This window comes from Streptomyces sp. RK62 (assembly GCF_018070255.1).
Taxonomy (GTDB): domain Bacteria; phylum Actinomycetota; class Actinomycetes; order Streptomycetales; family Streptomycetaceae; genus Streptomyces; species Streptomyces nigra.
Map to the genome: position 1 here is coordinate 1 of NZ_JAGPYD010000005.1, position 111729 is coordinate 111729.

103 protein-coding genes and 2 pseudogenes (1 of these 105 only partly in view) are annotated in these 111729 nt (G+C 71.3%); 52 read left to right on the forward strand and 53 right to left on the reverse strand.

Translation table 11 applies throughout. From position 1 onward, the window contains the following. Positions 1–43: 43 nt before the first annotated feature. Entirely contained in the window at positions 44–1345 is a 1302-nt protein-coding gene (locus tag KBY32_RS10895; protein ID WP_115505236.1) for an ABC transporter substrate-binding protein, read from the reverse strand. A 138-nt stretch (positions 1346–1483) separates the two neighbouring features. On the opposite strand from KBY32_RS10895, the gene KBY32_RS10900 reads away from it, so the two are divergent. Beyond that, positions 1484–2506 (forward strand): LacI family DNA-binding transcriptional regulator, encoded by a 1023-nt coding sequence (locus KBY32_RS10900; protein WP_079033494.1) that lies wholly within the window; start codon positions 1484–1486, stop codon positions 2504–2506. A 160-nt stretch (positions 2507–2666) separates the two neighbouring features. Here KBY32_RS10900 and KBY32_RS10905 read toward each other — a convergent pair whose 3' ends face one another. The 4 genes from KBY32_RS10905 to KBY32_RS10920 all read right to left on the reverse strand — a co-directional run bounded on the left by KBY32_RS10905 (position 2667) and on the right by KBY32_RS10920 (position 7534). Further along, positions 2667–4106, reverse strand: a complete 1440-nt coding sequence (locus KBY32_RS10905) for a GH1 family beta-glucosidase (protein WP_055620297.1) — start codon at positions 4104–4106, stop codon at positions 2667–2669. Positions 4107–4201: 95 nt separating this feature from the next. After that, positions 4202–5125: a carbohydrate ABC transporter permease gene (locus KBY32_RS10910; RefSeq protein ID WP_115505233.1), complete on the reverse strand. Its 924-nt coding sequence runs from the start codon at positions 5123–5125 to the stop codon at positions 4202–4204. 12 nt (positions 5126–5137) lie between these two features. Further along, positions 5138–6130, reverse strand: coding sequence for a carbohydrate ABC transporter permease (locus tag KBY32_RS10915; protein WP_055620299.1), 993 nt, complete (start codon positions 6128–6130; stop codon positions 5138–5140). A gap of 93 nt (positions 6131–6223) precedes the next feature. Then, a complete protein-coding gene (locus KBY32_RS10920) occupies positions 6224–7534 on the reverse strand; it encodes an ABC transporter substrate-binding protein (RefSeq protein WP_055620300.1) in 1311 nt (436 codons plus the stop codon). 301 nt (positions 7535–7835) lie between these two features. Between KBY32_RS10920 and KBY32_RS10925 the strand changes: the two genes are divergently transcribed. Then, positions 7836–8876 (forward strand): LacI family DNA-binding transcriptional regulator, encoded by a 1041-nt coding sequence (locus tag KBY32_RS10925; RefSeq protein WP_210979758.1) that lies wholly within the window; start codon positions 7836–7838, stop codon positions 8874–8876. A 50-nt stretch (positions 8877–8926) separates the two neighbouring features. Here the strand turns inward: KBY32_RS10925 and KBY32_RS10930 are convergent, their stop codons facing one another. Continuing rightward, positions 8927–9487: a DUF6328 family protein gene (locus tag KBY32_RS10930; RefSeq protein WP_210979759.1), complete on the reverse strand. Its 561-nt coding sequence runs from the start codon at positions 9485–9487 to the stop codon at positions 8927–8929. Positions 9488–9640: 153 nt separating this feature from the next. Between KBY32_RS10930 and KBY32_RS10935 the strand changes: the two genes are divergently transcribed. Beyond that, positions 9641–9898 (forward strand): hypothetical protein, encoded by a 258-nt coding sequence (locus KBY32_RS10935; protein WP_210979760.1) that lies wholly within the window; start codon positions 9641–9643, stop codon positions 9896–9898. Positions 9899–9905: 7 nt separating this feature from the next. Here KBY32_RS10935 and KBY32_RS10940 read toward each other — a convergent pair whose 3' ends face one another. The 3 genes from KBY32_RS10940 to KBY32_RS10950 form a co-directional block, all read right to left on the reverse strand. Continuing rightward, positions 9906–10790, reverse strand: a complete 885-nt coding sequence (locus KBY32_RS10940) for an NAD-dependent protein deacetylase (RefSeq protein ID WP_055620304.1) — start codon at positions 10788–10790, stop codon at positions 9906–9908. Between the two features lie 26 nt (positions 10791–10816). Beyond that, complete coding sequence (locus KBY32_RS10945) at positions 10817–11287, reverse strand: hypothetical protein (protein WP_210979761.1); 471 nt, start codon at positions 11285–11287, stop codon at positions 10817–10819. 63 nt (positions 11288–11350) lie between these two features. Then, complete coding sequence (locus KBY32_RS10950; RefSeq protein WP_210979762.1) at positions 11351–12229, reverse strand: helix-turn-helix transcriptional regulator; 879 nt, start codon at positions 12227–12229, stop codon at positions 11351–11353. Positions 12230–12408: 179 nt separating this feature from the next. On the opposite strand from KBY32_RS10950, the gene KBY32_RS10955 reads away from it, so the two are divergent. Beyond that, positions 12409–13272 carry an SDR family oxidoreductase gene (locus KBY32_RS10955; protein WP_210979763.1) on the forward strand — a complete coding sequence of 288 codons (864 nt, stop codon included), beginning with the start codon at positions 12409–12411 and terminating at the stop codon, positions 13270–13272. Between the two features lie 123 nt (positions 13273–13395). Here the strand turns inward: KBY32_RS10955 and KBY32_RS10960 are convergent, their stop codons facing one another. The 3 genes from KBY32_RS10960 to KBY32_RS10970 are packed head-to-tail and all read right to left on the reverse strand — an operon-like array spanning position 13396 to position 15038. Next, positions 13396–13686: a DUF6510 family protein gene (locus tag KBY32_RS10960; protein WP_115505226.1), complete on the reverse strand. Its 291-nt coding sequence runs from the start codon at positions 13684–13686 to the stop codon at positions 13396–13398. Between the two features lie 33 nt (positions 13687–13719). Then, on the reverse strand, positions 13720–14430 hold the full coding sequence (locus tag KBY32_RS10965) for a ferredoxin reductase (RefSeq protein WP_210979764.1): 711 nt from the start codon (positions 14428–14430) through the stop codon (positions 13720–13722). A gap of 2 nt (positions 14431–14432) precedes the next feature. Beyond that, complete coding sequence (locus tag KBY32_RS10970) at positions 14433–15038, reverse strand: molybdopterin-dependent oxidoreductase (RefSeq protein WP_210979765.1); 606 nt, start codon at positions 15036–15038, stop codon at positions 14433–14435. A 209-nt stretch (positions 15039–15247) separates the two neighbouring features. Between KBY32_RS10970 and KBY32_RS10975 the strand changes: the two genes are divergently transcribed. Together KBY32_RS10975 and KBY32_RS10980 are read left to right on the forward strand one after the other, a co-directional pair. Further along, positions 15248–16567, forward strand: a complete 1320-nt coding sequence (locus KBY32_RS10975) for a molybdopterin-dependent oxidoreductase (protein ID WP_210979766.1) — start codon at positions 15248–15250, stop codon at positions 16565–16567. Then, positions 16564–17055: a hypothetical protein gene (locus tag KBY32_RS10980; protein WP_247689315.1), complete on the forward strand. Its 492-nt coding sequence runs from the start codon at positions 16564–16566 to the stop codon at positions 17053–17055. Before KBY32_RS10975 ends, KBY32_RS10980 begins: the two co-directional genes overlap by 4 nt. On the opposite strand, the gene KBY32_RS10985 is transcribed toward KBY32_RS10980, so the two are convergent. Both KBY32_RS10985 and KBY32_RS10990 read right to left on the reverse strand, forming a co-directional pair. Beyond that, positions 17052–18515: a glycoside hydrolase family 76 protein gene (locus tag KBY32_RS10985; protein WP_210979767.1), complete on the reverse strand. Its 1464-nt coding sequence runs from the start codon at positions 18513–18515 to the stop codon at positions 17052–17054. The two genes, KBY32_RS10980 and KBY32_RS10985, sit on opposite strands and share 4 nt — an antisense overlap. A 165-nt stretch (positions 18516–18680) precedes the next feature. Continuing rightward, positions 18681–18875, reverse strand: coding sequence for a hypothetical protein (locus tag KBY32_RS10990; RefSeq protein WP_055620313.1), 195 nt, complete (start codon positions 18873–18875; stop codon positions 18681–18683). A 178-nt stretch (positions 18876–19053) separates the two neighbouring features. Here KBY32_RS10990 and KBY32_RS10995 point away from each other — a divergent pair, with 178 nt between their 5' ends. The 5 genes from KBY32_RS10995 to KBY32_RS11015 all read left to right on the forward strand — a co-directional run bounded on the left by KBY32_RS10995 (position 19054) and on the right by KBY32_RS11015 (position 25366). After that, positions 19054–20343, forward strand: coding sequence for a sensor histidine kinase (locus KBY32_RS10995; protein WP_210979768.1), 1290 nt, complete (start codon positions 19054–19056; stop codon positions 20341–20343). After that, positions 20331–20987 (forward strand): response regulator transcription factor, encoded by a 657-nt coding sequence (locus tag KBY32_RS11000; RefSeq protein WP_210979769.1) that lies wholly within the window; start codon positions 20331–20333, stop codon positions 20985–20987. The genes KBY32_RS10995 and KBY32_RS11000 overlap by 13 nt, the downstream gene beginning before the upstream one ends. A gap of 120 nt (positions 20988–21107) precedes the next feature. Continuing rightward, positions 21108–22019 carry a type II CAAX endopeptidase family protein gene (locus tag KBY32_RS11005; protein WP_308293692.1) on the forward strand — a complete coding sequence of 304 codons (912 nt, stop codon included), beginning with the start codon at positions 21108–21110 and terminating at the stop codon, positions 22017–22019. Between the two features lie 38 nt (positions 22020–22057). Further along, positions 22058–22825 carry an ABC transporter ATP-binding protein gene (locus tag KBY32_RS11010; protein ID WP_210979771.1) on the forward strand — a complete coding sequence of 256 codons (768 nt, stop codon included), beginning with the start codon at positions 22058–22060 and terminating at the stop codon, positions 22823–22825. Positions 22826–22828: 3 nt separating this feature from the next. Further along, positions 22829–25366 (forward strand): FtsX-like permease family protein, encoded by a 2538-nt coding sequence (locus tag KBY32_RS11015; RefSeq protein WP_210979772.1) that lies wholly within the window; start codon positions 22829–22831, stop codon positions 25364–25366. Positions 25367–25437: 71 nt separating this feature from the next. Here KBY32_RS11015 and KBY32_RS11020 read toward each other — a convergent pair whose 3' ends face one another. From KBY32_RS11020 to KBY32_RS11030, 3 genes are all read right to left on the reverse strand, one after another. After that, positions 25438–27180, reverse strand: a complete 1743-nt coding sequence (locus tag KBY32_RS11020) for a ThuA domain-containing protein (protein ID WP_210979773.1) — start codon at positions 27178–27180, stop codon at positions 25438–25440. A gap of 17 nt (positions 27181–27197) precedes the next feature. Next, complete coding sequence (locus KBY32_RS11025) at positions 27198–30068, reverse strand: PQQ-dependent sugar dehydrogenase (RefSeq protein WP_210979774.1); 2871 nt, start codon at positions 30066–30068, stop codon at positions 27198–27200. 280 nt (positions 30069–30348) lie between these two features. Beyond that, positions 30349–31137: an SAM-dependent methyltransferase gene (locus KBY32_RS11030; protein ID WP_210979775.1), complete on the reverse strand. Its 789-nt coding sequence runs from the start codon at positions 31135–31137 to the stop codon at positions 30349–30351. Positions 31138–31306: 169 nt separating this feature from the next. Between KBY32_RS11030 and KBY32_RS11035 the strand changes: the two genes are divergently transcribed. Beyond that, positions 31307–31858 carry a GNAT family N-acetyltransferase gene (locus KBY32_RS11035; RefSeq protein ID WP_210979776.1) on the forward strand — a complete coding sequence of 184 codons (552 nt, stop codon included), beginning with the start codon at positions 31307–31309 and terminating at the stop codon, positions 31856–31858. A gap of 6 nt (positions 31859–31864) precedes the next feature. On the opposite strand, the gene KBY32_RS11040 is transcribed toward KBY32_RS11035, so the two are convergent. The 3 genes from KBY32_RS11040 to KBY32_RS11050 all read right to left on the reverse strand — a co-directional run bounded on the left by KBY32_RS11040 (position 31865) and on the right by KBY32_RS11050 (position 38037). After that, positions 31865–32869: a LuxR family transcriptional regulator gene (locus KBY32_RS11040; protein ID WP_210979777.1), complete on the reverse strand. Its 1005-nt coding sequence runs from the start codon at positions 32867–32869 to the stop codon at positions 31865–31867. A 116-nt stretch (positions 32870–32985) separates the two neighbouring features. Continuing rightward, complete coding sequence (locus tag KBY32_RS11045; RefSeq protein WP_210979778.1) at positions 32986–36777, reverse strand: S8 family serine peptidase; 3792 nt, start codon at positions 36775–36777, stop codon at positions 32986–32988. 147 nt (positions 36778–36924) lie between these two features. Then, entirely contained in the window at positions 36925–38037 is a 1113-nt protein-coding gene (locus tag KBY32_RS11050; protein ID WP_247689316.1) for a GDSL-type esterase/lipase family protein, read from the reverse strand. Between the two features lie 341 nt (positions 38038–38378). Between KBY32_RS11050 and KBY32_RS11055 the strand changes: the two genes are divergently transcribed. Next, entirely contained in the window at positions 38379–38912 is a 534-nt protein-coding gene (locus KBY32_RS11055) for a DinB family protein (RefSeq protein ID WP_210979780.1), read from the forward strand. 15 nt (positions 38913–38927) lie between these two features. On the opposite strand, the gene KBY32_RS11060 is transcribed toward KBY32_RS11055, so the two are convergent. Continuing rightward, entirely contained in the window at positions 38928–39485 is a 558-nt protein-coding gene (locus KBY32_RS11060) for a hypothetical protein (RefSeq protein ID WP_247689317.1), read from the reverse strand. Between the two features lie 332 nt (positions 39486–39817). Between KBY32_RS11060 and KBY32_RS11065 the strand changes: the two genes are divergently transcribed. Both KBY32_RS11065 and KBY32_RS11070 read left to right on the forward strand, forming a co-directional pair. Then, a complete protein-coding gene (locus KBY32_RS11065; protein ID WP_210979782.1) occupies positions 39818–42085 on the forward strand; it encodes a M4 family metallopeptidase in 2268 nt (755 codons plus the stop codon). A 321-nt stretch (positions 42086–42406) separates the two neighbouring features. Then, positions 42407–43708: a phosphatase PAP2 family protein gene (locus KBY32_RS11070; protein WP_210980035.1), complete on the forward strand. Its 1302-nt coding sequence runs from the start codon at positions 42407–42409 to the stop codon at positions 43706–43708. 59 nt (positions 43709–43767) lie between these two features. Here KBY32_RS11070 and infA read toward each other — a convergent pair whose 3' ends face one another. Beyond that, positions 43768–43992 carry a translation initiation factor IF-1 gene (infA, locus tag KBY32_RS11075; protein ID WP_210979783.1) on the reverse strand — a complete coding sequence of 75 codons (225 nt, stop codon included), beginning with the start codon at positions 43990–43992 and terminating at the stop codon, positions 43768–43770. After that, positions 43989–44780: an N-acetyltransferase gene (locus KBY32_RS11080; RefSeq protein WP_210979784.1), complete on the reverse strand. Its 792-nt coding sequence runs from the start codon at positions 44778–44780 to the stop codon at positions 43989–43991. The genes infA and KBY32_RS11080 overlap by 4 nt, the downstream gene beginning before the upstream one ends. A 332-nt stretch (positions 44781–45112) precedes the next feature. On the opposite strand from KBY32_RS11080, the gene KBY32_RS11085 reads away from it, so the two are divergent. After that, positions 45113–45847 (forward strand): hypothetical protein, encoded by a 735-nt coding sequence (locus KBY32_RS11085; protein ID WP_210979785.1) that lies wholly within the window; start codon positions 45113–45115, stop codon positions 45845–45847. An 18-nt stretch (positions 45848–45865) separates the two neighbouring features. On the opposite strand, the gene KBY32_RS11090 is transcribed toward KBY32_RS11085, so the two are convergent. Both KBY32_RS11090 and KBY32_RS11095 read right to left on the reverse strand, forming a co-directional pair. After that, positions 45866–47251 (reverse strand): M1 family metallopeptidase, encoded by a 1386-nt coding sequence (locus KBY32_RS11090; protein WP_374224928.1) that lies wholly within the window; start codon positions 47249–47251, stop codon positions 45866–45868. Positions 47252–47499: 248 nt separating this feature from the next. After that, positions 47500–50283 carry a glycosyl hydrolase gene (locus tag KBY32_RS11095; protein WP_210979786.1) on the reverse strand — a complete coding sequence of 928 codons (2784 nt, stop codon included), beginning with the start codon at positions 50281–50283 and terminating at the stop codon, positions 47500–47502. Between the two features lie 335 nt (positions 50284–50618). Here KBY32_RS11095 and KBY32_RS11100 point away from each other — a divergent pair, with 335 nt between their 5' ends. Together KBY32_RS11100 and KBY32_RS11105 are read left to right on the forward strand one after the other, a co-directional pair. Further along, positions 50619–50864 carry a hypothetical protein gene (locus KBY32_RS11100; protein WP_108710274.1) on the forward strand — a complete coding sequence of 82 codons (246 nt, stop codon included), beginning with the start codon at positions 50619–50621 and terminating at the stop codon, positions 50862–50864. Beyond that, positions 50864–51241 (forward strand): hypothetical protein, encoded by a 378-nt coding sequence (locus KBY32_RS11105; RefSeq protein ID WP_055620330.1) that lies wholly within the window; start codon positions 50864–50866, stop codon positions 51239–51241. Before KBY32_RS11100 ends, KBY32_RS11105 begins: the two co-directional genes overlap by 1 nt. Before the next feature lie 119 nt (positions 51242–51360). Here the strand turns inward: KBY32_RS11105 and KBY32_RS11110 are convergent, their stop codons facing one another. The 3 genes from KBY32_RS11110 to KBY32_RS11120 all read right to left on the reverse strand — a co-directional run bounded on the left by KBY32_RS11110 (position 51361) and on the right by KBY32_RS11120 (position 53329). Beyond that, positions 51361–51867 carry a DUF664 domain-containing protein gene (locus KBY32_RS11110; protein ID WP_308293693.1) on the reverse strand — a complete coding sequence of 169 codons (507 nt, stop codon included), beginning with the start codon at positions 51865–51867 and terminating at the stop codon, positions 51361–51363. Then, positions 51864–52271 carry a VOC family protein gene (locus KBY32_RS11115; protein ID WP_308293694.1) on the reverse strand — a complete coding sequence of 136 codons (408 nt, stop codon included), beginning with the start codon at positions 52269–52271 and terminating at the stop codon, positions 51864–51866. The genes KBY32_RS11110 and KBY32_RS11115 overlap by 4 nt, the downstream gene beginning before the upstream one ends. A 164-nt stretch (positions 52272–52435) precedes the next feature. Further along, positions 52436–53329, reverse strand: coding sequence for a LysR family transcriptional regulator (locus KBY32_RS11120; RefSeq protein WP_210979787.1), 894 nt, complete (start codon positions 53327–53329; stop codon positions 52436–52438). 102 nt (positions 53330–53431) lie between these two features. Here KBY32_RS11120 and KBY32_RS11125 point away from each other — a divergent pair. From KBY32_RS11125 to poxB, 3 genes and pseudogenes are all read left to right on the forward strand, one after another. Then, positions 53432–54519, forward strand: a pseudogene (locus KBY32_RS11125) (alcohol dehydrogenase catalytic domain-containing protein). 208 nt (positions 54520–54727) lie between these two features. Continuing rightward, on the forward strand, positions 54728–55516 hold the full coding sequence (locus tag KBY32_RS11130; protein ID WP_210979788.1) for an acetoacetate decarboxylase family protein: 789 nt from the start codon (positions 54728–54730) through the stop codon (positions 55514–55516). 75 nt (positions 55517–55591) lie between these two features. Beyond that, the gene (gene poxB / locus KBY32_RS11135; protein WP_210979789.1) at positions 55592–57334 is read left to right on the forward strand and encodes a ubiquinone-dependent pyruvate dehydrogenase; all 1743 of its coding nucleotides are present in this window, start codon (positions 55592–55594) and stop codon (positions 57332–57334) included. Between the two features lie 7 nt (positions 57335–57341). Here the strand turns inward: poxB and KBY32_RS11140 are convergent, their stop codons facing one another. Next, positions 57342–58718, reverse strand: a complete 1377-nt coding sequence (locus KBY32_RS11140) for a pyridoxal-dependent decarboxylase (protein ID WP_210979790.1) — start codon at positions 58716–58718, stop codon at positions 57342–57344. A gap of 200 nt (positions 58719–58918) precedes the next feature. Here KBY32_RS11140 and KBY32_RS11145 point away from each other — a divergent pair, with 200 nt between their 5' ends. Both KBY32_RS11145 and KBY32_RS11150 read left to right on the forward strand, forming a co-directional pair. Then, positions 58919–59485: a PadR family transcriptional regulator gene (locus KBY32_RS11145; RefSeq protein WP_210979791.1), complete on the forward strand. Its 567-nt coding sequence runs from the start codon at positions 58919–58921 to the stop codon at positions 59483–59485. Positions 59486–59563: 78 nt separating this feature from the next. Further along, positions 59564–61288, forward strand: coding sequence for an acyl-CoA dehydrogenase family protein (locus KBY32_RS11150; protein WP_210979792.1), 1725 nt, complete (start codon positions 59564–59566; stop codon positions 61286–61288). 95 nt (positions 61289–61383) lie between these two features. Here the strand turns inward: KBY32_RS11150 and KBY32_RS11155 are convergent, their stop codons facing one another. Then, the gene (locus KBY32_RS11155; RefSeq protein ID WP_147304327.1) at positions 61384–61845 is read right to left on the reverse strand and encodes a hypothetical protein; all 462 of its coding nucleotides are present in this window, start codon (positions 61843–61845) and stop codon (positions 61384–61386) included. A gap of 204 nt (positions 61846–62049) precedes the next feature. Between KBY32_RS11155 and KBY32_RS11160 the strand changes: the two genes are divergently transcribed. After that, the gene (locus tag KBY32_RS11160; protein WP_210979793.1) at positions 62050–63321 is read left to right on the forward strand and encodes an acyl-CoA thioesterase/bile acid-CoA:amino acid N-acyltransferase family protein; all 1272 of its coding nucleotides are present in this window, start codon (positions 62050–62052) and stop codon (positions 63319–63321) included. Positions 63322–63354: 33 nt separating this feature from the next. Here KBY32_RS11160 and KBY32_RS11165 read toward each other — a convergent pair whose 3' ends face one another. After that, entirely contained in the window at positions 63355–63732 is a 378-nt protein-coding gene (locus KBY32_RS11165; protein ID WP_210979794.1) for a nuclear transport factor 2 family protein, read from the reverse strand. Between the two features lie 47 nt (positions 63733–63779). Then, positions 63780–64739 (reverse strand): YafY family protein, encoded by a 960-nt coding sequence (locus KBY32_RS11170; RefSeq protein WP_210979795.1) that lies wholly within the window; start codon positions 64737–64739, stop codon positions 63780–63782. A 109-nt stretch (positions 64740–64848) separates the two neighbouring features. Here KBY32_RS11170 and KBY32_RS11175 point away from each other — a divergent pair, with 109 nt between their 5' ends. Then, positions 64849–65535 carry an alpha/beta fold hydrolase gene (locus KBY32_RS11175; protein WP_210979796.1) on the forward strand — a complete coding sequence of 229 codons (687 nt, stop codon included), beginning with the start codon at positions 64849–64851 and terminating at the stop codon, positions 65533–65535. A gap of 97 nt (positions 65536–65632) precedes the next feature. Here KBY32_RS11175 and KBY32_RS11180 read toward each other — a convergent pair whose 3' ends face one another. After that, positions 65633–66502 carry a helix-turn-helix transcriptional regulator gene (locus KBY32_RS11180; protein WP_115505189.1) on the reverse strand — a complete coding sequence of 290 codons (870 nt, stop codon included), beginning with the start codon at positions 66500–66502 and terminating at the stop codon, positions 65633–65635. 151 nt (positions 66503–66653) lie between these two features. On the opposite strand from KBY32_RS11180, the gene KBY32_RS11185 reads away from it, so the two are divergent. After that, positions 66654–67433 carry an NAD(P)H-dependent oxidoreductase gene (locus tag KBY32_RS11185; protein WP_210979797.1) on the forward strand — a complete coding sequence of 260 codons (780 nt, stop codon included), beginning with the start codon at positions 66654–66656 and terminating at the stop codon, positions 67431–67433. A gap of 22 nt (positions 67434–67455) precedes the next feature. On the opposite strand, the gene KBY32_RS11190 is transcribed toward KBY32_RS11185, so the two are convergent. Continuing rightward, entirely contained in the window at positions 67456–67962 is a 507-nt protein-coding gene (locus tag KBY32_RS11190) for a cupin domain-containing protein (protein WP_210979798.1), read from the reverse strand. A 139-nt stretch (positions 67963–68101) separates the two neighbouring features. Here KBY32_RS11190 and KBY32_RS11195 point away from each other — a divergent pair, with 139 nt between their 5' ends. The 13 genes from KBY32_RS11195 to KBY32_RS11255 all read left to right on the forward strand — a co-directional run bounded on the left by KBY32_RS11195 (position 68102) and on the right by KBY32_RS11255 (position 80693). Continuing rightward, positions 68102–68539 carry an Rrf2 family transcriptional regulator gene (locus KBY32_RS11195; RefSeq protein WP_210979799.1) on the forward strand — a complete coding sequence of 146 codons (438 nt, stop codon included), beginning with the start codon at positions 68102–68104 and terminating at the stop codon, positions 68537–68539. Continuing rightward, positions 68536–69411 (forward strand): DsbA family protein, encoded by an 876-nt coding sequence (locus tag KBY32_RS11200; RefSeq protein WP_210979800.1) that lies wholly within the window; start codon positions 68536–68538, stop codon positions 69409–69411. The genes KBY32_RS11195 and KBY32_RS11200 overlap by 4 nt, the downstream gene beginning before the upstream one ends. A 504-nt stretch (positions 69412–69915) precedes the next feature. Next, positions 69916–71475, forward strand: a complete 1560-nt coding sequence (locus tag KBY32_RS11205; protein ID WP_210979801.1) for an ABC transporter substrate-binding protein — start codon at positions 69916–69918, stop codon at positions 71473–71475. Positions 71476–71511: 36 nt separating this feature from the next. Then, positions 71512–72543: an ABC transporter permease gene (locus KBY32_RS11210; RefSeq protein ID WP_210979802.1), complete on the forward strand. Its 1032-nt coding sequence runs from the start codon at positions 71512–71514 to the stop codon at positions 72541–72543. 3 nt (positions 72544–72546) lie between these two features. Further along, positions 72547–73437 carry an ABC transporter permease gene (locus tag KBY32_RS11215; protein ID WP_210979803.1) on the forward strand — a complete coding sequence of 297 codons (891 nt, stop codon included), beginning with the start codon at positions 72547–72549 and terminating at the stop codon, positions 73435–73437. Continuing rightward, positions 73434–74315, forward strand: a complete 882-nt coding sequence (locus tag KBY32_RS11220; RefSeq protein WP_210979804.1) for an ABC transporter ATP-binding protein — start codon at positions 73434–73436, stop codon at positions 74313–74315. Before KBY32_RS11215 ends, KBY32_RS11220 begins: the two co-directional genes overlap by 4 nt. Beyond that, positions 74312–75154 (forward strand): ABC transporter ATP-binding protein, encoded by an 843-nt coding sequence (locus tag KBY32_RS11225; RefSeq protein WP_210979805.1) that lies wholly within the window; start codon positions 74312–74314, stop codon positions 75152–75154. The genes KBY32_RS11220 and KBY32_RS11225 overlap by 4 nt, the downstream gene beginning before the upstream one ends. 23 nt (positions 75155–75177) lie before the next feature. Then, complete coding sequence (locus KBY32_RS11230; protein WP_210979806.1) at positions 75178–76512, forward strand: NtaA/DmoA family FMN-dependent monooxygenase; 1335 nt, start codon at positions 75178–75180, stop codon at positions 76510–76512. A 28-nt stretch (positions 76513–76540) separates the two neighbouring features. After that, positions 76541–77572, forward strand: coding sequence for an LLM class flavin-dependent oxidoreductase (locus tag KBY32_RS11235; protein ID WP_210979807.1), 1032 nt, complete (start codon positions 76541–76543; stop codon positions 77570–77572). Between the two features lies 1 nt (position 77573). Next, positions 77574–78350: an alpha/beta hydrolase gene (locus KBY32_RS11240; RefSeq protein ID WP_210979808.1), complete on the forward strand. Its 777-nt coding sequence runs from the start codon at positions 77574–77576 to the stop codon at positions 78348–78350. 67 nt (positions 78351–78417) lie between these two features. Continuing rightward, entirely contained in the window at positions 78418–78975 is a 558-nt protein-coding gene (ssuE, locus tag KBY32_RS11245) for an NADPH-dependent FMN reductase (RefSeq protein ID WP_210979809.1), read from the forward strand. 191 nt (positions 78976–79166) lie between these two features. Beyond that, positions 79167–79754 carry an XRE family transcriptional regulator gene (locus KBY32_RS11250; protein ID WP_210979810.1) on the forward strand — a complete coding sequence of 196 codons (588 nt, stop codon included), beginning with the start codon at positions 79167–79169 and terminating at the stop codon, positions 79752–79754. Positions 79755–79868: 114 nt separating this feature from the next. Beyond that, positions 79869–80693, forward strand: a complete 825-nt coding sequence (locus KBY32_RS11255; protein WP_210979811.1) for a trans-aconitate 2-methyltransferase — start codon at positions 79869–79871, stop codon at positions 80691–80693. Positions 80694–80772: 79 nt separating this feature from the next. Here the strand turns inward: KBY32_RS11255 and KBY32_RS11260 are convergent, their stop codons facing one another. The 3 genes from KBY32_RS11260 to KBY32_RS11270 all read right to left on the reverse strand — a co-directional run bounded on the left by KBY32_RS11260 (position 80773) and on the right by KBY32_RS11270 (position 84020). Further along, positions 80773–82203, reverse strand: coding sequence for a S28 family serine protease (locus KBY32_RS11260; protein ID WP_210979812.1), 1431 nt, complete (start codon positions 82201–82203; stop codon positions 80773–80775). Between the two features lie 155 nt (positions 82204–82358). Further along, complete coding sequence (locus KBY32_RS11265; protein ID WP_210979813.1) at positions 82359–83420, reverse strand: acyl-CoA desaturase; 1062 nt, start codon at positions 83418–83420, stop codon at positions 82359–82361. 153 nt (positions 83421–83573) lie between these two features. Beyond that, positions 83574–84020 carry a DUF1772 domain-containing protein gene (locus KBY32_RS11270; protein WP_055620349.1) on the reverse strand — a complete coding sequence of 149 codons (447 nt, stop codon included), beginning with the start codon at positions 84018–84020 and terminating at the stop codon, positions 83574–83576. A gap of 92 nt (positions 84021–84112) precedes the next feature. Here KBY32_RS11270 and KBY32_RS11275 point away from each other — a divergent pair, with 92 nt between their 5' ends. Further along, a complete protein-coding gene (locus KBY32_RS11275) occupies positions 84113–84691 on the forward strand; it encodes a TetR/AcrR family transcriptional regulator (RefSeq protein ID WP_210979814.1) in 579 nt (192 codons plus the stop codon). Positions 84692–84752: 61 nt separating this feature from the next. Here the strand turns inward: KBY32_RS11275 and KBY32_RS11280 are convergent, their stop codons facing one another. From KBY32_RS11280 to KBY32_RS11300, 5 genes and pseudogenes are all read right to left on the reverse strand, one after another. Continuing rightward, a complete protein-coding gene (locus KBY32_RS11280) occupies positions 84753–86270 on the reverse strand; it encodes an MFS transporter (RefSeq protein WP_210979815.1) in 1518 nt (505 codons plus the stop codon). A 103-nt stretch (positions 86271–86373) separates the two neighbouring features. Further along, a pseudogene (locus tag KBY32_RS11285) lies at positions 86374–86903 on the reverse strand (DUF488 domain-containing protein). 142 nt (positions 86904–87045) lie between these two features. Then, positions 87046–87564, reverse strand: coding sequence for a hypothetical protein (locus KBY32_RS11290; RefSeq protein WP_210979816.1), 519 nt, complete (start codon positions 87562–87564; stop codon positions 87046–87048). Positions 87565–87683: 119 nt separating this feature from the next. Next, positions 87684–88088 (reverse strand): peptidase inhibitor family I36 protein, encoded by a 405-nt coding sequence (locus KBY32_RS11295; protein WP_247689318.1) that lies wholly within the window; start codon positions 88086–88088, stop codon positions 87684–87686. Continuing rightward, the gene (locus tag KBY32_RS11300; RefSeq protein ID WP_055620355.1) at positions 88085–88462 is read right to left on the reverse strand and encodes a peptidase inhibitor family I36 protein; all 378 of its coding nucleotides are present in this window, start codon (positions 88460–88462) and stop codon (positions 88085–88087) included. The genes KBY32_RS11295 and KBY32_RS11300 overlap by 4 nt, the downstream gene beginning before the upstream one ends. A 427-nt stretch (positions 88463–88889) precedes the next feature. On the opposite strand from KBY32_RS11300, the gene KBY32_RS11305 reads away from it, so the two are divergent. Further along, positions 88890–89780 carry a winged helix-turn-helix domain-containing protein gene (locus KBY32_RS11305; RefSeq protein ID WP_247689319.1) on the forward strand — a complete coding sequence of 297 codons (891 nt, stop codon included), beginning with the start codon at positions 88890–88892 and terminating at the stop codon, positions 89778–89780. Between the two features lie 12 nt (positions 89781–89792). On the opposite strand, the gene KBY32_RS11310 is transcribed toward KBY32_RS11305, so the two are convergent. Next, positions 89793–90620 carry an alpha/beta fold hydrolase gene (locus KBY32_RS11310; protein WP_210979818.1) on the reverse strand — a complete coding sequence of 276 codons (828 nt, stop codon included), beginning with the start codon at positions 90618–90620 and terminating at the stop codon, positions 89793–89795. Between the two features lie 43 nt (positions 90621–90663). Between KBY32_RS11310 and KBY32_RS11315 the strand changes: the two genes are divergently transcribed. Further along, entirely contained in the window at positions 90664–90846 is a 183-nt protein-coding gene (locus KBY32_RS11315) for a hypothetical protein (protein ID WP_210979819.1), read from the forward strand. Positions 90847–90910: 64 nt separating this feature from the next. Then, a complete protein-coding gene (locus KBY32_RS11320) occupies positions 90911–91576 on the forward strand; it encodes an HAD family hydrolase (protein ID WP_210979820.1) in 666 nt (221 codons plus the stop codon). Positions 91577–91746: 170 nt separating this feature from the next. Here the strand turns inward: KBY32_RS11320 and KBY32_RS11325 are convergent, their stop codons facing one another. Then, entirely contained in the window at positions 91747–94113 is a 2367-nt protein-coding gene (locus KBY32_RS11325; RefSeq protein WP_308293696.1) for a M4 family metallopeptidase, read from the reverse strand. A gap of 440 nt (positions 94114–94553) precedes the next feature. Between KBY32_RS11325 and KBY32_RS11330 the strand changes: the two genes are divergently transcribed. Then, entirely contained in the window at positions 94554–95300 is a 747-nt protein-coding gene (locus KBY32_RS11330; protein WP_210979822.1) for a phosphotransferase family protein, read from the forward strand. 41 nt (positions 95301–95341) lie between these two features. Here the strand turns inward: KBY32_RS11330 and KBY32_RS11335 are convergent, their stop codons facing one another. After that, positions 95342–95911 (reverse strand): SMI1/KNR4 family protein, encoded by a 570-nt coding sequence (locus KBY32_RS11335; RefSeq protein WP_210979823.1) that lies wholly within the window; start codon positions 95909–95911, stop codon positions 95342–95344. A 148-nt stretch (positions 95912–96059) separates the two neighbouring features. Next, positions 96060–96677, reverse strand: a complete 618-nt coding sequence (locus tag KBY32_RS11340; RefSeq protein ID WP_210979824.1) for an ABATE domain-containing protein — start codon at positions 96675–96677, stop codon at positions 96060–96062. 167 nt (positions 96678–96844) lie between these two features. Here KBY32_RS11340 and KBY32_RS11345 point away from each other — a divergent pair, with 167 nt between their 5' ends. Then, positions 96845–97588 (forward strand): metallophosphoesterase, encoded by a 744-nt coding sequence (locus KBY32_RS11345; RefSeq protein WP_210979825.1) that lies wholly within the window; start codon positions 96845–96847, stop codon positions 97586–97588. Positions 97589–97616: 28 nt separating this feature from the next. Next, entirely contained in the window at positions 97617–97928 is a 312-nt protein-coding gene (locus KBY32_RS11350; protein WP_210979826.1) for a hypothetical protein, read from the forward strand. 42 nt (positions 97929–97970) lie between these two features. On the opposite strand, the gene KBY32_RS11355 is transcribed toward KBY32_RS11350, so the two are convergent. Further along, positions 97971–98921, reverse strand: coding sequence for a DUF389 domain-containing protein (locus KBY32_RS11355; RefSeq protein WP_247689320.1), 951 nt, complete (start codon positions 98919–98921; stop codon positions 97971–97973). 199 nt (positions 98922–99120) lie between these two features. Between KBY32_RS11355 and KBY32_RS11360 the strand changes: the two genes are divergently transcribed. Together KBY32_RS11360 and KBY32_RS11365 are read left to right on the forward strand one after the other, a co-directional pair. After that, positions 99121–99693 (forward strand): YciI family protein, encoded by a 573-nt coding sequence (locus tag KBY32_RS11360; protein WP_210979828.1) that lies wholly within the window; start codon positions 99121–99123, stop codon positions 99691–99693. A 132-nt stretch (positions 99694–99825) separates the two neighbouring features. After that, entirely contained in the window at positions 99826–100977 is a 1152-nt protein-coding gene (locus tag KBY32_RS11365) for an aminotransferase class I/II-fold pyridoxal phosphate-dependent enzyme (RefSeq protein ID WP_210979829.1), read from the forward strand. On the opposite strand, the gene fxsT (KBY32_RS11370) is transcribed toward KBY32_RS11365, so the two are convergent. The 3 genes from fxsT (KBY32_RS11370) to fxsT (KBY32_RS11380) all read right to left on the reverse strand — a co-directional run bounded on the left by fxsT (KBY32_RS11370) (position 100966) and on the right by fxsT (KBY32_RS11380) (position 106223). Next, entirely contained in the window at positions 100966–103101 is a 2136-nt protein-coding gene (gene fxsT / locus KBY32_RS11370; RefSeq protein WP_210979830.1) for an FxSxx-COOH system tetratricopeptide repeat protein, read from the reverse strand. The two genes, KBY32_RS11365 and fxsT (KBY32_RS11370), sit on opposite strands and share 12 nt — an antisense overlap. 89 nt (positions 103102–103190) lie before the next feature. After that, positions 103191–103649: a chromosome partitioning protein gene (locus tag KBY32_RS11375; protein ID WP_147304325.1), complete on the reverse strand. Its 459-nt coding sequence runs from the start codon at positions 103647–103649 to the stop codon at positions 103191–103193. Positions 103650–103745: 96 nt separating this feature from the next. Further along, entirely contained in the window at positions 103746–106223 is a 2478-nt protein-coding gene (gene fxsT, locus KBY32_RS11380; protein ID WP_210979831.1) for an FxSxx-COOH system tetratricopeptide repeat protein, read from the reverse strand. A gap of 513 nt (positions 106224–106736) precedes the next feature. Between fxsT (KBY32_RS11380) and KBY32_RS11390 the strand changes: the two genes are divergently transcribed. After that, complete coding sequence (locus KBY32_RS11390) at positions 106737–107834, forward strand: MerR family transcriptional regulator (RefSeq protein ID WP_210980039.1); 1098 nt, start codon at positions 106737–106739, stop codon at positions 107832–107834. Positions 107835–108005: 171 nt separating this feature from the next. Here the strand turns inward: KBY32_RS11390 and KBY32_RS35270 are convergent, their stop codons facing one another. Beyond that, the gene (locus tag KBY32_RS35270; RefSeq protein ID WP_308293697.1) at positions 108006–108248 is read right to left on the reverse strand and encodes a DUF6411 family protein; all 243 of its coding nucleotides are present in this window, start codon (positions 108246–108248) and stop codon (positions 108006–108008) included. A 192-nt stretch (positions 108249–108440) separates the two neighbouring features. On the opposite strand from KBY32_RS35270, the gene KBY32_RS11395 reads away from it, so the two are divergent. Continuing rightward, positions 108441–109031 (forward strand): SMI1/KNR4 family protein, encoded by a 591-nt coding sequence (locus KBY32_RS11395; RefSeq protein WP_308293698.1) that lies wholly within the window; start codon positions 108441–108443, stop codon positions 109029–109031. Between the two features lie 96 nt (positions 109032–109127). Here the strand turns inward: KBY32_RS11395 and KBY32_RS11400 are convergent, their stop codons facing one another. Further along, positions 109128–109565, reverse strand: a complete 438-nt coding sequence (locus KBY32_RS11400; protein WP_210979833.1) for a MarR family winged helix-turn-helix transcriptional regulator — start codon at positions 109563–109565, stop codon at positions 109128–109130. Positions 109566–109663: 98 nt separating this feature from the next. Here KBY32_RS11400 and KBY32_RS11405 point away from each other — a divergent pair, with 98 nt between their 5' ends. Both KBY32_RS11405 and KBY32_RS11410 read left to right on the forward strand, forming a co-directional pair. Then, positions 109664–110521 carry an alpha/beta fold hydrolase gene (locus KBY32_RS11405; protein ID WP_210979834.1) on the forward strand — a complete coding sequence of 286 codons (858 nt, stop codon included), beginning with the start codon at positions 109664–109666 and terminating at the stop codon, positions 110519–110521. Positions 110522–110625: 104 nt separating this feature from the next. After that, complete coding sequence (locus KBY32_RS11410) at positions 110626–111183, forward strand: YcxB family protein (RefSeq protein ID WP_210979835.1); 558 nt, start codon at positions 110626–110628, stop codon at positions 111181–111183. A gap of 47 nt (positions 111184–111230) precedes the next feature. Here KBY32_RS11410 and KBY32_RS11415 read toward each other — a convergent pair whose 3' ends face one another. After that, a protein-coding gene (locus KBY32_RS11415; RefSeq protein ID WP_210979836.1) for a hypothetical protein crosses the window boundary here: on the reverse strand, positions 111231–111729 show its 3' portion. The gene runs 347 nt beyond the window's last position; 499 of the gene's 846 nt are visible here — the last part of the coding sequence; its start codon lies off the right edge, out of view; it ends in the stop codon at positions 111231–111233.

A 111729-nucleotide genomic window follows, 5' to 3' on the forward strand; every position in this document is an offset into this window, starting at 1 on the left:
GGCGGGCCGGGCGCTCGTGATCTGTGTGGTCATGAGCCGTTCGTCAGTCGGTCGGGAGAGCCTGCATGGCCTTGATGAAGCCGTCCGTGTCGAGCTGTCCGTTGAAGAACTGCTGGATGGCCTTGTGCATGTCCGAGCTGGCCTTCTGCGGGTACGCCTGGTCCCACGACAGCTGGAACGACGGGGCGTCGGCGACCAGGTCGTACTGGAAGCGGGAGTACTTCGGGTCGGCGGCCTGGTCGAGGAAGTCCTTGGTGTTGGTGGTCGTCGGCAGGTTGCCGATGTCCAGCTGCGCCTTGACGAAGTCGTCGGAGTACATGAGCTTCAGGAACTCGGCGACGGCCTCGGGGTGCTTGGTCTTCTTCATGACCGAGTAGTAGTTGTTGGTGTTGCCGGCCACGTTCTTCGGGTCGCCCTTGCCGCCGGAGACGGTCGGGAAGGCGGTGTAGCCGAGGCTCTTCCCGGCGAAGTCCGGGTGGTCGGTGAGCTGCTGGGAGTAGTACCAGGAGCCCATCAGCTCGAAGCCGGCCTTGCCGGAGGCGACCAGCTGGACGGAGCCGGCGTTGGTGTACTTGACCGAGTCGTAGTTCTTGCCGAAGGCCCCGGCGTCGACCAGTTCCCTGATCATGTTCAGCGCCTTCTTGCTGTCCGGGCTCTCCCAGGCGCTCTTGTCGCCGCCGATGGCCTTCGCGAACAGCTCCGGGCCGGCCACGCGGTCGTAGAGGTACTGGAACCACATCTGGGTCGGCCAGATGTCGCCGCCGCCGAGCGCGATCGGGGTGACGCCCTTGGCCTTCAGCGCGCTGACGGCGTCGAGGAGCTCGTCCCAGGTCTTCGGCGGCTTCACGCCCGCCTCGTCGAGCACCTTCTTGTTGTGGAAGAGCAGGACGGGCTGGGTTCCGCGCATCGGGACGCCGTACGGCTTGCCGTCCACCACCGCGTTGTTGAACACGGACGGCAGGAACTTGTTCTCCAGGTCCGGGTTCTTCTCGATGAAGTCGTCGAGCGGCATCAGGAGGCCGGCCTTGACGAACGGCTTGATGCTGCCGCCGCCCCAGTTGAAGAAGACGTCCGGGGCCTGCGGGGTGTTGATGATCGTCTGCAGCTTCTTCTGGTAGTCCGCACCGGGGATGGTGTCGAGGACGACCTTGACGTCGGAGGTCTTGTTGAACTTCTCGACGAGCTGCTTCTCCACCTTGTTGGTGGCGTCCCCGTAGACCAGGACATGGATCTTGCCGTCGGACCCCGAGCCCCCGTCGCCGTCCCCACAGGCCGAGAGCGTCAGCGCGAGGGTGAGCGTCGCACCGCAGGCGACCAGTCTGGGCAAGCGCGCACGTGTCTTCATCGTTCGCCTTTCGAAAGTTTCGGCCTCATCGCCGAAAGTCCATGCGGTGGGACAGTAGGTCAGAGCCCACATCCGGTCAACGGTCGTGTCGCTACTCGACCGAACCGTTACCGATCGGCGGTGGCCTATCCTGCGTTCATGCACGAAGACGAAGAGGTGAGCGGCAGAGTCACATTGGCGGCGGTAGCGAAAGAAGCCGGTGTCTCCATGCCGACAGTTTCGAAGGTCCTGAACGGACGGACGGACGTCTCCCGCGCGACCCGCGCCAAGGTGGAGCACCTGCTCGAGGTCCACGGCTACCGGCGGCGCGCCCAGGCAGGGTCGCGCTCCCCGCTCATCGAGCTTGTCTTCCACGAACTGGAGAGCGTCTGGGCGATGGAGCTGATCAGGGGGGTGGAGAACGTCGCCCGGGAGAACCGGGCGACCGTCGCGCTCACCGAGAGCGGCACCCGGCACACCCCCGGCCCCGACTGGCTGCCCGGTGTGCTGCAACGCCGTCCGATGGGCGTGGTGCTGGTCTTCTCGACCCTGCGCGAGGACGTCAAACGGCGGCTCAGGGCGGCGGCGATCCCCTTCGTCATCGTCGACCCGGCGGGCGACCCGGACCCGGACGTGCCCTCGGTCGGCTCCGCGAACTGGGCGGGCGGTCTCGCCGCCACCCGCCACCTCACGGACCTCGGGCACCGGCGTATCGCCATCGTCACCGGACCCGAGGACATGCTGTGCTCACTGGCCCGGCTCGACGGCTACCGCTCGGCGATGTCGATGGCCGGCCTGGAGTGCGACCCCCGGCTGACGCGCTTCGGCGACTTCCACGTCCAGGGCGGCTACGAACACGCCATGTCCCTGCTGGACGGCCCCGACCGCCCCACGGCCATCTTCGCGGGCAGCGACCTCCAGGCGCTCGGCGTCCTGGAGGCGGCCCGCGTCAAAGGCCTGCGCGTACCCGAGGACCTGTCCGTGGTCGGCTACGACGACGTGCCGCTCGCCCAGTGGTCGAGCCCGCCGCTCACCACCGTCCACCAGCCGCTGCGCACCATGGCCGAGGAGGCCGCCCGTATGCTCGTGCGCCCCGACGACCCCGGCACCGGCGCCCAGCGCATCGAACTCGCCACCCACCTGGTGATACGCCAGAGCACGGCACCACCGCGGCAGAGCTGACGGCACACCGGACCGGGTCCTCGCGCGGGCTCCGCGGACGCGAAAGCCGGGCGGGCCGCGCGTGTGCGCGGCCCGCCCGGAGGGGGCTCGCCCCCGTCCCCTCCTCGGCGCGGGGGCGGCCCGTGGGGCGGCCGGGGGAGCAGCCGCCCCGGGATTCCGGTCAGGCGCCGGGCAGCACGCCCGTGCGGGCCACCTCGGCGTACCAGCGGGCGCTGGCCTTCGGGATGCGCGTGCCGGTCGGGTAGTCCACGTACACCGCGCCGAAGCGCTTGCTGTAGCCGTGGGCCCACTCGAAGTTGTCCAGCAGGGACCACAGGAAGTAGCCCCGCACATCGGAGCCGTCCGCGATGGCCCGGTGCACGGCGGCCAGGTGGTCGCGGACGTACGCGATCCGCGCCGGGTCGTTGACGCGCCCCTCAGGGTCGGCGTAGTCGTCGAACGCCGCGCCGTTCTCGGTGATGACCAGCGGCAGGCGCGGGAAGTCCTGCGACAGCCGACGCAGCAGGTCGTACAGACCGGTCGCGTCGACGGCCCAGCCCATGGCGGTCGTGGTGCCCGGCGGCTGGTGGAAGGAGACCTTGTCGGCGGCCGGCCACGGGCTGTGCGGGCTGTTGCCGTGCCCGTCGGAGTTGTGCGTACCGCTGCCGTCGGTCTCGGAGACCAGCGTGGGCGTGTAGTAGTTGACGCCGAGGAAGTCCAGCGGCTGGTGGATCCGCTCCAGGTCCCCGTCGGCCACGAACGACCAGTCCGTCAGCGACGCCGTGTCCTTGAACAGGTCCTCCGGGTAGGCGCCCTGCAGCATCGGGCCGGTGAAGACCCGGTTGGCGAGGGCGTCGATCCGGCGGGCCGCGTCGACGTCGGCCTCCCGCGTCGTCAGCGGGCGGACGTGGTGGATGTTGAGCGTGACCGAGCACTGCGTGCCGGCCGGCGTCCGGTCGCGCACCGCCTGCACGGCCAGACCGTGCGCCAGGTTGAGGTGGTGCGCGGCGCGCAGCGCGGCCACCGGGTCGGTCCGGCCCGGCGCGTGCACACCGGAGCCGTAGCCCAGGAAGGCGCTGCACCAGGGCTCGTTGAGCGTGGTCCAGGTCTTCACCCGGTCACCGAGGGCGTCGGCGGCGATCGCCGCGTACTCGGCGAACCGCTCGGCGGTGGCGCGCTCCGGCCAGCCGCCGGCGTCCTCCAGCTCCTGCGGCAGATCCCAGTGGTAGAGGGTGGCGACGGGCTGGATGCCCTTCTCAAGGAGCTCGTCCGTCAGGCGCCGGTAGAAGTCCAGGCCCTTCTGCACGGCCGGGCCGCGCCCGGTGGGCTGAATACGGGGCCAGGCGAGCGAGAACCGGTAGGCGCCCAGGCCGAGTTCGGCCATGAGCGCGACGTCCTCGCGCCAGCGGTGGTAGTGGTCGGTGGCGATGTCACCGGTGTCGCCGTTGCGGACCCGTCCCGGCGTCCTGGCGTAGGTGTCCCAGATCGACGGCGTGCGCCCGTCCTCGGCGGCCGCCCCCTCGATCTGGTACGAGGCGGTCGCGGAGCCCCAGAGGAAGTTCTTGGGGAAGGTGCGGGTGCCGTCGATGGCGGACCCGCTCTGCTGTGCGGCGGTGACCACGGAAGTCCTTTCAGAAGTGGGGCCGTTCGCGTGGGGCGAAGGGCCGACACGGATTGAGCGGACCCGGCGAGGTGCGGCCGGGCCGGTGTGCGGGGTCAGCCCTTGACGGCGCCGGCCATGATGCCGCTGACGATCTGCCGTCCGAAGACGATGAACATCGCCAGCAGCGGAAGCGTGCCGAGCAGCGCGCCCGCCATGATCAGCGACTGGTCGCGGACATAGCCGGCACTGAGCTGGGTGAGGGCGACCGGAACCGTCGGGTTGGTCATGTCGAGCACCACGAACGGCCAGAAGAAGTCGTTCCAGGCGTGCACGAACGTGATCATGAACAGGACGGCCATGGCGGGCCGCGCCACCGGGAGCACGATGCTCCAGAAGATGCGCAACGAGTGCGCCCCGTCCACGCGTCCGGCCTCGACCAGCTCGTCCGGCAGCGCCTCCGACAGGTACTGGCGCATGAAGAACACGCCGACCGCGCTGACCAGCGTCGGGAAGATGACGGCGGGCAGCTGCTGCGACCAGCCGAGCTCGGACATCATCATGAACAGCGGGACGACACCGAGCTGGGGCGGCACCATCATCGTGCCGATCACCAGCATCAGCAGGATGTTGCGCCCCTTGAACCGCAGCTTGGCGAAGGCGAATCCGGCGAGCGTCGCGAACAGCACCGTGGACAGGGCGATCACCCCGGCCACGATCAGGCTGTTGACCATCGCCTTGCCCATCGCCGCCTCATCCCAGGCACGGGCGAGGTTGCTGAACAGGTTGGGGCCGGGCAGGAACGGCGGCGGGGTCTGGCTGACCCGGGTGTTGTCCGTCGACGCCGCCACCATCGTCCAGTACAGCGGGAAGATCGACAGGATCGCCATGACGGCGAGCAGGACATAGGCGAGCGGTCCCGCGTGGTGCTGGCGTCCGGCGCGCATCCGCAGCAGGCGCCGGCGGCCACCGCGGCCGGTCGTCGGTTCGGGGGTCCGGGCCGGGGCGTCCGTCCGGACCGGGAGGCTTTGAGTGGTCATGTCGGCTCCAGGTCAGGACGAACGGGCCCGCAGGCGCTTGATCAGGCGCTGTACGGCGAAGGCGAGGACGAGCAGCAGGAACATCGCCCAGGCGACGGTCGCCGAGCGGCCCATCTGGTAGTTCTTCCAGCCCTCCTCGTACAGCAGCAGACCCAGCGTCTGGTACTGGTTGTCCGCGCCGCCGGTGACACCGTTCGGTCCCTGACCGAAGATCAGCGGCTCACCGAAGAGCTGCGTGGCGCCGATCGTCGACAGCACGATGGTGAAGACGATCGTGGAACGGATCCCGGGCACGGTGACGTTGGTGAACTGCTTCCAGCGGGAGGCACCGTCGATCGACGCCGCCTCGTAGCGCTCGGCCGGGATGGCCTGCATCGCGGCCAGGTAGAGCAGCGCGTTGTACCCGGTCCAGCGCCAGATGACGATGGTGGAGATCGCGACCTGGGACGGCCACTTCTCGGCCTCCCAGTCCAGCGGGTCGATACCGATCGAGCCGAGCGCCCAGTTGATCATGCCGAAGTCACGCTCGTAGATCATCGTGAAGACGAGCGCGGCGGCGGCGACCGACGTGGCGTACGGCACGAGCGACGCGACCCGGAAGAACAGCGAGGCGCGCATCCGGTAGTTGAGCAGATGCGCCAGACCGAGCGCCATCAGCAGCTGCGGCACGGTCGAGATGACACCGATCGTGATGGTGTTCGTCAGCGCGTTCCAGAAGCGCTCGTCCTGCCACAGCTCGGTGTAGTTGTCGAGGCCCACCCACTCCCGTACATCGAGCGTGGCCAGCTCCACATGGTGCAGCGAGATCCACGACGTGTAGATGAGCGGGTAGAAGCTGAACGCGGCGAAGACCACGAAGAACGGTGCGACGAACGCGTACGGCGCGCCCTTGACGTCGAGCCGGTGCAGCAGGGAGCCGCGCCGCCGGGCGGACGCGTCGCCCTCGGTGCCGGGCGGGGCCGGCGGCTCCTCGCCGGCCAGGGCCTTGGTGGTGGAGGTGGCCACCGGACTTCCTTCCTGAGTGGGGGTGGGGACGGCCGGCCCCGGGCCCGCCCGCGATCACGCGCGCGGGCCCGGGCGGCCGCGGTGGGCATCGGGTCAGCCGACGGCCTTCTCGATGCGCTCCGTGGTGGTCTCCCACGCCTCGTCACGCTTGGTGCCCTGCTCGATCAGGGCCAGGCCCTGGGAGAAGGTGTCCTTGATCGTGCCGTCCTTGCGGCCGAGGACCTGCTTGTCCGGGATCTCCTGGGCGGCGGCGCCGAAGATCTCGCCGATCGGCGCGTTGTCGAAGTACTCCGACTTGGCGTTCTTCACGTCGGGGTTGTCCAGGGCCGTCTTCGAGGAGGGGATGTTGCCTATCTCCTTGAAGATGTGGGCCTGCTGCTCGGGCGCGGTCAGCCACGCGACGAGCTTCTTGGCCTCCTCCTTCACCGGGCTCTGCTCGATCACACCGAGGAAGGAACCGCCCCAGTTGGCGCCCTTCGGGGCCCGTGCGACGTCCCACTTGCCCTTGTTGGCGTCGCCGGCCTTCTCACTGATGTGGCTGAGCATCCACGCGGGGCACACGGCCGTCGCGAACGTGCCGTTGGCCAGACCGGGGTCCCAACCCGGCTGGAACTGACGGAGCTTGGCCGTCAGCCCGCCCTCACCGGCGTCGGCGGCGAGCTTCCAGGCGTCCTTCACGACCGGGTTCGAGTCGTAGATCAGGTCGCCCTTCTCGTTGTAGTACTGCTCCGGGTAGCCGTAGACCATCGCGTTGAACAGACCGCTGGAGGAGTCCATGTAGGCGACCTTGTCGCCCTTGAAGTCCTTCTTGAAGGTGCGGCCGACCTCGACGTACTTGCTCCAGTCGCCCTCCCAGAGCTTGCCGACCTCCTCGCGGTCGGTGGGCAGGCCGGCCTGCTCGAAGTAGTCCTTGCGGTAACAGACGGCCATGGGGCCGATGTCGGTGCCCAGGCCCAGCACCTTGCCGTCCTTGGTGCTGATCTGGGACTCCTTCCACGGCAGGAAGTGGTCGGTGCCGGAGACGTCGGAGAAGTCCGCGAACTTGTCGGCCTGGGTCTCGGTGATCTCCTTGGCCCGGCCGATCTCGATGCCCTGGATGTCCTTCAGGCCCTTGCCGCCGGCGAGCCTGGTCTGCAGCGCGGTGTAGTAGGTCTGCTCGTCACCGGCGATCTCCGCCTTGATCGTGACGTTCGGGTTCTCCTTCTCGTACTGCTCCAGCAGGCCGGTCTCCTTCAGGCCCATGACCCCGAACAGGCCCATGGTGATGGTGACCTTGCCGTCCTTCTTGCCGCCGCCCGTGACCGAGTCGTCGCCGCTGCTGCAACCAGCGACGAGGGCCAGCGCGCTGACGGCCGCAGCTGCTGCCGCCAGCCTCTTTCCGCGCAACGATCCGAGACTGCTCATGGTTCTCCTCCCAACGGCCTGCGCAGACGTGTCCCCGACACGAAAACGATGACCGCAGCGGCTCCGGCGAGTGGGGTGGGAACGTGCCCAATCTCGGGTGGGCACGTTCCCAACGATGGATGGCAGACTCTCCGGAGCGAGCGCATCTGTCAATGACTTGAACGCGAAGAACCGTCGTTCCGCACGATTCGCGTTCATTTTTCGTCCCGGGACGGGCCACCTCTCCGACGGTGCCGTCTGCCAGAATTGGCGCTGGTCACCTACGCGGAGGGAGCTGCCGCGGATGCAGGGAGGGGAGCGCATGGCTGGGAACCGCCGTCCGACGATCAAGACGGTCGCGGCCCGCGCCGGTGTGGGCCGTACGACGGTGTCCCGCGTCGTGAACGGCTCGGAACTGGTCAGCGCCGAGGCGCGCTCCAGAGTCCTCGCGGCGATCAAGGAGCTCAACTACGTGCCGAACTCGGTCGCCCGCGGTCTGGTCACCAGCCGGACCGACGCGGTGGCCCTCGTCATCCCCGAGTCCGCGAGCCGCCTCGGCTCGGAGCCCTTCTTCGCCGCCCTGATCAGAGGCGTCAGCCAGGCTCTCGCCGACAGCCGCACCCAGCTCCAGCTGATGCTCGTCCGCGACCAGGCCGAACGGGAGCAGCTCACCGAGTCCGTGGCCACCCGCCGCGTCGACGGCGTCCTGCTGGTCTCCGTGCACTCCGACGACCCGCTGCCCGCCATGCTGGAGGAGATGGGCCTGCCCACGGTCCTCGCCGGCCGCCGCGACGCCGACGAGGCGCTGAGCTATGTCCACGCGGACAACACCGGGGGAGCGATCCAGGCGGTCCGCCACCTCCTGGGAAGTGGCCGGAAACGGGTGGCCGCGATCGCCGGTCCGCTCGACATGGACGTCGGCCGCAGCCGCCTCGAGGGCTGGCAGACGGCGCACGACGAGGCAGGTGTGCCCGCCCGCCAGGACCTCGTCGAGGTGGGCGACTTCAGCTGGGAGAGCGGTTCCAGGGCGATGCGTTCGCTTCTTGAACGAGCCCCCGACCTCGACGCCGTCTTCGCCGCCTCCGACCTCATGGCGATCGGCGCGCTGGAGGAGCTGCGGCGCCAGAAGCGGAAGGTGCCGGAGGACGTGGCGGTCGTCGGCTTCGAGGACTCCCCGCACGCCCGCTGGACCAACCCGCCGCTGACGACGGTCCGTCAGCCCGTGGAGGAACTCGGCAGCGCGATGGTCCGCATCCTCGCCGAGATCACCGAACCGGGCGCGGAACGACAGCAGTTGATGCTGCCTACGGAGCTGGTGGTGCGGGAGTCGTCGGGGGGTGTGTCGGACGACGAGGGGCCGTGATCGCCATGGCCACCGGGTCGATCGCTATGGCCACCGGGTCAGAGGCGGCCCTACGCGTCCTGTGTGCGGGCGCGGCGCTCGGCCCGGCGGCGCAGGCGCAGCGGCAGGAGGTACCAGCACAGGCCGAACCACAGCATGACGCCGCCGACGAGCACCTCGGCCAGGACGCCCGGCACGACGAAGCGGAGGATCAGCAGAAGCGTGCAGCCGATGGTCAGCGCCAGCAGGACCATGCCGAACATCATCAGCCGGCCGGCCGCCTCCACGAGTTCGTCCTTCATGCGCTGCCCGGACAGGAAGCGGTGGATCGACACGGGCGCTATGAGCGATCCGGTGGCCGACGCGCCCAGCACCACCGTCGTGACGTAGATGCCCTTGTCCAGCGTCTCCAGCTCCCGGAACAGCGGGGTGAAGGCCACGCTGAGCAGAAAGCCGAAGAGGATCTGCACACCGGTCTGGGCGACCCGCGTCTCCTGCAGGACCTCGTTCCAGCGCCGGTTGACGCGCTCGCGCGGCGTCTCGTCGTCCGACGTGGCGGGCGGGCTGTCATGCCGTCCGCAGCAGGTGGCCTCGGCGGCCTCGGTCTCGGCGGACTGCTCCGTGATCGTCATACACATCCTCCCCGGGTCAGAGACTCCGTCTGCCCCGCATGTGCCTTTCCATGCAGGTAGGGGGCGTTCCGGGGCCGGTCGCGCGGAACCTGGGCACAGGGCGTCGTGCCGGACGCTAGCCTCGGCTCCCACCGAGCCGGTAAGGAGCCTCACATGGCGGAACTGCCCCTGAAAGCCCACTTCGTGGCCGAGCCCATCGAGCTGCCCGACGGTCGGCGGATCCGCGTCAGCGCCTACCCCGACGGCAGCATCCGCTTCAGCGTGGACGGGCTGCCGTACGTCCTCACCGAGGCCTACCTGAGCGGCAACCCGGAGAAGGACAAGGCGATCGTGAAGCTGTCGCCCGGGCGGCAGGGCAGTGCCGCCGCGCACAACTACGCCGAGGAACTGGCCCGGCGGAGCCGTCCGTAGAGGCGGATCAGTCGACCCGGATGTCCAGGCGGGCGGCGACCGACGTGAGGGCCGGGCCCAGGGGGAGGGCGACCCGGGCGACGGCGTGGCGGTCGCCCCGGGTGGGGTCGCGGTTGACGATCAGGACCGGCTTGCCCGCCTCGGCGGCCTGCCGCACGAACCGCAGCCCGGACATCACCGTCAGCGAGGAGCCCAGGACCAGCAGCGACGTCGCCTCGGCGACCAGCGTGCGGCAGCGCTCGACGCGGGCCGGGGGGACGTTCTCGCCGAAGAACACGACGTCCGGCTTGAGGATGCCCCCGCAGCGTGTGCAGGGCAGCACCTGGAAGTCCCTGACCTGCTCGTCGGTGAGGTCGGCGTCACCGTCCGGGTTGATCGCGGCGGCCACCGGGTCGAAGCCCGCGTTGGCTTCCTCGAGCCGGGCGGCCAGCTCGGCGCGCGGACTGAAGGTCCCGCAGGACAGGCAGACCACCCGCGTCAGGCCGCCGTGCAGCTCCACGGCGTCCGTGCTGCCCGCGGCCTGGTGCAGACCGTCCACGTTCTGCGTGATCACACCCGTGAGCAGGCCGTGCCGTCCGAACGCGGCCACGGCCCGGTGCCCGGCGTTGGGGTGGGCCCGCCCGAAGGTCCGCCAGCCCAGGTGGCTGCGCGCCCAGTAACGGCGGCGGGCCTGGGCGCTGGACGTGAACTCCTGGTACGTCATCGGGGTGTGCCGGCTCAGACTGCCGCCCTCGCCCCGGTAGTCGGGGATACCGGACTCGGTGGAGATCCCCGCCCCGCTGAGCACCAGTACCCCGCCCGTGTCCAGCGCGTCGACGACCGGAGCGAGGTCCGTGGTGCCGGCCGGCCAGTCCTCGGCCGGCGTCCAGACGAGAGTGGGGCGCATCCGCATGCCGCAAGGGTACGCAGCGCGCCGGGCTAGCAGTCCGTGCCCCAGCGCCGGACCAGTGCCCCGCCCTCCGGGACCGCCGCCCAGCGGGCCGCGGCGGTGTCTAGGCGTGGCCCGGTCCTGGCCGGCTCGTATGCGGTGAGCAGCGCGGGACCGGCCCCGCGGCCCTCCGTGGGCAGGCCGCGCCAGACCCGGTACGCCCAGTTCACCCGCAGCTCGGCGGCCAGCACCGCGTCGCCGTCCCGGCGCAGCACCTTCAGGCCCGAGCGCCGGTGCCGGCCGGCAGTGACGAGGAGGAACCCCTGGAAGGTGGCCCCGCGCGCTGTGGCGCCCCAGAAGCCGTCCTCGATGCCGAGGGCGGTCTCCACGACGGCGTGCACCAGGTCGTGCGGCATGGTCGGGCCCACGGGCTGCGCGGGCAGCCGGACGTCCGGCCCCTTGCGGTCGCGGAGGACGATCTCGTGCTGGTTCTCCGGCAGCTTCCGGAACGACATCTCCATCACGGCGAACGGTAGGCACGGGCCCGGCCGCCGCCAACCGATTTCGCGGCGGCCCCGGGCGGGTCAGGACTCCGGCGCGTGGTCCGCACGCGTGCCCGGCACGTCCGGGAGGGTCCAGCTGGCCAGCAGATCCAGGGCCCGTTTCGACGCCGACCCGGCCTCGGCCGTGTACACGAACAGGGTGGTGTCCGGGTCGCCGGGCAGCGCCAGCGTCTCGTAGTCGACGGTGAGCTCGCCGACGAGGGGGTGGCGGAGCCGTTTGGAGCCGTGGGTGCGCTGGTGGACGCGGTGCTGCTCCCACCACTCGTCGAACGCCCGGCTGCGGGCTCGCAGATCCTCGACGAGCGCGAGCGTCGCCGGGTCGTCGGGGGCCCGCCCGACCTCGAACCGCAGGCTCTCCACCGCGGCCCGCGCCTGGTCCTCCCAGTCCACGAACAGGGAGCGGGCGTCGTCGTCCAGGAACATCCAGCGCGCGTAGTTGCGCTCCCTGGGCGGCCGTTGGTCGAAGTCGCTGAACAGCGCCTTGGCCATGCGGTTGGCGGCCAGGATGTCGGTGCGGCGGCCCAGGACCAGCGCCGGCTCGCCGTCGAGGGAGTCCAGCAGCTGGTAGAGCCCCGGACGCACCCGCTGGACCGGCCGGGGCCGCCGCCCGGGTGCCGCGCCGCCGCCGATCAGGTCGTGGAGGTGGGCGCGCCCGGTGGCGTCGAGGCCGAGAGCCCGGCCCAGGGCCTCCACCACCGCCGGGGAGGGCGTGATGGGCCGGCCCTGTTCGAGGCGCGTGTAGTAGTCGGTGGACACACCGGCCAGGAAGGCGACCTCCTCGCGGCGCAGCCCCGGCACCCGGCGCACCCGTCCATCGGCGGGGAGCCCGGCCCGGGCGGGATCACCCTGACCGCGGGCCCGCCGCAGGAAGTCGGCGAGTTCCTTGTTCGTCTTGGCCACGCCACCAGTGTCGCCGAAACCGGCCGTCCCGGACTGGGTCCACGCGTCCTAGGTTGCGGCGTCCTCGGTCGCGCAGGGCGGGATATGCGCCCCCACGGCCACCTCCGCGGTTCCAGTCTGGAGTCATGCCGAACACCGGGGAACCGCCCCGGAGCGGCCCGCTCCACAGGAGGACGATCATGGCTTTCCCGACCGACCGACCCGCCACCTGGTTCGTCACCGGCACCTCCCGCGGCCTGGGACTGGAACTGGTCCGGCAGCTCCTCGAGCGCGGTGACGGCGTCGCCGCGACCACCCGGTCGTCCGAGCGTCTGCTCGCCGCGCTCGGCGACGACGTCGACACCACGCGTCTGCTCCCGCTGACCGTCGACCTGCGGGACGAGGAGCAGGTGAAGCAGGCGGTGCGCCGGACCACCGACCACTTCGGCGGCCTGGACGTCGTCGTCAACAACGCCGGCTACGGCTTCCTCGGCGCGGTCGAGGAGACCAGCGGCCAGGACGTCCGCGACATGCTCGACGTACAGGTCGTCGGCGTCTGGAACGTACTGCGCGCCGCGCTGCCCGTCCTGCGCGAGCAGCGCTCCGGCCACATCGTGAACGTGTCCTCGGTCCTCGGTCTGACCGCCGTGCCCGGCTGGGCGCTCTACTGCGCCGGCAAGTTCGCGCTGGAGGGCCTGAGCGAGGCGCTCGCCACCGAGGCGGCCGACTTCGGGATCGACGTGACCATCGTCGAACCGGGCTACTTCCGCACCGACTTCCTCACCCAGGACTCCCTCGCCCTGCCCACCGCCACCACCGAGCACTACCCGGCTCTGCGCGAGATGGTCGAGTCCCACCTCAAGCTCCAGGGCAGCCAGCTCGGCGACCCGGTCAAGGGGGCCGCCGCGATCATCGACCGCGTGCGGACCGGTGCGGGACCGCTGCGTCAGGTGCTCGGCTCGGACTCGCACGCCTACGCCACCGCGAAGGTCCAGGCCCTCCAGGCCAACCTGGACGCCACTGCGGACTCCGCCCCCGCGACGGACTTCCCCGCCGCCGCGTAGGGGAGGGACCGGTGCCGCCGGCCGGGGTCAACGCCCCGGCCGGGCCCCTCTACCGTGGGGCCGACGAGGACACGGACCCACCGTGGCCGCCCGTAGGCGCGAGAACGCCGTCTGAGGAGCCCCCTACCGGGCGGTCCGGAACCGGAACGCGCCCTCCGCGCCGCCCAGCGTGAGCCAGGTGTGCTCCTCGTGCCGGACCAGGCGCAGCGCCACCTGGGAGCAGTGCGCGCAGCGCGCGGTCAGACCGGGCTCGGGGCCGTACACGTGCAGCTCGGCCAGCGGGCCGGTGGAGCCGCAGCCCGGACAGCGCCACCAGGCCTGGGTGACGTCGACGGCGAAGAGGTCCGACAGCGGCCCGGCGAGGCTGTTGCCGTCGAGGTGCGGGGAGTCGTGGTGCGGGGAGACCTGGGCCATCGATGACCTCCGGGAGTCGTGGGGAAACGGGGCTCACCCGAACCGTTCGGTGCGGATGCGGGCGGGGTCCTGCCCCGAGGACGTCAGCAGATCGGCGGCCGTCTCGACGAAGGCGGTGGGCCCGCAGACGTAGACGGTCCCGGCAGGCGTGAGCCGACCGACCGCCGGTTCCAGGTCGGCCGCGGTGAGCCGGCCGGCGGCCCGCGTGCTGCCCGGCGGGGCCTGCCGCGTGTACAGGACGCGGACGTCCAGGTCGGGGCCGCCGGCGCGCAGTTCGTCGCGGTACCAGAGGTCGGGCTCGCCGCGCACGGAGTACACCAGCTGGAACGGGCCCCCGGAGGCCGCCTGGCGACGGGCGCGGATCATCGCCATCAGCGGGACGACCCCGGAGCCGCCCGCCACCAGCAGCACCGGCTCGCTCTGCTCGGCCCGCCACACGAACCAGTGCCCCAGCGGACCGCGCACCTCCACGGCCGACCCGATCGGCAGGTCGTGCACGAGGTAGGGCGAGACCTCGCCTCCGGCCGTGGACTGCACACCCAGTTCGAGACGGTCGCCGTCGGCGGGCGCGGCCAGCGAGTAGCTGCGGGTCGCCTGGTAGCCGTCGTCGGCGGTGAGCCGTACGTCGACGTGCTGTCCGGCCAGGTGCCCGGGCCAGCCCGGAGCCTCCAGGACGAGGGTGCGGGCGGAGGCCGTCTGGTCCTCGCGCTTCACGAGCCGGGCGGAACGCCAGGGGATCGGCATGGTCAGTCCCCCCAGTGCCGCTGCTCCCGCCAGGGGTCGCCGTAGTTGTGGTACCCGGCGGTCTCCCAGAACCCCGGCTCGTCGTCCTGCGTCAGCCGCAGGCCGCGCACCCACTTCGCGGACTTCCAGAAGTACAGGTGCGGCACGAGGAGGCGGGCGGGACCGCCGTGCTCGGGGGAGAGGGGATAGTCGTCGTACGTGTGCACGAGCCATGCCTTGCCGTCGAGGAGGTCCTCGAGGGGCAGGTTGGTGGTGTAGCCGCCGTAGCTGTGGGCCACGGCGTACTCGGCGGCCGTGTCGACGTCGGCGAGCAGGGTGTCGAGGCTGACCCCGCGCCATCGGGTGTCGAATTTCGACCAGCGGGTGACGCAGTGGATGTCGTGCACGGACTCCTCCTGCGGGAGGGCCGTCATCTCGTCCCACGTCCAGCCGTGTTCCTGGCCGGTCTCGGTGGTGACCGTGAACGTCCAGGTCTCGGTGGGCACCCTGGGGGTGGGGCCGGCGGACAGGACGGGGAAGGACTCCGTCGGGTACTGGCCGGGCGGCAGGCGTTCGCTGAGGGACGCGGGGCGGCCGCGTCCGTGGAACCCGGGTGAAAGAGAACTCACAGCTCGTCTCCCTGGAACGGTGACACGTCGTCCCGTGCGAAGGACCCGTTCCTCACACTATTGAGCAGACGGCGGCCGTCGGCCACTCGCGCCCGAAAAGGCCGCCGTCAGACTTTCGTCACCTCGGCAAAAGACTTCCTTGGTCGTCGGCGCCCTACTGTCCGGGACAGTCAGCATCGCCGCCCAGCCGAGAGCCGAGGCCCGCCCCCATGACCGACCGACGCGACCTACGTGCGCTGGTGGACCGTCTGCCCGTGTCGCCGCGTTTCTGGCGCAGCCCTCTGCGCGGGACCTGGCTGACGTCCCTGCTCGGTGCCGTGCTGCTGGCCGGGGTGCCGCTGCTGTTCGTGACGGGGCTGCTGTCGTACGCCGCCTACAACCCCGACCTGTCGCCGCTGAACGACAAGACGCCGGACAAGGGCCTGCTCGGCTTCTACCTCTTCGCATGGCCGACCCGTCCGTACTGGCTGTACCGGGTCACCCAGGGCGTCCACGTCACCGTGGGCGTGGCGCTGATCCCGGTGCTGCTCGCCAAGCTGTGGTCGGTCATCCCCCGGTTCTTCGCCCTGCCGCCCGTACGGTCCGTGTCCCAGGCACTGGACCGCCTCTCCCTGCTGTTCCTGGTGGGCGGCGGCCTGTTCACCTTCCTCACCGGCGTCCTCAACGTCCAGCTCGACTACGTCTTCCCCGGCTCCTTCTACCGCCTGCACTTCTACGGCGCCTGGGTCTTCATGTCCGCCTTCGCCGCCCACGCCGCGCTGCGGATCCCGGGGACCGTACGCACCCTCCGACAGCACGGCGGCCCGCTCGCGTACATCCGCACCACCACCGCCCGCCCGCCGGTCCGCACGGCATCCGACACCACGGCATCCGACGACCTGGCCGCTCCCGACCCCGCGCCGCCGACCCTCTCGCGGCGCGGGCTGGCCGCACTCGTCGGTGGCGGCTCGATGCTGCTGCTCCTCACCACGGCAGGCCAGAGCATCGGCGGGCCGCTGCACCGCACCGCGCTGTTCGCCCCGCACGGCGGCGGCGACCCCGCCGACGGACCCAACGGCTTCCAGATCAACAAACCGGCCGCCCTCGCCGGTGTCACCGACCGGCAGACGGGGGAGGCGTGGCGGCTCGTGGTCACCGGCCCCCGAGGCCAAGTACGCCTCTCCCGCACCGACTTGCTGGCCATGCCCCAGCACACCGCCGCCCTGCCCATCGCCTGTGTCGAGGGCTGGTCGACGGAGAACCAGCACTGGCGCGGCGTACGGCTGCGGGACCTGGCCGCGCTGGTCGGATACGAGCCGGACGACGCGCCGGACGTCCTGGTCGAGTCCCTGCAACTGCACGGCTCCTTCCGCCGGGCGGCCCTGCGCCACAACCAGGTGCGCGACGCCGACTCCCTCCTCGCCCTCCAGGTCAACGGCGCCGACCTGTCGCCCGACCACGGCTACCCGGCGCGCGTCATCGTCCCGGCCGGCCCCGGTGTCCTCAACACCAAGTGGGTCGCCCGGCTGTCGTTCGGGAGGGTGGCATGACGAGCACGCCGAACCCCGCACCGAGTTCGTGGAGCGCGGGACTGTGGTGGCGCCGCTGGTACGGGGCGGGCCCCGGGCACCTGCTGCTCACCGCCGCCTCCCTCGTCCTGGTCTGCTACGCGGGCCTGCGGCTGCTGGACGCCGACGAGTGGATCACGGTCGTGTACTGGGTGGTCGGCGCGGCCCTGGTGCACGACCTGGTCCTCGTCCCCCTGTACTCGGCGATCGACGCGGGCCTGCGCGCACTGTTCGGCTCGCGCGCCCCCTACCTGCTGAACCACGTACGGCTGCCCGCCACCGCGTCCGCCCTGCTGCTCCTGGTGTGGTTCCCGCTGATCAGCGGCGGCGTGGCCCGCTACGAGCCGGCCACGCGGCTGCCCGGTGACGTCTTCCTCGTCCGCTGGATCCTCGTGACCGCGGCCCTGTTCACCGTCTCCCTGACGGTGGCGGCATGGCGCACCCTGCGCCGCCGCCAACACGACTGCTAGGGCGCCGCGTTCAGCAGATCCAGCGCGCTCTGCTGACGTGCCGCGTCCACCGTGTCGACAGGGCCCGACCAGCGCAGCCCGTAGTGGTCGAGCGGGGTGCGGTCGCCGGCGTGGGCGCGGTCGGCCTGGCGGCGCAGATACGCCGTGTACGGGTGGTCCGGCAGCGCCGCGTCCAGCTTGCGCAGCCCGCGCACATGTGCGCCCTTGAACGACGGCCCGTCGGCACCGCAGTCACCGCCCTCGCAGGGGTCGCGCAGGATGCCGTCGGCGGTGTGGAGGGAGGGGGCGGTCGTCGCGGCGTCGGCGATCTGCCGGGCCCTGGTCAGCAGGGCGCCGTCCCCGGTGGCGCGGTGCAACTCGGTGAGGGCGCCGAGCAGGACGCCCTGGTTGTAGGACCAGACGGGCTGCCCGTTGTTCCGGCAGGTGGCCAGGTCGACACCGTCGTTCACCAGCTGCGAGGAGTTGATCATCCCGGTGCCCTGGAACCAGGCCCAGCCCGCCCGGGCGCGGTCCCGGTACGTCGTGTCGCCGGCGATCCTGTTGTGCAGGGCCGCGTTGAGGTGGATGTACAGGGAGTTGGCGATGGCGTTCTTGTACGTCCGGGCCGTGCTCCACCACACGCCGCCGCCGCAGGTGCCGTCCCAGTACGCCGCCATGTGCTCGGCGTCCGCGCGGGCCGTGGCGAGATAGCGGGCGTCCCCGGTCAGGTCGTACGCGGCGATCCAGGCCAGCCCCCACCAGCCGGTGTCGTCGATGTAGTCGTTGCGGAACTGCCCGCCCTGCGCGCTCACGTTCAGGTCGTAGGTGCGGGAGATCGCGTACCGGTAACTCCCCATCCCTGACACGCGGATGTTGTCGATGACCGCGGTCAGGGCGTTCGCCGAGTTCCACCAGCCGGTCGTGGCGAACAGGCCGGTCGCGTACGAGTAGAAGGTCATCAGCCCGGTGGCCGCCGCCGTCCGCCGGTCACCGGCGTTCCAGGTGGTGCGCGCCCACGGCGTGCAGGCGATCTCGGTCCGGTCGCCGGCCCTGCCGCAGGCGCGCAGCGCGCCGACGCCGTGGCCGGCCCAGTCGTCCACGTTGTACATCAGCGTGCGCCAGCCCCGGCGATCGGCGGGCACGGTCGTGGCGCCGAGCCTGCTCCCGGCGCTCCAGGAGCGTCCGCCGTCGAAGGAGCGGTCGAGCCACACCTCGTCACCGGGGCTGCCGTTGTCGAGGGAGGCCCAGCCCATGGCGTCGGCGTCGTCGAAGTGCAGGACGATCGACCGCCCGAACAGGGAGGCCGTCACCGGCGTACGGTCGCCGGGGGAGAGGGCGGGGTCGCGGGCGTCGCAGAACTTGTTGCAGACGGCCGCCTTCGGTGCCGGGGCGGAGGCCGCCTGCGGGGCGAGTCCCACGAGGAGCGCCAGCGCGCACAGCGCGGCCCACGGGGACCGGAGGAGCGTTCGTACGGGAGTCATGGGGCCTCCCTGCCAGGGCGGTGCCCCTCTCCTTGCGGCCACCGCCACGAGCGTCGGCCTGGGGAACCGGAGGACGGATGAGAGAGCGCTCTCGGAACGTAACGGCGGGGGCGAGGGACGTCAATGGGCCGCGTGCGCACCGAAGTTGCACGCCAGACCTGCCGGTCACCCGTGCTCGCGCCACCGCCGGACCGCCAGCGTCGCCGCCGTCACCGCGGTGAACGCCCCGAAGGCCAGGTTCACGGCCGTGTCGGCACCGGCGATGGACGCCACGGCGTTGCCCAGCACGCTGACCACGAGCGCCGGCCACAGAAGGGCACGGGCGAGGTCGACACGGGCGGGCGATTCGGGACGGGACATGGCTCCTCCTGGGGACGGGACGCTGCGGGTCCGACGCTACGGATCACCGCCCACCCCTTCGATCCCGCAGGCACCCGGCCCCGGGGTACAGCAGGCTCTACCTGCCGCCGAGCGGGGTCATGGCGGCTCACCTCCTCTTATAGGGTCGTTCGCGCCGCGCTCGACGGAAGGAGTGGGCATGTCGAACGGCGACGAACACCCGGGCACAGGCCGGCGGGGGTACGTCGGGGGAGTCGTGCGGGACGCGCTGGGCGCGATCAGGCAGCTGGTCTCCGGACTTCGTACGGCCTTCCTCGCGCTGCTCGTCCTGATCCTGCTGGTCGTCTGCGCCCTCACCGTCCCCCTCGCCGTGGGGCTGCTCGCCGCGCCGGCCGCGCTGCGCGCCCTGCATCGGCTGGCCGGTGCGGAACGCGCGCGGCTCGCCCGCTTCGGGCCCGAGGTGGTGGCACCCGAGCCGCCGACGGACAGCCCGCGCGCCGCCCTGCGCGACCCCACCACCCGGCGCGAACTGCGCTGGCTCGCCCGGCATGTCGTCGTTGGCCTGCCGCTGGGGCTCCTCGGCTTCTTGCTGCCGATCCTCGCCGTACGGGATCTGACGTTCCCGCTGTACTGGCGGTTCGTCCCCGCGGATGTGACGGCCACGTCGATCGGCATCGGCTCGTCGACCTCATGGGCGGACGCCGTCGCCGTCGCGCTCCTCGGCGTCGGCTGGATCGCCATCATCCTGGGCCTCGGCCCGGCCATGGCACGCGCCCAGGCCCATCCGGGGCGGCGCCTGCTCGCGGCGGGCCCGGAGACCGACCTCTCCCTGCGTGTCGCCGAACTGACCGCCACCCGTGCCGCCGCCCTGGACGCCCACGCCGCCGAACTCCGCCGTATCGAACGCGCCCTGCACGACGGCACACAGAACCGGATCGTGTCCGTGACCGTGCTGCTCGGCGCCGCCCGCCGGATGGTGGCCCGCGACCCGGCCGGCGCCCAGGAACTCCTGGAGCGCGCCCAGTCCGCCGCCGAGCAGGCACTCGCCGACCTGCGGGCCGTCTCCCGCAGCATCCTGCCGCCCGTCCTGTCCCACCGGGGCCTGGCCGGGGCGCTCACCGGGCTCGCCGCCGAGTGCGCCGTACCGTGCCGCGTCGACGTGGACGTACCCCGGCGCTGCGCCGCATCCGTGGAGTCGACCGCGTACTTCGTCGTCGCCGAGGCCCTCACGAACATCGCCAAGCACAGCGGTGCGAGCCGGGCCACCGTCACCGCCCGGCTGACCGGCGGACGGCTCCTGCTGACCGTCGAGGACGACGGGCACGGCGGCGCCACGGCCCCGTCCGAGTCCGGTGACGGCGGGCCCGGCACCGGCTCCGGACTCGCCGGCATCCGGCGGCGCGTCGCCGCCCACGACGGTACGTTCCGCCTGGCGAGCCCGCCGGGCGGCCCGACAACCCTGGAAGTGGACCTGCCATGCGGATCGTGATCGCCGAGGACGACCCCCTCCTGCGCGAAGGGCTGGCCCTGCTGCTGCGCGCCGAGTCCCTCGACGTGGTCGCCACGGCCGGCACCCCCGACGAGGCCCTGGACGCCGTCGACCGCCACACACCGGACGTCGCCATCCTCGACGTCCGTATGCCGCCCACCCACACCGACGAAGGCATCCGCGCCGCCGTCGAGGCCCGGCGCCGCCACCCCTCCCTCACCGTGCTCGTCCTGTCCGCCTACGTCGAGCAGAGCTTCGCCACCGAACTGCTCACGGGCGGTGTCGGCGGTCTCGGCTATCTGCTGAAGGAACGCGTCGGCCGGGTCGAGGAGTTCCTCGACGCGCTGCACAGGGTCGCCGACGGCGGCACCGCCATCGACCCCGAGGTCGTCGCCCAGCTCTTCACCCGGTCCCGCCGGGACACCCGCCTGGAACGCCTCAGCCCCCGCGAGAAGGACGTGCTCGGCCTGATGGCCGAGGGCCTGGGCAACAGCGCCATCGCGGAGCGGCTCGTCGTCACCGACGGGGCCGTCCACAAGCACATCCGCAGCATCTTCGCCAAGCTCGACCTGGCCCCGACGGACCAGCTGGACCGGCGGGTCGCGGCCGTCCTGCACTATCTGGAGGACGCCCGCCGACGGTGACGGAACCGCCCCGGGGTACAGCCTGCTGTACCCCCACTCGGGGTGTGCGCGGCAATGATCGGCCGGGCTCCCGGTGGTGTGCTGAGGACACGTCGTCAGCGACCGCCGAGAGGATCCCCAGTGAGTACCGACACCCCCGCACGGACCAGCACACCACCGGCCGACCGCACGTTGCGCGGCAGCGTCCGCCGCCGGCCGCTGACCTGGTTCTTCGCTCTGGCCTACGGACTGAGCTGGGTGGCCTGGCTGCCGTATGTGCTCTCCGGGAACGGCCTGGGCGTCTGGCACTTCACCTTCCCCGGCGGCGCCGGCGCCTCCCAGCTCACCGGGGTCCTGCCCGGCGCCTATCTCGGCCCCATCGGTTCGGCGCTGCTCATCATCGCCCTCACGGAGGGACGCGCCGGCCTGCGCACCTGGCGGGCCCGCATGACCCGCTTCAAGGTCAGCTGGCGCTGGTATCTCGCCGTCCTCGTGTCGGTCCCGCTCGCGCTCACCCTGGCCTCCGTGGTGCTCTCCGGTGACGGCCCCGCGCGGCCGTCCGCCACCGTCCTCCTCGCGTTCCTGCCGGGCCTGATCGCCCAGCTGATCACCACCGGCCTCGCGGAGGAGCCGGGCTGGCGGGAGTTCGCGATGCCGCGTATGCAGCGCCGCCACGGCCCCCTCGTCGCCACCCTCATCGTCGGTGTCCTGTGGGGCGGCTGGCATCTGCCGCTGTTCCTCACCGACTGGGGCGGCGGCCCGGACATCACCTGGACGGAGCCGGTCGAATTCGTGGCGACGGCCGCCCTGTTCAGCTTCGTGATGACCTGGGTGTTCAACCGGTCCGGCGAGAGCATGCCGCTGGTCATGCTGCTGCACTGCGGGGTCAACAACTACTTCTCGATCGCCGGTGAGGACCTGTTCCCCGGGATGTCCCACGCCGACGTGACCCACGCCTTCTTCCTGGCCTCGCTCGCCGGAGCGGTCATCGCGCTCGCCGCCACCCGCGGCCGCCTGGGCCTGCCGAAGCGGCAGCCCGGCCTCACCGTCTGAACCGGCCCCCAACTCACCCGTTCCGAAAGGTACTTCGCATGCACCCGTCGTCCCCGGCCACTCGTGCCGTCACGCTGGAAGGCGTCACCAGGACATACGACGGCGAGCAGCCCGTCGTGGCCCTCGCCGGCGTCGACATCGACTTCCGCCGCGGCACCTTCACCGCCGTCATGGGGCCGTCCGGCTCCGGCAAGAGCACCCTGCTGCACTGCGCCGCCGGACTCGACCGGCCCACCTCAGGCCGTGTACGGATCGGCGAGACCGACCTGGCGTCGCTGTCGGAGAAGGACCTGACCGTGCTGCGCCGCGCCCGCGTCGGCTTCGTCTTCCAGGCGTTCAACCTGGTGCCCGCGCTGACCGTGGAGCAGAACATCATGCTGCCGTCCCGGCTCGCACGCAGCGCCCCCGACCCGCGTTGGGTCGCGGAAGTCGTCGAACGGGTCGGCCTGGGCGCCCGGTTGAGCCACCGGCCCTCCGAACTGTCCGGCGGGCAGCAGCAGCGGGTCGCGATCGCCCGCGCGCTCGTCTCCCGCCCCGAGGTGATCTTCTGCGACGAGCCGACCGGCGCCCTGGACACCCAGACCGCCGCGGAGGTGCTCACGCTGCTGCGCGCCGTCGTCGACGACGCCGGCCAGACCGTGATCATGGTGACCCACGACCCGGTCGCCGCGTCCTACGCCGGCCGCGTCGTCGTCCTCGCCGACGGCCGCGTCGTACGGGACATGCCGCAGCCCGGAGCCGCCCGCATCGCCGAGCAACTGGCCCACCTGGGGCGCCCGTCGTACGCCGTGCACGGGGAGGGCTGAGCCGTGCTGTCCCTGGCCGCGCAGATGCTGCGCTTCCGCAAGGGCGGGTTCGTCGCCACGTTTGTCGCGCTCGCCGCGGGCATCGCCGTCCTGATGACCTGTGCCCTGCTCGTGGAGTCGGGACTGCGGTACCACGGCACTCCGCAGCGTTACGCCCGGACCGTCGCCGTCGTCGCCGACCGGGACCTGACCGTCACCCACACCACGCTGGGGGAGAAGGAGTCCACGACCCTGTCCCTGCCGGAACGCGGCAGCGTCCCCGAGTCCCTCGTGCCCCGGATCGCCGGCCTGCCGGGCGTGTCGAAGGCGGTGGGCGAGCGGTGGATACCGGTCACCGCAGCCGCCGCGCCCGGCACCCGGGTCACCGGGCACGGCTGGTCGAGCACCCCGCTCGCCCCGTACCGGCTGGTCGCCGGGGCGCCACCGAGGTCCCACGCCGACATCGCCGTCGACTCCCGGCTGGCGGACGCGGCGCGGCTGCACGTCGGCGACCGCACCGAGATCGTCACGCGGGGCCGCACCCTCGCGGTACGGGTCAGCGGCATCGTCGAGGCGCCCGCCGCCCCGGGGAGCGGCAGCGCGCTGTTCTTCACGGACGCCCGGGCGGCCCGACTCGACCCGCGCCCCGGCCGGTTCGACGCGATCGGCGTGCTCGCCGAACCAGGCGCCGACACGGCGGCCGTCGTCACGGCCGTCCGCCGTGTCGCGGACCGCGCGGGCGCCACCACCTACACCGGCGCCGACCGCGGACTGGCCGAGGAACCCGAGGCGGCCGCCGCCCGGGACCTGACCGTCCAGGCCGGCAGCGCCTTCGGCGGCTACGCAGCGGTCATCATCGTCTTCGTGGCGGCCTCCACGGTCGGTCTGTCGGTCCGTCACCGCCGCCGCGAGCTCGCCCTGTTGCGGGCCGTCGCGGCGACCCCCGGCCAGGTCCGGGCGATGATCCTCGCCGAGGTGAGCCTGCTCGGCGCACTGGCCGCGCTCGTCGGCGTCCCCGCCGGCCTGGCCGCCACGGGCTGGATCCGCGACGAACTCGTGAACCGGCACTTCGTCCCCGAGACGTTCACCGTACGCGGCGGCCTGCTGTCCGGACTCGCGGTCACCGCCGCCGTCGCCCTGGTCGCGCTGACCGCCGCGTGGATCGCCGCCCTGCGCACCACACGGATCAGGCCGACGGAGGCGCTCGGCGAGGCCGCCGTCGACAAGGGCCTCGGCGGCCGGGCGCGGATCGTGTCCGGCCTGGTGTTCCTCGCGGCGGGCGTGTCCCTGATCGGGGTCACCGGTGCCACCGCCGGTGACACGGCACTCGGGGCCGCCATCGGCATGCTGTACACCTTCGTCCTCGCCATCGCCCTGCTCGCCCCCTGGATCAACCAGGGCGCGGCGCGTCTGCTCACCCCGGTCCTGCGCACGGTGTGGGGGAACAGCGGCTATCTCGCCGCCGCCAATCTGCGGGCGAGCGCCCGCGGCATGGTGGCCGTGCTGACCGCGCTGGTGCTCTCCATCGGCCTCGGCGGCACCGTGTGGTTCCTCCAGGACAACCTCCAGCGCCAGACCGAGGCGCAGGCCCACGACGGCACCCGCGCCCAGCACGCCCTTGTGAGCGGGACGGGCCTGCCCGCCTCCGCGGCCGAACAGGCCCGGCGCGTCCCAGGAGTCGAGGCCGCCACCGGAGTACGCCGCACGGCAGTGGTCGTACGGGGCGGTCTGGAACCGACGACGGCACCCGCCCAGGGCATCGACCCGAAGGGCGCCGACCGGACCATGGACCTCGGCGTGCGCTCCGGCAACCTCGAAGCCCTCGGCGGCAAGGACACCGTCGCCGTGTCCACCGCACTCGCCGGGTCCGCCGGCTGGGAGGTGGGCGAGCGGGCACACCTGTGGCTCGGCGACGGCACCCCCGTCACCCTGCGGGTCGTCGCCGTCTACGACCGCGGCTTCGGCTTCGGCGACGTCACCCTCGGCAAGGCCACGCTCGCCGGGCACACCCGGACCGGCCTGGACGACCACATCCTCGTCCGCACCGCCGCCGACGCCTCCCCGGCCGAGGTGAGCGCGGCCCTCGCCGCCCTCGCCCGCCAGTACCCGGGGGCCGCCGTCACCGGCACGGACCGGCTGACGGCGGACCTCGCGGCGGACCTCGCCGTCAGCGCCTGGCTCAACCGGATGCTCATCCTCGTCCTCGTCGGCTACGCGGTCCTCGCCGCCGCCAACACCCTGATCATGGCCGCGCTGGCCCGCACCAGGGAACTGTCCCTGCTCCGCCTGGTCGGGGTGACCCGCGGCCAGATCAAGCGGATGATCCACGCCGAGCAGGCGGGGCTGCTGGGGGTCGCCCTCGCCATCGGCGGAGCCATCGCCGTCGTCACCCTGTCCTCGGTCGTCAACGCCGTCACCGGCGAACGCGTCCCGTACGTGCCCCTGCTCGGCTGGGTCACGATCGTCGCGGGCACGGTCACGCTGGCCCTGGTCGCCGTGCTGCTGCCCATCGGCCGGGTGCTGCGCGTCAGCCCGGTACGGGGGATCGGACTCCGGGAGTAGCGGCCCGGGGAGGCCGTCGGCCCCCACTCGCACCGACCGAGTGGGGGCCGACGGCTGTCACCGCCCTGCCGTCACGGCAGGGTCCACTTCTGGTTCGGTCCGGTGTGGCAGGTCCACAGATGGACGGCGGTTCCGTCGTTCCAGGTGCCACCCGAGGCGTCGAGGCACTTGCCGGACAAGGGGTTGCGGACGGTGCCGTCGGCCTGGGGCGTCCACTGCTGGGCGCCCGTGCCGTTGCAGGTCCACAGCTGGATCCTCGTACCGTCGGCGGTGCCGGCGCCGGAGACGTCCAGGCACTTGCCGAGCGCCCGGAAGGAGCTGTCGTCACCGATGGTCCAGCGCTGGGCGGCGCTGGAATTGCACGTCCAGATCTGCACCTTGGTGCCGTCGGCGGTGCCCGCGTTGTCGACGTCCAGGCACTTGCCGTTCACCCCCTTCACCTCACCCGTGCGCGGGCCGGACGGGCTCCCGGCCTGCTTGATCCGGATGTTGCGGAAGGCCACCTCGTCACCGTCACCGTGGTTCTGCAGACCGATGTGCCCCTGCCGCAGACTGCGCGCCGGATCGGTGTTCGTGAAGTCGTTGATCTTCCGCCCGTTCAGGAACAGCTCCAGCCGCTCCCCGGTGACCCGGATCTCGTACGTGTTCCAGCTGCCCGGCGGGTTGAGCGCCGCGTCCCGGGCGGCCAGGTCGGCCGACTTGAACCCGTACACGGCGCCCGTGGTCCGGTCGGCGCTGTCGGTGGCGTCGATCTGGATCTCGTAGCCGTTGTCCACGGCCGACCACGGGTCGTCGGACGCCGGGAAGCCCACGAAGACACCGGAGTTGTCGTCGCCGCTCATCCGCCAGTCCAGCTTGAGCGAGTAGTCGCCGGTGAACTCCTTGGCGTCGTACCAGAGCAGGCCCAGCCCGCCGTGCGAGGTGAGGGTGCCGTCGGCCAGGGTGAAGCCACCGGGCCCAGCCTGCTTCCAGCCGGTCGTACCGCCGCCGTCGAACAGGGACGTGTAGCCGGTCTCGGGGCGGCAGTCGGCCTGGGTGAGTCCGGCGGCCCAGCGGACCCCGCCGAGGAGGTGCCGGCGGAAGGCCGGGTCCGCGTAGGACTCCTCCGTGTGGCCGCCGCCCGTGTAGAAGGCGCGGCCACCGGCGTAGTCCTTGCACCAGGCGATCGGATGGTCGCCCGACATGGTGCCGCCGGAGTAGCTGGACTCGTCCAGCGAGGCCAGCACATGCGCCGAACTTCGTGGATTGGTGCGGTAGTTGTACCACTCGTCGGTGCGCTGCCAGGTGCGGCCCAGATGGGCGGTGGCGTCGTGCGACCGGTCCTCGACCTTGACGGTGGCGGGCTGGATCGCGGGATGCGACTGGAAGAGCGCGCCCGCCAGACCCTCGTAGAACGGCCAGTCGTACTCGGTGTCGGCGGCGGCATGGACGCCGACGTACCCGCCGCCCGCCCCCATGTACTGCTCGAGCGCCGTCTGCTGGGAGCCGGCGAGCACGTCACCCGTGGTGGAGAGGAAGACGACGGCGCGGTACTGGCTGAGGTTGGCGGTGGTGAAGGCTCCCGCGTCCTCGGTGGCGGTGACGGTGAAGTTGTTCGCCGCTCCCAGATCACGCAGTGCGGCGATGCCCTCGTCGATCGAGGAGTGACGGAAGCCCGCCGTCTTGGAGAAGACCAGGATCCGGTAGGCGGTGTCGGCCGCCGCCGCTTTCGCGGGCGCGTCCGGTGCCCCGCCCGGCAGCGCCGAGGCCTGGGGAGACATGCAGAGCGCGGCGCCGGCGAACAACGCGGTGGCCGCTTTGAACAGAGTGCGCATCACGAGGTGCCTCCCTTCTACGGCAGGGTCCATTTCTGGTTGGGTCCGGTGTGGCAGGTCCACAGATGGACTGCGGTTCCGTCGTTCCACGTGCCGCCCGAGGCGTCCAGGCACTTCCCGGAGTTGGGATTGCGTACGGTGCCGTCGGCCTGCGGAGCCCACTGCTGGGCGGCGGAGCCGTTGCAGGTCCACAGCTGGATCTTCGTGCCGTCGGCGGTGCCGGCGTTGTCGATGTCGAGGCACTTGCCGAGCGCCCGGAAGGTGCTGTCGGTGCCGATGGTCCAGCGCTGGGCGGCGGTGCTGTTGCACGTCCAGATCTGCACCTTGGTGCCGTCGGCGGTGCCCGCGGCGTCGATGTCCAGGCACTTGCCGTTCACGCCCTTGACCTCACCGGTGCGGCTGCCGCCTCCGGAGGCGGTGCTGAAGGAGAAGTCGTCCACGTCGAAGAGCGCTCCGCCGCCGCCCTTGAAGACGAGGAAGAGCGAGGTGGACCCGGCCGGCTGGTTGCTCAGCGACGTCGTGACGTCCTGGAAGGTCTCCCAGCCGCCGGTGACGGGCACGGTGACCGTGCCGAGCAGCGTGCCGGTCGAGGAGCCGGCCCGTACCTCGATGGTGCCGCCCGCGCCCGCCGAGGAGACTCGTGCGGTGAACGACCGGGCGTTGGCGAGAGCGTACGGCGTGAAGGAGATCCAGTCGCCGTTGTGGATCTCACCGACGGTCCGGCCGCCGTGCGCCGGGGTCTTGCTGATGATCTGCACGCCCGCGGAGGAGCCGTAGTGCTCGGCCTGGCGGTGGCTGGGCTGGGTGACCCGCTGGTCGTGCGTCGTCAGCGCGGGCTGGCCGGCCGCGCCCTTGTCGGTGTACTCGGCGTCGATGACCCCGAAGATATTGGCGTTGGGGTCGTGCTCGCCGTCCGCGAGGGTCTGCAGCGTGCCCGTGCAGCCGGTGGCGGAGGTCTGCGGATGTCCGTGACTGTCGTGCCCGACGATGAAGTTGACCTTCACCCGGGAGCAGTCGATCGTGCCGTCCTCCGGGTCGGTGACCGTCACCTTGAACGGGATGGCCGCGCCGAAGTCGTAGATCTGCCCGTCGGCGGGTGTGTCGATCCGGACCGTCGGGGCGGTGTTGCCGACGGTGATCTGCACGGACGCCGTGGCCGACTTGCCGCCGGGGTCGGTGACCTTCAGCGTGGCCGTGTACTGGCCCTCGGCGGTGTAGGTGTGGGACGGGTTCGCGGCGGTGGAGGTGGCGCCGTCGCCGAACGTCCACGCGTAGCTGAGCGTGTCGCCGTCGGGGTCGCTGCTGCCGGCCGACGAGAACGACACCGCCAGCGGGGCCTTGCCCGAGGTGACGTTCGCCTTGGCCTGCGCCAACGGGGCGCGTCCGCCCGTCACATGCTCGATGCGGTACAGCGCGGAGTTCTCGTCGCCGTTGAAGTAGCCGGTGCCGTAGTCGAGGACGTACAGGGCGCCGTCCGGGCCGAAGGCCATGTCCATCACCTGGGTGCCGGCCCAGGGGAAGGCGTTGATGGACTGCACGGTTCCGTCGCCGCCGGACTCGATCCGCTTGATCCAGCGGCGGCCGAACTCACCGGCGAAGAAGTCCCCGTCGTACTCCTGCGGGAACTTCACGTCCGAGGAGGAGGCGGCGTCGTAGCGGTAGACGGGGCCGCCCATCGGGGACTCCGAGCCGTTGCCGAACTCCGGGACGGAGCCGCCGTCGTAGGGGATCCAGGCGGGCTGCGCGGGCGGCAGGTCGGTGAGGCCGGTGTTGCGTGGCGAGGTGTTCCTCGGTGCGGCGCAGTCGAACCTGGCGCCGGACGTGCTGGTCGCGAAGTCGTAGTCCACGTAGGCGTCGTTCTTGCCGGTGCAGTACGGCCAGCCGAAGTTCCCGGCCTTGGTGACGCGGTTGAACTCGACCTGTCCGGCGGGGCCGCGGGAGGGGCTGGCGGTGCCGGAGTCGGGACCGTAGTCGCCGACGTAGACGGTGCCGGTGGCCCGGTCGACGCTCATCCGGAACGGGTTGCGGAAGCCCATCGCGTAGATCTCGGGCCGCGTCTTCGCGGTGCCGGGCGCGAACAGGTTCCCGGACGGGATCGCGTACGAGCCGTCGGCGTTGACCTTGATCCGCAGGATCTTGCCGCGCAGGTCGTTGGTGTTGCCGGCGGAACGCTGGGCGTCGTACGCCGGGTTGCGGGAGGCTCGCTCGTCGATCGGCGTGAAGCCGTCGGAGGCGAACGGGTTGGAGTCGTCGCCGGTGGACAGATACAGGTTGCCCGCCGCGTCGAAGTCGATGTCACCGCCGACATGGCAGCACAGGCCGCGGGAGGCGGGCACGTCCAGGATCTTCTTCTCGCTGCCGAGGTCGAGCGTGTTGTCGCTCCTCAGCACGAACCGGGAGAGCCGGTTGACCCCGTCGAACGGGGTGAAGTCGGCGGCCGAGCCGTTCGACGGGGCGTCCCCGGCCGGGGTGTCGAGCTTCGGCGCGTAGTACAGGTAGACGAACCGGTTCGACGCGAACCCGGGGTCGGCGGCGACCCCTTGCAGGCCCTCCTCGTCGTGGCTGTAGACCTCGAGCCGGCCGGCCACGGTGGTGGTGCCGGCCGCGTCGGTGCGGCGCAGTGTGCCGTCCCGCGAGGTGTGCAGGACCGAGCGGTCCGGCAGCACCGTCATCGTCATGGGCTCGCCCATCTCGGCGACCCCCTTGGCCAGGGTGACCTGCTGGAAGTCCTCGGCCGCCGCGGCGGGGGCGGCACGTCCGCCGGGCGCGGCGGGTGCCTCGCCGGGGGCCGCCGCCGCGGGGCCCAGCGGCAGGGCCAGGGCCAGGGCGCACACCACGGCCGGCAGCGCGGTGCGGACACGTCTGGGTAAGGGCGATCTCGTGCGCACGGCTCCTCCAGGAGAGGGTGGGGTGGCGGCGGTCGCCGGAGGAACGCCGGACGACCACCGGTGGGGGGTTGCGGGCGCGCGCCGTCGCGCCGTCGAGCACAGGCCCCACGGGTACCGCGGGGCCTCATGACCGCTTCAGTTCCCGGAAGTTAGCGGCCTTCGTCCGCGCCCGGAACCCCTTCCGCACAAGATCTCGGTACTTTTCTCATGACGGAGACAAAGTCGCCGTCCGAGTCGTGGTCCCGCCACCCCTGCCCCACCCCTCCCCGGGGCGACCGCCTCAGCGCACGCGCGCCACGCCCGCGTAGATGCCGCTCGGCTCGGCCTCGGCGGCGGGGGAGGACGGGGCCCACTCCGTCGCCGTCACCAGACCCGGCGCCACGGGGTCCAGCCCGTCGAAGAACCGCTCCACCTCCGGGCGGGGCCGGAACGCGAGCCGGATGCCGCCCTTCGCGTACTCGGCGACGACCTGGTCCGACAGCTCGGGGAACAGGTCGGACGAGGCGTGCGACAGGATCAGATGGCTGCCCGACGGCAGGGTGTCGACCAGGGCGCGGACGATCCCGTGGGCGTCCTGCTCGTCGGTGATGAAGTGCATCAGGGCGATCAGCGACAGCGCGATGGGCCGGTCGAAGTCCAGGACGCGCCGGGCGTGCCGGACGATCGCCTCCGGCTCGCGCACATCCGCCTGGATGTAGTCGGTCGCGCCCTCGGGGGAGCTGATCAGCAGGGCCTCGGCGTGCCGCAGGACGATCGGGTCGTTGTCGGCGTAGACGACCTTCGCCGACGGGACGACCTTCTGCACGACCTGGTGGAGATTCGGCTCGGTGGGGATGCCGGTGCCTATGTCCAGGAACTGGTCGGTGCCCTGGGAGGCGAGCCACGCGGCGGCCCGGTGCATGAACTCCCGGTTCTGCCGCGCCCCGTCACGCGCCTCGGGCGGCAGCCGCTCACCGACCGCCTCGTCCACGGGGTAGTTGTCCTTGCCGCCGAGCAGCCAGTCGTAGACCCGGGCCGGGTGGGCCCTGCTGGTGTCGATCTGGACGGACGGCTGGGAATCGGTCGTCATGGCAGCTCCATCGCGCCGGTGGGGGTGAACGGACACGTTCGCGAGTCGATCTTACGTCTTTGAACCATCTCCGGTATGTGCGGCGGCAGTTGGCGGCGACCGACACCGTGGGACCCGGCCGTCGCCGGGACGTCGCACGGGCCTTCCCCGGCTTGGCTAGCCTGCCGCCATGACCGAACTGGGACCCGTCACCTGGCCGCCCGCGCCGATCACGACCGAGCGGCTCGTGCTCCGCGCCCCCGAGGCCCGGGACCGCGCGACCTTCATCGAGCTGCTCGCTTCGCCGGACGTGCACGCCTACCTCGGTGGTCCCCGGCAGCGCGACGAACTAGAACGCGAGGTGCCGGCCGTGCCCGAGCCGTGGCCCGGCAGTTTCGTCGTCGAGCGCGACGGGCTGATGATCGGCCAGATCCTGGTCAGGAGGGTGACGGAGCACCGCAACGAGGCGGCCCTGGGCAAGGTCGACCTCGGCTATCTGTTCCTGCCGCGGGCATGGGGACACGGGTACGCGGCAGAGGCGTGCGCGGCGGCGCTCGACTGGGTCGACGCGTGCCTCCCGGGCGAACCGGTGGTGCTCGCCACGCAGACCGCCAACGCGCGCTCGATGCGCCTCGCGGCGAAGCTCGGATTCACCGAGGTCGAGCGGTTCCGCGCCTGGGGCGCCGACCAGTGGCTCGGGCAACGGCCGCCGCGCACACCGGCCGCGCCCCACGTGCCGTAGAGGCTCCTACAGCCAGCCCCGGCGGGCGGCCTGCCACGCCAGCTGCATCCGGGTCGCCGCGCCCGCGAGTTCCATCATGCGCTGGATGTGCCGCTGCACCGTACGCCGGCTCAGGCCCAGCTGGGTCGCCACCGCCTTGTCGGCGACCCCGGCCACCAGCAGCGCGAGCAGGCGCCGGTCCGTCGCCGACAGCGGGTCCGGGCCGCCGACGCCGTCCGTCCCGGCGACCGCGCCCGAGTCGTCGACGTCCAGGGGCACCGCGGTCTCCCAGTACCGCTCGAACAGGGCGATGAGCGCGGCGAGCAGATTGCTGTCCCGGACGAGCGCGGCGGTCGGTTCGTCCGGGTTCCCCTGCGGGCCGCCGGGCACGAGCGGGCAGATCGCGACGGCCCGGTCGGCGACCGCCAGCCGCAGCGGCAGATGCGGCACCGCACGGGCGACCTCCCCGGCCCGCACGCCCGCAACAACGTTGTCAACGGCTCCCTCGTCGTCGAAGAACGCCTTCTCGTACAGCACCCGGTAGCGCACGCCGCGCCCCAGCGCCTCGAACTCGGAGTCGTTGCTGCCCGACGGCATCGCCACGTACTGGGCCTTGCAGAACCAGAGCATCTCGTCCCGCGCGCCGCACTGGATCTGGCGCAGATGCTGGCGCAGCGCCTCGGCGCCCGTGATGACCTCGATCAGTTCGCTGGCGTCCCGCCGGCGCATCGTGTCGCGGTACACCTCCAGCAGACTGGTGGCCTCGACGCGGGCGAGGTCGAGGGCGTCGGCGTGCCGCTTCAGGCTCGGCATCAGCGCCACGTCCGGGGGAGTGGCCCGGAACTGGCGGGGCAGCAGGTCGGTGTGGCTGGCCATGCCCTTGCGGGTCAGCGCGTCGAGCACGGCCTCCGTCTCGGCCGGGCCGAGCCCGGTGCGCTCGGCGACGTCCGCCGCCGAGGCGTGGCTGACCGTCACCAGATACCGGTAGACGTTCTCCTCGGCCTCCGACACCCCTGCGGCCTCCAGCGTCATGGTGTCCTCCCCGCGACTTCCGGCCAACCCGAACGGCGGACACCGTACTCCACGCATGTGACAGGCGGTGAGGGTGAGTGGGCGGCCCTGCCCGCCCACTCACCCTCGTATGCGGCCTAGCCGCGGTGCAGGTAGGCCCGCTTCACGGTCTGCCGGACCGAGGTTCCGGCCGTGTCACGCGCCGTCACCCTGAGTGTCACGAAGGCGTCGCCGTGGATCCGGGACGGCTTGGTGACGGTGGCCGCGAAGGCGTTGTGCCCCCGCGACTTCACCCCGGCCCGGCTCCAGGTCCGGCCGTCGTCGTAGGAGACCTCGACCTGGACGCTCACACCGCGCGGCGCGGCGAGCCCGTCCTGGGCGCGGACCGACACGCCGACGGTGTGCGTACGGCCCGGGCGGAGGGCGTTGTCCGCGTCGACCGGCACGTCGTAGTCGAGCTGGAGCAGCGGCAGCGTGGCCTGCGTGTCCGCCGTGCCCGAACGGAACGTCCACGACGTCTCGGTGCCCGTCGCGTACGCCCACTCCGGCGAGTTCCGCGAGGTGGTCAGGTCCAGCCGGTAGCCGGCCGTGCCCGACGGCACCTCGAAGTCGGCGAAGCCGCCGTCGGCCCGCCCCACCTGCCGTCCGTCGCGGTACAGGACCGCCTCGGCCGCGTCGCCCTGCGGGGCCCGCGTACCGATGCCGCCGCCCCCGCCGCCCTCGACGAGCCGTGACCGGTGGCCCGCCTGGGAGTCGGTGAACTCCGGTATCCGCACGCTCACCACGTCACCCTTGCGCACGGACGGCGTCGTCGTGCCCCGCGGGATGGACGGCCGGACTATGGACGCCTGCCAGGTGTCGTTCGTGTGCTCGCCCGCCTGGTACGTCCGCGGGGCGTCCGCCATACCGGCGCGCAGCGGCGTGTCCACGTCGTACGTCGTCTCGTGGTGCACCAGGTGCTGCCACTCGGTGTCGCCGCTGCTGACGTACTCGGTCCGGTCGAACCCGGTCGGCACATAGCGGGTGTACTGCAGCCAGGCGGTGTCCTGGTACGGACGGCGCCCGAAACGCTGCTCGCTCGCCCAGGGCAGGCCGCCGTTCTCGGCGTACCGGCTGCGCACGACCGCGCTGTTGCGCTCGGAGACCGTGTGCACGACGTTTTCCGGGATGCGCTGCGACGACACCTGCATGATGTCGTACAGGTACGGGCTGCGGGCGGTGCCGGTGAGGCGGACCGTGGTGGTCCCCTTGCCGATCCGCTTCAGCAGGGCCGCTCCCTCCGTCTTGCCGATCCGGATCGTCGGCACGCCCCAGCGGTCGCCGTCGGGGTGCCACCGGGTCCAGGCGACGTCGGCGAAGTGCACGAACACGATGCCCCGCACGCCGGCCGCGGCCGCCCGCTCGGTCAGGGCCCGCTCGTCGATCGAGTCCTCATGGCTGAGGACGGCCAGCTTGCCGCGGGCCTTCGAGAAGTCGGGCGCGGTGGAGTCCCCCGCGTCGACGGCGGTCAGGCTGACGCCCTTGTCGTCGAACAGCGGCGAGGACGGCATGTAGAACGCGTCCGGCGCCGCCGGGCCGCCCTTGCCGCCGGACACCTTCATCCGCAGCATCGGCGCGACGTACTGCCAGCGGGACGCGAACTCGAACGTCCCGTCGGTGACGGCCTTGGTGGGGCTCACGTACAGGCGTCGGCCGACGTCGAAGTACATGGTGCCCGCGAGCAGAGCGCGCCCGTCGATCTTCCGGTACGTCTGGTAGCTGAGGATGCCGCGCTGCTCCGCCGGGCGGGGCGTGCGGATGTCGACCAGGGTCGTCTTGCGCACGTCCAGCGTGACGGTCATGTCCTTGGTGACCTGCACCTCGGGCAGCACCACCTGCCGCAGCTCCTGCCCGTCGGAAGCGTTGTCCAGGGTCGAGTAGTCGAGCTGGTACGTGCCCTCCTCGACCTCGGCGACGGCGGGTTCGGTGCTGGTGTAGCCGACGAAGCCGTCCGGACCCCAGATGTTCGGCAGCGCCTCCACCTGCCGGCCGGAGAGGTCGATCGTACGGACGGTGAGCCAGTGCGTGGGCCCCTGGACGGCGAGGCTGACCGTGGTGTGCACGGTGACCTTCCCGTCCGCCGAGGCCGCGGTCACATAGCCGTAGTAGTCGCCCCGCTGCACGCGGTTCGGGTCCACCGTCAGCGGTACGTCGGCGGTGGCGCCCGCGGGCACGGTCACCGAGGAGGAGCCGAGCTTCACCGCGCCCTCGCCGGGCGTCCGTCCTCCGGGGGTGGCCAGGCGCGCGGTGAGCGCCAGGGTGACGGCCGTACCCGAGGTGTTGGTGTACCGCAGGTGTGCCGTACGCGGCTCGCCGCCGCCCGTCCGCAGCGGGCCCAGGGCGATGGTGCCGGTCGCGGTGACCGGGCCCAGCGCGGCGGCGGCCACGTCGACGAGGCCGCCGCCCTGCTCGGTCACCTCCTGACCGGACGCCGTACGGGCCGTGCTGACGAGCGCGTCCTTCAGCTGGGCCGCGCTCCAGTCCGGGTGCCGCTGAGCGAGCAGCGCCGCCGCGCCCGCCACATGCGGGGTCGCCATGGACGTACCGGAGGCCGCCACATGACGGGCGTCGACCGGCTCACCCATGGTCGTGCCGTCCGCGCGCGCCGCCACGATGCCCACACCCGGTGCCGTCAGGTCGGGCTTGACGGCGTCGTCACCGGCCCGGGGACCACGGCTGGAGAACGGCGCGAGCCCGCCCTCACGGTCGACCGCGCCGACCGTGAGCGCCGCGTCCGCCGCGGCGGGGGAGCCGATCGTGCCCCTGCCCAACTCGCCCGCATTGCCGGCCGCGACCACGAACAACGCGCCGGTACGTTCGGTGAGTTCGTTCAGCGCCAGACTCATCGGGTCCGTGCCGTCGGTCGGGACGTCCGAGCCGAGGCTCATGTTGACGACCTTGGCACCGCTGCCCGCCGCCCACTCCATGCCGGCGATCACCTGGGACTCGGACCCGAAGCCGTCGTCACCGAGCACCTTGCCGACGATCAGGTCGGCCCGCGGCGCGACGCCCTTGCCACCCTTGCCGTTGACGGAGGCTTCGCCGCTGCCGCCGACGATCGAGGCGACATGCGTGCCGTGCCCGAAGACGTCCCCGGTCCCGGAACTGTCGGAGAAGTTCCGGGCCTCGGAGATCCGGCCCGCGAGATCCGGATGCGTCTGGTCCGCACCCGTGTCCAGCACGGCCACCTTCACCGACTCGCCCTGCTGGCCGGCCTTCCACACGTCCGGCGCGCCGATCTGCGGCACACTGCGGTCGAGAGTGGCCCGCACCCGGCCGTCCAGCCACACGCGTGGCGTGCTCGCCGTCCGCGTGGAGTTCAACCCGTCGGCATCCGGCGTCAGTTGCTTCCAGAACCGGCCGAGGTCGCCGTCCGCGACCCGCACGGCACGCGCGCCGATGCTGTCCAGGCGGCGGACCGGGGAGCCGTCCTCGGCCAGGCCCGTCAGCCGCTTCACGGCGGACGCCGCCGCACCGTCGGCCCCGGCGACGATCAGGGGCAGCGCGTCGGAGTGCGCCTCGTCGTAGCCCTGCGCGAGCAGCGCGCCCACGTCGAACAGGCCACGGTCCACCACCCCGGCCGCCACCAGGTTCCCGGCGTCGGACGGCATGACGGTCAGCCGCCCGTCCTCCTCGTACGTCCGGAAGACGACGCCACGCCGTCCGGGTCCGGGTGTCACCGAGGCGGTGCGCCGCCCCTCGCCGTCGGTGCCCACGGTCACCCGGTCGCCGGTGATGAGGCGAACGGTGCCCACAGGGTGCGACGGTGCCTTGGGGGCCGGTTGTCGGGAGGGGGACGCCGTATCGGAGGGGGCGGCGGCCGGTGCCACCGCGCCGGACGCCAGGACGAGTCCTGTCGATATCGCCGCCACCAGGCGGATCCGTCTCATGAGTGCAGTGCCTTCCGTCCAGCGCGTGGGGATGTCCGCGCGCTGGACAGAATCCGGCGGTGGTGATCACCGTGTCACTCGTTTTCGCTGGCACAGGTGGGACATGTCGCAACCGCGACACCGAAGTGACGACCCATGCGGACGGGTTCAGCGGGACGCGGACGCCGCCAGCATCGGCAGCGACACGATGTCCGCGAGGGCCTCCTGACCGGCGATGTTGGCGTGCACGCCGTCCCCGGTGTCGTACGGCGGGTTGATGCCGTTCGGCTTCACCGGGTCCCTCAGCACCTGGTCGAACGGCAGCACGCCGTCACAGGTGCCGGCGCAGGTGTTCCAGGTCGAGACGAACGTGCCGACGGCGTGCCGGTCCCGGTTGTTCTGGTCGGTGTAACCGGGGCGCGGGGTGATCGGCGTGACGTACACCTTGATGCCGGCCGCCCGCAGCCGCCGGAACACCTCCCGGTAGCTGTCCAGGATCTGGTCGGCACCGCATCCGGCCGCGAGGTCGTTGGTGCCGTAGTAGTAGAGCACCCCGGTCACCCCGTGGAGGGCGAGGACGTCACGTTCCAGACGGGACATCGCGTCCAGGCCGCGCAGCGACGGGTCGGTGCGGGGGCAGGTGGCGGCACTGGTGGTACCCCCGATCCCGGCGTTGGCGACGGTGAACTGCCGGTCGGCGGGCAGCTCTTCGGTGATGCGCCGCGCCACGAAGTCCGTCCACCGCAGGTTCTCGCCGGGGCGCTGACAGCCCGGACCGCAGTCGGTCGACCCGGTGCCGTCGACCACCGAACTGCCGTACGCGACGAGCGTGCCGCGCAGCCGCGGGTTGTGCACGTCGACGGCGCTGACCAGATACGTCGAGCCGGTCGTCCGCGTGTACGCGGCACCCGAGGCGTCGGCGGTGTGGTCCCCGGAGCCGGGCGGGGTCAGGTAGTTGTCGCGGAAGGCGCTGTTGTGGATGCCGGCGGTCACGGTGCCGGACAAGGAGACGGACACCGCGACGTCGTCCTGGGCCGCCGTGCGGAGCCGGGCCGGATCGCTCCACACCTCGCCGCCGGCCGGGACGACGACCGTGCCGCTCCCAGCGAAGGTGACGGGGACCGGATCGCCCTCCGTCGCCGCCCCGGTGCCGTCGCTGTGCGCGACGGTCGCGGCGGTCACGGTCAACGGCGTCTCGCCGAACGTGTTCTGGAGCCGTATGCGCAGGGAGTCACCGCCCTGACTGAGATGGCTGATCATCCTCACCGACTGGTCGTTCAACTCCTCTGCCGCGCGCCCCTGTTGAGAGCTGGCCCACGAGGTGAACCACCCCTTCGAGGCGGACGGCCGATGCGGTCCCGCCTCGCTCGGGGCGGCCGCAGTAGGGGCGGAGGCGGCGAGCACCGAGGCCGTCAGGGCGAAGGCGAGAGCAGAGGTGAGGCGGGCTGAGACGCGAGGGAGAAGAGGGCTCATTGGTTCCTGTCCTTCCCGTGGGACGGGTGAAACGAGCGTGAAAAGCCTTTCCCCGGCCCGGCACGGGCAACCCCGGCCCACGACACGCCGTGCGTTCGTCGCGAGCGAAGTCCCCTGCTCTCTAGACCTGTTGATGCCACGGTGGCCTGATGACGACGACCACGACACCGGACGGCCGGCCCGTCCCTCCCGCGCACGCCGACGAGCGCACCATGCTGGAGGCGTGGCTCGACTTCCACCGCGCGACCCTCGCCCTGAAGTGCGCGGGCCTCGACGACGAACGGCTACGGCGGCCCGCGGTGCCGCCCTCGCGGATGACGCTGCTCGGCCTGGTGCAGCACATGGCCGAAGTGGAACGCAACTGGTTCCAGCGCGTCTTCGCGTCCCTGGACGTGCCACCCGTCTTCGGCGAGGACAACACCGACGGCTTCACCCTCGCCCCGGACCGTGGCCTGGAGGAGGCGACGGCCGCCTGGCAGGCGCAGATCGCCCGGGGTCGTGAACTGACGGCCGACGCCTCCCTCGACGACGTCGGCCGCCTCTCCGAACGGGAGGCCGGTCACGTCGGTGACCCGGGCGTCTCCCTGCGCTGGATCCTGGTCCACCTCATCGAGGAGTACGCCCGCCACAACGGCCACGCGGACCTGCTCCGCGAACGGCTGGACGGGGTGACGGGCACCTAAGGGCTGTCCTGCCGGTCACGCGGTGACGTCCAGCCACCGGCGTGCCGCCAGGCTCACCGGTGGCTCGTCCGGGTCGTCCATCGTGCCGTCCGTCACCGCCTCGGCCCACCGCCGCAGGACCTTCGATCGATGCGGTGCCGTCAGCACGGAGGTGCTGATGTCGTGCTCCCATGTCGTCGCGAAGCACAGGACGTTGCCGTCGAGCGAGAGCATGCGGAACTCCGGGCGGCACGGGGCGCTGCCGAGCAGGCCGGCGGCGCCGGCGCCCATGATGTCCCACTCGCTCCCCAACTCGACACAGAACCACCGGGAGCGGTACTTCCCCTCGGGCTGGAGCGCGAGCAGGAAGCGGCGGTCGGTCTCGGTGAAGAGTCCGGCCTCGACCGACAGCCGGTACCAGTCGGCGTTGGCCTTCTCGCGCAGGTCCGGTTCGAGGACGTCCCGCAGGGCCTCGACGCGCCCCTCCTCAGGAGGGCAACTCGGGGCCTGGCTGGTCACGACGGGCGGGATCAGCCCCTCGGGCTCGGCCCACCCGTCCACGATGCGCAGGCCTGCCGCGGTGAGAGACTTCATGAGCCCCATCTTGCCGTCTCCGCCGGTCAGCGCACATGGCGGGGCCGTGTGGGGCCGCGCGGCCGAAATCCCGCGCTCGCCGCGCCCATTTGACCCGGCTTGCGAGGCCAATTCAAGCCGTCACTTTGGCGGTCGCATGACAAACGCAAGGGTCCGGTGTCACCCTTCTGCTCGAGTTCACCGTTCGTCCACGTGACCATCACGCGGAACGGACGTCTTGCCACCCCCCACCTCCTTCCACCCGCATGCCGTGCAGCGCTACGGACCGGCACACCCCGCCGGTCCTCTCGTCCACGGCCCCCACACGGGCCACCGTCCCGAAGGAGCCCCCCTTGTCACTGCGACACCGCGCCCTCGTCCGGCGCAGACGCACCACCGGTATAGCCCTCACAGCAGTCGGGGCCCTGCTGGCCCTGGCCGCTCCCGGTCTGGCCGCGGCGGCACCGGCCGACCCGGGCCCCGCGAAGATCACCGCCACCCCCCGGGCGGGCGCCGCCCCGGACGCCCTCACCCCCGCCCGCCGCACGGCCCTCATCAAGAGCGCCCAGTCGGAGGCGGCCGGCACCGCGCAGCGGATCGGCCTCGGCGGCAAGGAGAAGCTCCTCGTCAAGGACGTCGTCAAGGACGCGGACGGCACCACGCACACCCGCTACGAGCGCACGTACGCCGGACTCCCCGTCCTCGGCGGCGACCTCGTCGTCCACGACAAGGGCGGCCGTACGACCGTGACCAGGGCCAGCAAGGCGACCCTCTCCCTGAACACCCTCAGTCCGAAGATCGCCAAGTCCGCCGCCGCCGGCAAGGCCCTCGCCGCGTCGAAGAAGACAAAGGTCAAGGGCGCCGAGACGGAGCGCGCGCCCCGGCTCGTGGTGTGGGCCGGCGCCGGCAAGCCCGTGCTCGCCTGGGAGACCGTCGTCGAGGGCGTCCAGAAGGACGGCACCCCCAGCGAACTCCAGGTCGTCACCGACGCCGCCACCGGCAAGCAGCTCCTTGCGGCGGAGAAGGTGCACACCGGCTCCGGGAAGGGCCAGTTCGTCGGCGACGTCGAGATCGGTACCACGCAGTCCGGATCGACGTACCAGCTCGTCGACCCCGACCGCGCGAACCAGAAGACGTACGACCTCAACCAGGGCACCTCGGGCACCGGCACCCTCTTCACGGACGACAACGATGTCTGGGGCAACGGCCAGCCGTCCGACCGCCAGACCGCGGGCGTGGACGTCGCGTACGGCGCCGCGGCGACCTGGGACTACTTCAAGGACAGCTACGGCCGCAACGGCATCCGCAACGACGGCGTCGCCGCCTACAGCCGCGCCCACTACGGCAACAACTACGTCAACGCCTTCTGGCAGGACTCCTGCTTCTGCATGACGTACGGCGACGGCTCGGGCAACACCCACCCGCTGACCGCCCTCGACGTGGCCGCGCACGAGATGAGCCACGGCGTCACGGCCGCCACCGCGGGCCTCGTCTACTCCGGGGAGTCCGGCGGTCTCAACGAGGCCACCTCCGACATCTTCGCCGCGGCCGTCGAGTTCCACGAGGACCTGCCCGCCGACCCCGGTGACTACTTCGTCGGCGAGAAGATCGACATCAACGGCGACGGCACCCCGCTGCGCTACATGGACAAGCCCTCCAAGGACGGCGCGTCCAAGGACAACTGGAGCTCCACGCTCGGCGGCATCGACGTCCACTACTCGTCCGGCCCCGCCAACCACTTCTTCTACCTGCTGTCCGAGGGCAGCGGCCCGAAGACCGTCAACGGCGTCGACTACGACAGCCCCACCTACGACGGGCAGCCCGTCACCGGCATCGGCATCGAGAACGCCGCCGCGATCTGGTACCGCGCGCTGACGACGTACATGACCTCGACGACCAACTACGCCGGCGCCCGCACCGCCACCCTGTCCGCCGCCGCGGACCTGTTCGGCGCCTACAGCCCGACCTACCTCGCCGTCGCCGACGCCTGGGCCGGGATCAACGTCGGCAACCGCATCGCGCTCGGCGTCAACCTCGCCCCGGTCGCCGACCAGATTAGCGGCGTCAACCAGGAGGTCGGCCTCCAACTCGACGCCTACACCACCAACTCCGGGGCGAGCCTCACCTACGAGGCCGAGGGCCTGCCCGAGGGCCTGAGCATCAGCCCGACCGGACTGATCAGCGGCACCCCGGCCACCCTCGGCACCAACGACGTCACCGTCACGGTCACCGACAGCACCGGCGCAAGGGCCTCGGACACCTTCACCTGGCAGATCGCCTACGTCTACTCCAACGCCACCCGGGTGGACATCCCCGACAACGGGGCGGCCGTCCTGTCCCCGGTGACCATCAGCGGCCGCGAGGGCAACGCCTCCGCGACCACCTCGGTCTACGTCAACATCGTCCACACCTACCGCGGCGACCTGGTCGTCGACCTCGTCGGCCCCAACGGCACCGTCTACCCGCTGCTCAACCGCAGCGGCGGCTCCGCCGACAACGTCGACCAGACCTTCACCGTCGACGCCTCGGCCCAGCCGCTCAACGGCACCTGGGCGCTGCGCGTACAGGACCGGGCGAACATCGACGTCGGCCACATCGCCCGCTGGACCCTGACCCCCTGATCCCCTCACCGTTCCACCGCCTGATCGCCGCGCCGCCGTCCGGTCCTTCCCTGGGCCGGGCGGCGGCGCCGTCATGTCCCGGGCGCGTGCCCGGTGCGCTGTCGGTGACCAGCGGAAAGCGCCCACCGCCGCCCGGATAGCATGTGCGCACCGACGACGGTCCCCGCCGCCCCCACCAGGGAGACCATGCCGTGCGACGCGAAAGGTGGCTTGGCTGCCCATGACACATCGGGCACAACGGTGAGATCCATATCGTCGCGGATCTCCCCGAACGAGAAGGACACGGCCGAAGGACCGCCCCCCTGGCGCCGGCCACGGGCGATGTTCTGGACCGCGGCAGGCGTGGCGGTCCTCGGCTTCCTGGTCGCCCTGGAGATCGCCGCACGCGACATCGGCGTCCCGGGACCGATGACCAGTCAGGTCAAGGACCTCATATACGCCCCCAAACCGGGCCCCCTGTACGCCGGTCTCGCGCTGCTGATGGTGGTGCTCACCTGGCGGCAACGTCTCCTCGCGGCAGGCGCCGCGCTCGGCATCGACGTCGTCTCCGCCCTGGTGCGATGGATGATCGGCGTCGACCCTCCCAGCGAGTACTTCCTCGGCGGCGGCGCGCTCTGGGTGATCCTGGCGTTCGCGGTCATCGCCGTGACCCGCCGCACCGGCGCCGAACGCACCCTCCTGCTGAAGGGCGTCGGACTGGCCTTCCTGCTCATGGCGGGCCGCAAGACCGGTGACACCTGGCTCATCATCACGGCCAAGACCCGCCCGACGGTCCTCGACCCGTACGTGGCCACCGCCGACCGCGCCCTCGGCGACCCGTCCTGGCTGGCCGGACGGATGCTCGAGGCCACGGCCCCGATCGGCACCAACATCGTCCAGATCGTGTACGCCCAGCTCGCCGTCGCCGCCGTGGTGGTCGCCCTCTACCAGCTGCGCAACGTGGCCGTCGAAGGCCGCTTTCCACGGCACCACCTGGTCCGCACGTTCCTGGTGATCGGCCTGCTGGGCCCGGCCTTCTACATGATCTTCCCGGTGGTCGGCCCCGTCTTCGCCTACGGCCCCGGCGCGTCCGGAACGGGCGGCGTGGAATGGTCCCTGCTCAACCTGTGGCCCCACACCCCGCCGCCCCTGAGCACCCCGCACCCGATGCCGTACGACGGGCTCACCCCCCGCAACTGCATGCCGAGCCTGCACACGGCGTGGAGCATCGCGATCTTCATCCACACCCGCAGAGCCCCTCGCCCGCTGCGCTACGCCGGTACGTTCTGGCTGGTCGCCACCCTCACCGCGACCCTCGGTTTCGGCTACCACTACGGCGTGGACCTGCTCGCCGGTGTGGTGTTCGCGCTGACGATCGAGGCGGCGCTGCGTGCCCAGGTGCGGGGCTGGGACCGGCCGGCGGTCGTGCTGGTCTCGTACGGCACGGTGGTCTTCAGCGCCCTGCTGGTGAGCTACCGGTACCTCCCGATGGAGATGGCCCTGCACCCGCGCGTCTGGGGGCCGCTGCTGGTCCTGGCGATGACGTCGGTGGTCTACGTCTACGTCCGTACGACCAGGCTCTGGGACGCGGAAACGGGGATCGTCCCGGCCCGGCAGCCGCAGCCCCAACCCGAACCGGCCTGACGGCCCGCACGCCCAAGGGGCCCGGTCCGGTTCAGGACCGGGCCCCACGGACGACAGCACTAGTTCCGGTACCGGAACACGATCCGCCCCCGCGTCAGGTCGTACGGCGGAAGCTCCACCAGGACCCGGTCGCCCAGCATGATCCGGATGTAGTGCTTGCGGATCTTCCCGCTGATGTGCGCGAGGACCTGGTGGCCGTTCTCCAGCTCCACGGTGAACATGGCGCTGCGCAGACACTCCACGACCCGGCCCTCGGCCTCGATGACGTTCCTGGTCCGCGTCATCGCACGAGCTCCAGCGTGCAGCCCACCGGCCGCGCCCCGATGCCCCGGAACAGCGCCGACGCCACCACGTTCGATTCGTCGACCTCGGCCCACGCCTCGGCGGTCCCGGCACGGTGGAGCACACCCAGCGCGTGGGCGAGCAGTGCCCGGCCGACGCCGCGCCGCCGCTCACCGGTCCGCACCGCGAGCAGCCCGATCCGTGGCCGCTTCACCCGCACCACCCGGATCAGCCCCAGATAGGCGTCGGGTGTCGCGGCCACCGCGTACAGCGCCGGGTCGACGATGGTGTCGCCCTCCGTACGGGGCACCACCTCGGCGGGCATCGACCGCCAGCCCACGGTCGCCTCGACCTCGGCCCGGACGACGCGGTCCACTTCGCGCAGCATCCCCTCGTCCGCCTGTCCGGCGGGCACGACGGTCACGCCCGGCGGCGGTACGGCCGCACGCAGCCCCGTGACGTCGGGGTCGGTGGGCACGGCGTACTCCACCTCGCGGCGCAGCACGGTGAAACCGGCCCGCCGCCAAAGGGCCGTCAGCTCGGTGTCGGCCTCGTCGACCACGGTGTGCAGCGGCGCCGGAAGCGCGGCGGTCATCGCCTCGGCGAGCTGCGCGAAGGCGGTGTCGTGCCAGGCGTCGACGCTGACGAACAGACGTCCGTCCGGCCGGTGCTGCACATGCCCCCGGCCGACCACCAGGTCGTCCTCCAGGGCGTGCCACTGCCCGTACGCGACGCGCGTGACCAGCGTTGCCTGTTCGGCCGGATGTGATGGGTAGGTCTTCGGATCCATCGGAGTCCCCTTCCAGGAGAGCCTCGAACTCAGGCGCTCCTGGCGACACCGAATGTCAGCCGCCGGACCGTGACGGGATGAGGGAGCACCCACGGGAAACTGCGTTCACGGGTCTCACCTCCTACGACGACTTGGCCGGTCCACCGCGAACGTATCAGCGGGGCGATACGCGGCTCCACCGATTAACGCCCCTCGGGCGCGGGCCCGGCAGTACAGTCCCGGCGTGCGTTGATTCTCCGGGCGGCGGCCCCGCGCAGCCGCGGACGGCACGGGCGCCCTCGATGCGGGGGCCCTGAAAGGCAACCCGTCATCACCCCACGGAGATCCCCACCATGACCACGCAACAGCCCCTCACCTACGACGCGTTCGTCGCCCTCGCCGCCACCGACCCGGCCGTCGTCGGGCTCGTCCTCAAGGGGTCCCGGGCCCACGAGGGCATGGCCACCCGGCACTCCGACCACGATCTGTACGTGGTCCTCGCCGACGACGCTCCCACCGGCCTCACCCGCTTCGCCGGGCACCGCAGTGCCGAACTGGACCTCGTCGTCGTCTCCCTCACGGACTTCCGGGCGGCGGGGATGCCCGGCTTCGAGCGGTACGCCCTCGCGCGCGCCCGGGTCGTCCTCGACAGCCTCGACGGGGAGATCACCCGCATCCTCGCCGCCAAGGCGCACCTGACCGCCGACGAGGCGGCGCGCGACGCCGCGACCCGGCTCGACGCCTACGTCAACTCCATCTACCGGTCCCTCAAGAACGACCGGGACGGGCAGACCCTCGCCGCACGCCTCGACGCCGCCGACAGCGTCGGCCACCTGCTCGACCTGCTCTTCACACTCGACCGCCGTCCCCGCCCCTACAACAAGTACCTGGCCTGGGAACTGGCCCGGCACCCGCTCCCCGGGTGGGACACCGGCACCCTGCTCGACACCGTCGGCCGTGTCACGGAGACCGGCGAAGTGACGGTCCAGCGTGAGCTGTTCGCCCGCGTCGAGAGCGCCGCGCGACGGGCCGGGCACGGTGAGGTGCTGGACGCCTGGGGCCAGGACCTGGAGCTGATGCGGCCGTAGAAGGGGCCCGGCGTGCTCTCAGGCGCGCCGGGGCTTGCCCTCCGTGAACAGCCACGTCCGGAACAGTCCGTCCAGCCTCTTTCCCGACGTCGCCTCCGCCAGCTTCACGAACTGGGCGGTCGTGCCGTGCCCGTCACGGTGCTTGGTCGCCCAGGCGCGCAGGATGCGGAGGAACGTCTTGTCCCCGACGGTGCGCCTCAGTTCGTGCAGGGTCATCGCGCCCCGCGCGTACACCGGCGTGCCGAAGATGTTCGCGCCGCTGCCCGGGTCCGCGGGCGGGAACGCCCACAGTTCGTCGCTCGCGGGGCGGGCGTACAGGGTGTCGAAGGACTTCTGGGCGGTGTCGCCGCCGTGCTGCTCGTCGTACAGCCACTCGGCGTACGTGGCGAAGCCCTCGTTGAGCCAGATGTCCTTCCAGGTGGTCAGGGACACCGAGTCGCCGAACCACTGGTGCGCGCTCTCGTGCACGAGCGTGGCCACGTCGGGCGCGGAGTCGTACAGCGGCCGGGTCTGGGTCTCCAGGGCGTAGCCGACGTCCGGTGCGTGGTCGACGATCGCGCCGGCCGCGCGGAACGGGTACGGCCCGAACAGCCCGCTCTCCCAGGCGAGCACCTCGGGCAGCTTCCGCAGCACCGGCGCCGCCGCCCGGGCCTCCCGTGGGTCGACGGCGTTGTAGACCTCGACGCCGTCGCGGGTGGTGTACCGCTCCACCTTGAACGTGCCGACGGTGACGGTGGCCAGATAGGCGGCCATGGGCTCGGCCGCGCGCCAGCGGAACGTCGTACGCCCGTGCGCGGTGCGCTGCCCGAGCAGCACGCCGTTGGCCACGGCTGTGCGCCCCTTGGGCACGGTGACGGTGAAGTCGTACGTCGCCTTGTCGGTGGGGTGGTTGTTCACCGGGAACCAGGTCATCGCGCCCTGCGGCTCACCGGCCACGAAGGCGCCGTCGTCGGTGGGGATCCAGCCGTCTGCGGAGCCGTCCGGGTCGGTGACCGGCTTCGGGGTGCCGTGGTAGTCGACGGTGACCCGGAAGGCCCGGCCGGGGCGCAGCGCGCGGCGCGGGGTGACGACGAGTTCCTGCCCGGAACGGCGGAAGTCGGCCTTCGCGTGGTCCACGGTGACCGAGGCGACCTTCAGGCCCTCGAGGTCGAGGTCGAAACGGGTGAGGCGCTGGGTGGCGCGGGCCGTGAGGACGGCTCTGCCCTCCAGACGCCGGCTGCCGGTGTCGTACCGCAGCGCCAGGTCGTAGTGGCCCACCTCGTAACCGCCGTTGCCGGCCAGCGGGAAGTACGGGTCACCGACGCCCGCCGAACCCGTGCCGTGGGCCACCGCGGGCCCCGCGCCGGCGAGCAACGCCGTGACGGTCACGGGGATGGCGGCGAGGAGCGCCTTGCGGCGGAGCACGACGGGTATGCGCCGGGCGCGCCGGCTGCTCGGTGACGTCACGGGAACTCCTGGAGGGGGGCGGCTGGAGATCGGCTGGCCGTCACACTAGAGGCGACGGAGGCCCAGTTTTCCCATGTTCAGGTCAATTCCCGGGAGGGTGCCGCTCCGGAGTGGGCTGTTTGCGGGCACCCTCACCCTTGCGGGTGGCACACGGCCGCGCGGCGGACGCGGGAAGGGCTCCGTCGTCCGCCGCGCGAACGGTCGGGTCAGCTGAAGGGGATCACCACCACCGACTTGTCGGTGCCGGTCTGCAGCTTGGAGCTGCCGTTGCCGATGGCGCTCCACACCTCCAGGCGTACCGTGCCGTTCTTGAGGTTGCCCAGGGTGCCCGTGCTGGACCTGAGGCCCCTGGCCTGGCTGTACTCCTCCCACCCGGTGACCGGGTCGGTGGCGAAGTAGTTGTACGTCTCCGTCCGGTCGAAGGTGCCGTCGCCGGTCAGGTCGTAGCTGATCCGGGCCTGCTGGCCGAGACCGACCGAGGTGCCGGCGTCGACCTGGAGCTTGAAGGTGGTGCCGGCGCCCGAGGTGAGGGTGCCGTTCACTCCCCGGGCCTCGTAGACGAGGGGCTGGTACGGCGTGCCGTCGTGGTTGGTGCCACCGGCGGACGCGATGGTGTCGCTGCCCGCGGTGCCGCCGGTCGCGGTCGTGAGGACACCGCCGCCGCGCAGCTGGAAGGTGTTCCCCGTCGTCGGCTCCGGGTCGGGATCGGGGTCGGGGTCCTGCGATCCGGACCCGGTGCCGCTGGCCGTGGAACGGGCCGGCACCGACAGCGTCTTGCCGTCCGAGAAGGTGACGGTCCGGGCCGACGAACCGTGGTTGTGGGCCACATAGGTGCGCGTCGAGCCCTTGGTGAAGACGGCCGAGGCGGGGATGTCACCGGTGACGGAGGCGTCCGGGGCGCCGATGGTGTCGAGGGTGTTGATCCAGTGGTAGGTGTGCGCCTTCGACTCGCCCTGTTCCGGGGTGTAACCGCCGTTGCCGGAGTCCCACTTGGACTTGGCCGAGGCCGGGTCGGCGAAGGACTGGAACTCCCAGAGGATGTCGCGCCATTCGACGGCGGGGCCGCCGTTCTCCCGTTCCATCTCCGCGATGTTGCGGCGGATGGCGGCCTTCTCACCGCCGAGGTGGAGCGAACCACCCGTCACCGGAAGGACGTTGATGCCGTGGATCTCCTCCGGGTTGGCCGTCCACCAGGTGGCGTAGGCGCCGCCGCTGCCCCACACCATGCCGACCGTGTCGTGGCCGAAGGAGGACGGGAAGACCTGCTCGTCCGCGTCGAACCAGTACTGCGCGATCGACTCCGACTCGGTGGTCAGCAGGAAGGTGCCGAGGTCGCGCAGCGAGGTGTCACCGGTCGCCGAACCCCACAGGACCAGGGCCGCGCTGAGGTTGGTCGACTCGGAGGACGACTCCTGGTTGTTGCCGGCCGCGAAGCCCTGGTGACCGGAGGCCCAGCTGTGCCCGGCGTAGACGTCGAAACCGCGCAGGAAGGGGAACGAGCTGTCGGTGCGGCTCGGGTTGACGGTGTCCCGGACGAGGGTCTTGACCATGCCGCCCCATGCCGAGTCCGCCGCCCACGACGGGTCGTACTGGGCGACGATCGCCGCCGCGTAGACGTAGTACCCGTAGTGGAAGTGGTGGTCGTTCAGCTCGGTGTCGCTGCCGTAGGACGCGGGGTAACCGGTGAGGGTCTTCCAGTCCTTGTCGTAGCTGAACTCGTTGGCGCCACCGGCCGTGAACCACTCCTGCAGCTTGCCCTTGAGCAGGCCGATCAGTCGGTCGCGGGTGCCGGTCTCGCCGATCTGCTCGGCGACGGGCACCAGTTGGGCCAGCCGGCCGAGGGCCTTGCCGGTCCAGTAGGTGTCGGACGCTCCGGAGAACGGGTCGGAGGCGTTCACGACGTCGTTGAGGTAGCCGCGCAGCCGCGCCGTGTCCACCCCGTCCGACTTGGGCAGCGCGGGCAGGACCGCCGACGCCTTCTGGCTGGTGCTGAACGAGGCCGCCTCACGTACCTTCATGGTGCCGCGCGGCGAGACGTACGTGTACGAGGTCAGGGCGTCCGAGGTGTTCAGCCACTGGTGGCGGTAGAGCGCCTGGAGCGTGCCGCGCTCGCTGCCCTCCTGCGCCTCCGTGGTCAGCGTGTACGAGGCCCGCACGGTGCCGCCGCTGTAGCTCCAGGTCGCCTTGGAGTCGGTGACGAAGCTGAACGCGTACTTCGCGTACGTCGACAGCGCGCCCGTCGACGGCAGGACGGCGACGGAGAAGTAGTCCTTGCCGCCGAGGCCCGCGGTGACAGTGGAGCCGGAGACGTTCCAGTCGCTGCCGCTCGGCGCGAACAGGGCGTAGTGGTGTCCGCCGACGGTGATGCCGAGGACGTTGCCCTGGTCGGCGAAGACGGTCGGCGCTCCGGCCGTGGTGACCTGGGCGTTGCCGCCGGTGCCCTTGGCGTATACGAACGGGGAGCCGTGGCCGATGGTGGTCCGCAGGGTGCGGCTGCCGTCGGACCACAGGGGGGTGACCGTCCAGTCGGACCAGCCGTCGGCCTTGGTGTCGGGGGAGTTGAGGCCGGACAGCCCGATGGTCAGGTCGCGCTTGTGGGCGTACTCGTACTGGCGTCCGTCGCCGACGATCGCCGGGGAGGTCGGGTAGCCGACGTCCAGTCCGTTGGCGGTGGCCTGGTAGGTAAGGGGGTGGCCGTACATGGGGGTCGACCATGGGTTGTCGCCGTACCGCTGGAAGGCCAGGGAGGACCACCAGTCGTTGGTGGGGACCGGCCGGTTCCTTGCGGCCGCGGTCACCTTGGGGGTGACGGGCGTTCCTGTGTTGGTGGTGGGGCCCGATGTGCCGGGCGGCCTGGTGTCGGAGTAGCTGCCGGAACCTACGGGCACGGTGGCCGCGGCCGCCGGAGAGGCGGCCGGACCGAGCCCGAAGGCTGCGAGGGCTGAGGCCAGCAACAGGACTGCCGCTGGTCTGGTGCGTGGGGATCGCATGGGGCACCTCAAGTCTTCACAGGAGGGGAGTCCGAGAGTTTGAGAGCGCTCTCAGATGGCCGGAACGTAAACGCTGGGTAATGAGCGTGTCAATGCGTTGAACACAGCCGGAAGTTGAAATCCGTTTTGTCTTCGCAGGTTGTCGGTCGGCTGTGAAGAGGGGTGTGTGGTGGGGGAGTTGAGGTGGGGAAGGTGTGCACCTTGGGCGTGGGCGATCACGGCGGACGAGGTCGGATCTGCTCGCCGGGGTGGTGGCGGAGGGGGCCGGTCCTGCCCGCCGGGAAGGGTGACTCCGGGCCTTCCATTGACCTGGTAACAGCTGTTACCATGCCCGCATGGCGAAGACACAGCTGGGCGCGCGCGTGGACGAGGACATCGCCGAGCTCGCGAAGAAGAGGGCCGCTGACCTGGGCCTCAGCGTGGGGGACTATCTCGCCCGGCTGGTGCAGGACGACGCCAGCGGGCTGCGCGCCCGCGCGGTCGAGGCCGCCGGACGCTTCCTCGCGGAGCACCAGGCGATCTTCGACGAGGCCGAGGACGGCGAGCGGACGCGGGCGGCCGGCGGAGTGCGCGCCGCCTGATGGACCTGCACATCGACGTCCCCTGGATCCTGCAGGTCACCGAGATCGCCGGGGCGAACGACCCCGCGCCCGACGACTACGGCGTCCCCGTCTCGGCGGTCGCCCGCCACCGGGCCGAGCTGTTCGAACAGCCCGTCTACGACAGCCCGTACGCCAAGGCCGCGGCCCTGGTGCACACGCTGGGCCGCTGCCGTTGGCTGGAACGCTCCAACATGGCGGTGGCCGCCGCGACCGGCGTCATGTACCTCGAGGCGGCCGGCATCACGGTCAAACCGGCCCGCGAGCACGCCGTCGCCCTGAAGGACCTGCTCCTCGACCCGACGTGCACGGCGGGACGGATCGCGGAACTGCTGCGCGGGTGGCCTACGGCGACCTGAGGGGCGGCGGCCTGGGGGCACCCCCCTGAGGGGCAGCGTCCTGGGACACCCGTCATCCGGCAGTGGAAGTCAGACCGAGGGCGCGGTGGTTCGACTACGACCTGGGCTGAGCCGTCCTCTCAGGTCAGGACGAGCCATCGCCGGCCGTCGAGGAGTTCGCGTGCTGCGTCCAGGTGTCCGGCGTGGCACGCGGTCTCGGTGATGACGTGCAGCAGGACGTCCCGGAGGGTGTGCAGATGCGGGGCGCCGAAGAGGTGGTGGGGCCACCAGGCCAAGGGGGCGTCCGCGTCCGCGGCGGCCACGACGGCGTCGGAGAGCTCCGCCTCTGCCCGGTACCGGTCCAGCACCTCGGTGTGGGGGACATCCGGGGCCACCTGCCAGGCGTCCTCGACCTCGTCCAGGGCGTCGATGACAGCCTGATCGCCAGTGAGGACGGCCCGGAACCAGAAGCGTTCGACGTCGAGCGAGAGATGCTGGACGAGCCCCAGGCAGCTCCACCCCGACGGCAGCACGGGCCGCCGCAGCGCCTCCGGTTCCAGTCCGTCGAGAATGCCGAGGACATGGCGGCGCTGTGCGTGCAGGAAGGACAGCAGGACCTGCAGCTCTGTCTTCGCGGGGGCGGTCACTTGGCGATCTCCCAGATGTGGCCGCCCGGATCCTTGAAGCTGGCGGTGCGGATGCCCCAGGGCCGGTCCGTGGGGCCGTTCAGCAACGTCACACCACAGGTGGTCAGTTCCTTGCACATCGCGTCGACGTCGGCCACGGGCAACGTGAGTTGAACGCGGGAGCCGGTGTCCGGGGCGGCGACGCGCTCCGGGTGGATCAGCTCGTGCGCCGCCGTGGACCGCAGCAGGTTGATGAGGGTGTTCCCGAAGCTGAAGACGGCCGACTCGTCGTCCTCGTACGTCACGGGGAGACGGAACACGTCACAGTAGAACCGCTTCGTGGCCTCCAGGTCCTCCACGAACAGGGTGATGGCACTGATGTTGCCGGGCCACGGGCTTTCGGGTGTCGTATGGGTCACGGACACGCATGATTTCGTACAGGGCCGCTCTCGCCCAGCGTTTTCGGGGATCGGCTCCCCGGCCTCAACGGGACGTCAGGGCGGGTGACAGGTCGGCGCGGACCCGGCGTAGGGCGGACAGCGGGTCCCGCGCACGGGTGACCGACCGTCCCACGACGACATGTGAGGCGTCAGACGGCGGCCATGATCGCCCGCGTGACCGCCGTGACGGCCGGAGTCGCGTGGCCCGGCAGGCGGGCCACCAGCACCCGGCGGACCTCGGGCGACGCCCCGTCGACGTGGACCAGGCTCACCCCGGGCGGCAGCAGCGGCGCGAGGCGGGCCGGCACGGTCGTCACGCCGAAGCCGCCCGCGACGAGCTGCAGCTTGGTCAGCCAGTCGCGGGTGGAGTGGACGACGCGCGGGCGCCCGGGCAGGCCCGGCCAGACGCCGAGCAACGGCTCGGACCGCGACGACGGGGCGGCGATCCAGGGGGCGTCGACCAGCTCGTCCACGTGCACCGACGTGCGGCCCGCGAACACCCCGGTCGCCGGGACCGCGACGACCAGTTCGGTGTCCTCGACGGTCTCGGTGTGCAGCCGCGGCAACTCGTCGTCCGGCGGCCGGTGGGGCGGGCGCGAGGTCAGTACGGCGAGATCGATGGTGCCCGCGCGCAGTGCCCGGGTCAGGCCGGGCGTGGTGCCCTCGACGGTCGTGACGGTGAGGTGCGGATCGGACGCGGCGAGCCGCCCCAGCATGACCGGCAGGACGACCGAGCCCGCGCTGAGGAAGACCCCGAGCCGTACGACCTCGGTGCGCGGGGCGGTCCCCGTGAGATCGCGCTCGGCCGCCGTGAGGGTGTCCAGGATCGTGCGGGCGTGCCGCAACAGGGTCAGCCCGGCGGGGGTGAGCCGTACGCCGTCCGAGCGCCGTTCGAACAGGGTGGCGCCGGCCTCGCGCTCCAGCGAGGCGGCCTGGCGTGACACCGCCGACTGCGTGTAGCCGAGCCGGGTGGCCGCCGCGGTGAAGCTGCCGGACTCCGCGATCTGCTGCAGGACCCGCAGGCCCGTACTGGAGACGTCCATGCCGTATACGCATACCAGGCATGCCCGACCGTCGCTTCCCGCATGCCCCGTCACCTTCTAGCGTCGATCACGGGAGCAGCGACGAAAGCGGAGGTCAATGCCATGCGAGCAGCGGTTCTGACGGAGTTCGGTGCCCCGCTCACGGTGCGGGAGGTACCCGATCCCGAGCCGGTGGGCGGGGAGGTGCTGGTCGAGGTGCTGGGCACGTGCGTGCTGCCGTACGCGGCCGACGTCTTCGCCGGCGTACGGAACTACCCCCTCGTCCCGCCGGTCGTGCCCGGCCTCGGCGGCGTGGGACGGATCGTGCACACCGGTCCGGACGCCACCCGGCTGCGCGTCGGTGACCTGGTCTGGTGCGACCCGACGGTGCGCTCCCGGGACGACGTCCTGACCCCCGACATCGCCCTCCAGGGCTGGAGCTCCCGCGGCGAGGGCGGTGCCGCGCTCGCCCGGCATCTGCACGACGGCTCCTTCGCCGAGCTCATGCGCGTCCCGACGGAGAACGTCTTCCCGCTGCCCGCCGTCGCGGGGGACGACCCGGCCCGCTGGTCGGCGCTCGCAGTGCACGCCGTGCCCTACGGCGGCCTGCTCGCCGGTGGACTCCAGCCCGGCGAGACGCTGCTCGTCAGCGGCGCCACCGGGAACTTCGGCAGCAGCGCGGTCGCGGTGGGGCTCGCGATGGGGGCGGGCCGCGTGGTCATCCCGGGCCGCAATCAGGCCGCCTCGACCTCCTCGTCGACCGCTTCGGGCCGCGTGTACGTCCCGTGACGCTGACCGGGGACGAGGCCACCGACCGCACCGCCATGTCCACGGCAGCCGACGGCCCGATCGATCTCGTCATCGACCTCCTCCCGCCGAGTGCCCCCAGCTCCGCGACCCGCGCGGCGGCCATGACCGTACGGGAGTACGGGCGCGTCGTCCTGATGGGCGGCGTCGGCATGCTCGGCGGCGACGACCTCGCGCTGCCCTACCCATGGATCATGCGCAACTCGATCACCGTGCGCGGGCAGTGGATGGCACCGCGCACCGCCAACGTCGGTCTCATACGGCTCCTCGCCTCGGGCGCCCTCGACCTCGCCCCCGAGCGCCTGCGCTCCTTCTCCCTCGACGCTGTCAACGAGGCTGTCACCCACGCCGCCGCGCACCCCGGCCCGTTCGACCGCACGGCCCTCACTCCGTCAGCTGCCTGACCAAACCCGCAACGAGCCGACCGACGCCGTCAGTTCAGGTGGACGGAAACCGAATTGCCGTACCGAGAGAAAGGCTGCGGCGGCTCCCCAGGCAACGGTTGGGCATCCAGGCTATTTTGGTTCGGTACACCCCCCCATGGGGGATAAATCAGGCTCGCGCACGTACAGCCGTATGCCTGCTCATCTCCGTATCCGGCTGGAGGTCTCCATGCTCAAGGGATACACTGTGCCGCTTTCTCCCAAGGGTGAGGCGAACGGGGCGATGGCGCCTCCCTGGCATTACGCCGGGGACGTGGTGGGGGTCGAATTCTGGACCGATCCCGCGGCCGCGGAGGCCACCCTTCCCGAAGGTCTGTCCCCAGATCCGGAGACGTCCGGCCGGGTCGTCGCCTATTTCTTCGACTGGCAGTTCAACGGGGAGAACGACGAATACCTCGACCCGGTCTACAGCCAGTACCGCGAGTTCTTCGTCCTCGTCGACGCCCACTACGACGGACAGCCCGTCTCCTGGTGCCCCTACATCTACGTCGACAATCACCACGCCCTGGCACGCGGACTGGTACAGGGATTCCCGAAGAAGATCGGGCAGGTGCATCAGACGCGAGTCTTCGCCTCACCGGGAAAGGCGTCCCCCACGCCGGCGCCCGGCGCCCGGTTCGGGGCCAGCGTCTCCTGCGACGAGCGGACGCTCGCCCAGGCCCGGGTCACCCTGGAGAAGCCACTGGATGACCCGTCGCCCCTGCTGAGCCGCGCCACGATCAATCTTCGGCACTTCCCGACCCTCGAAGTGGGCAAGTACGACAAGCCGGCCGTGCACGAACTCGTGCGCATGGACTACGGCGATCAGCAACTGGCCGAGGTGTGGATCGGCAGCAGCGAGATCGAGTTCTACCCGGCGCCACGCGAGGAACTCGCCGATCTCCGCCCGGTCCGCTCGGGCATGGGATTCCGGGGCTCGATGTCCTACAACGTGACTCAGGTATTTCCGCTGGGCTGATCCCGGCCGGACTGCCGCACAGAAGTCTTCTGACCGTGGGGCTCGACTCGTCCCGGAACAGTGAGGTGCCGACAGATGAGCACGACAGTTGCCGACTGTGTGGTGGAGGCCCTCGCTGCCTCCGGAGTCCGCCGCGTCTACGGTCTTCCGGGTGACTCCCTCAACGGATTCACGGATGCGCTGCGCCGCAACGGCACCATTCGCTGGGCTCATGTACGCCATGAGGAGAGCGCGGCGTTCGCGGCGGCCGGGGAGGCCGCGGTCACCGGTGAACTCGCCGTGGTGGCGGGCAGTTGCGGTCCCGGAAATCTGCACTTCATCAACGGCCTTTACGACGCTCAGCGAAGTCGCGTCCCGGTGCTGGCGATCGCCGCCCACATTCCGGCCGAGGAGATCGGCGGCGAGTATTTCCAGGAGACCCATCCGCAGGAACTGTTCCGCGAGTGCAGCGTGTACACGGAACTCGCCGCGACGGCCGAGCAGGTCCCGCGGCTGCTGCGGATCGCGATGCGCACGGCCCTCGAACGCCGGGGCGTGTCCGTCCTCGTCGTCCCGGGCAACATGCTGCTCGCCCGCGGCGACCTCGCGGCGTTCTCCCACCCCGTCCGGGCCACGACCTCGCACATCACCCCGGACACCGCCGCCCTGGAGGCGGCCGCCGACGTACTCAACCGCGCCGAGCGGGTGACGATCCTGGGCGGAGCCGGATGCCAGGGAGCGCACGACGAGGTCATGGCCCTGGCCGGGGCACTGAAGTCGCCGATCGTGCACGCCCTGCGCGGCAAGGAGTTCCTGGAGTACGACAACCCGTACGACGTGGGGCTGACCGGGCTGATCGGCTACAGCTCCGGCTACCGCGCGATGGAGCACTGCGACGCCCTGCTCATGCTCGGCACGGACTTCCCCTACCGCCCGTTCTATCCGCCGTCCGACGTCCCGGTGGTCCAGGTCGACATCCGCGGGGAGCACATCGGACGCCGGGTCGGGGTGAAGGTGCCGCTGGTCGGCACGGTCAAGGACACCGCCGCCGCCCTGCGGCCGCTGATCCGGGCCAAGGGCGACACCAAGTTCCTCGACAAACTCACTGGCCACTACCGCACGGTGCGTTCCCGCCTGGACGACCTCACCGAGGCCAAGCGGTCCGCGTCGGTGATGCACCCTCAGCAGGTCGCGGCGGCCGTCGACCGGCATGCCTCCGCCGACGCCGTCTTCACCGCCGACGTCGGCACCCCCACCGTCTGGGCCGCGCGCTACCTCACGATGAACGGCCGACGCCGGCTGATCGGCTCCTTCAACCACGGCAGCATGGCGAACGCCCTGCCCCAGGCCATCGGCGCCCAGTGCGCGTCGGGGCCGGGCCGTCAGGCCGTCGCGCTGTGCGGGGACGGCGGACTGAGCATGCTCCTGGGCGAGCTGATCACCCTGCGCCACCTCGACCTTCCGGTGAAGGTCATCGTCTTCAACAACCAGGCCCTGTCCTTCGTGGAACTGGAGATGAAAGCCGGCGGCATCGTCAACTACGGCACGGAGCTGGAGGATCTGGACTTCGGGGCGATCGCCCGCGCCGTCGGCATCTTCGGAGCCCGCGTCGACCGCGCCGAACAGCTCGAGGAGACCCTGCAGAAGGCGTTCGCCCACGAGGGGCCCGCGCTCGTCGACGCACGGACCGCCCGCCAGGAGCTGTCCCTGCCGCCGAACATCACCTTCGAGCAGATGAAGGGCTTCACTCTGTTCGCCACCCGCACGATCCTCACGGGCCGCGGGGACGAGATCGTCGAGCTGGCGAAGACCAACCTCCGTCAGCTCCCGCTCATGTGAGGTTGCGTCAGAGGCCCTGCGCCTGTCGCACCATCGCCGCGACCGAGCGGTCGACGTCCGCCTCGGTCGTGGCGTGGCCGGACACCGAGATACGCATCAGCCGCCGTCCGCGCCAGGTCGTGGCGCCCACCCAGCAGGTGCCGTCCTCCTGCACCGCCTGGACGACGGCGTCGGTGCGGGCGTCCGACCCGAAGCCGACGAGGACTTGATTGAGCGTCACCTTGTTGACGACGTCGAAGCCCGCCGTGGACAGGCCGTCGGCGAAGCGCCGGGCGAGCGCACAGCAGCGGTCCACGAGCTCGGCGACACCGTCCCGCCCGAGTTCACGCAGCGCCGCCCAGGTCGCGAACCCGCGCGCCCGGCGTGACGACTCCGCCGTGTAGTCCGCGCCCCCGGCCGGCGTCGCCTCGGCCCGGGTGAGATAGGACGCGCTGTACGACAGCGCCTCGGCGTGGACGGCGGGACGGGAGCAGAAGGCGTACCCGCAGTCGTAGGGCACGTTGAGCCACTTGTGACCGTCGCACGCCCAGCTGTCGGCCAGTTCGGCCCCGTCCACGAGATGCCGGGTCGCCGGGCTCGCCGCCGCCCACAGCCCGAACGCCCCGTCCACATGCACCCAGCCTCCGCGCGCGTGCGTGAGGTCGCAGACCGCGCGGAGGTCGTCGCACGCTCCGGTGTTCACGTTCCCGGCCTGCGCGCAGACGATCGTCAGCGCGTCCGGGTCGGCGGCCAGGACATGGCGCAGGTCCTCGATGTCGAGCGCCCCGCGTTCGTCGGCGCGCACCGGCTGCAGACAGTCGGTGCCCAGGCCGAGCAGCCGCAGGGAGCGGTCGACGGTGGCGTGCCGCTCCGCGCCCGCGACCACCCGCAGGCGCGGGGCTCCGCCCAGGCCCTTGCGTCCGACGTCCCACCCCGCCTCCGCGAACAGGTGCTGCCGGGCCGCCGCGAGTCCGGCGGTGTTGGCCGCCTGGCCGCCCGTGACAAAGCCGACGGAGGCCGTCGCGGGGATGCCGAGCAGCTCCTTGAGCCGGGCTCCCGCCGCCTCCTCGGCGGCGACCGCGGCGGGGGAGAGCACCGCGTTGAAGGCGTTCTGGTCCCAGCCGGCCGTCAGGATGTCGGCGGCGGTGGCGGCGGGCAGGGCGCCGCCCACGACGAACCCGAAGAAGCGCGGCCCCGCCGACGCGACCAGCCCCGGATCGGCGGCGGCCACCAGCTCGTCGATCACCGTGCGCGGGTCGGCGCCCGGGCGGTCGAGGGGTGCGGAGAACGCGGCGCGCAGAGCCGCGTGGTCCACGGGCCGGGCCACCGGCCGCTCGGACAGCGAGCGGCGGTAGGCGGCGGCCTGCTCGGCGGCGTGGCGGAGGATCTGCGTCAGCTCGTCCATGGCGGCACCGTAACCAGCCCGTCCGGACGGCCGGAAGCGGCCGATCGGGGACGATCGCGCACCCGGGGGAGCCGGAAAGCCGGAAAGCCGGCGGTCGGAACGCTGGAAGCCGGGCATGACCTGGCCGACACGTGTCGCGTGACCGGTGTCTCACCCCGCCCACGTTGCTATGCAACGAGGTGCATAGCAGGATCGGGGGCATGGCGCTCGAGCACGCGATCCTCGTCTCCCTGCTGGAGAAGCCGGGCTCCGGCTACGAACTGGCCCGCCGGTTCGAACGGTCCATCGGCTACTTCTGGACCGCGACCCACCAGCAGATCTACCGCGTGCTCAAGCGCATGGAGAGCGACGGCTGGGTCGACGTCCGGGACGTCCCGCAGTACGGGCGTCCGGACAAGAAGGAGTACTCGGTCGCCGCACCCGGACGCCAGGCGCTCTCCGGCTGGCTCGGCGAGCCGACCGAACCCGAGAGCGTCCGCCACGACCTCGCGGTCAAGGTGCGCGGCGCCGCCTTCTCCGACCCGGCCGCCCTCATCGACGAGGTCGAGCGGCATCGCCGGGCCCACACGGACCGCCTCGCCCACTACCGCGCCGGAGAGACCCGCGACTTCGGGACACCCCCGCCGGACGGCGCGCTCGACGCCGAACGGGAACTCCAGCACGTCGTACTGCGCGGCGGCATCGCCTACGAGCAGATGATGATCGCCTGGCTCGACGACGTACTCGCCACGCTCGCCCGCTTCCGGACCGACGACACCGACGGCTGACGCAACAGCGAGCCCTTCCGGGCCACGACGACGCCCGGACCCACCCACCCTCACCCTCCCAGCCGAAAGGCGGCTTCCATGGCCGACGCGCTGCTCTTCAACCCGCGCACCTACGACCCCGCGCACTTCGACCCCGAGACGCGCAGGCTGCTGCGCGCCACCGTCGACTGGTTCGAGGAGCGCGGCAAGCGCCGGATCATCGAGGACTACCGCACCCGCGCCTGGCTCGGCGACTTCCTCGCCTTCGCCGCCAAGGAGGGCCTGTTCGCGACCTTCCTCACCCCCGCGTCCGCGGCGGGCGACGGTGAGGACGACAAGCGCTGGGACACCGCCCGGATCGCCGCGCTCAACGAGATCCTCGGCTTCTACGGCCTCGACTACTGGTATGCCTGGCAGGTCACGATCCTCGGCCTCGGACCCGTCTGGCAGAGCGACAACGCCGCCGCCCGCGCCCGCGCCGCCGAACTGCTCTCCCAGGGCGAGGTGTTCGCGTTCGGCCTGTCCGAGAAGACGCACGGCGCCGACATCTACTCCACCGACATGCTCCTGGAGCCCGACGGCGCCGGCGGCTTCCGGGCCACCGGCTCCAAGTACTACATAGGCAACGGCAACGCCGCCGGACTCGTCTCCGTCTTCGGCCGCCGCACCGACGTCGAGGGCCCCGACGGCTACGTCTTCTTCGCCGCCGACAGCCGCCATCCGGCGTACCACCTGGTCAAGAACGTCGTCGACTCCTCGAAGTACGTCAGCGAGTTCCGCCTCGCGGACTACCCGGTGGCCCCGGAGGACGTTCTGCACACCGGCCGGGCCGCCTTCGACGCCGCCCTGAACACCGTCAACGTCGGTAAGTTCAACCTGTGCACCGCCTCCATCGGCATCTGCGAGCACGCCATGTACGAGGCCGTCACCCACGCGCAGAACCGCATCCTCTACGGTCGTCCCGTCACCGCGTTCCCGCACGTGCGCCGCGAACTGACCGACGCGTACGTCCGGCTCGTCGGCATGAAGCTGTTCAGCGACCGCGCCGTCGACTACTTCCGCACCGCCGGCCCCGACGACCGCCGCTACCTCCTCTTCAACCCGATGACGAAGATGAAGGTGACCACGGAGGGCGAGAAGGTCATCGACCTGATGTGGGACGTCATCGCCGCGAAGGGCTTCGAGAAGGACAACTACTTCGCGCAGGCCGCCGTCGAGATCCGCGGGCTGCCCAAGCTGGAGGGCACGGTCCACGTCAACCTGGCCCTCATCCTGAAGTTCATGCGCAACCACCTCCTCGACCCGGTCGCGTACGAGCCCGTCCCCACCCGCCTCGACGCGGCCGACGACGACTTCCTGTTCCGGCAGGGCCCGGCCCGCGGCCTCGGCTCGGTCCGCTTCCACGACTGGCGGCCCGCCTTCGACACCTACGCCCAGCTGCCCAACGTCACCCGCTTCCGCGAACAGGCCGACGCGCTCTGCGAGTTCGTCCGTACGGCCGCCCCGGACGAGCAGCAGAGCCGGGACCTCGACCTGCTCCTCGCCGTCGGCCAGCTCTTCGCGCTGGTCGTCCACGGGCAGCTGGTCCTGGAGCAGGCCGCGCTGTCGGGCCTCGACGAGGACGTGCTCGACGAGCTGTTCGCCGTGCTCGTACGGGACTTCTCCGCGCACGCCGTCGAGCTGCACGGCAAGGACTCCGCGACCGAGGACCAGCAGCGGTGGGCGCTCGGCGCGGTCCGGCGCCCGGTCGTCGACGGCGACCGCTCCGACCGCGTCTGGCAGCGCGTCGAGGCGCTGTCGGGGACGTACGAGATGATGCCGTAACGCCGTCCGACTGAACGGCCGGCGTCACGACGAGACCTGGCCCGGGGCATGGTTGCTCCCGGGCCAGGTCTCGTGCCGACTTCGGTCGGCACCTGTCACCAGACCCCGCTGCGGACGTACGGGTTCACCGCGTTCAGGTTGCTGTCGTAGCTGGCCCGGAACACATAGTTCGGGTTGGCCTGCGTGAGCCACCCGGACGTGTGGGTGTAACCGGTGCCGTCAGAGAGGTAGGTGGCGTCGGCGAAGGACCAGCTCCGGCCGCCGTCCGTGCTGATGTCGAGCCAGACCCAGCCGCGCGGGTCCCAGCCGGACCCCTGGATCCGCCCCCAGCCGTACTGGTAGCCGCCGTAGTAGCCCGAGCGGATCTCGATGGTGATGCTTCCCCTTTGGTTCGGGGCGTGGGTGAGGCGGTTGGTCGTCACGAACACCTGGTCGGTGTTGATCGTGCCGGGTGGTGCCGCGTGCGCGGGCGTGGCGAGCGCCGAGACGCCCAGCGCGCCGAGCGACCCGGCCACCGCGGCGGACCCGGCCGACCTCAGCAACGTCCTTCGATCCATGGAGCGGCTCATCAGTTCCCCCTGTTGAGACCACGGTCAGAAAAAACGGCCCGAGAAAGCGGTCCGAGAAAAGACGCGGGCGCCGGCCGGCGCACGACGTCTACGCCGACCCTAGGCGCGAGAACCGGATATGCCCTCCTGACAGTTGTCAGGACGACCAATCCGGCGTTGATGTCCCGTGTTCCTGTGGGAGAGACTGTCGGCATGAGGCGTACGGGGGTGCGCACGGCGCTCGGTGCCGTGTTGATGGCGGTGCTGGCGGGTGCGGCGTGTACGGCGGAGGGGCCGCCGAAGGCGAGCGCGAGCGCCCGTATCGAGGTCGACAAGTCGATGGCGTTCGTCGACGAACCGGTGCGCCTCCGTGTGACCGGGCTGCACCCCGACGAGCGGGTGACGGTGACGTCCCGTGCCGTCGACCGCGACGGGCTGGCCTGGTCCGGCCGGGCCCGGTACACGGCCGACGGCGACGGCGTCGTGGACCTCTCGCGACGCCGCCCCGACAGCGGGACGTTCCAGGAGACCGACGGCATGGGCCTGTTCTGGTCGATGCGCCCGCACAAGGGGGAGGCGGACGAGAGCTGGTTCTTCCCCGGCGCACCCACCCGGCGGCCGTCGTACGAGGTACGGCTCTCGGTGCGCGGCGGCGGCCGGGAGATCGCCCACCGGACGGTGACCCGGCGGTGGATGGCCGACGGAGTACGGCACCAGCGGCTCACCGTCGCGGACGACCAGGTCGACGGGCTGCTCTTCCTGCCGGCGCCCGGAGCCGCCCGCAAGGCGCCCGTCCTGCTGTTCGGAGGGTCGGAGGGCGGACGCGGCTTCGACCAGGAGGCGGCCCTGCTCGCCTCGCGCGGCCATCCTGCCCTCTCCCTCTGCTACTTCGCCTGCGAGGGGAAGGGGAGGCCGAAGGAGCTGCGCGACATCGAGCTGGAGTACTTCGTCCGGGCCGCGCGACTCCTGCGGAGCCGCTCCGGTGACGGGTCGGAGAAGCTCGCCGTTATGGGCGCGTCGCGCGGCAGCGAGGCGGCCCAACTGCTCGCCCAGTACCACCCGGAACTCATCCGGGACGCGGTGGCGCTCGCGCCCGGCACCCGCACCGTGTTCGCGGCTGCGGGATCGGCCGAGGACCACGTGAGCTGGACGCGGGCGGGCCGCCCCGTGCGGCTCGACCCCATCCCGCTGGACCGGGTGCGCGGCACGGTCCTGGCCGTGGCGGGCGGCAAGGACCGGTTGTGGCTCTCGGCCGACGCCGCCGCGAGCATCGCCGGACGGACCAACGCCTCCGGAGCCCGGCACCGGGCCCTCACCTACGAGGGAGCCGGTCACGGCGGCGTCGGCGTGCCGTACCAGGCGTCGGGCCGGTACGTCCACGACCCGGCGACGGACCAGTGGGTGGCCCTGGGCGGCACCCCGGCCGACGACGCCGAGGCCAAGGCGGACAGCTGGCCCCGGATACGGAGCTTCCTGAGCCGGTGACGCTCCCCGCTGGACCTGGCCGGGAACGGCCCCTCAAAGCCGTTCGACATAGGGCGCCCGCCACTCGGGCGAGGGATCGGCTCCCAGCTCCGTCCAGTACTCGCGGCCCTCGGTGATCAGCCCGTCCCGGACCCGCCAGAAGGACGCGACACGGTGGATGCCCATCGAGTCGTGCGGCACCTCCACCTCCGACACCACCTCGTCCCCGGACTCCACTATGCGCAGCACGCTGATCGACCATCCCTCGGGGTACTCCGCGTTGATGCGCACGTAGTTCTCCCGGCCCCGGATGCGTTCGCCGCTCACCGGCCAGTCCACGGTCACGTCGTCCGCCAACAGGGCGCCCACGCCCGCCCAGTCGCGCGCCTGCATACGGTCCCAGAGCAGCTGAACGGTCTTCGAAGGTTCCATGCCCCCCATCGTGCCGGGCCCCACTGACAACGCGCCGGTGCAGTCCATCAGGTGCCGTCCACGGCGGCCGTGAAGCGCGCGGCGAGGGCGGCAACCGCCGTCCGCAACTCCTCCCCGCCCTCGACCCGGAAGGCGACGGGCAGGGTCGCCAGCCACTCCTGCGCGTACATGGCCGGGTTGCGGGTGCTGCCCACCAGCACACAGCCGTCCCCGAGCGGTTCCAGCCGGCCCATCGGCGGCCGGACCCAGCGGGCCACCTCGTCCTGCGGAAGGTCGAAGACGACGCGCGTGGGGAACTCCCAGCCGAGGCCCAGGTTCTCCTCGAGGACCGCCACCGGATCGAGCCCCGCGGGTGGTTCGAAGCGCCGCGCGGTCACCTGGACCGTACGGACCCGGTCGACCCGGTAAGTGCGGACCGCGTCCGCGCGATGGCTGTGGCACAGCAGGTACCAGCGGCCGTAGCGGACGACGAGGGACCACGGATCGACCTCCCCCTCCCACTCGTTCCCGGCCTCGCTGCGGTACCCGATCCGCACGCGCCGGCGTGCCGCGACGGCACCCACGAGTTCGCTCGTGATGGCCGGGTCAGGGCGGCTCGCGTACGGGTCCGGTGCGGCCGACGCGTACTCCCGCAGCAGAGCCGCCTCCCGGCCGACACCCTCCGGCAGAGCCTTGACGACCTTGCCCAGGGCGGCGCTGACCAGATCCTCGGCGTCGGCCGCGCCCGGCTGACCGCTGAGCACCGCCATCACCAGCCCGAGCGCCTCGGCCTGCGTGAAGTGCACCGGCGGCAGACGTGTCCCGCGCCCCAGCCGGTAGCCACCGTGCGGCCCCCGGGCCGACGTCACGGCGATGCCTGCCTCGCGCAGGATCTCGACGTAACGGCGGGCGGCGCGCTCCGTCACGCCCAGCCGTTCGGCGAGTTCGGTCGCCGTCGTACCCGGGCGGAGCTGGAGGATCTCCAGGGCGCGCAGGGCCCGCGCGGTGGGGCTGAGATCGTTCGGCACCCGGGCAGGCTAGTCGGTCCGCCCGAGCGGTCGTCGCGCATTCCGGTAGTGGATCGTCCGGATCTTCTTCTACGGTGACGTGCGTCAAGCGGCAGAAGGGGAATCGATCATGGACATCCTGCTCGTCGGCGGCCTGTGGCTGCACGGATCCGTCTGGGGCGGCGTCGCCTCCGCGCTGGAGGGGCTCGGGCATCGCCCTGTGCCGCTCACGCTGCCGGGGCAGGGGGACGGCGACGCGTCCGCCACCCTCGACGACCAGCTGGAGACCGTGCTCGCGGCCGTGGACGCGGCGCCCGACCCGGTCCTGGTGGTGGGGCACTCCGCGGCCTGCTCGCTGGCCTGGCTGACCGCCGACCGACGGCCGGACAAGCTGGCCGGGGCCGTCCTGATCGGCGGCTTCCCGGCCGAGGACGGTCGGCCGTACGCCGACTTCTTCGAGGTGAGGGACGGCGTCATGCCCTTCCCCGGCTGGGAGCCCTTCGAAGGCCCGGACGCCGCCGACCTCGACGAGCAGGCGCGCAGCGCGTTCACGGCCGCCGCGATCCCGGTGCCGGAGGGGGTGGCCAGGGGAGTGGTACGGCTGACGGACGAACGGCGTTATGACGTACCGGTGTTGGTCGTCTGCCCGGAGTTCACGCCCGCCGAGGCCCGGGAGTGGATCGCGGCGGGGGACGTACCGGAACTGGCCCGGGCCAAGAACGTCGAGTTCGCCGACATCGACTCCGGGCACTGGCCCATGATCACCCAGCCGGTGGAGCTGGCCCGGATCCTGGCGGCGGCGACCGACGCGGACTGAGGGGGCCGACGAGGACTGAGGGGGGCCGACGAGGGGATGAGGGGCGCACGGACCCGGGGGCCGGCACCGCCCCCGCTCCATGGCCGCGCCCCCGCCCTCAACGCCCACTCCGCCCCCGTACCTCCCCCCGCTCGCACCGCTCCGCCCGCCCGCCCCGCGCCACGTCCGCACCCAGCCCCGCCAGCAGCCGCAACCCGTCCTCGGCGGCGCTGCCGGGGGCCGCCGACAGCACCACGAGCTCCGCGCCCGCCTCGGACGGCAGGGCGAAGTTCTCCTGGTGCAGTTCCAGCAGCCCGACCAGCGGATGCCGGTACGCCTTGCGGCCGTGGGTGCGGGCGCGGACGTCCGCACGGGCCCACAGACGGCGGAACCGCTCGCTGCCCATGGCCAGTTCACCGATCAGCGAGGCCAGGCGCGGATCGTCGGGATACTCGCCGGCGGCCAGCCGCAGATGCCCGACCACGTCGACGGTGCACTTCTCCCAGTCCGCGTAGAGACCGCGCTCGGCCTCCTCCAGGAAGATGTGCCGGGCGGTGTTCAGGCCTGGCATCGGGCGGCCGTACAGCAGCCCGGCGAGGCGGTTGCCGGCGAGCACGTCCAGGCGGTGGTTCATGATCAGCGCGGGTGCGCCGGTGACCAGGTCGAGGACGCGCAGCACCTCCGGGCGCAGCCGCCCGCCCGGCGCCTTCGCCCGCCGGCGGCGCTGGCAGGAGAGCCGGGTGAGGTGCCCCCGCTCGATCTCGTCCAGTCCGAGCACGCGGGCCAGCGCGTCCAGCACCTGCTCGGACGGCTGGGTCGCGCGGCCCTGTTCCAGCCGTACGTAGTAGTCGACGCTCACCCCGGACAAGTGCGCCACCTCTTCGCGGCGCAGCCCCTCGACCCGGCGGCGGCTGTCGACGGGGATGCCGACGGTCGCCGGGTCGACGCGGGAACGCCGGATCCGCAGGAAGCTCGCAAGATCCTCCATGTCCTCAGTATGGCTCCGGCGTGGGCCGTCCCGGCGGGGTGAGGGTGGTCCTGCCGTTACCAGGAAGTCCGGTCCGTTGGACAAGGCGTCCCTGAACAGCGGCCGTCGTGGCGCCCAGGATCGAAGGCGACCGATCCACAAGGGAGTTGTCATGAAGACGCTGATCGTCCACGCCCACCCGGAGCCGACGTCGCTCAACGGCTCGCTGAAGGACCTCGCGGTGTCCACGCTGGAGGGCGCCGGGCACGAGGTGCGGGTGAGCGACCTGTACGCGATGAACTGGAAGGCGGTCGTGGACGCCGCGGACTACGGCACCGACGGCTCGCGCCGGCTGGACGTCGTCCGGGACTCGGGGCGGGCCTTCGACACCGGGACGCTCACCCCGGACGTCCGCGCCGAGCAGGAGAAACTGCTGTGGGCGGACACGATCGTCCTCCAGTTCCCGCTGTGGTGGTACTCGATGCCCGCGATCCTCAAGGGCTGGGTGGACCGGGTGTTCACCCGGAACTTCGCCTACGGCGTCGGCGAGCACAGCGAGATCCGGTACGGCGACCGGTACGGCGAGGGCACCCTCGCCGGCCGCAGGGCGCTGCTGTCGGTCACCGTGGGAGGCCACGAGTCGCACTACTCCGCACGCGGGATCAACGGCCCCATCGAGGACCTGCTGTTCCCGATCCACCACGGCATCCTGTACTACCCGGGCATCGAGGTACTGCCCCCGTTCGTGCTGTACGGCGCCGACCGGCTGATCGAGGCGGACTACCCGGACATCGCCAAGGCGTGGCGGCAGCGGCTCCTCACGCTGGAGTCGACCGAGCCGATCCCGTTCCGGCCGCAGAACTCCGGTGACTACGAGATGCCGTCGCTGCATCTGAAGGACGGGCTGGAGTCCGCGGGCCGCAGCGGCTTCGGGCTGCACGTACGCGGCTGACCGGCAGGGACGAGCGGTCGGGTCAGGACCCGTCGGCCGGAAGCGCGTACAGCTTCGCCAGGTTGACCACGATCGCCTCCTGCGTGCTGCGGGCGATGACGACGACCGCCTCCTCGGACGGGTCCGGGTTCTCCTCCCGGTGCGGCACGAACGGCGGGACGAAGATGTAGTCCCCGGGGGAGGTGCGCAGCCGTACCTCCTCGGCCTCGTCCCCCGTGCCGTCCAGGAAGACGAACTCCGGGTGCCCGCTCACGATGTAGATGGCGGTCTCCGACTCGCCGTGGTGGTGGTCGGAGGAGGACGTGGCGGGGGCGACATGGGTCTGCCCCATCCACAGCTTCTCCGACCCCACCGTCCTGCCGCTGACGGCCGCGAACCTGCGCATGCCGCCGGTCTGCGCGGTGTCGCCGTCCAGGGCGTCGGCGCGGACGTGGTGCAGACGGGTCCGCAGCGGTGCCGTCGCGGAGGCGTCGGTGGTGTGCAGATGCGGGTGGAAACCCTCGCCGGGGGTGGTCAGCGGCTCACTCATGGCGGCGACGCTAGAGCGGCCGCGAAAAGGATGTCAACAGGTGTCCATTGCCGTTCACCTGCGGCAATGTTCCCGCAATGTTGCCGCAGAGATCACGGGAAACCTTCACGCGCGGGCCGTCTCAGGCATGATTGAGCGCATGCATATCTCCGCGAAGGCGGACTACGCCGCACGCGCCCTTCTCGAGCTCGCGTGCGAACCCTCCCGCCCCCTCACCTGTGAAGCCATCGCCTCCTCCCAGGGCATCCCGTTCCGCTTCCTGAAGTCCGTGGTCGGCGACCTGCGCAGAGCCGGACTCGTGCGCAGCCAGCGCGGCTGCGAGGGCGGCTACTGGCTGGGCCGGCCCGCCGACGAGATCACCCTGCTGGACGTGTCCCGCGCCGTGGACGGCGAGCTGCTCACCTTGCGCGGCGCGGTGCCGGGCGACCTCGACTACCCCGGCGCCGCCGCCGGTCTGCCCGGCGTGTACCGGCACATCGAGGCCGACGTCTCCGCGCTCCTCGGCGGTACGACGGTCGCCGCCCTCCTCGCCGCCGAAGCGCGGGAACGGCCGCCGGCCCACCAGGGCGCCGCGTGACCTCCGCGCAGCACCCGCCCGCCATCGAAGTCGTCGAGTACACCGACCCGTTGTGCCCGTGGTCCTGGGGCGCCGAACCGGTCCTGCGACTGCTGCGCACCACCCTGGCCGACCGGGTCCGCTGGCGGCGCGTGTACTGCGTCCTGTTCGACGAGGACGACGACCCGGCCCCCGACCCGGCCGCCGAAACCGCCTGGTACGCGCGGTACGTCGAGGACATCACCGCCCACACCGGGGCACCGCGCGCCGCACAGCTGACCCGGGTCGCCGCGTCCTCGTGGCCCTGCTCCCAGGTGGCCAAGGCCGCCGAACTCCAGGGCGGCACAGTGGCCGACAGAGTCCTGCGCCGGCTGCGCGAGACGATGTTCGTGCACGGTGAACCGGCCGACACGCTCGCGCTCGCGCTGACCGCCGCGCGGGGCGTGCCCGGCCTCGACGCCGAGCGCCTCGCTGCCGACGCCGCCTCCTCGGACGTACGGGAACGCGTGCGTGCCGACCGGGCCGAGGCGCGGCGGCCCGTGCCCGAAGTGCTGTCCGTGCCGGGTGGTTCCCCGCATCCCGGGGCCGCCAAGGAGACCGAGGACGGCGGGCGCCGTTACGCCCTGCCGACCCTGATCCTGCGGACGGCGGGGGCGTATCGCGTGGTGCCGGGCTGGCGCTCGTACGACGCCTACGCGGCCGCGGTCGGCGAGCTGCGCCCCGGGCTCCCGCGGACGCCGGTGACCCTCCCCGCGGAGCAGGCGCTGGAACACCACCGCAGCCTCACCGGCCCGGAGCGCGCCCTGCTCACCCACGGCCCCTGGCCGCCGCACGGCGCGGTCCGCGTGGAGACCGGGAACGGCCCGCTGTGGCTGCACCCGGAGGAGCCGTAGCCGCCGCCCTCGCCATCGCCAGCCCTCCGACAAGCCTCTGACCAGCAGTCAGTCCCTCGTCCACCGAATGAGACACCATTTGGTGTCCATTGACAGTCGCTCATCCGTACGGTCAGGATGGTGCCCATGCTCACGACGCACCCCGGCGTGGTGTGCCGCTACGTGGACCTGCGGCGCACCTGTAGCGCTCTCTGTCGCTGACCGCTCGCCGTCCCGGTCCCCTCGCCGCCGCTCCTTCTCGCGGCCGCACTCGCTGCTCGCCCTCCGGCTGAGCCGCGGCCGGTTCCCGGCTCCCTCCCGCAGGCCTCGCGCCTTCACCCCGTAGCACGGTCGTGGGCACCTCCTGCCCCCGGCCGGCCGCGCCCGTCTCCCGCACCTGAGCTCTCGTCGGCATGCCCGCCCGCCGACGAGCGCGGACTCGGTGTGCGCGGAAGGGGCCGACCTCCGCCGTCCCCCGTTCCCGCCGTGCCGTCACGGACCCGGGGTCCTCAGAGAAAGAACGCCATGTCCGGATACCCCCTGCCCCGCCGCTCCAGAAGGGGCGCCCCCGCCCGCCGGCTGCGCGCCGCCGCCCTCGGCACCGCCCTCACCGCCGTGCTCGTCCCCGCGCTCAGCGCCTGCGGCGACGGCTCCGCCGCCGCGGCAGGCGGCGCGACACTGAAGTGGACCTCCTCCTACTTCCCGACGCACTGGGACCCGGTCGTCGGGGGAAGCGGCGCCCAGTTCCGTGAACTCGCGCTCGTGTACGCCTCGTTGACCCGTACGGACGAGAACGGCAAGGCCGTGCCCGACCTCGCCGAGAGCTGGGAGTACAACGACAAGGGCGACCAGGTCACCTTCCGGCTGCGGCCCGGCCTGAAGTTCAGCGACGGCGAACCCGTCGATGCCAAGGCCGTCAAGGCCGCCATCGAACGCGCCAAGGAGCAGAAGAACTCGGCGCTGTTCGGCGATCTGACGTCCATCGAGTCCGTCGACGCCAAGGGCCTGGACGCGGTCGTCCATCTCTCCCAGGTCGACTACCAGATCCCGCAGCTGCTCGGCTCGCGCGTCCTGCAGATCGCCAGCCCCAAGGCAGCCGCCTCACCCGAGAAGCTCGACCAAGCCCCCGTAGGTGCCGGGCCGTTCACCGTCACCCAGCTCGTCCCGGGCACCAAGGCGGTGCTCAAGAAGAACCCCGACTACTGGGACGCGAAGAACATCCACATCGACGCCGTGGAACTGACCTCCGCCCCCGACGCCTCCACCGTCGTCTCCGGGCTGCAGACCGGCGTCTACAACTTCGCCGACATCGACCCCAGTCAGGCGGCCGCCGCGAAGAAGGCCGGACTCGACGTCTTCGTCCAGCCCGGCTTCAACGCCTCCAACCTCAGCCTGAACGTCAACAAGGCGCCTTTCGACAACGACAAGGTCGTCGACGCCGTCCGCCACGCGGTCAACCGCAAGGAGTTCGTCGACAAGCTCACCTTCGGGTACGGCGAGGCCACCGACCAGCCCTTCCCCAAGGGATACGTGGCCTACGACCCGCAGTCGGAGAACGCCTACCCCTACGACCCGGAGAAGTCCAAGAAGCTGCTGGCCCAGGCCGGCTACAAGGCCCACGACATCAAGCTGAACCTGGTCATCCCCGCGGAGGACCCGCAGGCGGAGATCGTCCAGTCGCAGCTCGCCGCGGTCGGCATCGACGTCAAGATCAAGATCGACAAGAACTGGGCCACCCCGTTCTTCGCCAAGGAGCTGACCTTCTCGCTCTACGGCACCACCGGACGCGACTCCGCCGCCCAGACCCTCACCGCCCACTTCGGCCCCAACGGCCCGCTCAACCTCAGCACGCCCTACCAGCCCGCCGGTTTCGAGGACGCCATCGCCAAGGTGCGCCAGACCCCGCTGGACTCCCCGGAGTACGCCGAGACCCTGCAGGCGGCCACCCGGGCCGGACTGAAGAGCAAGGCGCTCGTCTTCACCTACTCCCAGCCCAACCTCATCGCCAAGAGCAAGGCGATCTCCGGCCTGCCGAAGATCCCGGCGCACCTCACCTGGACCGGCGTGACCATCTCCGGCAGCTGACGGCCCATCCACCACCCACAGAGAGGGGGCAACCCCATGACGACGCCCACACCGCAGGCGGTCCCGTCCGCCCGCCGTCGCGGGGTCGCCGTGGCCAGGACCCGGCACACGCTGGGCTGCGTCCTGGCCGCCCTCGCCCGGTCGGCCATGATCTTCGTACCGGTGTTCGTGGTCGCGACGTTCGTGACGTTCGCGCTGCGCTCACTGAGCGGGCTCAGCCCGGCGCGGATCCAACTGGGCGAGGAGGCGACTCCCGAGGCCATCGCACGGGTCGAGTCCGCGTGGGGCCTCGACCGGCCCTTCCTCGTCCAGTACGCCGACTGGTTCGGCGGCGTGCTGCACGGGCAGCTCGGCGCGAGCTGGACCAACGGCGCCGACATCTCCACCCTCATCGGCCTCGGCCTCGGAGTCAGCCTCTCCATCGCCACGTTCGCCCTGGTCATCGGCGTCCTCGTCGGCTTCCTGCTGGGCACGGTGGCCGCGCTGCGGCGCACCACCTGGATCGACCGGGCCATCACCGGCTTCGTCACGCTCATCTCCGTGATGCCCGCGTTCGTCGTCGGGATCGTGCTGGTGGCCGTCTTCGCCGTCGGACTCGACCTCTTCCCGGCCGCCGGATACGTCCCCGCGGAGGCCGGCATCGGCCCCTGGCTCGCCCACATCACCCTGCCGGCCGTCGCGCTGAGCTTCGACGTCATCGCCGACGTCGCCCGGCAACTGCGCGGCGGCCTGGTCGCCGCCTACCGCGAGAACTACGTGACCGGCGCGGTCGTACGGGGCCTGAGCCCCCGGCGGATCTTCTTCGGGCATGTGCTGCGCAACGGCCTCGGACCGGCGCTCGCCACGCTCGGCCTGAAGTTCCCCGCCCTGGTCGGCGCGTCCGTCGTCACCGAGTGGATCTTCGGGCTCCAGGGCTTCGGCCGGTTCGCCAACGACTCCGCACAGGCCGGCGACGTGCCCGCCGTGCAGGGCGTCCTTGTCGTCTCCATCGTCCTGGTCGTCGTCTTCAACCTGATCGTCAACCTGGTGCTGGCCCGTGTGACGCCGGCATCCCAGCGGGGGGTGTGAACCATGGCGCGCCGCGTACTCTCCCTCACCTCGGGCCGGATCGCCGTCGCCGTCCTCGCCGTGATCGCCCTCCTCGCGATCCTCGGCCCGTGGCTGGCACCGCAGAACCCGCTCGCCACCAGCGACAACACCCTCGCAGGCGCGTCCGGTACGCACTGGCTGGGCACCGACTACCTCGGCCGGGACGTCTTCAGCCGGCTCCTCGACGGCTCACGGATCAGCGTCCTCGGCTCCCTCGAGGTCTCCGGGGTGGCCCTGGCCGTGGGCGCGATCCCCGGCATCCTCTCCGTCCATCTCGGCCGCGCCTTCGAGTGGTTCACCCTGCGGCTGACCGACACCCTGGTCGCCCTGCCGTTCCTGCTGTTCGCCGTCGCCGTGATCGCCCTGCTCGGCAACGGCATCACCCAGGCCATGCTCGTCACCGGCACCCTCGTCTCACCGCTCTTCTACCGCGTCGCCCGCGCCGCCACCCTGACGGTCGCCCGCTCCCCGTACGTGGAGGCCGCGCTGATCTCCGGCGCCTCCATCGGCTGGATCGTGCGCCGGCACGTGTGGGCGAAGGTCCTGCCGCCGATCGCGGTCGCCCTCGCCCAGACCGTCGGCGTCGGCTTCGTCATCGTCTCCAGCCTCACCTTCCTCGGCATCGGCGTGCAGCCCCCCGCACCCACCTGGGGCGGCCTGCTCGCCTCCGACCTCGGCTACCTCACCTACCGGCCGTGGGCGCCGCTCGCCCCCGCCGTCCTGATCATGGCCACCGTCTGGGCGTGCAACCTCCTCGCGGACGCGATCCGCGACGTGTCCGGAGAGGCCGGCCGCGCCCTGCTCAACCGGCGCAAGGCCCATGCCCACCGCCTCGGCACGCCCGACACCGCTCCCACCGGAGGTGCCCGATGACCACCCTGTCCCAGGACGCCGCACGCCCCGAGACCCGGCCCGCCGCCACCGGCCCCACCGTCCCGCCCGTGCTCTCCGTCCGCGACGCGCACATCCACGACCGGGCGGGCGACCGGGAGATCGTCCACGGCGTGACCTTCGACCTCACCCCCGGAAAGACGGTCGGCATCGTGGGGGAGTCCGGCAGCGGCAAGACCCTCACCTGCCGGGCCACCCTCGGCATCCTGCCGCCCCACTTCGAGGTCTCCGCCGGCTCCATCGAGATCGACGGCACCGACATCGCCACCCTCAACCCGCAGCAGTGGACACGGCTGCGCGGCTCCACCATCAGCGCCGTCTTCCAGGACCCGGCCTCCTACCTCAACCCGTCCCTGCGCGTCGGCGCGCAGATCGCCGAGGTCCTGCGGGTCAAGACCGGACTCAAGCGGCGCGAGGCCCGGTTGCGCGCCCTGGAACTCCTTGCCGCCGTGCACCTGCGCGACCCCGAACTGGTGTACAGCCAGTACCCGTTCGAGCTCTCCGGCGGCATGCTCCAGCGCGTCCTGATCGCCGCCGCCATCGCCGCAGGACCCCGCATCCTCATCGCCGACGAGGCCACCACAGCGCTCGACGTCACCGTGCAGGCCGAGATCCTCGACCTCCTTGCCGACCTGCGCGAATCCACCGGCCTCGCCCTCGTCGTCGTCTCCCACGACCTGGCCGTCGTCGCCCAGCTGTGCGACGAGGTCCTCGTCATGCGGCAGGGCGAGGTCGTCGAACAGGGCCCCACCCGCACCGTCCTCGACTCCCCCCGGCACCCCTACACCCGGCTCCTCATCGACGAGCACGAGAGCTACGGCCTCGACAAGTTCCTGGCACCGAAGGAGGAGGCGGCGTGAGCGCCGACCGGCCGCACCAGGCCCCCACCGCTCAACCCGTCCTGTCCGTCACCGGCCTGGACGTCCACTACGGCAAGCGCCGCGCCCTGCACGGACTCACCCTGACCGTGACGGCCGGCGAGACCCTCGGCATCATCGGCGAGACCGGCTCGGGCAAGTCCACGTTCGCCCGCACGGTCCTCGGACTCGTCCGAGCCTCCGCCGGGTCCGTCGTCATCGACGGCGAGGACGTCAGCGCCCACCGCCCCCGCCAGTGGCGCGCCCTGCGCCGCCGCGGCATCGTCCAGTACGTCTTCCAGGACCCGCTGCGCAGCCTCGACCCCGACCTCACCATCGAGGACTCGCTGACCGAACCCCTCCTCGTCCGGGGCGTCGCCCGCCCCGAGGCCGCCCGCCGGGCCCGCGCCCTGCTGGACCGGGTCCGCCTGCCCGAGGACCTGCTCGACCGGCTGCCCGGCGAACTCTCCGGCGGCCAGCGCCAGCGCGTCGCCGTCACCCGCGCCCTGATCACCGAACCCCGCCTGCTCATCCTCGACGAGCCGGCCAGCGCCCTCGACTCCGCCAACCGCGTACAGATCCTCGACATCCTCAAGGAACTGCGCGCCGACGGCGTCGCCCTCGTCCTCATCTCCCACGACCTCGGCTCCGTCGCCGGCGTCGCCGACCGGATCGCCGTGCTCTACCGCGGGGAGGCCGTCGAGGTCGGCCCCGCCGCGGACGTCATCAACACGCCGCAGCACCTGTACACCCGGCTGCTCGTCAGCTCCGCGCCCACCCTGCACACGGCGGCGGCCGACCGGACCGAACGCGAAGCCCTGCGCGCCCTGCTGCACGCCTGACCCCACCACAGACAGGAACCCACATGTCCCGCAAGATCCACCTCGCCCTGCACCCCTACGGCGTCGGCGGCCCCGGCCAGCACGGCCTGTGGAAGGACCCGCGTGTCGCGAAGAACGCGAGCATCGACATCAACTACTACATCCAGCAGGCGCAGGCCGCCGAACACGCCCTGTTCGACGCCCTGTTCATCGTCGACAGCCAGTTCATCAACGCCACCTACCCGCACCACTACCTCAACCGCCTGGAGCCGCTGACCCTGCTGTCGGCGGTCGCCACCCACACCCGGCACATCGGCCTCGTCGGCACCGCCAGCTCGACGTACAACTCGCCGTTCAACCTGGCCCGCCGGTTCGCCTCGCTCGACCACATCAGCGGCGGACGCGCCGGCTGGAACGTGGTCACCAGCTTCGACACCGGTACGTCGAAGAACTTCGGCCTCGACGAGCACCTGGACTACGCCACCCGCTACGGCCGCGCCCTGGAGTTCGTGCAGGTCGCCCGAGGCCTGTGGGACTCCTACGAGGACGACGCGTTCCCCGCCGACGTCGAGCGGAACGTCTTCCTCGACCCGTCCAGGCTGCACGCGCTGGACCACGAGGGGGAGCACTTCAAGGTCGCCGGACCGCTCAACCTCTCCCGCTCCCCGCAGGGCCAGCCGGTCATCTTCCAGGCCGGCGTCTCCGAGGAGGGCCGCGACCTCGCCGCCCAGGTCGCCGAGGGCATCTACGCGCCGGGCGGCACCCTCGAACAGGCCCAGGAGTACTACACCGACATCAAGCGGCGCACCGCCGCCTACGGCCGCGACCCCGAGCACATCAAGATCTTCATCCACGGCGGACCGGTCGTCGCCGCCACCGACGAGGCCGCCCGCCGCCGCGAGCGGGAGATCTTCGAGGAGGACAACGACTTCGACCGCAACCTCGCCCTGCTCGGCCGGTCCTTCGGCGCCTACGACTTCAGCGTGCACGACCTGGACGCACCCTTCCCGGACGTCGCCCACCTCGCCCAGAAGGGCGGCCGGACCGGCGCCGCGAAGATCATCGCGCGGGCGCGGGAACAGAAGCTGACGCTTCGCCAGGTCGCCGAGAGCGTCAACGAGTTCCGCAACTCCCCGTTCGTCGGCTCGCCCCAGACCGTCGCCGACACCATCGAGCAGTGGTTCCAGGCCGGCACCTTCGACGGCATCAACCTCGCCTTCCGCACCAACGACGAACTCGAGCTGTTCGTCGACGGCGTCGTCCCGCTCCTGCAGAAGCGCGACCTGTTCCGCACCGCGTACGAGGCCGACACCCTGCGCGGCAACCTCGGCCTGCCGATCCCCGCCAACCGCCACACCCGGGAACGGGAAGCCGAGTGAGGAACCTTCCCACGAGAGGCGGTCACCCATGACCGACGCGACGACGCCCCGCTTCCGACTCGGCTTCCTCACCCATGTCCAGGGCCGCGGCGACGACCTGGCCCGCACCTACCGCAACGCGCAGGACCTCTTCGTCGTCGCCGACGAACTCGGCTTCGACGTCGGCTGGGTCGCCCAGCACCACGTCCCCCTCGGCGGAGGCGGACTCTCCTCGCCGTGGACGTTCCTCGCCCACGCCGCCGCCCGGACCACCCGCATCCGGCTCGGCACCGCCATCACCGTCCTGCCCCTGGAGGACCCCGTCCGCCTCGCCGAGGACGTCGCCACCGTCGACACCCTCAGCGGCGGCCGCGTCGAACTCGGCGTGGGCAGCGGCGCCAGCCCCGCGGAGTACGCCGCGTTCGGCCGCGACGTCACCCGCAAACGCGAACTCACCACCGAGAGCCTGGACCTGCTGCGCCGGGCGCTCGCCGGGGAGGAGGTGCGCACCCCCGACTTCCGTGTCCAGCCGGCGCCCGGGGACTTCACCGACCGGATCTGGCAGGGCGTCTTCAGCGCCGAAGGAGCGGCCCACGCCGCGTCCGGCGGCTCCAACCTGCTGCTCAACCGGGCCGCCTACGGCTACGACGCCCCCACCGACGAGGTCCAACGCCCCTGGGCGGACGCCTACCTGGACGCCTGGGACCGGCCGCGCCGCCCGCGCATCGGACTGTCCCGGTTCGTCTTCCCGGCCAAGGACCGGCGCACCGCGCTCGCCCACATCCGCGACGACGTCCACCAAGCGGCCCTGCGCATGGCGGGGAACGGCGCCTTCCCCGCCGGCCTGGACGCCGACGAAGCACTGCGCCGCTTCCACGCCTTCCACGGCCACCCGGACGAGATCGTCGCCGCCTTCGGCAAGGAGCGGGTGCTGCCCGTCGCGACAGACCTCATCACGCAGTTCAACCCCGCCGTCCCCGACCACGACGCCGCCGTGCGCGCCCTCGAACTCATCGCGACCGAAGTGGCCCCCGCCCTGGGCTGGAAGCCCGCGCCGCGCCCCGTCCCCACAGGAGCCTGACATGCCCGAGTACACCGACCACTTCGCCCCCGAGGGCCTGCGCACCCGCGGCACCGTCCTCGTCGTACCGGGCCGCGGCGAGACCCGGACCACCTACGACCGCTTCGGCCGCCGCCTCGCAGCCGACGCCTACCGCGTCCGTGTCCTCGACGCCCCGGAACTCGACGCCGACGACCTGACGGGCACCCTCGACCGCCTCGCCGCCCAGCTCGGCGCGGCGGCCGACGGCACGGCCACCGACGACGGAATCGTGCGTCCCGTCGTCGTGGTCGGCAGCGACACGGGCGCCGCCCTCGTCGCCGCCCTCCTCGGACGGAACACACCGGCCGACGCTCCGCACGCGGACGCGGTCGTCCTGGCCGGCCTCCCCGGCCGTACCGCCACCGAAGCCACCGACGTGGACTCCTGGGACGGCGAGCTCGACGTCCGCACCTCGTGCCCCGCCCACCGGCGCACCCTGACCGACGACTCCCAGGTCCGCCGGGGCGCCCTCAACGACACCGTGCCCGAGCCCCTGCTCACCGCCGCCCTCGACGCCGACCTGGCCGTCCCCACCCTGATCCTCACCGGCGACGCCGACCCGCTCGCCGACCGCGACGAACTCCACCGCACCGCCAAGTCGCTGGGCCGGGCCCGCCTCTCGGTCGTACGCGGCGCCCATCACGACGTCCTCAACGACCTCCAGCACCGCTCGGTCGCCGCCGAGGTCGTCACCTTCCTGGAGACGCTCCGGGAAGACCTGGTGCCCCTCGTCACCGTGGAGACCAGCGCCTGGTGAGGAGCCCCCTCACCTCTCCCCGACTCCCCTTGGTCGAGCACGACCCCCTAGCCCGGAAGGTCTTCCCATGGCCACCATCCTCTCCGTCTCCGGCAGCCCCTCCGCCACCTCCCGCACCGGCCGGCTGCTCCGCCACCTCGACGACCGCCTCCGTGGCCACGGCCACGACGTCATCCCCCTGGACGTGCGCACCCTGCCCGCCGAACCCCTCCTCACGGCCGACTTCCACCACCCCGCCATCGTCGAGGCCACCGCGCTCTTCGAGCAGGCGGACGGTGTCGTCATCGGCACCCCCGTCTACAAGGCCGCCTACTCCGGCCTGCTGAAGTCCCTGCTCGACCTGCTGCCCCAGTACGCGCTCACCGGCAAGACGGTGCTGCCGCTCGCCACGGGCGGCAGCACGGCCCATGTGCTCGCCATCGACTACGCGCTGCGCCCGGTGCTCAACTCGATGGGCGCGGCGCACATCGTGCCGGGCTGGTTCACCCTCGACAAGGACATCACCGTGGGGGAGGACGGCACGGTGGTCGTCGCCCCCGACACGGCGAAGGCCCTGGCCCACGCGACCGACCAGTTCTCCGCCTCGCTGGGCGCACGGGTGGCGGCGCTCGCGCCCACCGGGTGAACCGTCGGACGGCAGTCGGGGCACCGGTGAGCTGCGGGTCGATGTCCACGACCCCTTCGACGGCCCGCGCCGGCCGTACGGCGATCGGGACCAGCGCGGTGTGCGGACCGGCCCGCGCAGGGTCACGACCCCCTCGTGCACGTACTGTCGCCGGTCGACCCGCATTGCGAAGGGGGCATACGCTGTTGCCCATGACGCAAGAGGACGGGCAGCTCGACAGCCTCGTACGCAAACGCATCCGCGCCCTGCGGGTCGCCCAGGGCTGGTCGCTGGAGGAACTGGCCACCCGCGCCAACCTCAGCCAGTCCTCACTGAGCCGTATCGAGAACGGTCAGCGCCGCCTCGCCCTGGACCAGCTGGTCACCCTCGCCCGCGCCCTGGACACCACCCTGGACCAGCTCGTGGAGAACGCCGCCGACGACGTCGTCATCAGCCCGATGATCGACGCCACTCACGGCTCCATGCGCTGGCCCGTCAAAGGTGATCCCGGAATGAGCGTGATGCGTCAGCGGATGACCCAGCCCCCGCCGGACAACCCGTCCCGGATGCGCGCGCACCCCGGCCGCGAATGGCTCGTGGTCCTCTCCGGAACGGCCGTCCTCATGCTCGGCAACCGGCGCTACCGCGTCGAGACCAACCAGGCCGCCGAGTTCCCGACGATGATGCCGCACGCCATCGGCGCCGAGGGCGGACCGTGCGAGATCCTCGGCATCTTCGACCGGGACGCCCGCCGGGGTCATCAGAGAGACACCGCCGCCGACGCCTCGGATGCCGACTGACGGACATCCGGCACGGGGCGCGACCTTGCGCGGCGAGCAGCGGCTGGGGCTGGCTTCTTGCATATCTGGCAAGCTGCCTTCCGGTCAGCGCATGACGACTTTACGGTCGTGTCCATGGCTCACCCTCACCAGCACAGCGACAGCGACCAAGCCGAGATCCTCGACCTCGACGCCGAGGTGTTCGCCGAGCACACGGCGGACATCACCGCCCGGCTGCCCCTAAGGAGCGAACCGCGCCGGATCGTGGATCTCGGATGCGGCACCGGCGCCGGCACCTTCGCCCTCCTCGACCGCTTCCCCGACGCACAGGTCACCGCCGTCGACACCTCGGCCGGGCACCTCCGGCTGCTCCGCGAGAAGGCGTGCGCCCGTGGGGTCGACGGGCGGGTACGGACCGTGCAGGCCGACCTCGACGGCGACGACTGGCCCGACCTCGGCACACCGGACCTCGTGTGGGCCTCCGCCTCGCTGCACCACATGGCCCACCCCGACCGCGTACTGCGCCGCGTCCGTGAACTGCTCGCCCCCGGCGGTCTGTTCGCCGTCGTCGAACTCGCCGGATTCCCCCGCTTCCTGCCCGCCGACGCCCCGGAGAACCGGCCCGGGCTGGAGGAGCGTGCCCACGCCGCGATCGACGGCCACCACGCCGAGCACCTCCCGCACCGGGGTGCCGACTGGGGGCCGATGCTGACCGCCGCCGGCTTCACCGTCGAGGACGAGCGCACGCTCACCTTCGAAGGAGGGGGTGGTGAGGCGGTCGGCCGCTACGCGCACGGCGGTCTGCGGCGCCTCCGCGGCGCCGCCGCCCCCGGACTCGTCCCCGAGGATCTCGCCGCACTCGATGAACTCCTGGACACCGACGGCCCGAACAGCCTGCTGCACCGCACCGATCTCGCGGTCCGCACCGAGCGCACGGTCTGGGTGGCCCGCGCCCGGTGACGGCACGGACGCGGAAGGGCCGTGGACCGCGGGCTCTCGCGCCCACGGTCCACGGCCCTCGCCTGTGGCGGCTCGCGCCTTACGGACGCAGCGCCCGCTGCCGCTCGACGTCCCGCTTGTCGAGCTTCGCGTCGAACTTCGCCAGCGGCTTCGCCGCCGCCGGGTCGGCCTGCACGGCGGTCGGGGTGACGTCCGCCCAGTCGAGGATGCGGGCGGTGGCCAGCGCCTTCTCCTTGTCGACCAGACCGGCGACGTTCGCGCCGTGGTTCATGCCGGGAGCGGTGAACACGTACGCGTCACGCGCGCCCTTGCCGAGGCGGAACGGCTCGGCACCCCACGGGTCGTTCTGTCCGTACACGAACAGCATGTGCCGGGCGTTGTCGCGGACCCAGGAGTCGACGTCCCGCATGGCGTTCGGCTGGAACTTCATGTCGATGGAGCGCGGCACGAAGTTGCGCGGCGGCTGGTAGCCGTAGCGGACGTACTTCTTCTCGATGTGCGGGAAGTGGATGGTCGGCGCGCCCAGCTGCGTACCGGCCTGGTAGTAGTACGGCGTGTACGGGCTCAGGCCCTGGTCCGTGTAGAACGAGAACCCGGAGATCGTGTCGACGGAGTTCCAGATCTCGTCGTCCGTGGCGTTCCTGGCGTCCGCCGGGATGTCCGCGCAGTCGGCGACGGTGCTGTACTGCCAGAAGCCCCACACGTAGTCCAGGACGACGGCCTCGAAGGCCCGGTCCAGGCTGCCGACGGTGTCGAAGGTGTAGCCGTTCTCGGTGGCGTAGGCGGCGTACTTCTTCTCCAGCGGCTCCCGGCGCACCAGCGCCTCGCGCTGCACGCCGTTCAGCCGGTCACGGCACTCCTTGGTGCCGACGTTCAGGAAGAAGCGGTCGTAGGCCGAGTCCTCCTTGTTCACCACGTCGTTGGGGGCGACGTAGGCGACGACGCCGTCCATGTCCTTGGGGTAGAAACGCTCGTAGTAGGTGGCGGTCATGCCGCCCTTCGAACCGCCCGTGGAGATCCAGTTCTTGCTGTAGACCTTCTTGAGCGCCGTGAAGATGCGGTGCTGGTCGCTGGCGGCCTGCCAGATGTCCAGCTTCGACCAGTCGGCCGGCTCGGGCCGGGACGGCGTGAAGAAGCGGTACTCCATGGAGACCTGGTTGCCGTCGACGATCTGGGTCGGCTCCGCGCGACGCGGCGTCGTCGAGACGCTGTAGCCGCCGGTGTAGAACACGGTCGGCCGCGCGGTGTCCTTGTGCAGCACGGTGATCCGCTGCTGGAACGTCCCCTTGGAGGGCCTGCGGTGGTCGACGGGCTGGGTGTAGTTGAGGACGAAGAAGCGGTACCCGGTGTACGGCTTCTCCTCGATCAGGCTCATGCCCGGGATCGAGAGCAGCCTCTCCTTGATGTCAGCGGTGCCGGACTCCGGCCCGGCGGCGGTGGCCGCCCCGGCCGTACTCAGTGTGCCTATGAGCACCGTGAGCGCCAGCAGCCATCTGAGCGCCTTGCGCATGCGCACTCCCCTGTGAGACAGATGTGCGCCGGAAGCTACTCGACCAACTCCCCGCCACGCCAGGGGACATAGGGAAAACCCTGTGTGGCGGGAGAGATACGAGGGTCGGGCCGCCCACCCGTGGATGAGCGGTCCTTCACCGGAAAAGCCTCGCGTCAGCGCCGCGCGGACCGCAGGGGTTCCCCGACGCTCCGCAGGTGGCGCAGCGCCTCCCGATGCGAGGCGATCAGCCCGGTCTGGTGGTACGGGATGCCCAACTCGGCGCAGTACCGCTCGGTGATGACCTGGGCACGGCCGAGCGCCGGGGTGGGCATGCTCGGGAAGAGGTGGTGCTCGATCTGGTAGTTGAGCCCGCCCATGAAGACGTCGACGAGGGCGCCGCCGCGGACGTTGCGTGACGTGAGGACCTGCCGGCGCAGGAAGTCCAGCCGGGTCCCCTCCTCGATCATCGGCATGCCCTTGTGGTTGGGCGCGAACACCGACCCGAGATAGATGCCGAACAGACCCTGGTGGACCGCGATGAACGCCAGCGCCTTAGCGGGAGAGAGGACGGAGAAAATGGCGCCGAAATACAGCCCGAAATGAGCCACCAGGAGCGTCCCTTCGAGCAGGGGACGTTTCACCGACCGCGTCCGCAGCGCCCGGAAGCTGCTGAAGCTCAGGTTCAGCCCCTCCAGGGTCAGCAGGGGAAAGAAGAGGACGGCCTGATGCCTTCCGACGAAACGGGGCAGGCCCTGCGCCTTGTCGGCCTGGCGGCGTGACCAGACGAGGATGTCCGGTGCCACGTCGGGGTCCTTGCCCTCGTGGTTCGGGTTCGCGTGGTGCCGGGTGTGCTTGTTCATCCACCACCCGTAGCTCATGCCGAGCAGCAGGTCGGCGACGAGGAAGCCGCCCACCTCGCTCGGCTGCCGGCGGGAGAAGACCTGGCGGTGGGCGAGATCGTGGGCGGCCAGTCCGAGTTGCCCGAAGACGACGGCCAGGGCGACGGCGACCAGGAGTTGGCTCCACGAATCTCCCAGGGCGAAAAAGGCGGCGATGCTTCCGGTGAGGGCGGCGGCCACCGCGCCGAAACGCACCGTGTAATACACCGGGCGGCGCCGGAGAAGTCCGGCCTCGGTTATCCGGCGTGACAATTCGGAGAAGTCGCTGCCGTCGCGTCGTTCGTCCTGTTGCCGTTGCGTGGTCGGGTCTGCCGGAATCACCGTGGGATAGGTCATGCAGAGGAGTATCCGGGCCGTTCTCCGGTGCCGGAATGGCGGTCGCCCCCCAGGCGGGGGAGGGGGTAGCACCACCCTTGCGGTGTGGAAAGCCTGGGGGCAACCGCTCGGCGTCGGATGCCCGTTGGGCACCAGGGCTGTCCGCCGTCGGCCTCAGACGAGGGCGGCGACCAGCAGCGTGAAGGCGGCGATGATGACGGCGACCCGGACGTAGTGGTAGCGGTTCCAGCGGTTCGTCTGCTCCTTCCAGTCCGCGGGCCGGTTCTCCGGCGTCCATGTCTTGCCCCGGTTGTTGATCGGGACGAGCAGCACGATCGACATGACCACGCTGACGATGAGCAGCGCACCGGCGACGACCAGGAGCGCGGTGCCGTCGTCGTGCCATTCGGCCGCCGCAAGGATCGCGGTGAGCGCGAGCGAGCCGATGTACCAGAACGGCATCACGGCACCGAGCATCCGGCCGCCATGGGCCCGGCCGAGCTGGCCGCTGTCCTCCGGGAGGGCGTTGAAGATCGGGTTCATGACGAAGGCGACGGCGAACTCCACCCCCACCATCAGCCCGACGACCACGGTGGTGACCACTTCGAGCGCACTGAGCATGACGGCCTCTCCTCATTTCTAGCATTGCTAGCTGATGAGTCAACGCTAGACCTGCTGCCGCTTGAATGTCTAGCGGTGCTAGGATCCGAGTCATGTCGGTCAAGGAACGCAAGGAACGCGAGCGGGCGCAGCGCGAGCGCCTGATCGTGGCGACGGCCCGTGAACTCGCCGAGCAGCAGGGGTGGGACGCGGTCACCACCCGCCGGCTCGCCGAGCGCATCGAGTACAGCCAGCCCGTCCTCTACAGCCACTTCCGCGGCAAACGCGAGATCATCGGCGCCGTCGCCCGGCAGGGGGCCGCCGAGATGGCCGTGGCGGTACGGGCCGCCACGTCCGCCGTCGAGGGCACGCGCGAGCGGGTCGCCGCGCTCGCCCGCGCCTACCTCGACTTCGCCGACCGCAACCCGGCGGTCTACGACGCCCTGTTCCACCTCGACGGGGGCCTGGCCTTCGCCCAGGAGGACACTCCCGACGAGCTCAAGGACGCCTTCGCCGCCCTGCTGGAGACCCTCGCCGAGGTCGCGGGCGACGGCGTCCACCCGGGCCTGTTCACCGAGACGTTCTGGGCCTCCCTGCACGGACTGGCCACCCTGACCAGGGCGCGACGGCTCCCGCCCGAGGACACCGAACGCAGGATCGAGCTCCTGGTGGACCGGCTCGCCGTTGTCTGACCCGGGCGGTACGGACGAGGGGCGCCGGCCGCCCCGCTACCGGCTCACAGGGTCGGGACGGTCAGTACAGCCGGGAGTGCACCGGGCTGTTCGCGACCTCCTCCGGGCACTTCCGGTGCGCCGCCCGCGCACGCCGGTCGCGCACCCAGTCGTACATGGCCAGGGCGAGCGAGGCCAGCATGCCGACGATGCCGGTGCCGAGGGCCACGACCAGCGCGTTCTGGTAGTCGCCGCCGTTGCCGAGCACCAGGTAGAAGAGGCCGGGCAGGGCGGCCGTACCCACCGCCGCACCGAGCCGCTGCCCGGTCTGCAGCGCGCCCCCGGCCGCTCCGGCCATGTGCACCGGCACGTCCCGCAGGGTCATCGTGATGTTCGGCGACACCACGAAACCCCCGGCGATACCGCCGAGGAACAGCACGGGGGCGGCGATCCAGGGAGCGATGTCGAGGGGCGCGAACCGCAGCAGTAGCGCGGCTCCGCCGAGACCGCAGATCACCCCAGCCAGCCCGCACACGGTCAGCAGCCGCCCGAACCGGTCCACCAGTCGCCCCGCGATCACGGCGGCCCCCGCCGAACCGAGCGCGAACGGGGTCACGGCCAGCCCGGACTCCAACGGCGAGAAGTGCCGGCCGTCCTGGTAGAAGAGGGCGAAGACCAGCCAGACCCCGCTGAAGCCGATGAAGTACAGCGTGCCGACACCGGCGCCCACGGCGTAGCCGCGCACGGTGGTGAACAGCCGTGGGTCGAGCAGCGGCCGGGTCTCATGGGCAACGAGGTGGTACTGCCAGCGGACGAAGGCCACGAGGATCACGGCGCCGACGAGGAACAGCCACCACAGCCGGCCCAGCCCGCCCGCCTCCGCCTGGACCAGCGGATACATGACGGCCAGGACGCCGAGCCCCAGGAGCAGCACCCCCGGCACGTCCACATGCCCCCGCCCGGAGCGCCGGGTGCGCGGCAGCAGCCGGCGCCCGAGCAGGACGGCGAGGACGCCGATGGGGACGTTGACGTAGAAGATCCACCGCCACCCCTGCGGGCCGTCGGCGAGCGCGAGGATCATGCCGCCGATGAGCGGGCCTGACGCCGAGGAGATGCCGACGGTCGCCCCGAAGTACCCGAAGGCGCGCCCGCGTTCGGCGCCCCGGAACATCTGCTGGATCAGCGCGGAGTTCTGCGGCGCCATGAAACCGGCCGCCAGACCCTGGGCGAGACGGGCCACGACCAGCAGCGTGATGTTCGGAGCGGCGCCACAGGCCGCGCTGCAGAGGACGAAGCCGCACAACGCCATCAGGAAGATACGGCGCCGGTCCAGGGCGTCGCCGAGCCGCCCGGCGGTGACGAGGGCGAGCGCGAACGTGAGCGTGTACCCCGACACCACCCACTGCACCTGAGCGGGGGAGGCGTGCAGATCGCGCTGCACGGTGGGCAGGGCCACCGCCACGATCGTGACGTCCAGCAGGCTCATGAACCCCGCCACCAGGGTGACCCACAGCGCCCGCCACCGCCGTGGATCGGGCTCGTACGCGTCCGTACCGCCACCTGGGTCCCGGTCGCCCGCCGCTGACGCCGACGCTGTCACATGGAGTCCTCTCGCACCGCCCGGCCGAACAGGTTCCCCGGTTCCCCGCCCGCATGGCGCGCACACCCGGCCGCCCGCAAATGGGCCACGTGTGTCTCGGGGGTCAGCGGGGCGGGGGATAGACCAGCGTGCCGTCAACGACCTGGGCGTGGGGACTCAGGACGGCCGGGGTGACCGTCGTGGCCGACATGATGTGCAGGACCTCCACACCGGCGACCAGCAGCGCGTCCGTGATCAGCCGCCGATGACAGCGCCACGGCACCGCCTCGCTGCACATGATCGCGGGCCGCTCGTGCGCGGCCAGCTCCAGCAGCTCGCCGAGCCCCTGGGCGAACGTCTCCGTGGCCATGTGGTCGGGGCGTAGTCACGGAAGGCCTTGACCCGCCACGCGCCATTGGGGCTCGGCACCCCGGCCGGCGTGTGCCGACGGCCACCCAGCTCACGGATCCACCGGTAACCGATGTCGGACGGCAGCGCCTCGACGACGGCCGCCTGGTTCCACTGCGGATGCTTCCTGGACGACGGGAACGACCGGACGTCGACCAGACAGGTGACGCCGTTGCCGCGCAGCATGCCGACCACCTCGTCGAACGCGCGGGTCGAGTGCCCGATCGTAAGGACGCGGTCCGTCATCGCGCTCGCCCTCCGCCGACGGTAAGGCCCCCGCCTCGGTGCAGGGTGCCCTCCTGTCGTGACGGTACTCACCGAACGAGCGGTGTGCTGAGAACGGGCAATGATCTTGAAGGTCGAGCGGCGCCACCTGCACGGGAAACCGTCAGTGACCGACCCAGGCCGCCCGCGGCTCGACCACGCACCGGGCGATGTGGTCCACGACCCCGGCAGTGGTGACGCGCACCCGGTAGGTCCCGGTCTTCCCGGCGGCCGCCCACACCGGATCGCGGGTCTTCACCATCTCGAAGCCGCTCGCATCCAGAAAACCGATCTTCACGGCGAAGGAGCCGTCGCGCGTGTTCGGATTGCTGACCTTCACGGTGGCGCGCGGGTCCTGAGGGCTCGCGCAGCTCACGAGTACGGCCGTCGCGTCTTTGAGGGGCCGGGTGTCCTCAGGGGAGGGGGACGCCGAGGGCGTGGAACTGGGGGAGGCCTGGGCGGGACGCGCGCTGGCGCCGCTGCTCGCGCTCGGCTTCTTCGTGCCGCCATCCGAGGCAGTGCTCGACGCACTGCCGGCGTCGTCGTGGTCCCCGGAGGCACAACCCGACGACAAGCCGATCAGGCTCACCACGACCGCCACCGCCAGCACTACGGATCTGAGCCCGCGCCCCTGCATGTACATGGCGTCACCCTACTCACGCACACCCTGCGCGCTTTTCACGGGTGGCACGCCACGAGCACGCCGCCGGCCAGTGGGACCTCGCACCGGCCGGCGGCGTGTGTCATGCGGGCGTCAGGGGCTCAGCACTCACCCCGCCACACGACCCGCGTGATCCTCAGCCCCGCCTCGGCGTTCGCCTTGTAGCGGCCCGGCCCCGGGTTGTAGTGGAAGCAGTCCGTCGACGGCTGCCCGTTGAGATACGACGTCACGTCGACGTGGTCGGCGCCCGGATAGGCGACCCCGTTGTTGAAGATGGAGCCGACGGCCAGGTTCCCCGACCAGTTGCCCGCCACCCTGAGGAGCAGCCGGCCCGACTGGTCGGCGCCGCTGTAGGCGCAGAAGTACCCTTTGCCGCAGCCCGGCGGATTCGCTTCCGCGGACGCCGTGGGAGCCACGGCGAGTACCCCGGCGAAGGCGGTCGCCACGGCCCCGGCGCCCAGCGCGGTGAGTCGCTTTCCGGTCAGCATCGCGCGCACCCCATTCATGCGCACTCCCCGCGCCATACGACCTTCACGACACGGGTGCCCGCAACCGCGTTCGCCTTGTAGGCGCCCGGACCGGGGTTGTAGTGCAGACAGGCGGTTTCGGTTCCGCCGTCCACGGTGTACGTCACGTCGACGTGGTCGGCGCCCGGGAAACGCACCCCGTTGTTGAACGCGGAGCGGAAGGCGACGCTGCCACTCCAGTTTCCCTTGGTTTTCAGGACGAGCCGGCCGGTCTGGTTCTCTCCGCTGTAGGCGCAGAAGTATTCCTTCCCACAGCCGGGCGGATCGGCCTCCGCCGCCGCACCGGGCGCGTTGACCAGCACGGTGGCGAAAGCGGCAGCCGCAACTGCCCCGATGGCAGCACGTGTGCGCATGTGTTCTTCCCCCTTGAACGACAGTGCGGTGCGACAAGCCCGGTCGAGTGCTACAGGCTCGACCGCGTGCGACAAGCATGGTCGCGAACGACAAGCTTGGTCGCGAACAACGAGCTTGGTCGCGTACGCCATTCAGGCTGCCCTTCGCCGTCCGCCGCCGCCAGATGTTTCGGCGCCAGCCGAAAAAGGCTGCTGATATGCCTGAACGGGGGTGCGCGCCGGGCCGGTTGGCGCGAAAGGTGATATCGCGGGCACCGTCGCCACGGGACCATTGGTCCTGTCCCGCGCTGATTTCTTCAGTTGAACACGAGACTGACTGCGATGGAATTCCGTGCTCCGAGTACATTTCACGCGAGAAGATCTGCTCCGTACCCGAGTCGCCGACAGCCCCGACCCTTTGTGGGAACTCGTACTCAGCGTAAACCTTTTGGCAACGCGTCAGGGACGAGCCGTATTCGACATATGGCGGACCGACGCCCGCGCCGCACTGAGCCGGCTGCCCCGTCACCACCTCCACCTCGTCAGGGCGCTCGCCCCGCCCCGAGGCAGCTTCCCCGATTTCCTCAACCCGCCGGAGGCCTCCCTCGGACTGGACGAAGGCGTCGAGGCGGTGCTCTCGACGCCGCGCCGACGGCTCGGCGCGGAGATGAACGTCCTCACCAGGGCACCGAGGTGGCTGCGCCCGCTGGCGGAGGGCGAGCCGGTCGCACTGGAACACCTCGGGGAGGCACTGCGGGGCTACTTCCACACGGCCCTGGCCCCGCACTGGTCCGCGATCCGAGCCCAGGTCGAGGCCGATCGGGCCGTACGCGCCCGGGAGATACTGCGCGGCGGCGCCGACGCACTCCTCTCCACCCTGGGACCGTCGATCCGCTGGCGGCCGCCGGTGCTGGAGACGGCGTACCCCTACGACCGCGATCTGCGGCTGGACGGCCGAGGGCTGCTCCTGGTGCCGTCCGTGTTCTGCTGGCAGACGCCGATCACCCTGACCGACCCGGAGCTGCCGCCCGTACTGGTCTATCCGGTGGTGCGCTCGTACCGCTGGTGGCTGCCCCGGCGGACGGACACGGAGCCCCGCACGCTCGCGAGGCTGCTCGGCCAGGGCAGGGCCGTCGTCCTGCGGGCCCTGGAGGACGGATGCACGACCAGCGAGGTGGCCCGCAGGGTGGGCGTGACCCCTTCGACGGCCAGCGAACACGTCGGCATCCTGCGGGAGGCCGGACTGGCCGCCTCCGTCCGCGACCGCAACACCGTGCTGCACGTCCTCACCCCACTGGGCGCCAGCCTCCTGACGGCGAACGGGTGCGGCCGGGAGTGAGGGGCTGTGCGCCTACTCGAGGCCGTCGAGACTGTCGAGGAAGCCGACGAGTGCGGTGAGCAGGACGCCGGGCTTTTCGAGGTGCAGATCGTGGCCGGTACCGGGGATGCTCATGGCGGTGGTCGTGGGCCGCTGCCCGCGCAGCATGTCGTCGACCTCCCGCGCCGGGACGAAGCTGGACTGGCCCAGGACGACCAGGGTCGGGCAGGCGACCTGCTCCCACTCGGACCGGAAGGAGCGCTGTGCGTTCTCGGCCAGCGAGCGGACCATGACGTCCCGGTCGAAGCGCGGCCAGAACCCGTCGTCGCGTTCCTCCAGCCCGGCCGCCCAGCCCGCGCCGAACGGCCCGCCACCGAGGAACGCGGCCGCCGCCTCGCGCGAGGGGAACGGGGTCGGCCAGGAGCCGAGCCACGTGCCGATGTCCGCAGGAGTGTCCGGGTTCGGATCACCGGGCCCGGCCTCGACGAGCACGAGCCCGCGCACCAGCCCGGGATGTGCGGCGGCGACGAGCATGGCCGTATGCCCGCCCAACGACTGGCCGACCAGGACGGGCCGCCGCAGCGCCAGGTGATCGGCGACGGCGACGACGTCGGCGACATACGCGGCGCGGGAGACGTCGCGCGGGTGCCGTTCACTGGCGCCGTGCCCGCGCTGATCGACCGCGACCACCCGGTACCGGGGGCTCAGGCGCTGTGCCGGCACGTCCCACTCACCGGCGTGCCCGGCCAGCCCGTGCAGCAACAGGACGGGCCGACCCGACCCGCCCCAGTCCCGGCAGACCAGCCGTACGCCGTCCCGTACGACGGTGCGCTCGGACCATGGGTTCCTCACCGGCCTCATGGGTACTCCCGGAACCATCACACGTCCCCGACACCGGAGAGTCATGACAGGCACGACGGAGAACGAACAGCCCAACCGCTTCTGCAAGGCATGCGGCACACCCGCCGGGGACGGCGAGCTGTGCACGCACTGCGGCGCGGTCCTGGACCTGCCCGACGAGGCGGGACTGGTCGAGGACCAGGGCGTCGCGGTCCGCCGGGACCTCGGCGACGGTTCGCACGGCTAGAGGCCGGTCTGGCGGTGTGGACAGGCGCCTGTGTGAGCGGTGCGTCGATGGGTAGCCGGTGCGCGTGAGCACATCCCGCATCGCCGTCCTCGATGTCGACGGCACGTTGATCGACTCCAACTACCACCACGCGCTCGCCTGGTACAGGGCGCTGCGCTCGGTGGGCGAGACCTGGCCGGTGTGGCGGCTGCACCGCCTGATCGGCATGGGTGGCGACCAGCTCGTCACGGCCCTGGGAGGCGAGGATCTGGAGCGCCGCGTGGGCGACCGGGTCCGCGAGCAGCAGGGCAAGGAGGTCGACGGGCTGATCGAGGAGATGGCGCCGCTGCCGGGCGCCCGTGATCTGCTCCTGGCCATCAAGGAACGCGGTCACCGGCTGGTGCTGGCCAGCTCCGGCAAGGAACGGCACGTGGACGCGTTCCTGGACATGCTGGACGCCCGCGACATCGCCGACGACTGGACCAGCAGCGCCGACGTCGAGGCGTCCAAGCCGGCGCCGGACCTCCTGCACGTGGGCCTGCAGAAGCTGGGCGCGCCGCCCGACGCGCCGAGCGTGATGATCGGCGACTCGGTGTGGGACGTCGAGGCGGCGAAGCGGGCCGGGATGCCGGCGCTCGTCGTCCGCAGCGGCGGCTTCGGCGACGACGAACTGCGCAAGGCGGGCGCCGCTGCCCTGTACGACACGCCCGCCGACCTCGCGAAGGCACTGGACGACACGCCGCTGGCCTGAGCCCTGGCTCAGTTCCCCCAGTCCTTCCCGGCATCGCACTGCCAGCCGGAGAAACCGCCCTCGCGCGGATTCTCGACGTCACGGTCGAAGTGGGGCAGCTGTCACGGCTCGGGGTCCAGAGTGGGCTCCGAGCCGTGACAGCGTTGTCATCTCAGGTCGTCGTCAGGCCGTCAGAACGTCAGGCTCCAGCGGTCGACATAGCCCGGGTCGACGGTGAAGATGCCGGGCGTGTTGTCGGTGACCCGTAGCCTCCAGGTGCCGTTCGCGGGGACCGCCGAGGCGTCGACCGTGTACGTGGCGTGGAGTTCGGACTCCCCGTTGTTCCAGTACCAGGGCTTCACCGGGATCTCGGTACCGTCCTCGCTGACCAGGGTGGCGATTTGGCCGCCCACCCACGGGTGGACGAGGTCGATGGTGACCTTGAGGTCGCTCGGCGCGTGCCCCTTGCGGCCGGTCACGACGAGGGGTGACTCGACCGTGCCCCACTGCGGGATGTCGTAGCGGGCCGGGTTGACGAAGAAGCGTCCGCCGGAGGCGAGCACCGGCCAGTCGAAGCGCACGGTCTGCCTGGCCCCACGCTGGGCCGTGTTCTCGACCGTCACGGCGGCCTTGAAGGTGCCGGCCTTCTTCGGCGTGCCGGTGATCAGACCGCTGCGGGAGTCGATGGACAGGCCCTTGGGCAGCCCGTGCGCGGAGTAGGTGAGCCGTCCAGGGCTGGAACCGGTCGCCACGATCTGACGACTCGTGGGCTGGCCCACGGCGGCCGGGCGCGTGGACGGGGCGGTGACGGCGATGTGGTGGACGTAGCGGGCACCCACGTTGACCGCGGCCCACGCGTTCCCGACGGCCTCGTACGTGGCGCTGCCCTGCCCGAACAGGTCGGCCGCCGCCTGCAGGGTGGCGGTGCGCGCCCCGGCGTAGTCCGTGCTGCTGGTCATGTAGGTGGTCAGCGCCCGATACCAGATGGCGGTCGCGTTGCGCAGACCGATCGGCGCGACCGGGAGGCCGTCGTAGGTGGGGCTGTCGTACGAGACGCCGTTCAGCGTCTTCTTCCCGCTGCCCTCGGACAGGAGGTAGAAGAAGTGGTTGGCGGGACCGGAGCTGTGGTGGACGTCCTCCTTGCGCAGGTCGGGCGTCCAGTAGTCCAGGGAGGTGCCCTTGTCGGGGTGGGCGTCCTTGGAGGGCTGGTCCATGTAGCGCAGCGGTGTGCCGGTGCCGCGCACGTCGGCGAGCTCGCCGAGGGTGTAGTCGGGTGTGTCGGCGGGGTTGTCCGCGAAGAACTCCACGGCCGTGGCCATGATGTCGCTGGTCGCCTCGTTGAGGCCGCCGGACTCCCCGGTGTAGGTGAGGTTGGCGGTGGCGAAGGTGACGCCGTGCGTCATCTCGTGGGCGGCGATGTCGAGTTCGGTGAGCGGGTGGGCGTTGTCCCGGCCGTCACCGTAGGTCATGCAGAAGCAGAGGTCGTCCCAGTAGGCGTTGGCGAGGTTGTCGCCGGCGTGGACACGGGACCGCGCTCCGGCACCGTCGTCCGCGATGCCGTTGCGGCCGAACCACTCCCGGTAGAAGTCCCAGGTCATCCGCTGCCCGTAGGCGGCGTCCACGGCGGCCGTCTTCCGGTCGGCCGTGGTGCCGTCGCCCCAGTCGTCGTCCTCGTCGGTGACGAGGACACCGGAGCCGCCGACGCCGGTGAGGTCGTACGTCTTGTGGCTGCCGCGGTCCGGGTCGGTCAACTCGAAGACGTCACCGCTCTTCTGGGTGCCGATGTCCACCTGGCCGCTGTACTGGCTGTGGCCCGTACCCGTGGCGATCTGCTCGACGCTCTGGAGACGGTTCCCCGTCGCGGCGTCCGTGACGACGCTCAGGCGGCTCGGGGTGCCGTCGGGCTGGGTGCCGGTGACGAAGGACTGCCAGGCGAGGACGGGGCCGCCGTCGCCCATGAAGACCACAAGACGTGGGGCGTCGGCCGCCGCCGGGGCCTTGGTGCGGGCGTCCTCGGCCGCGCCGAGAGCACTGCGCCGTGCCTCGGCCGCGCTGATGGCGGGCTTTGTGCCGGGCACCTTCACCCGTGCGTTCGTCGCCTTGCTGACCGTACGGCCGTCCGCCTTCTCGTGCACCATCAAGTCCCCGCCGAGGACGGGGAGTCCGGCGTACGTGCGCTCGTAGCGGGTGTGCACCGTGCCGTCGGCGTCCTTGATGACATCCCTGGGGACCAGGGCCTCCTGGTCACCGAGGCCGAGCGCCTCGGCGGTGTCGGAGCGTGCGTCGGCGGCCACCTTGAGCAGTCGTTCCCGCTGCCCGGAGGAGAGGGTGACGGGGCGTGCCCCGGCCTTGGCGTCCGCCACGATGCGCTGGGGAGCCTCCTGTTCAGCGGGGAAGGCGGCGGCGACGCCGGCCGGCAGCACCGGGGCCAGGGTCGCGGTGAGCGCCAGGGCGGCGGCCACGGCGAGCCCGCGTGGTCGGCGGAGCCCTCGGGGCTCACGCCAGGGCGTGGGTCTGGGCGATATCGGGACGCCGTCGACGGCGTGGTGATTCGTCACTCGTGAACTCCTTGTTGCCCGGCCACAGACAGGGCCGGCAGGCGATGACAGGGGAATGGCAGGGAACGACAGGGAATGGCAAAGGAACGGCTCGAAAGCCTCTGGAAGTTGACGGCGCATGACGCTCTCGCGCCGTCGTGGATCGTTTCAGTACGCCTGTCGGCTGTCACTATCCCGGAGATCAATGTCCGAAAGCCGGTCAACGGTCTCCTGGTCAGGCGTCGGAGGGCGGGCGCGGCAACGAGCGGATTTACCTGGAGGTCACACTGGTTTGACCATTCAAGGAGGTGATATCCAGCCATGGCGGTGGTGTTGCACCGGTGCCCGGTTCGGGTCAATCCGCGTGGCTTGCGGAGCTTGCGTCCTGCCTTCCCTGTTGCTTCGTCGCAGGTGACAAAACCCGGCGACGCCGACGATCATCGTCGGGATACTGGTCGCCCATGGACGAGGTGGAAGTCGTCGTGGCCCATTCCGAACGGGCGACCCTGCGCGTAGGCGACGTGTTCCTGAAGGTGGACGCCGACCCGGCGCGCCTGGACGTGGAAGTCGAGGCGATGTCCCTCGCGCCGGTCCCGACGCCCGAAGTCCTGTGGCGCAAGCCGGTCGTACTCGCCACGGCAGCCGTCCGCGGGACGACGCTCGGACGCCTCGGCGGACCCTCGACCGCGTCACCGGCAGCGTGGGCCGCCGCGGGCGCCGCCATCCGGACGCTCCACGACGCTCCGCTGCCACCTCGGCCGGGCCGCGCGGGACGGAGTATCGCCGCCCTGTCGGCGGAACTCGACGCCGAGTGCGAAGCGCTCGTCGCGAACGGCTTCCTGCCGGCGGACCTCGTCGCACGCAACCGCGAGGTCGCCGAGGCCGCGCTGCGCCCGTGGACGCCCGCCTTCACGCACGGCGACCTGCAGATCGCGCACGTCTTCGTGGAGGACGACCAGGTCGTGGGCATCATCGACTGGTCCGAGACGGGGCAGGGCGACGCGCTGTACGACCTCGCCACGTTCACCCTCGGACACGAGGAGCACCTCGACGACGTCCTCGCCGGCTACGGCACCGATGTCGATCGCGACGTGATCCGGGCGTGGTGGTCGGTGCGCAGCCTGCTGGCGGTGCGGTGGCTGATCGAGCACGGCTTCGACGCCGCAGCGCCGGGCTGCGAGATCGACGTACTGAGATCCCGGATGTGAGGGGCCGTCGGTCTACTGAACCGGCCGGGGGCACCGTCGCGTCACGACCACACGAGTCGCCCTTGGGTCACCTCACAGACCGGGTGGTCGCCGGCCGCGATCCGCGTCAGCAGCTCTGCCACGGAGTCGAAGTAGTGAGCCAGTGAGGCGTACTCGCCCGTGATCGTGCTCTCGCCCACGAACCAACTGCCTACACGTCCGTCACGCACATCGACGAACTTCCCCGTCCAGCCGTCCTGATCCGACTGGAAGGGGATCCACTCATTGCGCCAGAAGGGATGGTCCGGCACATCCGGCGGGTCGAACCCTTCCGACCTCCAGCGGTTCGCGTACAGCCTTTCCATGGCCCGGATGCCCAGAAAGAACCGTCCCTCGTCCGGGAACCCGGCGAAGCCACAACACTGCACTTCGTCGTCGGCGTCCTCCTCAGGAAGATCCAGGTTGTTCCGCAGCAGCCACGCCCGCAGGTCCGGGTGGAGCTGGACTCCCATCCGCTCCTCCGCGGCCGCCAGCATCTCCTCCGTCGCGGGGCCGGGCAGCTCGGCGTGATCGGTTGGGGCGTGCTCCCGGAGGAGATCCATCACGCGGGACCAACTTTCCACCACGCCCATTCCGCACAGCCCCCTCTGCAACGTCGTTGTCGGGCGCCGTCGTTGCGAAGCGCATGAACAGTAAGCGTCACTACGGAGCGCCGACGGGAAACCCGACGGGCAGGGTACTCCGCGCTGGTCTCCTGCCCCCACCCACAGCCACCCGGCGTCAGGAGGCGGCGGGACCGCCGTCGCTGGCCTGGCGCTGTCGCTGGAGGTGGCGCGCGGCGCGGGCGCGGTTGCCGCAGGACGGCTTGCACCACTCCTGCCGGCCATGGGACTTGACGAAGTACCGCACACAGCGTGGCGCGGAGCAGGCTCGCAGACGGTTGCGATGCGGACCGCTCAGGAAGTCGACGGCGGCACGGGCCAGCGCCGCCAGAAGCCGGACCGTCGGATCCCCCTCCGCCGACACCAGACGGACCGCGGGGGCACCGTCCGACGGCCAGTCCAACTGCGGGACGACCGACTCACGCGCCGCAACGGAGTTGAGGTACGCCAGCGCCTCCTCGACCGGCATCAGTCGGCGCGCGTCCGCCGGACTGGGCGGCGCGGGACTGACCGCCCGAGCGAAGAGGGCCCGAACCGCCTGCCGCAGGGCGACAATCTCGCTCCTCAGGGCCTCGTCCACGGACAACTCCCGAATGCGCACCTGACCGGAGAGCGATTCCGCTTGCGCCTCGACCCAACGAGTCACCCCTTCAACCGACGCGAGGTCGTCGGCGACACCACCGTCCCCGTCGTGCCGGATCGTGCTCGCCAGTTCCAGCGCCAGCCAGCGCTCCATCCGCGTCTCCCTCCCTCTCAGTGCCGACCACTTGATCGCGTCGTCCGGCACAGCCTAAGGTCTCTAACGGAAAAAGTGAGAACTTCCGTTAGGAGTCGAGGTGGGGTGACGGTACCCCGGCCTCGGCCTGTACGGCGGCGGGGAGCCGCCGGGGGAGGGGACCGAGCATGGCTGTACTGCTCGCTCAGATCAGTGACCTGCACCTGGACGGCAGTGAGAGGGCCACCGAACGCGCAGGCCGCGTCATGGACTACCTGAGGAACCTGCCGCACCCGGTGGACGCGCTCCTGGTCACCGGGGACATCGCCGACCACGGCACGGAAGCCGAGTACATGGAAGCCGCAGGGCTGCTGACGGCCCCCTTCCCGGTGCTCACCTGCCCCGGCAACCACGACGTCCGCCCGGCCTACCGCAAGGCCCTCCTCGGAGAGGCGCCCGACGAGAGTCCGATCAACCGGATCCACCACATCGCCGGGACCGCCATCCTGATGTGCGACTCCACCATCCCGGGCCGCGACGAGGGCCGTCTCGACACCGAGACGCTCGACTGGATCGCCGCCCGCCTCACCGAACTGCCGCAGGACACCCCGGCGCTCATCGCCTTCCACCAACCGCCCGTCGATCTGCACCACCCGCTGCCCGACTCCTGCAGGCTCGAACAGCCCGAGGAACTCGCGGCCCTACTCGCGGCACACCCGCAGGTCGTCGCCGTCCTCACCGGACACGCCCACACGGCGGCCGCGTCGACCTTCGCGGACCGACCACTGATCGTCGGCCCGGGCGTCACTTGGACCCTGCGGATGCCCTGGGAGGGCGACCGCCCAGCCGACCGCGACCAGCCGCCCGGCCTGGCGTTCCACATCCTCGGCGACGACCGGCGCCTGACCACCCACTACCGCGTCGTGCTCTGACGACGATTGCACGCTGTCGCAGGAAGCCGTGATCGAGTGGGAGTGCCTGCTGGCCGACGGTCATTTCGACGCACTCGTCGACGCCGGCGAACCACGATTCGTGGCCGGCCAGGAGGAGGACGGGTGCGTCGTCTTCGCCCTCTCACCCCGCCTGTCCGCCACGCTCGCCGAAGCCGAGCAGCCTGAGCTGGAGCGGGCTGCTATGGCGTGGTCCCGTCGGCGGAAGGAGGACGGCGAGATCATCGACGGGGAGGTCGCGAAGTCCATCCTGAGCGGCCTGGCCGCGCTCGCCGGCACCGCGCGAAGCCGGGGCGAAGGCGTCTACTGCTGGGTGGCATAGGACAGTCGCCGAAGACTCAAATGAGGACCTGGGTCGGGTTGTTCACCCACCGACCTTCCCGGCGTCGATGCGCTGCCCACGTGTCTCGTCGACCACGATGGGAATGCCTTGCGGGATCCGTCCGTCGAGTTCCTCGAGGAGGGACTGCACCGGGGGCAGTCGGCCGGGCGCGCGGACATGGATGTGCAGGGTCCGGGAGTTCGCGTCGACGCTGGTGACGGAGGCGCCCGGCTCGTCGGCGAGCCACTCCTGCGCGGCATCCTTGGCCCGGCCGGTCCAGGCGTTGAGCAGCAGTGTGGCCACGGTGTTGGCCGCCAGGGGGAGGAAGACGACGGCGAAGAGCAGGGCCATGGCGGCGGACGTCCTGCCCGTGGGCCGCCCGGCCGCCTTGTCCGCGTCCCCGGCGTACCCGAGCGCGGCGAAGACCACCATGCCGGCGAAGACGAGGGCGAAGAGGTTCGACACGAACAGGGCCAGTGCGCCCAGCGCCAGCCATCCCGACAGTTTCCCCAGGCAGACCCCTACGACCACCAGGGGCGGGACGAGGGAGATGGCGATCGCGACGCCGGGCAGGACGGAGGCGACGTCCCGGCGGGCCAGCGCGACCGCACCGGCCAGACCGGTGGCGAGGGCGGCCACCAGGTCCATCAGGTCGGGCGAGGTCCGCGACGCGATCTGACTGTTCGACAGCAGGTCGTAGTCGCTGGGGAGGACCAGCGACATGAGCATCCCGAGCGCGACGACGAGGAGGCCTGCCAGGAAGACGACGGTGGCCGAGCCGGTGCGACGGCGCAGCACCGACCCGAGGGCGATGCCCATGATCGGGGTGGACAGCGGAGCGATGATCATGGCGCCGATCACGGTCGCCGTGGAGTCCGTGAGGACCCCGCCGCCCGCGATGATCGCCGCGAGCGTGAGCATCGTCCAGAACGCCGACCGCTTGGACGTGGTGTCGCCCGAGGCGAGGACCAGATCCTGGGTCAGTTCGTCCAACGTCCGGCGCTGCGACGCCGGCAGAACACGGTCTCGAACCTGCCTGATCATGGCTCCAAACAACCACGACCGGCCCGGTAGCCACGGCTAGGACACGACCACGCGATGTCCGTCACCCAGCCGCATCCCCATGGCCGGCTGTCACCACGCACCCGTATCTCACTCGACCCGGCCACCCCTCGGAAGAGATATTCCAGGCATGGAGTTCTTCTGCTACCACCGAGACCGGCCCGCCTCCCTGTCCCTGCGCCTCGACCTGGCGGAGGAGCACTGGTCCTACATGGACCAGTACGCGAAGGAGATGATCGCCCGGGGTCCGACGTTCGCCGACGACGGCGAGACACCCACCGGCAGCGTGCACATCCTCGACCTCCCCGATCCCGCCGCCGCCCGCGCCTTCGCCTTCAACGAGCCGAACTACCAGGCCGGCGCCTACCGGGACGTGCTGCTCCGCCGCTGGCGCAACCTGCTCGGGCGCACCATGTGGGACTACCCCGGCACCCCCGGCGATGTCCCCGGAGGGCGGACCGGCGGCAACCGGTACCTGGTCATAGGCTTCGGCGCGGGGGAGCCCGCCGACCTCACCGTGCCGCCGAACCGGGACGTGCTCATCGCCTACGGCCCACTCCTCTCCGACGACGGCACCGCCTGGCTCGGCACCGCCGCCCTCCTCCAGGCCCCGGACCCGGACACGGCACGCGCTGTCCTGACCTCCGACCGCTATGCCGACATCGAGGTCCACAACTGGGACTTCGGCGGCCGCCCGTCGTAGCCGATCTTGCCCGAACAGCCCTCAATGGCAACGAAGTTGATATACCCGCATCTTGCGGATGATGAGAGGCAAGAGGGACGATCAGAGGGTACGTAGGTGATACGTACAGGCGGTCACGCGAGGACAGAAGGGGTGACGGTGGTCGAGCGCAATCTCACGCAGGAGGAGGTGGACGCGCTCCCGTTCGAGCTCAATCTGTCGGATGGTCACGCCTTCCGCCCCTGGACCCCCGCCGAATCCGAGATGATCGCCGGCTCGGCGCGCTTCTTCACGGAGTCCGACCGCCGGGGCGGGCAGCGGGCCGAGGCCGAGTACATACGCCGCTATCTCGCGCTCGGATCGCAGTCGTACCTCCCGGGCCACTTCACCGGCCTGATGTCCTACTCCGCCTCGATGGCCGTGGAGATGGTCGCCAACCTACTCCGCATGAGGAATCTCTCCGCGGCCCTGATCGAACCCTGCTTCGACAACATCGCCGACATTCTGAAGCGCCACGACGTCCCCCTCCAGCCCTTCCCGGAGACGGCCTTCACGGACGGTCCGGCCGCGCTGGAGAGGCTGCTCGGCACCCTCACCGCTGACGTCATCTTCCTGGTGAGCCCGAACAACCCGACCGGTACCGTGGTGAGCGAAGAGGCGTTCACCCGGGTCGTCGAGTACTGCCGGACGAACGGCAAACTTCTCGTCCTCGACGGCTGCTTCCGGATCTACCTGTCCGACGACGAGGTCTACGACCACTACGGCATCCTCGCCGCGTCCGGCATCGACTGCGTCGTGATCGAGGACACCGGGAAGGTCTGGCCGGCGGCCGAGCTGAAGGCTCCCTTCCTCTCCGTCTCACCGAACCTGGTGGGCGCCGTCTCGGCCATGCACTCGGACTTCCTCCTCCATCTCTCGCCCTTCACGGTCCGGCTGATCACCGAGTTCGTGAACCTCGCCGAGGCCGACAACGGCCGCTACCTCCGCGAACTCGTCCTGAAGAACCGCGAGCTCTTCGAGAAGACGGTCCCCGCATCCTTCCTGAGCACGGACGACACCCGGAAACTGGGCTTGGCCTGGCTGAAGGTGGAGCGGGACGACCTGGACGGCGAGGATGTCCGCAAGTTGCTGGCCGAACGCGGCGTCCAGGTCCTGTCGGGCGAGCGGTTCTACTGGGCGTCACCGCACCTGGGGCGGCAGCACCTCCGCATGGCCCTCCTGCGTGACCCGGACGTCGTCGTCCGCGCCGGACAGGTGATCGCCGGTCTCGCGGAGGAGCTGGGCGACGGCCGGTCACGGCGCTGACGGCACCTCCGCCAAGGCCTGAGCCGACCGCTTGGTGTCCGGATGGCCCTCGCCCAGCACACTGCGCCGCCGTACGAGGGTGTCGCGGTGCAGTTCGCGGGCCCGGGCGTGCTCCCCGAGGGCGGCCAGATCGTCCGCGAGGCTGTAGGCCGACCGGAGCGTGTCCGGGTGGTCGTCGCCGTGCAACTGCCGCCGCCGGTTCCAGACCTCCTCGTTGAGCTCCCGGGCCTGCGTGCAGTCGCCCATCTGGTGCAGCGTGATGGCCAGGTAGTGCCTCGAGCGCAGGGTGTCCGGGTGGTCCTCGCCCAGACGCCGGCGCCGCTGCTCCAGGACCCACAACTCGAGCTCCCGGGCCCGCTCCAGTTCACCCAGGTCGCACAGGTCGGACGCGAGGTGGTGCGCGGAGTGCAGCGTGTCGGGGTGCGTCTCGCCGAGGACCCGCTGACGCCGCCGCCACACCTCCTCGTTGATGTCGCGGGCCCGCTCGCGCTCGCCGAGTTCGTACAGGTCGGAGCCCAGATAGTGCGCCGACTGCAGGGTGTCCGGGTGGTCCTCGCCGAGCAGCCGGCTGCGATGCTGCCACCCCTGCTCGTCCAGGGCCCGTGCCCCGGCGAAGTCGCCCAGGTCGCAGAGGTCGGCCGCGAGCTGGTGCGCCGACCGGATGGTGTCCGGATGATCCATCCCGAGGACGCGGCACCGTCTTTCCCAGACGTCCTGGTCGACGTCCTTCGCCTGCGCGTACTCACCGAGTTCGAAGAGGTTGGACGCGAGGTTGTAGCCGGAGTTCAGCGTGTCGGGGTGGTCCGGGCCGAGCCGTTCCGTCCAGGACTCCCGGGTGATCCGGCAGATGTCGACCGCGGACCGCGACTGGCCGGAGAAGTACAGATAGCGCTGCACCTTCAGCACCAGCGCACGGAACCCGTCCGCGTCCAGCTGCGGACCGGGCAGCGCCGCGGCGGACGACAGCAGCTCCCGGACATGCGGGACGATCATGCCGTACTCGGGCCAGGACTCCGGGGTGTCCGGGTCGCCGAGGGTGATGGTGGCGAGCAGCTCCTCGGCGGCGTGATGGATCACCCCGTGCTCCTCCTGCGGCAGCCTCGCCCGGAGCAGCGTGTGGACGAGCCGGTGCATCTGCAGGGCGTTGTCGGCGTGCCGGGCCAGGCCCAGGGTGACGATCTTGCGGACGGCGAGGGCGGCCGTGGCCGTGTCACCGAGCCGGACGCCGAACCGGGGCGGCCCGACGGCGGGATCGGAGCCCAGCGGAATCGGCTCCGGCGCCAGGAACGCGAGCCGGTCGAGCAGGGTGGCCGCCGTCGGTCCGGCCGTCGCCACCAGCCGGTCACGACTCGTGGCCACCACCGACACCAGGCCGGGGTGCGCCGAGACCGTACGGTCGTCCAGGCCGCTCTCCGTCGGCTGCGACTGGAGAAGCCGGAGATATTCGGACGTCTCCAGCCCGGTCTCGTCGAGGAAGCAGCCGACCTGCTCGACCGACAGGGGCAGATCCCCTACGGCGGCCGCGACGCGGTCGGCGTCCTCGGGGGACAGGGTGGGGCACCGGCGGGACAGCAGCGTGATCGACTCGTCCCGTTCGAACTCGGGGACGTCGATGCGCGTACCGATGCGCCCGATACGGGGATCGCGGCCGGTGATGAGCAGCTTCCCTCCGTCGGGAGGGAGGAGATCGTTCATGGCGCCGAGATCGTCGAGGTTGTCGTACACCAGCAACCAGTCGTCCCTGGCGGCCAGTTCCACCCAGAGGGCCCGTATGAGGAGGGACGGCTGGACGGCGGTGAGTCCGAGCTGTGAGGCGAGGGCCGTGAGGCTGGCCATGACGGCGGCGAGCTGATCGGCGCCCACCCACCACACCAGTCCGTAGTCCTGGGCATGGCGATGGGCGTACTCGAGGGCCAGCTGGGTCTTGCCGATGCCGCCCATGCCGATCAGCGACACCACTCCGGGTTCGTCGGCAGCGCCATCCTGGCCGCCGTCCCGCATGCTGGCGGCGACACGTTCGAGGAGAGCGGTCCGGCCGGTGAACGCCTGGTTGCGGGAGGGCAGGGAGCGGATCGGCCGTAAGCGGGTGGTCGTTTCGGGCGATGGAGCGGATATGACCTGCACATGGTCGATGTGGTCGGCAAGTAGTCCGCCGTAGAGCGCTGCCTTGGCGGCGGCGACCGTCGGCTGGGCGGGCGTCTCTCCGGGACCGCTTAGCCCTCGTGCGGCCCCGGCCGGGAAGGGTGGTGGCCGGTGGTCACTCCTCCCGAGACATTGCCCGCGACCACGACGCCGCCTGTCTCGGCCCGGAGGTCACGTGCCGCGCCGATCCCGTTGTACGGCGCCAGTCCGGCTTCGTGACGCTGCAGACGGTCGACGGATGCGGCCAACTCCGTCGCGAACGCGGGATCTTCCTCCGCCAGGTCGGCGATCGCGTCCGTCGCCCGCCGTGTCGTGCGCTCCGTCACCTCGCCGTCCCCGGCCTGCTCCAGCAGCCGGGTCAGGGCGGGATCGTCGCCGACGGCTCCGCTGACCAGTTCGTGGAGGGCGTCCATGTTCTCGTCGAGCACCTGATCCGCCGCGACGTCGGCACCGGCACTCACTCTGCGCGCCTTGCGCACGAGGTATCCGACCGCCGCTCCGGCCACCAGGTCCACTCCGGGTGTGGGCACTTTTCCTCCCCCGTTGTCGGCTGAGACCATTTAACACCTTGACGGCATGGTTGCTGGCGATTGGTACCCGACAACTTCCTTGCTTTTGAGGCGTGTTCAGTCGAAGTCGCTCGGCGCAGGCCGAGGAGCTGTAGGGCCATCAGGCCCGATCGGATCGGTGATGCCGATCGCGTTCAGGAGGGCGACGCTGAGTCGGGTGTCGGGGTGGCCCTCGCCGAGGACCCGCCGACGGCGTTCGGCGGTGTCGCGGGCGATGCGGACGGCTTCGTCGATCCGGCCCAGCCCCGCCAGGGTCGCCGCCAGGTTGGACGCGATGTCCAGAGTCTCGGGATGGTCGTCGCCGAGGACCCGCCGTCGGCGGAGCAGAGTGTCCTCGGCCAGGTCGCACGCCTCGGCCAGGCGCCCCAACTCCGCGAGATCGGTTGCCATGTTGGAGGCGGTGAACAGCGTGTCGGGGTGGTCCTCGCCGAGGACCCGCCGCTGCCGGCTCACGGTGTCCTGGGCGAGGGCCAGGCCCTCCTCCACGCGCCCCAGTCCCGCGAGACAGACCGCCACGGTGGATGCGACGGCGAGCGTCTCGGGGTGCTCCTCGCCCACGACCTGTCGGTATCGATGGAGCGTGTCCTGAGCCAGAACCAGTGCCTCGTCGGTCTGTCCGAGATCCATCAGGTCGGCGGCCAGGTTCGCGGCGGTACGCAGAACCTCGGGATGGTCCGCGCCGAGTTCCTGCCGTTGCCGGTCGAGGAGGCCGCGGTGGAGGGAGAGGGCGCGGTGATGATCGGCGACGGCAGCGGCGGCCCGGGCCAGGCAGGCGGTGGCGCGCCAGGTGGCGGCGTGATCGACGCCCAACTCCGCGGTCCAGGTGCGGTGCAGGCTCTCGAGCCGGGGGAGTACGGCCGTAGCACTGCCGCGGTCGACCAGGTACTGACAGGCCTCGCAGGCGGCCAGGCGTGCGGCGTCCGTCACCAGATCGCCGGGCGCGATGGCGAGCAGATGCGGGAGCAGATCGGGCCAGCCGGGCCAGGCAGCCGGATCCTGGGCACGGCCTGGGAACGCGGCGGCGAGCAGCAGGCTGGCGTGGCGAGCGGCGGCTGCACGCTCAGGGACGGTGAGCTGGGCGGCTATGACGGCATGGGTGAGCCGGTTCAGATGAAGGGCGCCGCCTTCCACGCGCGCCAGCCCGTGTCGCTGTAGCGCTGTCACTACACGGTTCCGCGCGATCCGGTCGACCAGGACCTGGCCCATGAACGACGAGGCCCCAGGGCGCCGGCGGCCTTCCAGGACCGGCAGGGTGAACGGCTCCGGAGCGAGCAACGCGCAGGCGTGCAGAACCTGGGCGGCCTGGGAATCCTGCGCGCGCAGACGTCGCATGCTGAGCCGTATCTGCGCGGCCAGCGTCCGGGGGTAGTCGAGCGGTTTGCCCGCGTCGGTCACCTCTCCGGCCCTGTCGGCGAGTTGCTCCAGATAGTCCCGCACGCTCGTCGTGGCCAGGACCTCGGCCGCCTGCACCAGGGCGAGGGGCCAGTCGTCCAGCGCCGCCGCGAGCCGGTCCGTATCCGTGGCCGTCAGCCATGGTGTGCGGGCCCGCAGGAGCGAGACCGAGTCCCTGCGGGCCAGTACGCCGACAGGGACAGGGGTGGCGAGCTCGTGCCAGCGCGGGTTGCGCGAGGTGATCAGGACGTGTCCCGCTCCGGACGGCAGACATGCGGCCACCGCTTCAGGGTCCTCGGCGTTGTCGAACACGATGAGCCAGCGCGCCCGCGACCGCAGCTCCGCCGCCAGCGCGGGTACGGCGTCCTGGGCGGATGTGGTCGCGTCAGCGCCGCCGAGGGCGACGGCCAGCCGAGCGAGCTGGTCAGGGATGAGCGCCGGGTCCTCCGCCCGCACCCACCACACCAACTCGTAGTCGCCGCAGAAGCGATGCGCGTACTCGACGGCCACCTGGCTCTTGCCCACCGCCGCCTGTCCGTGCAGAGCGACCGGCGCGGCGGTGGGCCCGCTCGCCAGCCGGCCGCGAAGGTCGACAAGGAGTTCGTCACGGCCGACGAGTCCGGGATTGCGCGCCGGTACGTTCCACACCCGGGGCAGCGTCCCCGGCAGCCGAGGCCCCGCCGACGGTGAGCGGCCACGGTGTCCATCACCGCCGGGAAACGGCGGTCGTACCTCGGGTGCCCCGACGGGCCCGGCGACCGCGGCCAACAGCGCTTGCCTGGCCGCCTCCTCGCCCATCCCGCACAGCGCCGGGGCCTTGAGCGCCCGCAACATGGGTGGCGCCGCCGAGTCGTCGAGGCGGACCGGGACGAGCTGATCCCGGCCGGCGATCACCGCCGTCCACTCCTCGGTCGTCCATCTCCGGCGGTCGAAGTAGGCGGCCGAGAACAACGCCACCATCCGACGCTGCGCGAGGGCCTCGTCCATCCGCACGATGACGTTGTCCCCGGCACCCCAGTGCCAGGAGTCCAACTCGACGTCGTACCCGGCGTCCCGCAACTGCCAGGCCACCCACTCGGCCCACGCCAGATCGGCCCCCGCGTGGCTGACGAACAACCAGGGCCTGCCCTCGGATCCCGTCATGACCACCCCCGTGCCGGACTCAGCCTGCGCTCAGTCGTGGGGGCCGGAGACAGGCTTGTGGCCCAGTATCTGGATCCCCCTCGCCTCGTGACCGCTCATGGTGTTCACGGTGATGTCCCGACGGGCCACGGTCGTGAAGTCGCGCAGCAACGAGAAGAACCATGAGCGCGAATGATGCCTGAATACCCCACCGTCTTCCGTCTCAAAGACGCCGTAGTCGTCGAAGTGGGAGGAGCCCCGGGCGTAGCGCGCGCGGTTGCGCTCTTCCTCCTGCAGCAGGAAGTCACTGACCTAGAGGGCACCGCCGTGTTTGCCGATTCCGGCGAGCCAGGGCGAGTGGAGCGGATGTGTGAACGTCTTCGTGGCCGCGGCGGAGTTCCAGTAGGGGATCTGGCTGTCGAGATCCGACACGGCGGATGCCTCCTGACGCAGGTGCGGTCACCCTGCCCGGCGCCCCTTGACCCTCACGTGGCGTCAGGCCCCATAGTCGGGGCCGTGGAGGATCACTGGACCGTGGGACGCGTGGCCGAACTCGCCGGCGTCACCGTGCGCACGCTGCACCACTACGACGCGATCGGGCTCGTACGTCCGTCGGCGCGCACCGCGAAGGGGTACCGGGCGTACTCGGCGGAGGACGTCGAGCGGCTTCGGGAGGTGCTGGCCTACCGGCGGCTGGGCCTCGGGCTGCGTGAGATCGCGGAACTGGTGGGTGACGCGTCGACCGACGTGGTCGCGCGCCTGCTCCAGCTCCGTGGCCTGCTGCTGGAACGGCGTGACCGCGCCGACGCCATGGTGGCGGCCCTGGACAGGGAACTCGAAGCAAGGGGGAGGGGGCTCACGGTGACACCGGAGGAGCAGCTGGAGGCGCTCGGCGGGCGCCTGTACGACGCGATCGGCGGCGCGTACACCGCGACGCGCCGCACGGAACCACGGATCGCCACCCAGATCCTCGACGCACTCGGCGACGCGCAGACGGTTCTGAACGTCGGCGCCGGCACGGGCAACTACGAGCCCGCGGGGCGTGAGGTGACCGCCGTGGAACCGTCGGCGGTCATGAGGCGGCAGCGCCCTGTCGGCTCGGCACCGTGTGTGGCGGCGGCAGCGGAGAGCCTGCCGTTCGAGGACGACTCCTTCGACGCCGCGATGGCCGTGTCCACCGTGCACCACTGGGAGGACCCGCTCGCGGGGCTGCGCGAGATGCGGCGTGTCGCCCGCCGCGTCGTCGTGCTCACCTTCGACACCGACGAGCCCGGATGGCAGGACCGATTCTGGTTGACCCGGGACTATCTGCCGGAGTTCGCCGGTGTCCTCGCGGGGTTCCCCTCACTCGCCGGCATGGCCGACGCGATCGAGGCCCGCACCGAGCCGGTACCCATCCCGTGGGACTGCGCGGACGGCCTGTTCGAGGCGTACTGGCGTCGACCGGGGGCGTATCTGCAGGAGCCGGTGCGCCGCGCGATGTCGGTGTGGACCCGGGTCGGCCCGGAGGCCGAGCAGCGCGCGGTGCGAACCCTCGGCGACGACCTGGAGTCCGGCCGGTGGACCGAGCGCAACGGCGACCTCGCCGACCTGGACGCGGCAGACCTCGGCCTCCGCCTGATCATCGCGTGAGCAGACGGAGGGCCCGGCATCACGAAGATGCCGGGCCCGTGCCACACGCTCAGAAGGCGTGCCCCAGGTGTCCACCGTTGGAGTCCGTCGCCTCGCGGGTTGCCGCGATGGCGCACTCGTCACGCATCGAGCCGGGTGTGCGGTGTCCTCCCCGCTCGACATCCACACTGCTCAGAAGGGCATACGGCCCCGAACCCGGCGCCCCGCCGACCCGCTGCGGCCCACCGCACGCGAGCTGCTGTGGAAGGGCTTGCTGAAGAGGCGGCCCAGGGGACCGGGCGCCTTGCCCCCCGCTCGCGCACCGGCACCGAGCGTGCGTTGCGTGCCACGTTCGGGGTGCCGGGAAAGGCGAGGGATGAAGAAGGCCAGAACAGCCAGTACGACACAAATGCCGATCACGCCGACGATTACCACGGTTGGCTCCTTTCGATGGTAGGTGTCGCATGCCCCGCATCACCGCACCTATGTGGAGGACTTCCTCGCGAGATCAGGGACGGGTGGTGGACCCTCGGCCGCCCTTGGAGCCCGGTGCCCCCGGAGGGCGTGATCACGTAGATTGTGGCTCTTCGACGATGTGGGATGTGGGCTGTGAGTGGGGGAGCGGAAGTGGGTGGACATCCGGTGGTGACGGCGCTGGCGCAGGTCGTGCCGACGACGCACGGCGTGGACGAGCGGATCGACTGGAACGAGCCGGAGGAGATCTGGGGGACCCGCTTCCCCGCCGACTATGTCGCCTTCATGGAGGTGTACGGGGCAGGGGAACTCAGTGAGTCCATCGGCATACTGCTGCCGGTACCGCGACCCGAGGCCTACTCGGACGGTTCAGGGCTGAAGGACGAGACGGCGAACGCCCGCGGCACGTGGGAGATGTGCGGCGGTCGGAGAGTCCTGGATGTGGACCCGGATTCCATGCTGGCTTGGGGCGTCACCAGCGGCGCCGACATCTACTGCTGGCTGAGGACGGGCGACGATCCCGATGTATGGCCGGTACTCGTCTGCGGCCGGCACACGAACCCCCAGTTCCAGGTCCACTCCTCCGGGATGGGGGAGTTCCTGCACAGGCTGCTCACCGATGAGGAATTCCGGGAGGAGACGATCAGTGTCGTCCTTCCGAAGAAGCACTCCTTCGTCAACTGGCGTGAGCAGCAACGGCGTTTGGAGGCAGGCCTCGACCCGTCCACAGGAGAGCCCTGGTGACGCCAGACGCTTTCTGCACGCGGGCTGAGCCAGGCCGGTCCACTCACGAGGCTGGGCCTGGACGTCGACCCGAACGTGGTGCTGACCCGAGAAGACTTACCCGACAGTCCGCGCCCGTGCCGCGGACGTGAGCACTGACGTCAGAAAGCGGCGAACCGCCTCCAACTCGCCCTCGTCGAGGCCTTCCGCGGCCGCCACCACCTCGTCGATCAGCGGTCCGAAGAAGGCCCACCCGAGCTGCCGGGCCTTGTCCTCGACCTCCAGCAGTACGCGCCTCCGGTCGGCGGTGTCCCTGCTGCGCCGGACGAGTCCGAGCCGTTCCAGGCGGTCCACCAAGGCCGTCGTCCCGGCCGAGTTCAGGCGCAGTTGCTCGCCGAGCCAGCCCGGCGTGGCGCGGATGTCGGCCCGCGCCGCGTCCAGGAGGTGGATCAACGCACGTACGTCGGTGGGATGCAGCCCCCGACGGGCGGCGAACTCGGCGCCCAGCAGGTCGAATTCGACGGTCACCGCACGCAGCAGGTGAACCAGCCCCATGACCGGGTCCCGATCGTCCACAGCACCCTCCCCTCTCCTGCGGATCTGCGCATAGTATCTCGCTGAGCGAGATAATTGCTGGGCGAGAGGAATGCTCCGTGTCCCTGACCGCTTTCGACCTCTCCTACGACGAACTCCGCGCACGCTGGCCGGACTCCACCGAAAAGCTCGACGTCCCCACCCCGTACGGGCCCACCCGCGTCCACGCGTACGGCCCGGCGGACGGCAGCCCGCTCGTGCTGCTCCCCGGCGGTTCGGCCACCGGCCTGGTGTGGTTCGCCAACGCCCCGGCCCTCGGCCGTCGGCGCCGGGTGTACGCGGTCGACCTGATGGGCGACGCCGGCCGCACCGAGCGCCGGGGCACGCCTTTCAGGAACGCCGGCGACCTGACGACTTGGCTGGACTCCCTGCTGGACGGACTCGGGCTCGCCCGTACGGACCTGTGCGGCCACTCCTACGGCGCCTGGATCGCCGTCACGTACGCACTCCACGCCCCCCAGCGCGTCGGACGCCTCGCCCTCGTCGATCCCACCCAGGTCTTCACCGGTTTCCGCACGAACTACCTGCTGCGCGCCCTGCCCACCCTGCTCCGCCCGACCGAGGCACGTGCCCGCGCCTTCCTGACCTGGGAGACGGAGGCGGCCGGCACCCGTCCGGACGAGACGTGGCAGCGTCTCTACGCCCTGGCCTCCACGGTCCCCGGCCGCAAGTTCATCACCGGTGGCCGACCACGGACCGCCGAACTGCCCATGCCGGTACTGATCCTGCTCGCGGAGCTCAGTCGCGCACACCACACCGCCAAGGTCGCCGAGAAGGCCCGTCGGACGCTCCGGCACGGCGAGGTGGCCGTACTCCCGGGCGCGACGCATCACTCCCTCCCGCTCACCGCGCCGGACGAGTTGAACGACCGGTTGCTCGACTTCCTCGGCCGCCGGGAGCCCACGTCGAGCCCTTGATCGCACGGCCAGGGAAGTCGCTTCGGGCCGCCCGCCCCCACCGCCGTATCGCGACGTGATCGCGGACCGGTACTATCCGCGGGTCGTCCAACGGGGGAGGGACCATGGCCGAGGGCCGCGAAGTCACCAGTGGAGCCGAGGAGAGCCACGCCACCGGCGTGGAGGAGACGGCGGTGCACCTGGTGTACCGTCCGCAGCCCGCTGACACACTGGCCGGTATACGGGCGCGGCAGCGGATCAAGCGGTGGGGGCTGGTGCTGCGGGCCGTGTTCCTCTTCCTGTGGGTGGCTCAGTGGCTGCTGGGCACCGTCCGCCGAGGCGACGTCGAACCGGTCTCCACCGTGCTCTTCCTCTTCGTCCTTGTCCTCGTCGCCGGTTACCCACGGGCGCAGGCCGCCCAGGTGCAGCGGCTCGTCGGATGGCAGGGCGAGTACCGCACGACCGTGTCCCCGTCCGGCATCACGACCAGCAGCGACCACACCACGCTCATCCAGAAGTGGTCGGTGTACCAGGGCTACCGCGAGACGAAGGGCCACTTCGCCCTGCTCAGCCGCGACCCCAACATCCTGTGTGTCGAGATCCTGCCCAAGCGCGGCCTGAGCACCCCCGACGACGTCCCCCGACTGCGCGAGCTCCTGGACCGGTGCACGAAACGCGTCTGACGCTGCTTCGGACCGCCACCCCACCGGCCTGTCCGATCACGTCGAGGTCAGGGCCGCTCGTACAGCTGGAGTACGCCGCCGAGCGAGAAACAACCGGCGCCGAGGAGGGTGCCCCAGTTGGCGATGTCGGCGTTGACCAGGCTGCCGGTGGCGGGGCGGGTGTAGGCCGCCACTGCGGAGATCATGAACAGGACGGACCCGATCTGGTTCACCGCGACGATCCACCAGCCCAGATCGCGGCGGCGTAGACAGGGGTATGCGCGGTGGCAGATCTCCACGAAGGCCAGATGACCGGAGATCAGGAACAGCAGGCAGCCGATGACGTCCGGCGCCCAGATCAGCCGGTTCACCTGCTGGACACTGAGGCCCTGCAGAAAGGAGTCCAGGAGGTCGACGGCGAACACCAGCGTGCCCGCGAAGAGGACGAGCGCGCTCAGCCAGTCCACCCGGGCCGGTTCGTAGCTCCACCAGCGCCAGGAACGGGTGAACAGACGCCCTTCGCCTCCGGGTTCGTGGCGCGGGGCGTTGACGACCTGGAGCAGGGAG

What these genes read in the sequence shown, in the direction of transcription:
- KBY32_RS11240 (WP_210979808.1), top strand. Translation starts at nt 77,574, where the DNA reads ATGCCCGAGTACACCGACCACTTCGCCCCCGAGGGCCTGCGCACCCGC.
- KBY32_RS11000 (WP_210979769.1), top strand. Translation starts at nt 20,331, where the DNA reads ATGCGGATCGTGATCGCCGAGGACGACCCCCTCCTGCGCGAAGGGCTG.
- KBY32_RS11095 (WP_210979786.1), bottom strand. Translation starts at nt 50,283, where the DNA reads ATGCGATCCCCACGCACCAGACCAGCGGCAGTCCTGTTGCTGGCCTCA.
- KBY32_RS11035 (WP_210979776.1), top strand. Translation starts at nt 31,307, where the DNA reads ATGACCGAACTGGGACCCGTCACCTGGCCGCCCGCGCCGATCACGACC.
- KBY32_RS11310 (WP_210979818.1), bottom strand. Translation starts at nt 90,620, where the DNA reads ATGAGGCCGGTGAGGAACCCATGGTCCGAGCGCACCGTCGTACGGGAC.
- KBY32_RS10975 (WP_210979766.1), top strand. Translation starts at nt 15,248, where the DNA reads ATGACCGACCGACGCGACCTACGTGCGCTGGTGGACCGTCTGCCCGTG.
- KBY32_RS11145 (WP_210979791.1), top strand. Translation starts at nt 58,919, where the DNA reads ATGGCGCTCGAGCACGCGATCCTCGTCTCCCTGCTGGAGAAGCCGGGC.
- KBY32_RS11260 (WP_210979812.1), bottom strand. Translation starts at nt 82,203, where the DNA reads ATGCGCAAGGCGCTCAGATGGCTGCTGGCGCTCACGGTGCTCATAGGC.
- KBY32_RS11330 (WP_210979822.1), top strand. Translation starts at nt 94,554, where the DNA reads ATGGACGAGGTGGAAGTCGTCGTGGCCCATTCCGAACGGGCGACCCTG.
- KBY32_RS11315 (WP_210979819.1), top strand. Translation starts at nt 90,664, where the DNA reads ATGACAGGCACGACGGAGAACGAACAGCCCAACCGCTTCTGCAAGGCA.
- KBY32_RS11300 (WP_055620355.1), bottom strand. Translation starts at nt 88,462, where the DNA reads ATGCGCACACGTGCTGCCATCGGGGCAGTTGCGGCTGCCGCTTTCGCC.
- KBY32_RS11085 (WP_210979785.1), top strand. Translation starts at nt 45,113, where the DNA reads ATGACCACGCAACAGCCCCTCACCTACGACGCGTTCGTCGCCCTCGCC.
- KBY32_RS10985 (WP_210979767.1), bottom strand. Translation starts at nt 18,515, where the DNA reads ATGACTCCCGTACGAACGCTCCTCCGGTCCCCGTGGGCCGCGCTGTGC.
- KBY32_RS10900 (WP_079033494.1), top strand. Translation starts at nt 1,484, where the DNA reads ATGCACGAAGACGAAGAGGTGAGCGGCAGAGTCACATTGGCGGCGGTA.
- KBY32_RS11400 (WP_210979833.1), bottom strand. Translation starts at nt 109,565, where the DNA reads ATGGGGCTGGTTCACCTGCTGCGTGCGGTGACCGTCGAATTCGACCTG.
- KBY32_RS11060 (WP_247689317.1), bottom strand. Translation starts at nt 39,485, where the DNA reads ATGAAGTCTCTCACCGCGGCAGGCCTGCGCATCGTGGACGGGTGGGCC.
- KBY32_RS11215 (WP_210979803.1), top strand. Translation starts at nt 72,547, where the DNA reads ATGGCGCGCCGCGTACTCTCCCTCACCTCGGGCCGGATCGCCGTCGCC.
- KBY32_RS11345 (WP_210979825.1), top strand. Translation starts at nt 96,845, where the DNA reads ATGGCTGTACTGCTCGCTCAGATCAGTGACCTGCACCTGGACGGCAGT.
- KBY32_RS11180 (WP_115505189.1), bottom strand. Translation starts at nt 66,502, where the DNA reads ATGGAGGATCTTGCGAGCTTCCTGCGGATCCGGCGTTCCCGCGTCGAC.
- KBY32_RS10895 (WP_115505236.1), bottom strand. Translation starts at nt 1,345, where the DNA reads ATGAAGACACGTGCGCGCTTGCCCAGACTGGTCGCCTGCGGTGCGACG.
- KBY32_RS11295 (WP_247689318.1), bottom strand. Translation starts at nt 88,088, where the DNA reads ATGAATGGGGTGCGCGCGATGCTGACCGGAAAGCGACTCACCGCGCTG.
- KBY32_RS11190 (WP_210979798.1), bottom strand. Translation starts at nt 67,962, where the DNA reads ATGAGTGAGCCGCTGACCACCCCCGGCGAGGGTTTCCACCCGCATCTG.
- KBY32_RS11040 (WP_210979777.1), bottom strand. Translation starts at nt 32,869, where the DNA reads ATGACGCTGGAGGCCGCAGGGGTGTCGGAGGCCGAGGAGAACGTCTAC.
- KBY32_RS10935 (WP_210979760.1), top strand. Translation starts at nt 9,641, where the DNA reads ATGGCGGAACTGCCCCTGAAAGCCCACTTCGTGGCCGAGCCCATCGAG.
- KBY32_RS10955 (WP_210979763.1), top strand. Translation starts at nt 12,409, where the DNA reads ATGGCTTTCCCGACCGACCGACCCGCCACCTGGTTCGTCACCGGCACC.
- KBY32_RS10945 (WP_210979761.1), bottom strand. Translation starts at nt 11,287, where the DNA reads ATGGAGATGTCGTTCCGGAAGCTGCCGGAGAACCAGCACGAGATCGTC.
- KBY32_RS11270 (WP_055620349.1), bottom strand. Translation starts at nt 84,020, where the DNA reads ATGCTCAGTGCGCTCGAAGTGGTCACCACCGTGGTCGTCGGGCTGATG.
- KBY32_RS11130 (WP_210979788.1), top strand. Translation starts at nt 54,728, where the DNA reads ATGCTCAAGGGATACACTGTGCCGCTTTCTCCCAAGGGTGAGGCGAAC.
- KBY32_RS10930 (WP_210979759.1), bottom strand. Translation starts at nt 9,487, where the DNA reads ATGACGATCACGGAGCAGTCCGCCGAGACCGAGGCCGCCGAGGCCACC.
- KBY32_RS10925 (WP_210979758.1), top strand. Translation starts at nt 7,836, where the DNA reads ATGGCTGGGAACCGCCGTCCGACGATCAAGACGGTCGCGGCCCGCGCC.
- KBY32_RS10940 (WP_055620304.1), bottom strand. Translation starts at nt 10,790, where the DNA reads ATGCGGATGCGCCCCACTCTCGTCTGGACGCCGGCCGAGGACTGGCCG.
- KBY32_RS11210 (WP_210979802.1), top strand. Translation starts at nt 71,512, where the DNA reads ATGACGACGCCCACACCGCAGGCGGTCCCGTCCGCCCGCCGTCGCGGG.
- KBY32_RS11100 (WP_108710274.1), top strand. Translation starts at nt 50,619, where the DNA reads ATGGCGAAGACACAGCTGGGCGCGCGCGTGGACGAGGACATCGCCGAG.
- KBY32_RS10965 (WP_210979764.1), bottom strand. Translation starts at nt 14,430, where the DNA reads ATGCCGATCCCCTGGCGTTCCGCCCGGCTCGTGAAGCGCGAGGACCAG.
- KBY32_RS11335 (WP_210979823.1), bottom strand. Translation starts at nt 95,911, where the DNA reads ATGGGCGTGGTGGAAAGTTGGTCCCGCGTGATGGATCTCCTCCGGGAG.
- KBY32_RS11275 (WP_210979814.1), top strand. Translation starts at nt 84,113, where the DNA reads ATGTCGGTCAAGGAACGCAAGGAACGCGAGCGGGCGCAGCGCGAGCGC.
- KBY32_RS11255 (WP_210979811.1), top strand. Translation starts at nt 79,869, where the DNA reads ATGGCTCACCCTCACCAGCACAGCGACAGCGACCAAGCCGAGATCCTC.
- KBY32_RS11155 (WP_147304327.1), bottom strand. Translation starts at nt 61,845, where the DNA reads ATGGATCGAAGGACGTTGCTGAGGTCGGCCGGGTCCGCCGCGGTGGCC.
- fxsT (WP_210979831.1), bottom strand. Translation starts at nt 106,223, where the DNA reads ATGACGGGATCCGAGGGCAGGCCCTGGTTGTTCGTCAGCCACGCGGGG.
- KBY32_RS10995 (WP_210979768.1), top strand. Translation starts at nt 19,054, where the DNA reads ATGTCGAACGGCGACGAACACCCGGGCACAGGCCGGCGGGGGTACGTC.
- KBY32_RS10990 (WP_055620313.1), bottom strand. Translation starts at nt 18,875, where the DNA reads ATGTCCCGTCCCGAATCGCCCGCCCGTGTCGACCTCGCCCGTGCCCTT.
- infA (WP_210979783.1), bottom strand. Translation starts at nt 43,992, where the DNA reads ATGACGCGGACCAGGAACGTCATCGAGGCCGAGGGCCGGGTCGTGGAG.
- KBY32_RS11140 (WP_210979790.1), bottom strand. Translation starts at nt 58,718, where the DNA reads ATGGACGAGCTGACGCAGATCCTCCGCCACGCCGCCGAGCAGGCCGCC.
- KBY32_RS10980 (WP_247689315.1), top strand. Translation starts at nt 16,564, where the DNA reads ATGACGAGCACGCCGAACCCCGCACCGAGTTCGTGGAGCGCGGGACTG.
- KBY32_RS11230 (WP_210979806.1), top strand. Translation starts at nt 75,178, where the DNA reads ATGTCCCGCAAGATCCACCTCGCCCTGCACCCCTACGGCGTCGGCGGC.
- KBY32_RS11080 (WP_210979784.1), bottom strand. Translation starts at nt 44,780, where the DNA reads ATGGATCCGAAGACCTACCCATCACATCCGGCCGAACAGGCAACGCTG.
- KBY32_RS11105 (WP_055620330.1), top strand. Translation starts at nt 50,864, where the DNA reads ATGGACCTGCACATCGACGTCCCCTGGATCCTGCAGGTCACCGAGATC.
- KBY32_RS11030 (WP_210979775.1), bottom strand. Translation starts at nt 31,137, where the DNA reads ATGACGACCGATTCCCAGCCGTCCGTCCAGATCGACACCAGCAGGGCC.
- KBY32_RS11340 (WP_210979824.1), bottom strand. Translation starts at nt 96,677, where the DNA reads ATGGAGCGCTGGCTGGCGCTGGAACTGGCGAGCACGATCCGGCACGAC.
- KBY32_RS11055 (WP_210979780.1), top strand. Translation starts at nt 38,379, where the DNA reads ATGACGACGACCACGACACCGGACGGCCGGCCCGTCCCTCCCGCGCAC.
- KBY32_RS11360 (WP_210979828.1), top strand. Translation starts at nt 99,121, where the DNA reads ATGGAGTTCTTCTGCTACCACCGAGACCGGCCCGCCTCCCTGTCCCTG.
- poxB (WP_210979789.1), top strand. Translation starts at nt 55,592, where the DNA reads ATGAGCACGACAGTTGCCGACTGTGTGGTGGAGGCCCTCGCTGCCTCC.
- KBY32_RS11250 (WP_210979810.1), top strand. Translation starts at nt 79,167, where the DNA reads ATGACGCAAGAGGACGGGCAGCTCGACAGCCTCGTACGCAAACGCATC.
- KBY32_RS11020 (WP_210979773.1), bottom strand. Translation starts at nt 27,180, where the DNA reads ATGCGCACTCTGTTCAAAGCGGCCACCGCGTTGTTCGCCGGCGCCGCG.
- KBY32_RS10910 (WP_115505233.1), bottom strand. Translation starts at nt 5,125, where the DNA reads ATGACCACTCAAAGCCTCCCGGTCCGGACGGACGCCCCGGCCCGGACC.
- KBY32_RS11195 (WP_210979799.1), top strand. Translation starts at nt 68,102, where the DNA reads ATGCATATCTCCGCGAAGGCGGACTACGCCGCACGCGCCCTTCTCGAG.
- KBY32_RS11220 (WP_210979804.1), top strand. Translation starts at nt 73,434, where the DNA reads ATGACCACCCTGTCCCAGGACGCCGCACGCCCCGAGACCCGGCCCGCC.
- KBY32_RS11265 (WP_210979813.1), bottom strand. Translation starts at nt 83,420, where the DNA reads ATGACCTATCCCACGGTGATTCCGGCAGACCCGACCACGCAACGGCAA.
- KBY32_RS11235 (WP_210979807.1), top strand. Translation starts at nt 76,541, where the DNA reads ATGACCGACGCGACGACGCCCCGCTTCCGACTCGGCTTCCTCACCCAT.
- KBY32_RS11120 (WP_210979787.1), bottom strand. Translation starts at nt 53,329, where the DNA reads ATGGACGTCTCCAGTACGGGCCTGCGGGTCCTGCAGCAGATCGCGGAG.
- KBY32_RS11070 (WP_210980035.1), top strand. Translation starts at nt 42,407, where the DNA reads ATGTTCTGGACCGCGGCAGGCGTGGCGGTCCTCGGCTTCCTGGTCGCC.
- KBY32_RS11205 (WP_210979801.1), top strand. Translation starts at nt 69,916, where the DNA reads ATGTCCGGATACCCCCTGCCCCGCCGCTCCAGAAGGGGCGCCCCCGCC.
- KBY32_RS11010 (WP_210979771.1), top strand. Translation starts at nt 22,058, where the DNA reads ATGCACCCGTCGTCCCCGGCCACTCGTGCCGTCACGCTGGAAGGCGTC.
- KBY32_RS11410 (WP_210979835.1), top strand. Translation starts at nt 110,626, where the DNA reads ATGGCCGAGGGCCGCGAAGTCACCAGTGGAGCCGAGGAGAGCCACGCC.
- KBY32_RS11290 (WP_210979816.1), bottom strand. Translation starts at nt 87,564, where the DNA reads ATGTACATGCAGGGGCGCGGGCTCAGATCCGTAGTGCTGGCGGTGGCG.
- KBY32_RS10920 (WP_055620300.1), bottom strand. Translation starts at nt 7,534, where the DNA reads ATGAGCAGTCTCGGATCGTTGCGCGGAAAGAGGCTGGCGGCAGCAGCT.
- KBY32_RS10960 (WP_115505226.1), bottom strand. Translation starts at nt 13,686, where the DNA reads ATGGCCCAGGTCTCCCCGCACCACGACTCCCCGCACCTCGACGGCAAC.
- KBY32_RS11175 (WP_210979796.1), top strand. Translation starts at nt 64,849, where the DNA reads ATGGACATCCTGCTCGTCGGCGGCCTGTGGCTGCACGGATCCGTCTGG.
- ssuE (WP_210979809.1), top strand. Translation starts at nt 78,418, where the DNA reads ATGGCCACCATCCTCTCCGTCTCCGGCAGCCCCTCCGCCACCTCCCGC.
- KBY32_RS11165 (WP_210979794.1), bottom strand. Translation starts at nt 63,732, where the DNA reads ATGGAACCTTCGAAGACCGTTCAGCTGCTCTGGGACCGTATGCAGGCG.
- KBY32_RS11185 (WP_210979797.1), top strand. Translation starts at nt 66,654, where the DNA reads ATGAAGACGCTGATCGTCCACGCCCACCCGGAGCCGACGTCGCTCAAC.
- KBY32_RS11150 (WP_210979792.1), top strand. Translation starts at nt 59,564, where the DNA reads ATGGCCGACGCGCTGCTCTTCAACCCGCGCACCTACGACCCCGCGCAC.
- KBY32_RS11045 (WP_210979778.1), bottom strand. Translation starts at nt 36,777, where the DNA reads ATGAGACGGATCCGCCTGGTGGCGGCGATATCGACAGGACTCGTCCTG.
- KBY32_RS11160 (WP_210979793.1), top strand. Translation starts at nt 62,050, where the DNA reads ATGAGGCGTACGGGGGTGCGCACGGCGCTCGGTGCCGTGTTGATGGCG.